112 protein-coding genes and 3 tRNA genes (2 of these 115 running past the window's edge) are annotated in these 110,834 nt (G+C 64.2%); 51 read left to right on the forward strand and 64 right to left on the reverse strand.

All coding sequences use genetic code 11. The features are described 5' to 3' along the window. Window positions 1-667, forward strand: the 3' portion of a protein-coding gene (argE, locus tag K3F49_RS01470) for an acetylornithine deacetylase (protein WP_234678990.1). 521 nt of this gene lie to the left of the window's left edge; 667 of the gene's 1,188 nt are visible here — the last part of the coding sequence; the start codon falls outside the window, past its left edge; it ends in the stop codon at window positions 665-667. A 293-nt stretch (window positions 668-960) separates the two neighbouring features. On the opposite strand, the gene K3F49_RS01475 is transcribed toward argE, so the two are convergent. Together K3F49_RS01475 and K3F49_RS01480 are read right to left on the reverse strand one after the other, a co-directional pair. Next, a complete protein-coding gene (locus K3F49_RS01475; protein WP_234678991.1) occupies window positions 961-2,019 on the reverse strand; it encodes a phosphotransferase family protein in 1,059 nt (352 codons plus the stop codon). Window positions 2,020-2,150: 131 nt separating this feature from the next. Beyond that, window positions 2,151-3,386 (reverse strand): acyl-CoA dehydrogenase family protein, encoded by a 1,236-nt coding sequence (locus K3F49_RS01480; protein WP_234678992.1) that lies wholly within the window; start codon window positions 3,384-3,386, stop codon window positions 2,151-2,153. A gap of 220 nt (window positions 3,387-3,606) precedes the next feature. Here K3F49_RS01480 and K3F49_RS01485 point away from each other — a divergent pair, with 220 nt between their 5' ends. Then, window positions 3,607-4,269: a TetR/AcrR family transcriptional regulator gene (locus K3F49_RS01485; protein ID WP_234678993.1), complete on the forward strand. Its 663-nt coding sequence runs from the start codon at window positions 3,607-3,609 to the stop codon at window positions 4,267-4,269. A gap of 4 nt (window positions 4,270-4,273) precedes the next feature. Here the strand turns inward: K3F49_RS01485 and K3F49_RS01490 are convergent, their stop codons facing one another. From K3F49_RS01490 to K3F49_RS01500, 3 genes are all read right to left on the reverse strand, one after another. Then, window positions 4,274-4,666 carry a RidA family protein gene (locus K3F49_RS01490; protein ID WP_234678994.1) on the reverse strand — a complete coding sequence of 131 codons (393 nt, stop codon included), beginning with the start codon at window positions 4,664-4,666 and terminating at the stop codon, window positions 4,274-4,276. A gap of 97 nt (window positions 4,667-4,763) precedes the next feature. Continuing rightward, window positions 4,764-4,979 (reverse strand): hypothetical protein, encoded by a 216-nt coding sequence (locus K3F49_RS01495; RefSeq protein ID WP_028141051.1) that lies wholly within the window; start codon window positions 4,977-4,979, stop codon window positions 4,764-4,766. A gap of 138 nt (window positions 4,980-5,117) precedes the next feature. Next, window positions 5,118-7,637 (reverse strand): autotransporter outer membrane beta-barrel domain-containing protein, encoded by a 2,520-nt coding sequence (locus tag K3F49_RS01500; protein ID WP_234678995.1) that lies wholly within the window; start codon window positions 7,635-7,637, stop codon window positions 5,118-5,120. Between the two features lie 318 nt (window positions 7,638-7,955). Here K3F49_RS01500 and K3F49_RS01505 point away from each other — a divergent pair, with 318 nt between their 5' ends. Further along, window positions 7,956-8,876, forward strand: coding sequence for an AraC family transcriptional regulator (locus K3F49_RS01505; RefSeq protein ID WP_234678996.1), 921 nt, complete (start codon window positions 7,956-7,958; stop codon window positions 8,874-8,876). Between the two features lie 5 nt (window positions 8,877-8,881). Here the strand turns inward: K3F49_RS01505 and K3F49_RS01510 are convergent, their stop codons facing one another. From K3F49_RS01510 to xylB, 14 genes are all read right to left on the reverse strand, one after another. Next, on the reverse strand, window positions 8,882-9,760 hold the full coding sequence (locus tag K3F49_RS01510) for a BKACE family enzyme (protein ID WP_234678997.1): 879 nt from the start codon (window positions 9,758-9,760) through the stop codon (window positions 8,882-8,884). Window positions 9,761-9,762: 2 nt separating this feature from the next. Further along, the gene (locus tag K3F49_RS01515) at window positions 9,763-10,992 is read right to left on the reverse strand and encodes a CaiB/BaiF CoA transferase family protein (protein ID WP_234678998.1); all 1,230 of its coding nucleotides are present in this window, start codon (window positions 10,990-10,992) and stop codon (window positions 9,763-9,765) included. A 180-nt stretch (window positions 10,993-11,172) separates the two neighbouring features. Further along, window positions 11,173-12,378, reverse strand: coding sequence for an MFS transporter (locus K3F49_RS01520; protein ID WP_234678999.1), 1,206 nt, complete (start codon window positions 12,376-12,378; stop codon window positions 11,173-11,175). Window positions 12,379-12,510: 132 nt separating this feature from the next. Continuing rightward, on the reverse strand, window positions 12,511-13,338 hold the full coding sequence (locus K3F49_RS01525; protein ID WP_234679000.1) for a BKACE family enzyme: 828 nt from the start codon (window positions 13,336-13,338) through the stop codon (window positions 12,511-12,513). 121 nt (window positions 13,339-13,459) lie between these two features. Next, window positions 13,460-14,848 (reverse strand): MFS transporter, encoded by a 1,389-nt coding sequence (locus tag K3F49_RS01530; protein WP_234679001.1) that lies wholly within the window; start codon window positions 14,846-14,848, stop codon window positions 13,460-13,462. A gap of 304 nt (window positions 14,849-15,152) precedes the next feature. Further along, on the reverse strand, window positions 15,153-15,356 hold the full coding sequence (locus K3F49_RS01535; protein WP_234680552.1) for a hypothetical protein: 204 nt from the start codon (window positions 15,354-15,356) through the stop codon (window positions 15,153-15,155). A gap of 26 nt (window positions 15,357-15,382) precedes the next feature. Beyond that, window positions 15,383-16,717, reverse strand: coding sequence for a PQQ-dependent sugar dehydrogenase (locus tag K3F49_RS01540; protein ID WP_234679002.1), 1,335 nt, complete (start codon window positions 16,715-16,717; stop codon window positions 15,383-15,385). Next, window positions 16,714-17,166 (reverse strand): DUF2231 domain-containing protein, encoded by a 453-nt coding sequence (locus K3F49_RS01545; RefSeq protein WP_234679003.1) that lies wholly within the window; start codon window positions 17,164-17,166, stop codon window positions 16,714-16,716. The genes K3F49_RS01540 and K3F49_RS01545 overlap by 4 nt, the downstream gene beginning before the upstream one ends. A gap of 56 nt (window positions 17,167-17,222) precedes the next feature. Next, window positions 17,223-18,182, reverse strand: a complete 960-nt coding sequence (gene fcl, locus K3F49_RS01550) for a GDP-L-fucose synthase (RefSeq protein ID WP_276575349.1) — start codon at window positions 18,180-18,182, stop codon at window positions 17,223-17,225. Further along, complete coding sequence (gmd, locus tag K3F49_RS01555) at window positions 18,163-19,233, reverse strand: GDP-mannose 4,6-dehydratase (protein WP_234679004.1); 1,071 nt, start codon at window positions 19,231-19,233, stop codon at window positions 18,163-18,165. Before gmd ends, fcl begins: the two co-directional genes overlap by 20 nt. A gap of 174 nt (window positions 19,234-19,407) precedes the next feature. Then, entirely contained in the window at window positions 19,408-20,355 is a 948-nt protein-coding gene (locus tag K3F49_RS01560; RefSeq protein ID WP_234679005.1) for an ABC transporter substrate-binding protein, read from the reverse strand. Between the two features lie 131 nt (window positions 20,356-20,486). Next, the gene (locus K3F49_RS01565; RefSeq protein WP_234679006.1) at window positions 20,487-21,527 is read right to left on the reverse strand and encodes an ABC transporter permease subunit; all 1,041 of its coding nucleotides are present in this window, start codon (window positions 21,525-21,527) and stop codon (window positions 20,487-20,489) included. Beyond that, a complete protein-coding gene (locus tag K3F49_RS01570; RefSeq protein ID WP_234679007.1) occupies window positions 21,520-23,043 on the reverse strand; it encodes a sugar ABC transporter ATP-binding protein in 1,524 nt (507 codons plus the stop codon). Before K3F49_RS01570 ends, K3F49_RS01565 begins: the two co-directional genes overlap by 8 nt. Before the next feature lie 126 nt (window positions 23,044-23,169). Then, complete coding sequence (gene xylB / locus K3F49_RS01575; RefSeq protein WP_234679008.1) at window positions 23,170-24,615, reverse strand: xylulokinase; 1,446 nt, start codon at window positions 24,613-24,615, stop codon at window positions 23,170-23,172. A gap of 242 nt (window positions 24,616-24,857) precedes the next feature. Between xylB and K3F49_RS01580 the strand changes: the two genes are divergently transcribed. Both K3F49_RS01580 and K3F49_RS01585 read left to right on the forward strand, forming a co-directional pair. Next, the gene (locus K3F49_RS01580) at window positions 24,858-27,233 is read left to right on the forward strand and encodes a glucose/quinate/shikimate family membrane-bound PQQ-dependent dehydrogenase (RefSeq protein WP_234679009.1); all 2,376 of its coding nucleotides are present in this window, start codon (window positions 24,858-24,860) and stop codon (window positions 27,231-27,233) included. A 16-nt stretch (window positions 27,234-27,249) separates the two neighbouring features. Continuing rightward, window positions 27,250-28,617, forward strand: coding sequence for a carbohydrate porin (locus K3F49_RS01585; RefSeq protein WP_234679010.1), 1,368 nt, complete (start codon window positions 27,250-27,252; stop codon window positions 28,615-28,617). 18 nt (window positions 28,618-28,635) lie between these two features. On the opposite strand, the gene K3F49_RS01590 is transcribed toward K3F49_RS01585, so the two are convergent. Together K3F49_RS01590 and K3F49_RS01595 are read right to left on the reverse strand one after the other, a co-directional pair. Beyond that, window positions 28,636-28,709 (reverse strand) — tRNA-Gly (locus tag K3F49_RS01590). 390 nt (window positions 28,710-29,099) lie between these two features. Beyond that, on the reverse strand, window positions 29,100-29,285 hold the full coding sequence (locus tag K3F49_RS01595; RefSeq protein WP_234679011.1) for a hypothetical protein: 186 nt from the start codon (window positions 29,283-29,285) through the stop codon (window positions 29,100-29,102). Between the two features lie 204 nt (window positions 29,286-29,489). On the opposite strand from K3F49_RS01595, the gene K3F49_RS01600 reads away from it, so the two are divergent. From K3F49_RS01600 to K3F49_RS01610, 3 genes are all read left to right on the forward strand, one after another. Continuing rightward, on the forward strand, window positions 29,490-29,876 hold the full coding sequence (locus K3F49_RS01600) for a YciI family protein (protein ID WP_234679012.1): 387 nt from the start codon (window positions 29,490-29,492) through the stop codon (window positions 29,874-29,876). 167 nt (window positions 29,877-30,043) lie between these two features. Further along, window positions 30,044-32,101 (forward strand): ATP-dependent helicase, encoded by a 2,058-nt coding sequence (locus K3F49_RS01605; protein WP_234679013.1) that lies wholly within the window; start codon window positions 30,044-30,046, stop codon window positions 32,099-32,101. A gap of 203 nt (window positions 32,102-32,304) precedes the next feature. Further along, window positions 32,305-33,336 carry an LLM class flavin-dependent oxidoreductase gene (locus tag K3F49_RS01610; RefSeq protein WP_234679014.1) on the forward strand — a complete coding sequence of 344 codons (1,032 nt, stop codon included), beginning with the start codon at window positions 32,305-32,307 and terminating at the stop codon, window positions 33,334-33,336. Window positions 33,337-33,441: 105 nt separating this feature from the next. Here the strand turns inward: K3F49_RS01610 and K3F49_RS01615 are convergent. After that, a tRNA-Tyr gene (locus K3F49_RS01615) sits at window positions 33,442-33,527 on the reverse strand. A gap of 207 nt (window positions 33,528-33,734) precedes the next feature. Between K3F49_RS01615 and rlmB the strand changes: the two genes are divergently transcribed. Then, complete coding sequence (rlmB, locus tag K3F49_RS01620; RefSeq protein WP_234679015.1) at window positions 33,735-34,565, forward strand: 23S rRNA (guanosine(2251)-2'-O)-methyltransferase RlmB; 831 nt, start codon at window positions 33,735-33,737, stop codon at window positions 34,563-34,565. A gap of 118 nt (window positions 34,566-34,683) precedes the next feature. Here the strand turns inward: rlmB and K3F49_RS01625 are convergent, their stop codons facing one another. Further along, complete coding sequence (locus K3F49_RS01625; protein ID WP_234679016.1) at window positions 34,684-35,160, reverse strand: hypothetical protein; 477 nt, start codon at window positions 35,158-35,160, stop codon at window positions 34,684-34,686. A 44-nt stretch (window positions 35,161-35,204) separates the two neighbouring features. Beyond that, window positions 35,205-35,690 (reverse strand): hypothetical protein, encoded by a 486-nt coding sequence (locus K3F49_RS01630; RefSeq protein WP_234679017.1) that lies wholly within the window; start codon window positions 35,688-35,690, stop codon window positions 35,205-35,207. A 300-nt stretch (window positions 35,691-35,990) separates the two neighbouring features. On the opposite strand from K3F49_RS01630, the gene K3F49_RS01635 reads away from it, so the two are divergent. Beyond that, on the forward strand, window positions 35,991-36,431 hold the full coding sequence (locus tag K3F49_RS01635) for a hypothetical protein (protein ID WP_234679018.1): 441 nt from the start codon (window positions 35,991-35,993) through the stop codon (window positions 36,429-36,431). Between the two features lie 167 nt (window positions 36,432-36,598). Further along, window positions 36,599-36,673, forward strand: a tRNA-Thr gene (locus K3F49_RS01640). An 18-nt stretch (window positions 36,674-36,691) separates the two neighbouring features. On the opposite strand, the gene K3F49_RS01645 is transcribed toward K3F49_RS01640, so the two are convergent. The 4 genes from K3F49_RS01645 to K3F49_RS01660 all read right to left on the reverse strand — a co-directional run bounded on the left by K3F49_RS01645 (window position 36,692) and on the right by K3F49_RS01660 (window position 41,053). Next, window positions 36,692-37,111: a GFA family protein gene (locus K3F49_RS01645; protein ID WP_234679019.1), complete on the reverse strand. Its 420-nt coding sequence runs from the start codon at window positions 37,109-37,111 to the stop codon at window positions 36,692-36,694. A gap of 165 nt (window positions 37,112-37,276) precedes the next feature. Next, window positions 37,277-37,984 carry a class I SAM-dependent methyltransferase gene (locus K3F49_RS01650; RefSeq protein WP_234679020.1) on the reverse strand — a complete coding sequence of 236 codons (708 nt, stop codon included), beginning with the start codon at window positions 37,982-37,984 and terminating at the stop codon, window positions 37,277-37,279. Between the two features lie 359 nt (window positions 37,985-38,343). Beyond that, the gene (locus tag K3F49_RS01655; protein ID WP_234679021.1) at window positions 38,344-39,087 is read right to left on the reverse strand and encodes a class I SAM-dependent methyltransferase; all 744 of its coding nucleotides are present in this window, start codon (window positions 39,085-39,087) and stop codon (window positions 38,344-38,346) included. Window positions 39,088-39,355: 268 nt separating this feature from the next. Next, the gene (locus K3F49_RS01660; RefSeq protein WP_234679022.1) at window positions 39,356-41,053 is read right to left on the reverse strand and encodes a methyl-accepting chemotaxis protein; all 1,698 of its coding nucleotides are present in this window, start codon (window positions 41,051-41,053) and stop codon (window positions 39,356-39,358) included. A 255-nt stretch (window positions 41,054-41,308) separates the two neighbouring features. Here K3F49_RS01660 and K3F49_RS01665 point away from each other — a divergent pair, with 255 nt between their 5' ends. Next, on the forward strand, window positions 41,309-41,524 hold the full coding sequence (locus tag K3F49_RS01665; RefSeq protein ID WP_234679023.1) for a hypothetical protein: 216 nt from the start codon (window positions 41,309-41,311) through the stop codon (window positions 41,522-41,524). Here the strand turns inward: K3F49_RS01665 and K3F49_RS01670 are convergent. Next, the gene (locus tag K3F49_RS01670) at window positions 41,521-41,691 is read right to left on the reverse strand and encodes a hypothetical protein (RefSeq protein WP_234679024.1); all 171 of its coding nucleotides are present in this window, start codon (window positions 41,689-41,691) and stop codon (window positions 41,521-41,523) included. The genes K3F49_RS01665 and K3F49_RS01670 overlap by 4 nt on opposite strands. A gap of 105 nt (window positions 41,692-41,796) precedes the next feature. On the opposite strand from K3F49_RS01670, the gene K3F49_RS01675 reads away from it, so the two are divergent. Continuing rightward, the gene (locus K3F49_RS01675; RefSeq protein ID WP_234679025.1) at window positions 41,797-42,186 is read left to right on the forward strand and encodes a hypothetical protein; all 390 of its coding nucleotides are present in this window, start codon (window positions 41,797-41,799) and stop codon (window positions 42,184-42,186) included. Between the two features lie 321 nt (window positions 42,187-42,507). Next, complete coding sequence (locus K3F49_RS01680; RefSeq protein ID WP_234679026.1) at window positions 42,508-42,762, forward strand: hypothetical protein; 255 nt, start codon at window positions 42,508-42,510, stop codon at window positions 42,760-42,762. A 27-nt stretch (window positions 42,763-42,789) separates the two neighbouring features. On the opposite strand, the gene K3F49_RS01685 is transcribed toward K3F49_RS01680, so the two are convergent. The 4 genes from K3F49_RS01685 to K3F49_RS01700 all read right to left on the reverse strand — a co-directional run bounded on the left by K3F49_RS01685 (window position 42,790) and on the right by K3F49_RS01700 (window position 45,419). Continuing rightward, window positions 42,790-43,032 (reverse strand): hypothetical protein, encoded by a 243-nt coding sequence (locus K3F49_RS01685; protein WP_234679027.1) that lies wholly within the window; start codon window positions 43,030-43,032, stop codon window positions 42,790-42,792. A gap of 267 nt (window positions 43,033-43,299) precedes the next feature. Next, window positions 43,300-44,007 carry an outer membrane protein gene (locus K3F49_RS01690; protein ID WP_234679028.1) on the reverse strand — a complete coding sequence of 236 codons (708 nt, stop codon included), beginning with the start codon at window positions 44,005-44,007 and terminating at the stop codon, window positions 43,300-43,302. A 287-nt stretch (window positions 44,008-44,294) separates the two neighbouring features. Then, the gene (locus K3F49_RS01695) at window positions 44,295-44,690 is read right to left on the reverse strand and encodes a hypothetical protein (RefSeq protein ID WP_234680554.1); all 396 of its coding nucleotides are present in this window, start codon (window positions 44,688-44,690) and stop codon (window positions 44,295-44,297) included. Between the two features lie 387 nt (window positions 44,691-45,077). Next, on the reverse strand, window positions 45,078-45,419 hold the full coding sequence (locus K3F49_RS01700; RefSeq protein ID WP_234679029.1) for a His-rich protein BRANT: 342 nt from the start codon (window positions 45,417-45,419) through the stop codon (window positions 45,078-45,080). Between the two features lie 249 nt (window positions 45,420-45,668). On the opposite strand from K3F49_RS01700, the gene K3F49_RS01705 reads away from it, so the two are divergent. Further along, entirely contained in the window at window positions 45,669-46,211 is a 543-nt protein-coding gene (locus K3F49_RS01705) for a tetratricopeptide repeat protein (RefSeq protein ID WP_234679030.1), read from the forward strand. A 109-nt stretch (window positions 46,212-46,320) separates the two neighbouring features. Continuing rightward, the gene (locus tag K3F49_RS01710) at window positions 46,321-47,706 is read left to right on the forward strand and encodes a serine hydrolase domain-containing protein (protein WP_234679031.1); all 1,386 of its coding nucleotides are present in this window, start codon (window positions 46,321-46,323) and stop codon (window positions 47,704-47,706) included. Here K3F49_RS01710 and K3F49_RS01715 read toward each other — a convergent pair. Beyond that, on the reverse strand, window positions 47,696-49,276 hold the full coding sequence (locus tag K3F49_RS01715; RefSeq protein ID WP_234679032.1) for a S10 family peptidase: 1,581 nt from the start codon (window positions 49,274-49,276) through the stop codon (window positions 47,696-47,698). The genes K3F49_RS01710 and K3F49_RS01715 overlap by 11 nt on opposite strands. Window positions 49,277-49,508: 232 nt before the next feature. Between K3F49_RS01715 and K3F49_RS01720 the strand changes: the two genes are divergently transcribed. The 3 genes from K3F49_RS01720 (at window position 49,509) to K3F49_RS01730 (ending at window position 51,542) form a co-directional block, all read left to right on the forward strand. Beyond that, the gene (locus K3F49_RS01720; RefSeq protein ID WP_234679033.1) at window positions 49,509-50,288 is read left to right on the forward strand and encodes an NAD kinase; all 780 of its coding nucleotides are present in this window, start codon (window positions 49,509-49,511) and stop codon (window positions 50,286-50,288) included. A gap of 99 nt (window positions 50,289-50,387) precedes the next feature. Beyond that, the gene (locus K3F49_RS01725) at window positions 50,388-50,933 is read left to right on the forward strand and encodes a response regulator (RefSeq protein ID WP_008133731.1); all 546 of its coding nucleotides are present in this window, start codon (window positions 50,388-50,390) and stop codon (window positions 50,931-50,933) included. 30 nt (window positions 50,934-50,963) lie between these two features. Beyond that, window positions 50,964-51,542: an Hpt domain-containing protein gene (locus tag K3F49_RS01730; protein WP_234679034.1), complete on the forward strand. Its 579-nt coding sequence runs from the start codon at window positions 50,964-50,966 to the stop codon at window positions 51,540-51,542. A gap of 110 nt (window positions 51,543-51,652) precedes the next feature. Here the strand turns inward: K3F49_RS01730 and K3F49_RS01735 are convergent, their stop codons facing one another. The 4 genes from K3F49_RS01735 to folE all read right to left on the reverse strand — a co-directional run bounded on the left by K3F49_RS01735 (window position 51,653) and on the right by folE (window position 55,330). Continuing rightward, entirely contained in the window at window positions 51,653-52,828 is a 1,176-nt protein-coding gene (locus tag K3F49_RS01735; protein WP_234679035.1) for a DUF2336 domain-containing protein, read from the reverse strand. Window positions 52,829-52,987: 159 nt separating this feature from the next. After that, complete coding sequence (locus K3F49_RS01740) at window positions 52,988-54,004, reverse strand: lytic transglycosylase domain-containing protein (protein ID WP_234679036.1); 1,017 nt, start codon at window positions 54,002-54,004, stop codon at window positions 52,988-52,990. A 183-nt stretch (window positions 54,005-54,187) separates the two neighbouring features. Next, window positions 54,188-54,610 carry a phosphoribosyl-AMP cyclohydrolase gene (hisI, locus tag K3F49_RS01745; RefSeq protein ID WP_234679037.1) on the reverse strand — a complete coding sequence of 141 codons (423 nt, stop codon included), beginning with the start codon at window positions 54,608-54,610 and terminating at the stop codon, window positions 54,188-54,190. A 27-nt stretch (window positions 54,611-54,637) separates the two neighbouring features. Then, entirely contained in the window at window positions 54,638-55,330 is a 693-nt protein-coding gene (gene folE, locus K3F49_RS01750; RefSeq protein ID WP_234679038.1) for a GTP cyclohydrolase I FolE, read from the reverse strand. A 243-nt stretch (window positions 55,331-55,573) separates the two neighbouring features. Between folE and K3F49_RS01755 the strand changes: the two genes are divergently transcribed. Then, window positions 55,574-56,029, forward strand: coding sequence for an iron-sulfur cluster assembly scaffold protein (locus K3F49_RS01755; RefSeq protein WP_234679039.1), 456 nt, complete (start codon window positions 55,574-55,576; stop codon window positions 56,027-56,029). Window positions 56,030-56,142: 113 nt separating this feature from the next. Here K3F49_RS01755 and K3F49_RS01760 read toward each other — a convergent pair whose 3' ends face one another. Then, window positions 56,143-57,051, reverse strand: a complete 909-nt coding sequence (locus K3F49_RS01760; RefSeq protein WP_234679040.1) for a COG3904 family protein — start codon at window positions 57,049-57,051, stop codon at window positions 56,143-56,145. 241 nt (window positions 57,052-57,292) lie between these two features. On the opposite strand from K3F49_RS01760, the gene yidD reads away from it, so the two are divergent. Continuing rightward, a complete protein-coding gene (yidD, locus tag K3F49_RS01765) occupies window positions 57,293-57,631 on the forward strand; it encodes a membrane protein insertion efficiency factor YidD (protein ID WP_234679041.1) in 339 nt (112 codons plus the stop codon). Window positions 57,632-57,722: 91 nt separating this feature from the next. Then, window positions 57,723-57,911 (forward strand): hypothetical protein, encoded by a 189-nt coding sequence (locus K3F49_RS01770; RefSeq protein WP_234679042.1) that lies wholly within the window; start codon window positions 57,723-57,725, stop codon window positions 57,909-57,911. Here K3F49_RS01770 and K3F49_RS01775 read toward each other — a convergent pair whose 3' ends face one another. Both K3F49_RS01775 and K3F49_RS01780 read right to left on the reverse strand, forming a co-directional pair. Next, window positions 57,912-59,123, reverse strand: coding sequence for a hypothetical protein (locus K3F49_RS01775; RefSeq protein WP_234679043.1), 1,212 nt, complete (start codon window positions 59,121-59,123; stop codon window positions 57,912-57,914). 2 nt (window positions 59,124-59,125) lie between these two features. Next, window positions 59,126-60,490: an APC family permease gene (locus K3F49_RS01780; RefSeq protein WP_234679044.1), complete on the reverse strand. Its 1,365-nt coding sequence runs from the start codon at window positions 60,488-60,490 to the stop codon at window positions 59,126-59,128. A 365-nt stretch (window positions 60,491-60,855) separates the two neighbouring features. Here K3F49_RS01780 and K3F49_RS01785 point away from each other — a divergent pair, with 365 nt between their 5' ends. Next, entirely contained in the window at window positions 60,856-62,154 is a 1,299-nt protein-coding gene (locus K3F49_RS01785; protein ID WP_234679045.1) for an alpha/beta hydrolase, read from the forward strand. Between the two features lie 185 nt (window positions 62,155-62,339). Then, window positions 62,340-62,741 carry a GrlR family regulatory protein gene (locus tag K3F49_RS01790; RefSeq protein WP_234679046.1) on the forward strand — a complete coding sequence of 134 codons (402 nt, stop codon included), beginning with the start codon at window positions 62,340-62,342 and terminating at the stop codon, window positions 62,739-62,741. On the opposite strand, the gene K3F49_RS01795 is transcribed toward K3F49_RS01790, so the two are convergent. Together K3F49_RS01795 and K3F49_RS01800 are read right to left on the reverse strand one after the other, a co-directional pair. Further along, window positions 62,698-63,102: a hypothetical protein gene (locus K3F49_RS01795; RefSeq protein ID WP_234679047.1), complete on the reverse strand. Its 405-nt coding sequence runs from the start codon at window positions 63,100-63,102 to the stop codon at window positions 62,698-62,700. The two genes, K3F49_RS01790 and K3F49_RS01795, sit on opposite strands and share 44 nt — an antisense overlap. 90 nt (window positions 63,103-63,192) lie before the next feature. Further along, the gene (locus K3F49_RS01800) at window positions 63,193-64,365 is read right to left on the reverse strand and encodes an MFS transporter (protein ID WP_234679048.1); all 1,173 of its coding nucleotides are present in this window, start codon (window positions 64,363-64,365) and stop codon (window positions 63,193-63,195) included. A 186-nt stretch (window positions 64,366-64,551) separates the two neighbouring features. On the opposite strand from K3F49_RS01800, the gene thrS reads away from it, so the two are divergent. The 3 genes from thrS (at window position 64,552) to K3F49_RS01815 (ending at window position 68,628) form a co-directional block, all read left to right on the forward strand. Then, window positions 64,552-66,639: a threonine--tRNA ligase gene (gene thrS / locus K3F49_RS01805; RefSeq protein WP_234679049.1), complete on the forward strand. Its 2,088-nt coding sequence runs from the start codon at window positions 64,552-64,554 to the stop codon at window positions 66,637-66,639. A gap of 93 nt (window positions 66,640-66,732) precedes the next feature. After that, a complete protein-coding gene (locus K3F49_RS01810) occupies window positions 66,733-67,296 on the forward strand; it encodes a nitroreductase family protein (protein WP_234679050.1) in 564 nt (187 codons plus the stop codon). Between the two features lie 63 nt (window positions 67,297-67,359). After that, window positions 67,360-68,628 (forward strand): serine hydrolase domain-containing protein, encoded by a 1,269-nt coding sequence (locus K3F49_RS01815; protein ID WP_234679051.1) that lies wholly within the window; start codon window positions 67,360-67,362, stop codon window positions 68,626-68,628. On the opposite strand, the gene K3F49_RS01820 is transcribed toward K3F49_RS01815, so the two are convergent. The 3 genes from K3F49_RS01820 to K3F49_RS01830 form a co-directional block, all read right to left on the reverse strand. Then, window positions 68,614-71,076, reverse strand: coding sequence for a putative bifunctional diguanylate cyclase/phosphodiesterase (locus K3F49_RS01820; protein WP_234679052.1), 2,463 nt, complete (start codon window positions 71,074-71,076; stop codon window positions 68,614-68,616). The genes K3F49_RS01815 and K3F49_RS01820 overlap by 15 nt on opposite strands. Window positions 71,077-72,145: 1,069 nt before the next feature. Further along, the gene (locus K3F49_RS01825) at window positions 72,146-72,394 is read right to left on the reverse strand and encodes a hypothetical protein (protein ID WP_234679053.1); all 249 of its coding nucleotides are present in this window, start codon (window positions 72,392-72,394) and stop codon (window positions 72,146-72,148) included. A 393-nt stretch (window positions 72,395-72,787) separates the two neighbouring features. Beyond that, the gene (locus tag K3F49_RS01830; RefSeq protein ID WP_234679054.1) at window positions 72,788-73,861 is read right to left on the reverse strand and encodes a hypothetical protein; all 1,074 of its coding nucleotides are present in this window, start codon (window positions 73,859-73,861) and stop codon (window positions 72,788-72,790) included. 242 nt (window positions 73,862-74,103) lie between these two features. Between K3F49_RS01830 and K3F49_RS01835 the strand changes: the two genes are divergently transcribed. Continuing rightward, complete coding sequence (locus tag K3F49_RS01835; protein ID WP_234679055.1) at window positions 74,104-75,132, forward strand: patatin-like phospholipase family protein; 1,029 nt, start codon at window positions 74,104-74,106, stop codon at window positions 75,130-75,132. A gap of 19 nt (window positions 75,133-75,151) precedes the next feature. Here the strand turns inward: K3F49_RS01835 and K3F49_RS01840 are convergent, their stop codons facing one another. After that, window positions 75,152-75,580, reverse strand: a complete 429-nt coding sequence (locus K3F49_RS01840; protein WP_234679056.1) for a CBS domain-containing protein — start codon at window positions 75,578-75,580, stop codon at window positions 75,152-75,154. Window positions 75,581-75,767: 187 nt separating this feature from the next. Next, entirely contained in the window at window positions 75,768-76,577 is an 810-nt protein-coding gene (locus tag K3F49_RS01845) for a rhomboid family intramembrane serine protease (protein WP_234679057.1), read from the reverse strand. Between the two features lie 452 nt (window positions 76,578-77,029). Between K3F49_RS01845 and K3F49_RS01850 the strand changes: the two genes are divergently transcribed. Together K3F49_RS01850 and K3F49_RS01855 are read left to right on the forward strand one after the other, a co-directional pair. After that, window positions 77,030-77,584, forward strand: coding sequence for a PAS domain-containing protein (locus K3F49_RS01850; protein WP_234679058.1), 555 nt, complete (start codon window positions 77,030-77,032; stop codon window positions 77,582-77,584). Between the two features lie 64 nt (window positions 77,585-77,648). After that, window positions 77,649-78,077 (forward strand): cupin domain-containing protein, encoded by a 429-nt coding sequence (locus K3F49_RS01855; protein ID WP_234679059.1) that lies wholly within the window; start codon window positions 77,649-77,651, stop codon window positions 78,075-78,077. A 60-nt stretch (window positions 78,078-78,137) separates the two neighbouring features. Here K3F49_RS01855 and K3F49_RS01860 read toward each other — a convergent pair whose 3' ends face one another. Beyond that, entirely contained in the window at window positions 78,138-78,527 is a 390-nt protein-coding gene (locus K3F49_RS01860) for a COG4315 family predicted lipoprotein (RefSeq protein ID WP_234679060.1), read from the reverse strand. 143 nt (window positions 78,528-78,670) lie between these two features. Here K3F49_RS01860 and K3F49_RS01865 point away from each other — a divergent pair, with 143 nt between their 5' ends. Continuing rightward, on the forward strand, window positions 78,671-79,174 hold the full coding sequence (locus K3F49_RS01865; RefSeq protein ID WP_234679061.1) for a GNAT family N-acetyltransferase: 504 nt from the start codon (window positions 78,671-78,673) through the stop codon (window positions 79,172-79,174). A gap of 136 nt (window positions 79,175-79,310) precedes the next feature. Further along, window positions 79,311-79,628: a hypothetical protein gene (locus tag K3F49_RS01870; RefSeq protein ID WP_234679062.1), complete on the forward strand. Its 318-nt coding sequence runs from the start codon at window positions 79,311-79,313 to the stop codon at window positions 79,626-79,628. A 74-nt stretch (window positions 79,629-79,702) separates the two neighbouring features. On the opposite strand, the gene K3F49_RS01875 is transcribed toward K3F49_RS01870, so the two are convergent. Then, window positions 79,703-81,733 (reverse strand): DEAD/DEAH box helicase, encoded by a 2,031-nt coding sequence (locus K3F49_RS01875; RefSeq protein WP_234679063.1) that lies wholly within the window; start codon window positions 81,731-81,733, stop codon window positions 79,703-79,705. A 301-nt stretch (window positions 81,734-82,034) separates the two neighbouring features. Here K3F49_RS01875 and K3F49_RS01880 point away from each other — a divergent pair, with 301 nt between their 5' ends. Together K3F49_RS01880 and K3F49_RS01885 are read left to right on the forward strand one after the other, a co-directional pair. Beyond that, window positions 82,035-82,577 carry a hypothetical protein gene (locus K3F49_RS01880; RefSeq protein ID WP_234679064.1) on the forward strand — a complete coding sequence of 181 codons (543 nt, stop codon included), beginning with the start codon at window positions 82,035-82,037 and terminating at the stop codon, window positions 82,575-82,577. A 73-nt stretch (window positions 82,578-82,650) separates the two neighbouring features. Next, entirely contained in the window at window positions 82,651-83,004 is a 354-nt protein-coding gene (locus tag K3F49_RS01885) for a cupin domain-containing protein (RefSeq protein ID WP_234679065.1), read from the forward strand. 11 nt (window positions 83,005-83,015) lie between these two features. On the opposite strand, the gene K3F49_RS01890 is transcribed toward K3F49_RS01885, so the two are convergent. Together K3F49_RS01890 and K3F49_RS01895 are read right to left on the reverse strand one after the other, a co-directional pair. Next, entirely contained in the window at window positions 83,016-83,528 is a 513-nt protein-coding gene (locus tag K3F49_RS01890) for a hypothetical protein (protein ID WP_234679066.1), read from the reverse strand. A gap of 157 nt (window positions 83,529-83,685) precedes the next feature. After that, entirely contained in the window at window positions 83,686-84,837 is a 1,152-nt protein-coding gene (locus K3F49_RS01895) for a zinc-binding dehydrogenase (RefSeq protein WP_234679067.1), read from the reverse strand. A gap of 190 nt (window positions 84,838-85,027) precedes the next feature. Between K3F49_RS01895 and K3F49_RS01900 the strand changes: the two genes are divergently transcribed. The 5 genes from K3F49_RS01900 (at window position 85,028) to K3F49_RS01920 (ending at window position 90,354) form a co-directional block, all read left to right on the forward strand. After that, window positions 85,028-85,966, forward strand: coding sequence for an acyl-CoA desaturase (locus K3F49_RS01900; RefSeq protein WP_234679068.1), 939 nt, complete (start codon window positions 85,028-85,030; stop codon window positions 85,964-85,966). A 306-nt stretch (window positions 85,967-86,272) separates the two neighbouring features. Continuing rightward, window positions 86,273-87,496 (forward strand): MFS transporter, encoded by a 1,224-nt coding sequence (locus K3F49_RS01905; RefSeq protein WP_234679069.1) that lies wholly within the window; start codon window positions 86,273-86,275, stop codon window positions 87,494-87,496. 52 nt (window positions 87,497-87,548) lie between these two features. Continuing rightward, window positions 87,549-88,715: an MFS transporter gene (locus tag K3F49_RS01910; RefSeq protein WP_234679070.1), complete on the forward strand. Its 1,167-nt coding sequence runs from the start codon at window positions 87,549-87,551 to the stop codon at window positions 88,713-88,715. 69 nt (window positions 88,716-88,784) lie between these two features. Then, the gene (locus tag K3F49_RS01915; protein ID WP_027536189.1) at window positions 88,785-89,396 is read left to right on the forward strand and encodes a PilZ domain-containing protein; all 612 of its coding nucleotides are present in this window, start codon (window positions 88,785-88,787) and stop codon (window positions 89,394-89,396) included. 331 nt (window positions 89,397-89,727) lie between these two features. Beyond that, window positions 89,728-90,354: a transglutaminase-like cysteine peptidase gene (locus tag K3F49_RS01920; RefSeq protein ID WP_234679071.1), complete on the forward strand. Its 627-nt coding sequence runs from the start codon at window positions 89,728-89,730 to the stop codon at window positions 90,352-90,354. A gap of 117 nt (window positions 90,355-90,471) precedes the next feature. Here K3F49_RS01920 and K3F49_RS01925 read toward each other — a convergent pair whose 3' ends face one another. The 3 genes from K3F49_RS01925 to K3F49_RS01935 all read right to left on the reverse strand — a co-directional run bounded on the left by K3F49_RS01925 (window position 90,472) and on the right by K3F49_RS01935 (window position 93,076). Next, on the reverse strand, window positions 90,472-91,812 hold the full coding sequence (locus K3F49_RS01925; protein WP_234679072.1) for a metal-dependent hydrolase family protein: 1,341 nt from the start codon (window positions 91,810-91,812) through the stop codon (window positions 90,472-90,474). Window positions 91,813-91,837: 25 nt separating this feature from the next. After that, entirely contained in the window at window positions 91,838-92,074 is a 237-nt protein-coding gene (locus K3F49_RS01930) for a hypothetical protein (protein ID WP_234679073.1), read from the reverse strand. Between the two features lie 294 nt (window positions 92,075-92,368). After that, window positions 92,369-93,076: a GntR family transcriptional regulator gene (locus tag K3F49_RS01935; protein WP_234679074.1), complete on the reverse strand. Its 708-nt coding sequence runs from the start codon at window positions 93,074-93,076 to the stop codon at window positions 92,369-92,371. Between the two features lie 264 nt (window positions 93,077-93,340). On the opposite strand from K3F49_RS01935, the gene K3F49_RS01940 reads away from it, so the two are divergent. From K3F49_RS01940 to K3F49_RS01965, 6 genes are all read left to right on the forward strand, one after another. Beyond that, window positions 93,341-94,327, forward strand: coding sequence for an ABC transporter ATP-binding protein (locus K3F49_RS01940; RefSeq protein ID WP_234679075.1), 987 nt, complete (start codon window positions 93,341-93,343; stop codon window positions 94,325-94,327). A gap of 43 nt (window positions 94,328-94,370) precedes the next feature. Next, on the forward strand, window positions 94,371-95,660 hold the full coding sequence (locus K3F49_RS01945; RefSeq protein WP_234679076.1) for an ABC transporter substrate-binding protein: 1,290 nt from the start codon (window positions 94,371-94,373) through the stop codon (window positions 95,658-95,660). Then, a complete protein-coding gene (locus K3F49_RS01950) occupies window positions 95,660-96,619 on the forward strand; it encodes an ABC transporter permease (RefSeq protein WP_234680555.1) in 960 nt (319 codons plus the stop codon). The genes K3F49_RS01945 and K3F49_RS01950 overlap by 1 nt, the downstream gene beginning before the upstream one ends. A 3-nt stretch (window positions 96,620-96,622) precedes the next feature. After that, window positions 96,623-97,501, forward strand: a complete 879-nt coding sequence (locus K3F49_RS01955) for an ABC transporter permease (RefSeq protein ID WP_234679077.1) — start codon at window positions 96,623-96,625, stop codon at window positions 97,499-97,501. A 5-nt stretch (window positions 97,502-97,506) separates the two neighbouring features. Continuing rightward, window positions 97,507-98,238, forward strand: a complete 732-nt coding sequence (locus tag K3F49_RS01960) for an aspartate/glutamate racemase family protein (protein ID WP_234679078.1) — start codon at window positions 97,507-97,509, stop codon at window positions 98,236-98,238. Window positions 98,239-98,480: 242 nt separating this feature from the next. Continuing rightward, window positions 98,481-98,975 carry a hypothetical protein gene (locus tag K3F49_RS01965; protein WP_234679079.1) on the forward strand — a complete coding sequence of 165 codons (495 nt, stop codon included), beginning with the start codon at window positions 98,481-98,483 and terminating at the stop codon, window positions 98,973-98,975. Window positions 98,976-99,193: 218 nt separating this feature from the next. On the opposite strand, the gene K3F49_RS01970 is transcribed toward K3F49_RS01965, so the two are convergent. Next, on the reverse strand, window positions 99,194-99,583 hold the full coding sequence (locus K3F49_RS01970; RefSeq protein ID WP_234679080.1) for a hypothetical protein: 390 nt from the start codon (window positions 99,581-99,583) through the stop codon (window positions 99,194-99,196). 134 nt (window positions 99,584-99,717) lie between these two features. Between K3F49_RS01970 and K3F49_RS01975 the strand changes: the two genes are divergently transcribed. Further along, on the forward strand, window positions 99,718-99,948 hold the full coding sequence (locus K3F49_RS01975) for a hypothetical protein (protein WP_234679081.1): 231 nt from the start codon (window positions 99,718-99,720) through the stop codon (window positions 99,946-99,948). Between the two features lie 74 nt (window positions 99,949-100,022). Here K3F49_RS01975 and K3F49_RS01980 read toward each other — a convergent pair whose 3' ends face one another. Both K3F49_RS01980 and K3F49_RS01985 read right to left on the reverse strand, forming a co-directional pair. Then, window positions 100,023-100,553: a gamma carbonic anhydrase family protein gene (locus K3F49_RS01980; RefSeq protein WP_234679082.1), complete on the reverse strand. Its 531-nt coding sequence runs from the start codon at window positions 100,551-100,553 to the stop codon at window positions 100,023-100,025. A gap of 87 nt (window positions 100,554-100,640) precedes the next feature. Then, window positions 100,641-100,970: a DUF6949 family protein gene (locus K3F49_RS01985; RefSeq protein WP_027536204.1), complete on the reverse strand. Its 330-nt coding sequence runs from the start codon at window positions 100,968-100,970 to the stop codon at window positions 100,641-100,643. A gap of 224 nt (window positions 100,971-101,194) precedes the next feature. Here K3F49_RS01985 and K3F49_RS01990 point away from each other — a divergent pair, with 224 nt between their 5' ends. Continuing rightward, window positions 101,195-101,914 carry a hypothetical protein gene (locus K3F49_RS01990; RefSeq protein WP_234679083.1) on the forward strand — a complete coding sequence of 240 codons (720 nt, stop codon included), beginning with the start codon at window positions 101,195-101,197 and terminating at the stop codon, window positions 101,912-101,914. Window positions 101,915-101,983: 69 nt separating this feature from the next. Here K3F49_RS01990 and K3F49_RS01995 read toward each other — a convergent pair whose 3' ends face one another. Together K3F49_RS01995 and K3F49_RS02000 are read right to left on the reverse strand one after the other, a co-directional pair. After that, the gene (locus tag K3F49_RS01995) at window positions 101,984-102,586 is read right to left on the reverse strand and encodes an NADPH-dependent F420 reductase (protein WP_234679084.1); all 603 of its coding nucleotides are present in this window, start codon (window positions 102,584-102,586) and stop codon (window positions 101,984-101,986) included. Window positions 102,587-102,627: 41 nt separating this feature from the next. Beyond that, entirely contained in the window at window positions 102,628-103,362 is a 735-nt protein-coding gene (locus tag K3F49_RS02000) for an SDR family NAD(P)-dependent oxidoreductase (protein ID WP_234679085.1), read from the reverse strand. A gap of 202 nt (window positions 103,363-103,564) precedes the next feature. Here K3F49_RS02000 and K3F49_RS02005 point away from each other — a divergent pair, with 202 nt between their 5' ends. After that, window positions 103,565-104,461 (forward strand): LysR family transcriptional regulator, encoded by an 897-nt coding sequence (locus tag K3F49_RS02005; RefSeq protein ID WP_234679086.1) that lies wholly within the window; start codon window positions 103,565-103,567, stop codon window positions 104,459-104,461. Window positions 104,462-104,673: 212 nt separating this feature from the next. On the opposite strand, the gene K3F49_RS02010 is transcribed toward K3F49_RS02005, so the two are convergent. After that, a complete protein-coding gene (locus tag K3F49_RS02010) occupies window positions 104,674-104,892 on the reverse strand; it encodes a DUF3126 family protein (protein ID WP_007602550.1) in 219 nt (72 codons plus the stop codon). A gap of 123 nt (window positions 104,893-105,015) precedes the next feature. Then, window positions 105,016-105,840: a serine O-acetyltransferase gene (cysE, locus tag K3F49_RS02015; RefSeq protein ID WP_234679087.1), complete on the reverse strand. Its 825-nt coding sequence runs from the start codon at window positions 105,838-105,840 to the stop codon at window positions 105,016-105,018. 276 nt (window positions 105,841-106,116) lie between these two features. On the opposite strand from cysE, the gene K3F49_RS02020 reads away from it, so the two are divergent. Continuing rightward, the gene (locus K3F49_RS02020; RefSeq protein WP_234679088.1) at window positions 106,117-107,478 is read left to right on the forward strand and encodes a hypothetical protein; all 1,362 of its coding nucleotides are present in this window, start codon (window positions 106,117-106,119) and stop codon (window positions 107,476-107,478) included. Window positions 107,479-107,567: 89 nt separating this feature from the next. Here K3F49_RS02020 and K3F49_RS02025 read toward each other — a convergent pair whose 3' ends face one another. Further along, window positions 107,568-108,323: an alpha/beta fold hydrolase gene (locus tag K3F49_RS02025; protein WP_234679089.1), complete on the reverse strand. Its 756-nt coding sequence runs from the start codon at window positions 108,321-108,323 to the stop codon at window positions 107,568-107,570. 35 nt (window positions 108,324-108,358) lie between these two features. After that, window positions 108,359-109,495 carry a hypothetical protein gene (locus K3F49_RS02030; RefSeq protein ID WP_234679090.1) on the reverse strand — a complete coding sequence of 379 codons (1,137 nt, stop codon included), beginning with the start codon at window positions 109,493-109,495 and terminating at the stop codon, window positions 108,359-108,361. A gap of 321 nt (window positions 109,496-109,816) precedes the next feature. On the opposite strand from K3F49_RS02030, the gene K3F49_RS02035 reads away from it, so the two are divergent. Further along, window positions 109,817-110,062 (forward strand): zinc-finger domain-containing protein, encoded by a 246-nt coding sequence (locus K3F49_RS02035; protein ID WP_007602543.1) that lies wholly within the window; start codon window positions 109,817-109,819, stop codon window positions 110,060-110,062. A 19-nt stretch (window positions 110,063-110,081) separates the two neighbouring features. Further along, window positions 110,082-110,834, forward strand: partial view of an FAD-dependent monooxygenase gene (locus K3F49_RS02040; RefSeq protein ID WP_234679091.1) — the 5' portion only. 450 nt of this gene lie beyond the right edge of the window; 753 of the gene's 1,203 nt are visible here — the first part of the coding sequence; it begins with the start codon at window positions 110,082-110,084; the stop codon falls past the right edge of the window.

Genomic DNA, 110,834 nt, shown 5'->3' on the forward strand with positions numbered 1-110,834 from the left:
CGAGATGAAGGTCATCATCGGCCACAAGGGCAAGCACGGCGTGCGCGCCACGTTCCACGGACTTGCCCGCCACTCCTCGATCGCGCCCGACGGCGTCAACGCCATCGAATACGCCGCCGAGCTGATCACCGAGATCCGCCGCCGCGCAGTGAAGCTCGCGGCCGAAGTCGAGCGCAACAGTCTCTACGATGTCCCGCACTCGACGCTGCTGACCAGCATCGTGCACGGCGGCGCCGCGCTGAACATCGTGCCTGACACCTGTACCGTGGACTTCGAATGCCGCGGCATAGGTATTACCGAGTCCAGGCAGGTGACTGATGCGATCGTCGCCTGGGCCAAGGCCGAGCTCGAGCCGGCGATGAAGAAGCAGCATCCGGAATGCGGCATCGATTTCGAGGAGATCCTCGATTACCCCGCGCTGGACACCAAGGCCGACGCGGCGATCGTCACGCTGGCAAAGCAGCTTGCAGGGCGCAATGACCACGCCAAGGTTGCCTTCGGCACCGAGGCGAGCTTGTTTGCCAGCATCGCCGACATCCCCTCGGTGGTGATCGGCCCCGGTTCGATCGCGCAGGCGCATACGCCGGACGAGTTCGTGGCGATGGCCGAGCTGGAAAAGTGCGCGGGGTTCGTGGAGAAGCTGATCGCGCATTGCGCGAAGGGGTAGGCACCACTGCCGTAGGGTGGGCAAAGCGGAGCGTGCCCACCATTCTTATTGCGCTTTCGGAGAGATGGTGGGCACAGCGCTACGCGCTTTTGCCCACCCTACGGGAGTTGTCAGTGAGGAAGCTCATAGCCCGCCTCCCCCGTCATTGCGAGGAGCCCTTGCGACGAAGCAATCCAGATCGTCACTGCGGAGATTGTCTGGATTGCTTCGCTTTGCTCGCAATGACGGAGGCTGCGGAGCCAGCAACACACCAAAGCAAAAAGGCGCGGCCCTCAGCCGCGCCCTCGTCTCTCCTAAACCGCGCCCGCCTTCTGCGCGTAGTCCCATGACGCCTTTGACAGCGGCACGGTGCGCTTGGCGGATTCCAGCGCCTTGGCGTTGGCTGCGGTGCCGTCGCGGACGCGGCCGGCGATGCCCTGGGTAATGCCGGCGAGGCGGAACAGATTGTAGGCGAAGTACCAGTTGAGATCCGGCACCGTCATCTTGGTGACGTTGCAATAGATCTGCGCAGCCTCCTCCACGCTCGGGATGTTGAGCGTCTTGAGGTCGGCGCCATGCAGGCCCGGCATGATCCACTGCATCAGCAGATAAGTGAAGTCCGCCATGGGATCGCCAAGCGTCGACAGCTCCCAGTCGAGCACGGCCTGCACGCGCGGTTCCGTCGCATGGAAAATCATGTTGTCGAGGCGATAGTCGCCATGGACGATCGAGACGCGCGCCTGCTCCGGCACCGTCTTGGGCAGCCATTCGGCGACCTTCTCGAACTCCGGAATGTGCTGGGTCTCGGACGCCCGGTATTGCTTGGTCCAGCGGTCGATCTGGCGCGCAAAATAATTGCCCGGCTTGCCGAACTCGCCGAGGCCGATCGCGACGGGATCGTACATATGGAGCTTTGCCAGCGTCTCGATCTTGCTGGTGAAAATCTTGCGGCGCGCGTCGTTATCCTGGCTCGGCAGCGTCGGATCCCAGAACACGCGGCCGTCTTCCATCGACATGATGTAGAAGGCCGAGCCGATGATGCTGTCGTCCTGGCAGAGCGCGTAGGCGTGCGCGACCGGAAAGCCCTGCTTTCCAAGGGCGGCGATGACGCGATATTCGCGATCGACCGCATGCGCGGACGGCAGTAATTTGCCGAACGGCTTGCGGCGCATCACGTAGGAACGCTTCGGCGTGTCGAGCCGGTAGGTCGGATTGGACTGCCCGCCCTTGAACTGGAGGACGACCAGCGGTCCCTCATAGCCCTCGACGTTGTCGCGCATCCAGGCTTCGAGCCGCATCTCGTCGATGCGATGACGCTCCTCGACCGGCTTGGTGCCCGAGAACTCTTCGTCTTTCCTGACGCCGTCAGCCACGGTGACGCTCCCTCTTCAGTCCGAACATGATCCTAATCGGTAACCACTGACGCACTTGCGTCAAGCGGTCATCCGACGCGGATCATGCTCTGTCGTTTCTTCAAGTCGGGAGCGCTTCCCGCTTCTCCCGCTTAGTGCTTGGGAGAATTGGCATACTTCCGAACTTCGAGCCTTGCAATGGCGCGATTGTGCACCTCGTCCGGGCCGTCGGCGAGCCGCAGCGTGCGGATGCCGGCGTAGTCCTTGGCAAGGCCGGCTTCATCGGAGACGCCCGCACCGCCGAAAGCCTGGATCGCTTCGTCGATGATCTTCAGCGCCATGTTGGGGGCTGCGACCTTGATCATGGCAATCTCGGCCTGCGCGGTCTTGTTGCCGACCTTGTCCATCATGTCGGCAGCCTTCAGGCAGAGCAGACGCGTCATCTCGATGTTGGTGCGAGCTTCGCCGATGCGCTGCTCCCACACCGAGTGCTCGACGATCTTCTTGCCGAAGGCGGTGCGCGACATCAGACGCTTCACCATCTTCTCCAGCGCTTCCTCGGCCTTGCCGATGGTGCGCATGCAGTGGTGAATACGGCCGGGACCGAGACGGCCCTGCGCGATCTCGAAGCCGCGGCCCTCGCCGAGCAGGATGTTCTGCTTCGGCACGCGCACATTCTCGAGCAGCACCTGGGCGTGGCCATGCGGCGCATCGTCGAAGCCGAACACGGGCAGCATCTTCTCGACCTTGATGCCGGGCGTATCGAGCGGGACCAGGATCTGCGACTGCTGCTGATGCTTGGCCGCGTTGAAATCGGTCTTGCCCATCAGGATCGCGATCTTGCAGCGGGGATCGCCGACGCCGGACGACCACCATTTGCGGCCGTTGATGACGTAGTGGTCGCCATCCTTCTCGATGCGGGTCTCGATGTTGGTGGCGTCCGACGAGGCGACTGCCGGTTCCGTCATCAGGAAGGCGGAGCGGATCTCGCCGTCCATCAGCGGACGCAGCCATTTGCGCTTCTGCTCCTTGGAGCCGTAGCGCATGAACACTTCCATGTTGCCGGTGTCGGGCGCGGAACAGTTGAACACTTCCGAAGCCCAGGAGATGTGGCCCATCTGCTCCGAGAGCAGCGCGTATTCGAGATTGCTCAATCCCGCACCACGGAATTCATCATCTTCATGCTCGTTCGGCGGCATGAACATGTTCCAGAGGCCCTCGGCCTTCGCCTTCTTCTTGAGATCTTCCAGAACCGGAATCACCTTCCAGCGTTCGCCGCTGTGATCCTGCTCGTTGTAGATCGGCACCGCCGGACGCACGTGCTTGGCCATGAAGGACTGCACGCGGTCGAGCCATTCCTTCTGCTTGGGGGACAGATCGAAATCCATGGGACGCTCCTCGGTCTCGCTTTGAAAGCCTGTTTTGCGCCGGACTGTCCTCCCGCGATGCGCGGCCCGCAAGCGCCATTCCGGCTGCTAGCAGATGCCTGATGGAACCCGCGGCGCGTTGATGCGGCGCAATTCCATCATGCGGATTGACTTTCTCCGGCCTTCAAACGATAGTTTCATACAAGTGTTTGAATTGCAACTCCCTCCCCTGAGGGCATCCATGGCCAGCGATCATACGAGGTCTGCCATTCTCGCCGCCGCCGAACGGCTCTACGCCGATCGCGGTTTTGGCGACGTCACGCTGCGCGACATCGTCGCGGAGGCCAACGTCAATCTGGCTGCGGTGAACTATCATTTCGGCTCGAAGGACGAGCTGATCGCGGAATTATTTGTCACCCGCTCGATCGCGACCAACCGCGAGCGCCTGCGCGAGTTGAAGGCGGCAGAAGAGCAAGGCGGCGGCCGCGCGCCGATCGATGTGATCTTGCGCGCACTGGTCGGACCGACCTTGCGCGGCTGCCTCGGGCCGGAGAACCAGCGCTCGACCGCGGCGCGCTTCATGATCCGCGCCTCGATCGAATCCGTGCCGCCGATCCGCCGCATCAAGAACCGCGAGATCGACCATTTGCGGAAATTCGCAGGCGCGATGCGACGGTCCCTGCCCGACCGCAGCGACGTCGATATCTATTGGGGCCTGAATTTCGCACTCGCGATGGCGCACCACACCATCCGCGAAAGCGAGCGCCTGACAAAGCTGTCGGAAGGCCGATGCGATCTCGACGATGTCGAGGACGTGGTCGCGCGCGTCGTCAGCGTCGCGACGATGGCGCTGACGGCGGGCAAGGCGGACACGAAGGCGCCGTCAAAGGTTGCTGCGCGCTAGTGCGTCACATCATCGCGATGCAGTCGATCTCGACATCGAAGGGGCCGAACCATTCGGGCGTGACGACGAAGATCCGCGCCGGCGGATCGACCGGGAAATGGCGCGCGTAGATCGCGTTGAACGCGGCGAAATGCCTGGTCGAGGTGCAGTAGACATTGCACTTCATGACATTATCCAGCGACGCGCCGGCCGTCTCCAGACAGAGCTTCATCTGCTCCATGATGATCTCGCTCTGCCGCTCGATTCCCATCCCCCCGATCTCGCCCGTCTCCGGGTCGAATGGCGGAAGGCCTGCGACGAAGATCATGTTGCCGGCGCGCGTCACTGGCGAGGCCGGTGCTTTCACGCGATCGAGAAAGGACGAGATCGGTTCGACGCGGAGCGCTTCGCGTTTCATGGCGGTCACCTTCGGTTCAAGCGAGACTGGTGCCTGACTACATTAAATTGCAGCGAGCATGTTTCGCTTCTGATCGAAGTGTGATCGCCGGCGCGGGCTAGGCCCGCTGCGGCATCTCCTCAGCCTCTTCCTTGGCGAGCAGCAGCAGCATCTCGATGCCCATCTCGCCTTCCTGCGGCGAACGGATGAACTTGATTTCTTCGGCGCTTTGCCGCAGCGCGGCAATGATCGCGACAGCCTGGTTGGCCGTCGCTGCCTCGGTCGCCAGAATGGCCTTCTGGTCTTTCGCTTGGAACCCGATGGTGTAGGACATGCACTTCCCTCCCGAACTTAAGTGAGAGAGATCGAATCTGAGTCGCGCGCGAAGCGGAAGCCGGATCTACTACGGACCGTGTTTGTCTGGGGATTGCGCGCAAGCCCCACACAAGGCCACGAGGTCGTCATGCTTCCGTCACCAGTTGATGCGCAGCGATCCGGTGCCCGCATAGCTCTGGCCGACGTTCGAGAATTCGCCGGTGAAGCGCGCCGACAGTTCCGACCAGCTGTTGAGCACCAGGCGCGAGCCGAGCTCGACGCGGGCTGCATCGCTCGCAGCGCGTGCACCCTCGACGGTGAAGGCGGTCACCGGCAGCGACTCCAGCGCCGCAGTGACACCGCGGGTCGGCGAGAACTCGTGCACCCAGGCCAAATTCGCGAACGGCATCCACATCACGCCACCTCCAAGGTCGTAACGCGCGTCGAACTTGCTGCCGAGGAACAGCGGCAGCGACGATACGTTGCGCGCGGCATAGCTGAGGCCGAGCACGCCGGGGCCTGCGCCGGTCACGCTGCTCTCGGTATAGCCCGCCTGCCACAGCCGCGCCGCCTGCAGCGCGGCGAACGGCGTCGCCGCGACCGCACCGAAATCACAGGTGTGGCCGATCTCCAACCGTCCGCCGAACTGGTCGCTGCCGAACGATCCCCGGGCGATCTCATCGGCGCCGACGCCGGTGATGGTGCGCGTCGTCGAATTGTTGAAGTGGCTATAGGCGAGCTGCCCCGAGACATAGGTCGCTCCGAAACGCTGCATCGCATAGGCACCGACATGGGCGCCGTCGAGCCGCCCCGAGGTGACGCGATCATCGACATTGAACGTCGCGCTCGAGCCGCCGCCAGCGATGCCGACGAGAAGGTCGGGATTGACGAGGTGATCGACGCCGGCCGCGCCGCCTCCAATCCGGTCGCTGAAACCGGCACTGGCGGTTGCCGCATCGCCCGTGAGCGACTGCCCGGCGCCGAAGCCGGAAACCCAGGCGTGCCACTGCGGTTGCACAAGCGGCGCCTTCAGGGCGTTGAACGCCGAGGTCACCGGCCGGGCCTCGGAGTAACCGAGCGCGCCCGATCCCGCCACGCCACCGCGGCCGCCTGCACGCCAGGCGTTCATCTGACCGTCCATGGTCTGGCCGAACATGCCGGCTGCGGCGAAGGCGGTATTCTGGGTGCCGCTGGTGCCCTCACCCGAGAGCTTGTCGAGTACGCCCAACGAGCCGGCCACGAGCAGTTGCGAATAGAACGCTGCTGCTGTGCCGGTGAGCGCCGGAGAGTAACCTGCCTCGAGTGCGTTGCCGACCGCGCGCTGGTTGGCCGTTTCCCCTGTGACGGCACCAAATCCCTGACGCAACAGGGTCACGTCGACCGAACCGGCGTTGTAGGTCGCGGCCGCCGTGAAGAACGCGGACGACGAGGTGACGCTCGAGAACTGCCCCGTTACCGCACCTCCGCTCTGCACCACGTTCGTGTAGGTCGTCGTGGTCTGATAGAGGCTGGCCTGGACCACGGCCCGGAAGGTGCCGGCAAGCTGGGCAGCGTCCTGGGCGTAGAGGCCGTCACGGTTGCCGGCACCGTCGACACGCAGCGCGAGGACGCCCTGCCCGTTCTGGATGAAGGTGCCGCCGAAGCTGATGTTGCCGGCCGACATCGTCGTCCCGGGGGTGCTGATGGTGACCAGCCCGTTATTGGTCAGGGTGTTGCCCGTGCCAATGAAGAACATGGTGCCGTCGAGCGTGCCGTTATTGGTGATGCTGTTGCCGGTGGTGCCGAACGAGAACAACAGCTGGTTGTTGACGCCCGCCCTGATCGTTCCGTTGTTCACGAGCGTGTTGCCGGCACCGGCGATGCCGATCGCGAGGCTGTTCGGCCCGCTCGCCAGGATCGTGCCGGTGTTGGTCACGGTATTGCCGTTGTCCCAGATACTGACGCCGATGCTGTCGTTACCGGCCGCGTTGATCGTGCCGCTGTTGGTGAAGTTGTTCGACGTCAGCAGAAAGATGCCCTGGCCGTTGGTGCCGCTCGCGCTGCCGATCGTGATCGTACCGGCGTTCAGGATCGTGTTGCCGATGCCGTTGGTGGAGATGCCGGTCGAGCCGGTGCCCGTCAGCACGATGGAGCCGGTATTGGCGACGGAATTGCCACTGCCGAGAACATCGATACCGACGCTCATGTCCTTCGAGCCGCTGATCGAACCCGAGTTCGAAACGCTGTTGTTGTTGCCGAGCATGAACATGCCGGACGAATTGGAGCCGATCGCGATCGTCCCGTTGTTCGCGAAGGCATTGTTGTCGGTCCCGGTCATGCCGACGCCGCTGTCGCCGACCGACATCGCGCCGTTATTGGTCGCGGTATTGCCATTGCCGAGATTGATCGCGATCACGCCTGAGGGGACCGTGATCGAGGCGCCAGGCTGAACGGTCACGGCCAGGTTGGTCTCGGTGCCGGTGCCGAAACCGGTGCTGGTCGCCCCGCTGCAGGTGACGTCGTTACCCGTCTGCACGCAGGCGGCCCGGGCCGGCGCCGGTGCCAGGCTCCCGAGGGCCGCGACCGTCAGGGACGCAGCGATCGTCAGGCTTGTCCAAAACCCCTTCAGAGACCGCCCGGCATCGAATGTCGCTTGTGGCAGCAGCGTGTGGCGCGTCCGGCCGAACGTCGTTTTCATGAGGCATTCCCGAGTCTTGCAGCGACCGAAGCGGCCGATTGCCGCACTTGACCCGGAGCGGTTCTGACTGTCTTGGCCTCGTCGGCACCGCATCGGCTCGCGCGGCACCAATCTGAAATTTCTTCGAACCCGTGTTGCGTCGGCGCCACTATCGCGCGGAAAATATTGTCGTAGACGGAACGGCTTCGAACGCGATGACGCAATCGCGCGTCAAAGGTTCGAGACGACGTTTTCTGGCGGGGGCCAATGCAGGACACAGGATCGCTTCAACGCGCACGAATCTCCACAGACGCTTTTCCGGAAGCCAGGCGGCTTCAGATGTGGCGCGAGGTCTACGGGCGCGGCATCGCCTCCGTCGACATCGAGCCGATCGGAGATACCCCGTTCCGGGCAGAGGTGACCTTCAGCCGGCTCCCGGGCATCAGCATCGCCGCCGGCTCACGCTCTGCGGCGCATTACCGCGCATCCAAGGATCTTGCGGCGCGGGGCAAGGACTTCATCGTCATCAGCGTGCTGCGCGCGGGCCGCGCCAGCGCGACCCAATTTGGCAAGGAGCTGATCTCCGGCGTCGGCAGCGCCAGCGTCATTGCCCCGCTGGATGCTTCGACCAGCACCATGCTGACGGAGGGCAGCTTCGTCACCCTGCTATTGCCACTGTCGACGATCGCGCGCCGCGCTCCACATTATACGCAAGCATTCGGCCGCCCCATTCCGAGCTCCAACGCCGCACTGCATCTTCTGAACCGCTATGTGGACATCGTCGCCGACACCTCAGTGTCCGATCCCGCGATCGCGCGCAGCGTATCCGAACACATGCTCGACCTCGCCGCGCTCGCGCTGGGCGCCCATGGTGACCATGCCGAGTTCGCGCGGATGCGCGGCGGCACCGCCGCACGCCTGACCGCGATCAAGTCGGACATTCTCCAGGCGCTCGGCGAAAGCGGGCTGTCCACTGAGGCCATCGCCATCCGCCACGGCATCTCGCCACGCTACGTGCGCAAACTGTTCGAGCAGGACGGCTCGTCATTCTCGAGTTTCGTGCTCGCCGAGCGGCTGGCGAAGGCCCATCGCATGCTGGTCGACCCGCATTTTGGCCATCTCAACATCGCGCAGATCGCCCACGAGAGCGGCTTTAGTGACGTGTCCTACTTCAATCGCACCTTCCGGCGCCAATTCGGAAACCGTCCGTCCGATTTTCGTGAGGCTGCGAAACGCGTGTGGGGCGAGCAGCGGGACTAGCGGCCTTACGCCAACCCGAGCATCGCGCGCGCGTCCTGAGCGGTCGCAACACTGGCGCCGAGGCTCTTCAGAATCCCCGCGGCATGCGCGACCAGCTCGGCATTGGTCTTCGCCAGCACGCCCTTCGACATATAGAGATTGTCCTCCATGCCGACGCGGACATGGCCGCCGAGCAGCCAGGCCTGCGCAACCATCGGGAATTCGGCGCGGCCGATGCCGAAGCCGGACCAGATCGCGCCCGGCGGCAGCAGGCTGCGGGCATAGAACATCGTCTCGGGCGTCGCTGAGAAGCCATACTTGACGCCGAGCACCAGCGAGAACAGGCCGGGCCCCTTCAGCGAGCCGTCCGCGAGCATGTCGCGGGCAAGATGGCAGTCGCCGGAATCGAACAGCTCGATCTCCGGCAGCACGCCGACCGCCTTCATCCGCTCCGCCATGATGCGCACATTGCGCGGCGTGTTGATCACGACCTCGCCGCCGGAATTCATGGTGTTGAGGTCGAGCGTGCAGATGTCGGGCTTCAGCAGCTCGATATGCTCGACGCGCTTTTCGGGATGCAGCAGCGTGGTGCCGGGGCCGGCGACGCGCGGATCCTCGATCGACGGCACGAAACGCCCGCCGGGGCCGGTCGTCAGATTGATGACGAGGCTCTTGTTGCGGGCACGGATCCGCTCCACGACGTCGCGGTAGAGATCGATCGACATCGACGGCCGCCCCGTGGCGGGATCGCGCACATGGATGTGGGCGATGGCGGCGCCAGCTTCGGCGGCTTCCAGCGCGGATGTCGCGATCTGCTCGGGCGTGATGGGCAGATATGGCGACTGCTCGGGCTTTGTCAGGTTGCCCGTGATCGCGCAGGTGATGATGGTTTTACCTGATGTCACGGCTAGATGATCCCCTGCTTCTTCAGCTCCTCGATCTTCCCCGCGTCAAAGCCGAGCTTGCCGCCGAGCACCTCCTTTGTGTGCTCGCCGAGCAGCGGCGGCGCACGGTAGGTCTTGACCGGGGTCTCCGAGAAGGTCAGCGCGTTGCGGATCAGCGACAGATTTGGCTCGAAGGGATGGTCGACCTTCACCCGCATGCCGCGCGACTGCACGTGCGGATCGGAAAACACCTGCTCGAAATTGTTGATCGGCCCCGACGGGACGCCGGCCTCCTCCAGCTTGTCCAGCCAATAAGCCACCGGCTTGGTCAGGAACAGGCCGGCGAAGATCGCCATGATCTCCTTGCCGTGCACGACGCGGTCGTTGTTCTTGATGAAGCGCTTGTCGTTGGCGAGTTCGGGCTGGCCGAGCACGGCGCAAGTGCGCTGGAACTGGCCGTCATTGCCGACCACCAGCATCAGCTCGCCGTCGGTGCAACGGAACACGCCGGCCGGCATGCCGCCATTGCCCCAGGTGCCGCGGCGCGGCGGCGTCTTGCCGTTGACGAGGTAGATCTGCAGCCAGTGCGACAGCGACGCGATGACGGTGTCGAACAGGCAGACGTCGATGTGCTGTCCCTGCCCGCCATTGGCGTCGCGATGGTAGAGCGCCGACAAAAGCCCGATCGAGGTGTTCATGCCGGTCATGTAGTCGACGATCGACGGACCGACCTTCATCGGCCCCTCGCCGGGCTCGCCGTCGATATGACCAGTGACGCTCATCAGGCCGCCCATCGCCTGCAGGATGGCGTCATAGCCGGCGCGCGGGGCGTAGGGGCCGGTCTGGCCGAAACCGGTCACCGAGCAATAGATGATCCTGGGGTTGATCGCCTTGATCGTCTCGTAGTCGAGGCCGTAGCGCTTGAGGTCGCCGACCTTGTAGTTCTCCATGAAGACGTCGGCGTCCTTGGCGAGTTCGCGGATGATCGCCTGCCCCTCGGGCTTGGCGATGTTGACAGTGACCGACTTCTTGTTGCGGTTGGCGCAGAGGTAGAACGAATTGTTGTTGTTGGCCTTGCCCTCGGGATCGGTCAGGTAAGGCGGGCCGAAGGCGCGCGCATCGTCGCCGGTGCCGGGCCGCTCGATCTTGATCACCTCAGCGCCGAGATCGCCCAGCATCTGGGCCGACAAGGGCCCGGCGAGCACACGCGTGAGGTCAAGGATCTTGATGCCTGAGAGCGGCAAGGCCGACATGTCGATTTCCTCCGGGAACTGGATATTGGCGCGGCGGCGAGATCGCGGACCGCGCTCCCTGCGGATACACCATTTTGGGGTCCCGAGCACTGCGCGCTGGGCATACGGCCATCCCCCGTCCCGCAGCAGAGGTAGCACGCGGCAGCGAATTTCCGCTCCGCGAATATTATCCGGTCGACCTCAGGTCGCGGCTGCCGCAGCCAAATGCGGGCGCCGCCGTCCGAGCAGAATCAGGATCAGCACCGTCGCGCAGGAAAAGGCCAAAGTGAGCCCGAGCGCGCCGCGGCTGCCGAACTGGGTGAGCAGGCCGGCCAGAAGCGGCGGCGAGATCGCGGATGCCAGATTGAGCGGCAGCGCGATCATCGACATCGCCTTCGCGAATTCGGCCTGGTCATAGAACACGAGCGGGATCGTCGCCCGCGCCACCGCCATGGCGCCGCTGCCGGCACCATAGAGCAGGATGAAGGTCGCGACCGCCCAGGTCGCGCCCTCGCTCAGCATCAGCAGCACCATGGCAACGGGCAGCGCGGTGCCCGCAACGAGCCCGGTGGTGATTCCGTCCCATCGGCCACCGCCGAGGAAGTCGAGGCCGCGCGCGCTGACCTGGATCACACCCAGCATCGAACCGAACGCAAGGGCTTGCGCCGGCGCAAGGCCTTCCGCCCGCAACAGCTCGATCAGGATGGCGCCGATGCCGAAATTGACGAAGGCATTCATCGTGATCACGCAGACGACGAGACCGAAGGTGCTTCTTGGAATCGCAGGCGGCGACGCAGCCTTGACGGCCTCGCCACCATCGTCCGTCGTAATTTTCCGGCGCGGCGCGAGAAACGCATAGAGCGGAAGGTTGATGGCGAGCATCATCGCTGCATAGACCAGACAGGTCCCGCGCCAGCCGAGCCAGGCGCTGAGGAACGACGTGGTCGGCCAGAATATGCTGCTGGAGAGACCCGTCACTAGCATCAGCCCGCCGATCGCATTCTTGGCGCCCCGTCCGGCGACCTCGTTCAGCATGATATAGGCGCCGGTCGACAACGTGGCGCTGCCGCCCATGCCGAGAATGACCCAGCCGGCGAAATAGAGCATCGGCTCGCGCGCGAAGAACAGGACGGCGTAGCCCGGCACGGAGACAACAGTGCCCACCATCATCACCTTGCGCGCACCGTGCCGCGCAAAGGCCTTGGCGAGCCAGGGCGCGCACAGGCCCATGGTGACATAAAGGACCGAGCTGCCCGCAAACACCGCCGGCAGGCTCAGGCCGAGATCGGCCCCGAGGTCGCGACCGACCACGGCCGGAAGGCCGATCGTCCCCCATCCGATGAGTTGGGTGATTGCCAGCACCAGCAGGACCCCGATGAGCCTGCCGTCAGATTTCAAGAACCGCATTCCACTCGTCGCCTGCCCGGCAGGCGCCGATCACGCCTGTAAGCTTTGTCTTACCGGGAGACTCAGCTTACGGGAATGTCGGTTCCGAATGGCAGAAGGCAGCCAGAAGCATGCCAGGAGAAGGCAGTAGCCCTATCCCGCGAGCCCGAGCAGGGACCGCGCCTCGGCCGCGCTCGCGACGCGCCGGCCGTGGCGTATGACAGCCTCGGCGGCGATGGTCACGAGCTCCGCGTTGCTGGCGGCGAGGCGCGTCTTGTCGATCCTGACATTGTCTTCGAGCCCGGTGCGAACCGCGTCGGCGCCACGCTTGAGCGCCCAGTCCATGACCTCGGCCTGATGACGTCCAATCCCGGCCGCGGTCCAGGTCGCTTGCGGGATCAGCCGCCTGAGCTCGGCCAGCAGGATGTCGAGAACATGTTCGTCCGCCGGCATCGCGTTCTTGACGCCCATGACGAATTGCACGTGCGGACGCGTATCCATCAGCCCGGCCTCGATCAGGCGGCGCGCGCCATGCAGATGCGACAGATCGAAGATCTCGATTTCCGGCCGAATGCCATTGGTCTTCATGCCGCTAGCGAGAGTGTCGACCAGGGCCGCGCTGTTCTCGTAGACAATCGTTGGAAAGTTCACCGACCCGGTGGAGAGTGAGGCCATGTCCGGCTTCAGATAGAGCGATGATCCACGCGCCGAAGGATCGCGGCCGCGCCCGCCGGTCGAGAACTGCACGATCATGCCAGGACAATGCTTCCTGATCCCCTGCTGCACCAGGGCAAAGCGCTCCGGATCGGAGGACGGCGTCTCGTCGTCGTTGCGGACATGGATATGGGCAAGCGTGGCGCCGGCTTCGAAGGCCTGGTGCGTCGACTCGATCTGTTCGGACGGCAGGATGGGCACCGCCGGGTTATCTTTCTTGCGCGGAACGGAGCCGGTGATAGCGACAGCAACGACGACGGGGTTCATCCCTTGACCTCATGATGATCGCGCTCGCGCGCACAAAGTTCGATTATTTAGTCACATAAAGCGTGAAGCCCTGCCGCTGCAAACACGATCGATTGCAACGGCATTACCTTCGCTGGTTCTATCAGGTCGTCACCGCGGCCGCACCGCCCGCGGCTTCCGCACGCTGCCGCTCATAGTCAGCCCGCGGCATCGGAACGGCCCTGGGATTGCCGAGATCGTCGATGCTGATCCGGTAGGTTTCCCGGGCCGTGACGGCTGCCAGCGCCGCGATGACCGTGATGCCGAAGGCGATCGCCCCGACCGTCAAGGGAATGTTGGCGGAGCCGGGAGGCGCCACGGTCGCAAACAAGGCCGGAAGCAACGCGGTGATGGTCGTGCCGATGTTCTGCGAGATCGCCATCGCCGAAACACGGGTCCGCGTCGGGAACAGTTCCGGGTAGAAGCTCGGGAAGATCGCGTTGTAGCCCTGATAGACGACGCCCCACATCAGGAGCGACAGCAGGATTGCCAACGGCACGTTCTTGATGCTGATGGCATAGAGATAGCCGAAGGCGAGCAAGCCGGAGAACAGCGCACCGACGATGATCGGAGGCTTGCGGCCGACCTTGTCGGAGAGATTGCCGACGAAGGGAATGACGAACACCGCCAGCATGTTTCCGAGCACCGGGATCCACAGATAAACGTCCTTGGCAAAGCCGATGCCGTAGGCCGGCTGCACCGCGTAGGCCGCACCGAAGATGGTGGCAACGACCGGAATGACGTTCATCAACGCCATGCAGATGACCCTGAGCATGTCGCGCCAGCTCAGCTTGATGGCCTGAACGATGGGCGCCCGCGGCGTTTCTCCGCGCTCGCCCTCGCGGGCAAAGGCAGGCGTCTCGTCGACTTCGCGACGGATGATGTAGCCGGCTACGATAACGAAGAAGCTGAGCAGGAACGGAATCCGCCAGCCCCAGCTGTTGAAGGCTTCGTTCGGCATGTAGGCCGCCAGCGGCAGGAAGACGGCGGCCGCGAGAATCTGTCCGGCCTGCACGCCCTGAAGAGCGAAGCTGGCATAGAAGCCGCGCCGGCCGAACGGCGCGTGCTCCAGGATCATCGAGCTCGCGCCGGAGATTTCGCCGGCCACGGCAAATCCCTGGATGAGGCGCAGGATGACGAGCAGGATCGGCGCCAGGATGCCGACCTGGTGATAGGTCGGCAGGATACCCACCGCCATGGTCGAGATGCCCATCAGGAACATGCAGACGATCAGAACGGTCTTACGACCATGGGTGTCGCCCCAATGTCCAAGGACGAAGGCGCCGATCGGACGAGCCACATAGCCGACGCCGTAGGTCGCAAGCGATGCGACGATGGCGACGGTGGGATTTTCCGATGGGAAGAAGATTTGCGGGAAGACCAGCGACGCAGCCGTCGCGTAGATGAAGAAGTCATAATATTCGAGAGCCGACCCGATCCAGCCGCTCGCAGCGGCCTTCCTGGACTGACTCATGTCTTGGATCGCGGTCATCTCAAAAATTCCTCCACTGGTTCGCCGGCGTCCCGTTGGCGGGCTTCTTGGAGAAATTGGGCAGCACTCTCCGCGCGCTCTGCGGACTCTCCGCAAGCGCTTGTCGTTGCCGATAGGTATTTGATTGAGCGCAACAATAAGCTTTCACCGGGCTAACACAATTACCCAGTTATACGATAAACCTAACATGATGTTATCTGCGCCGGAGCTCTAGGTCAGCGGTCGGCGCGCGGACGAGCGGCACGGCATGCCGCCGCGGAGAATCAATTGCCAGGCGGCGCGGGCCGTTGATCGTGCGAGGCGGCTAGCTGCCGAGCACGTTCTCGCCCGCCTCGCGGCCGGGCACGCTGACGTGCACCTCATGTCCCTGGCGAAGCGCCAGCGAGGCGGCTGCGACCGCCGATTCAAATGCGGATTCCTTGGTTGCGTATTTGCCGTTGACGTTGCCGTCGTGCAGCACGCCCCACTCGTCCTGGACCGGTACGATCGCGTATTGGGCAAGGCCCATCATCCCTCTCCTGTCGCTGCGTGACCTTATCGTTGAGTCACTTGCGGATGCGCCGCTGTCACCCGCCACACCGTGTTGCCGCTGTCATCGGCCACGAGCAGCGCGCCGGTCTTGTCGATGGCGACGCCGACGGGCCGGCCGCGCGCATGGTTGTCGTTGTCGAGGAAACCGGTGACGACGTCCTGCGCCGGGCCGCTCGGCTTGCCGTCCGCGAACGGCACGTACACGACCTTGTAGCCGTTCAGCACCTGCCGATTCCAGCTGCCGTGCTCGCCGACAAACGCGCCACCGCGATAAGCCTGCGGCAGGCTGGTGCCGGCGGAGAACGCGAGTCCGAGCGGGGCGACGTGCGAGCTTAGCGCATAGTCAGGAACAATCGCCTTGGCGACGAGATCCGGCCGCTGCGGCTTGACGCGGGGATCGACGTGCTGGCCGTAATAGCTGTAGGGCCAGCCGTAGAAGGCGCCGTCCTTCACCGACGTCATGTAGTCCGGCACGAGGTCGGGCCCGAGCTCGTCGCGCTCGTTCACCACGGTCCATAGCGCACCGCTCTGCGGCTCGAAGCTGAGGCCGTTCGGATTGCGCAAGCCGCCGGCAAAGATCCGCCAGCGGCCGCTGGCGCGATCGACCTCGAGAATGTCGGCGCGATTGTGCTCGGCCTCCATCCCGTTCTCGGTGATGTTGCTGTTGGAGCCGACGCCGGCATAGAGCTTCGAACCATCGGGACTCGCGACCAGGCTCTTGGTCCAGTGGTGGTCGATCGGCCCGCCCGGCAGCGGCGTCAGCACCGTGCCCGGCGCGGTGATCTTGGTATCGCCTTCAGTGTAGGGATATTTCACGATCGCGTCGGTGTTGGCGACGTAGAGATCGTTGCCGACCAGCGCGACGCCGAACGGCGAATTGAGATGGTCGAGAAAGACGCCCTGCATGTCGGGGACGCCGTCGCCGTTGGTATCGCGCAACAGCGTGATGCGGTTACTCTCGCCGGTGTCGCCGCCCGAGGTCGCCCAGGACTCGATGAAGCCCATCACGATCTCCTTGGGTCGCTTGATGGCGGCGGCCTTCGGCGCCTTGGACTCCACCACCAGCACGTCGCCATTGGGAAGAACATACAGCGAGCGTGGATGCTGCAAGCCGGCGGCGAACACCTTGGCCTGCAGGCCCGGCGCAACCGTCGGCGTCTCGTCCTTTTTCCAGCCGACAATGCGGGCGATGTGCATCGGCGGCAGCAAATATTGCTGGATGTCGGGCAACTTCGGATTGGCGCCGATCTGTGCCTTGGGATCGCCGCTACCGTCGTTGCAGCCGGCGAGACACAAAATCGAAGAGCACAACAGCGCGCGGGTGAGCAGGGATGTCATCGTGCAATTCCTACCCCGTGGCGATAGACCAATGCCCAGCCGAGCCAACCTGTGACCGGCAGGATCAGGACAGTGAGCGCCGAAAGAACGAGCCCCCACGGCCACACGGACGTCCAGGCGTCACGGGTGTGGATGGCGGCGTTGATGATGGCCAGGATCAGCGCCACGGCATTGCCGATCAGGTGCGGCCAGGCCGGTGCCTGCGCGCGGACCAGGCGGTTGCCGAGAAAGTCGGTCAGGCCCGCGATCGCGGCCAGCACGCCGAAGATGACGCCGACAACCAGAAGCCAGGCGGAGAAATCCGCCCACATGATCTCGGCGGTGACGACATAGGCGATGTCGGTCAGCAGCGCGCCGATGAAGCATGCAATGGGGATCGGCACCAGCATCGGATGAATGGGATGGCCTGCGATTTGCGCGGTGGAGCGCACGCGCACAGCTTCTTGCACGGTTGACCTCGGTGTTACCCACCCGATCGGCCAACTCGTGCTGGGAGCGATGGTTCCTACGATTGTGCCGCGACGACCAGACCGGCTTGATACGCCGCATAGGCTTTCTTCAAGCCATCGTGAAGCGAAGTCGTCGCGCGCCAGCCAAGCTTTGTCAGCCGCCCGATATCGAGCAGCTTGCGCGGCGTGCCGTCGGGGCGCGAGGTGTCGTAGGTGATCTCGCCGCGATAGCCGACGATCTCGGCGACCACGCGGGCGAACTCGGCGATGGCGATGTCTTCGCCGGTGCCGATGTTGATCAACTCTGCGCCGGAATAGGTCTTCATCAGGTGCACGCAGGCATCGGCCATGTCGTCGACATAGAGGAACTCGCGCCGCGGCGTGCCGGTGCCCCAGACCACGACGCTCTTCGCGCCCGACAGCTTCGCCTCGTGGAAGCGGCGGATCAGGGCTGCAACGACGTGGCTCAGCTCGGGGTGATAATTGTCGCCGGGGCCGTAGAGATTGGTCGGCATCACGCTGACGAAGTCGCTACCATACTGGCTGCGGTAGGCCTCCGCCATCTTGATGCCGGCGATCTTGGCAATGGCGTAAGGCTCGTTGGTCGGCTCCAGCGGGCCCGTCAGCACGGTGTCCTCGCGCAGGGGCTGCGGTGCGAGCCTCGGATAGATGCAGGACGAGCCGAGGAACATCAGCTTCTCGGCGCGATTCACATGCGCGGCCTGGATCACGTTCGCCGCGATCGCGATGTTGTCGTAGATGAACTCGGCGCGCAGCGTGTTGTTGGCGACGATGCCGCCGACTTTTGCCGCGGCGAGGAAAACCACCTGCGGCCGCACGCGCGCGAACCAGTCGAACACCGCGGCCTGGTTGCAGAGATCGACCTCGCGCCGCTCCGCCGTGACGAGCTTCACGTCCTCCCGCGCCAGCCGGCGCGTAATCGCGGCGCCGACCATGCCGCGATGGCCGGCGACGTAGACGCTCTTGCCTTTCAGCTCAAACGGTGCGCTTGCCATTCGCGATGTCCCGTTTGGCCTCGGCCAGATCGCTCGCCATCATCTCTTCGACGAGCTGCGCAAAGGTCCGCTTCGGCTTCCAGCCGAGCACCTCGCGCGCCTTGCTGGCGTCGCCGATGAGAAGATCGACCTCGGTCGGACGGAAATAGGTCGGATCGATCTTCACCACCGTCTTGCCGCTCTTGGCATCGACGCCGGTCTCGTCGATTCCCGCGCCGCGCCATTCGAGGCGACGGCCGACCTGCGCGAAGGACAGCTCGACCAGTTCGCGCACCGAGCGTGTCTCGCCGGTGGCGAGCACGAAATCGTCGGGCTTGTCGGCCTGCAGGATCAGGTGCATGCCCTCGATGTAATCCTTGGCATGGCCCCAGTCGCGCTTGGCCTCGAGATTGCCGAGATAAAGCGTCTGCTCAAGCCCGACCTCGATGCGCGCGACAGCGCGCGTGATCTTGCGTGTGACAAAGGTCTCGCCGCGGACCGGGCTCTCATGGTTGAACAGGATGCCGTTGGAGGCAAACATGCCGTAGGCTTCGCGGTAGTTCACCGTGATCCAGTAGCCATAGAGCTTTGCGACGCCGTAGGGCGAGCGCGGATAGAACGGCGTGGTCTCCCTCTGCGGGATCTCCTGCACCAGGCCGTAGAGCTCGGAGGTCGAGGCCTGGTAGAACCGCGTCTCCTTCTCCATGCCGAGGATGCGGATCGCCTCCAGCAGGCGCAGCACGCCGATGGCGTCGGCGTTGGCGGTGTATTCGGGGCTCTCGAAGCTGACGGCGACGTGGCTCTGGGCGGCGAGATTATAGATCTCGGTCGGCCGGATCTGCTGCACCAGGCGGATCAAATTGGTCGAATCCGTCATGTCGCCGTAATGCATCAGGAACGGCACGTTGCCGACATGCGGATCCTGGTAGAGATGGTCGACGCGTGCGGTGTTGAACGAGGACGAGCGCCGCTTGATGCCGTGCACGACATAGCCGAGCGACAGCAGATGTTCGGCAAGATAGGCGCCGTCCTGGCCGGTCACACCGGTGATGAGAGCGACCCGCTCAGCCATGTCCTTAATTGCTCCCAATAGCGCCCGTGGGCGCTACCATTCGGCCGACCCACCGTCAAAACTTCTCCTTCTTTGACATATCGGCCGCTGAGGTCAACCTCACAGGCGCGCCCGGGCCTGTTTCCCGGGACGCTCCTCTCGAATTGGGCCGCTATCAGCAAAAATTGCGAAATATTACTGCGAACGGTCCGACGTCCAGCCCTTGTAATCCTTGATATTGTCCCGGGTCACGAGCTTCGACGGCAGCAGCTCGACGGTCGAGGCCGGCTTCTGCCCACCGAGAATGCCGACACCGACCTGCACGGCGCGGCGCGCCATGAAGAACGGATCCTGCGACGCTGACGCCTGGATCTGCGGCGATGCCGGATCCTTCAGCGCGGCTTCGATATCCGGCGCGCCGTCGACCGCGGTGATGATGATGCCGCTGCGGTTCTGCTGGCGTGCCGCAAGGTCGGTGCCGATCGCCTGCGGGTCATTGATGGCGAAGATGGCGTCGATCTTGGGGAAGCGGGTGAGATAACCCTGCGCGACGGTGAGGCCACCCTCGCGCGATCCCTTCGCGTCCTGGTCGCTGGACAGCACCTTGATCCCCGCATTCTTCGCGAAGACGTTCTTGCAGCCGGTGACGCGGTCGATCACGGCGGAGACCTGCGGCCCGTTCTCGATGATGACGTCGCCCTTGCCGCCGAGCTTGTCGACGATGTACTGGCAGGAAATCTCGCCGGCCTGGACGTTGTTGGTTGTCACCGTCGCATCGGCACCTTCGGCCGCGGTGTCGACCGCGACGACGACGATACCCGCCGCCTGCGCCTTCTTGATCGCCGGCCCGATCGCCTTGGGATCACCGGGGTTCAACAGGATCAGGTCGACGCCAGCGGCAATGAAATTGTCGATCTGGGTGACCTGCTTGCCGAGGTCGTATTCGAAACCGACGGTGGTGATCTTCACATTGGGATTGGTCTTCTTGGCCTCGAATTCGGCGCCCTTCGACAGCGCGACGAAGAACGGGTTGCCCATCGACCCGAGCGAAACGCCGATCGACTTGAGCTCCTTGGCAGAAGACGGCGCGGTGGTCAGGGCAAGCGCCATCGCGGCGCCGGCGAGCATGGTCATCTTCAACATTGGCTTCCTCCCTGGTCTGTCCTTAATCCGGCACGGCAGACCAGTTGCCGTAGCGGAATTTCGCATCACACGGCGCGCATTCAGGTGCGCGCGAAGCCTTCAGGTTCTGGCAGAGCCTTTTCAGAGCCTTTTCAGGTTCTGGCAGAGCCTTGCAGCCGATAGCGATCCAGCGCCACGGCGCCAATGATCACCAGACCCTTGATCACATATTGCCAGATGTCGGAGACGCCAGTGAGGATCAGGCCATTCGAGAGCACGGCGATGATCAGCGCGCCGACCAGCGTCCCCCAGATCGAGCCGATGCCACCGACAAAGGACGTGCCGCCGAGAATGACGGCGGTGATGGCGTCGAGCTCGTAGCTTTGCCCGAGCTGCAGACCGTTGGCCGCGTAGAGCCGCGCCGCCTGCATGGCGCCGCCCAACCCCGCCAGCAATCCCGACACGCCATAGACGAAGATCACGACGGCCCAGACCTTGATGCCGGCCAGCCGCGCCGCGCTCTCATTGCCGCCCACCGCATAGATATGCACGCCGAGCACGGTCCGGCGCAGCACCAGCCACGAGACCAGGATGACGAGCAGCGCGATCACCGAGAGCCATGGGATCGACGCCACGCCGGGCACGAGCGTCAGCGAGCCGTTGCCGATGAAGGCGTAGGGAATCGACGGATTGAACACCGTGGTGTCGGCGCCGAGCAGCCGCGCCAGGCCGCGCACGGCCGTGAGCGAGCCCAGCGTGACGATGAAGGGCGGCAGGCGCAACAGCGCGATGAGTGCACCATTGATGACGCCGAAGCCGAGCCCGGTGAGAACGGCGACCGGCAGCCACAGCGCGTCAAGCTCGGGCAGTTTGGAAATCGTCAGGCCAGCCATTGCCGACGCCGCCAGGATCGAGCCGACCGAGAGATCGATGCCGCCAGTCAGGATGACGAAAGTCATGCCGGCAGCAAGCACGGTGTTGACGGCCGCCTGCTGCAGGACGATGCCGAGATTCTGTCCGGTGAAGAAACGGCCGTCCGACAGATAATGAAAGCCGGCGCAGAGCAGCAGCAGCACCGGCAGCATGCCGGCGGCGCGGATCAGAAGCCTGATGCGCTGGCGCTTGGTCTCCTGCGCGGCGGCAAGGCCGTTTGCCGTGGCGGCCTTCGCCTGCGTCGATCCGTTGTCAGGCATCGAGATGCTCCGTCCCCGTGGCGAGGGCCATGATGTCTTCCTGGGTTAATGGCGCCGTCTCGGTGCGCCTGACCTCGCCCGCGACATGTCCCGACCGCATCACGATGACGCGATCGCAGATGCCGATGATTTCAGGGAGATCGGACGAGATGACGAGGATCGCGGTACCGGCCTTGGCAAGATTGTCGATGATCGAATAAATCTCGGACTTGGCGCCGACGTCGACGCCGCGCGTCGGCTCGTCGAGGATCAGGACCTTTGGCGCGATGGCGAGAAGCCGCGACAACAGCACCTTCTGCTGGTTGCCGCCGGAGAGGCCACCGGCGGGGACGCCGACATTGGCGGCGCGGATGCTGAGTCCGGTGAAGGCCCTGTCGGCACGCTCGCGCGCCTTGTCGCGATCCAGGAAGCAGCCGAACTTGGCATCGCGCCCGAGCACGGCGAGATTGATGTTGTCCAGACACGACATGTCCAGAAACAGGCCGAGCGCCTTCCTGTCTTCCGTCAGGTAGGCGATGCCGGCCTCGAGCGCTTCGCCGGGCGTGCGGATGTCGATCGGCTGGCCTTCGAGTTCGAGACGGCCCGAAATTCTCGGCGCCGCGCCGATGATGAGATGCGCAAGCTCGGTGCGCCCGGCGCCGATCAGGCCGGCAAGCCCGACCACCTCGCCCGCATGCACGGTGAGCGAGCAGCCCTTGACGCGCAACCCGTCGGCCATGTCGAAAGCGCTGAGCACGGGGTGCCCTTTCCCGGCCTCGGGATCGTGATCTTTCTTGTAGAAGGACGAGACGTCGCGCCCGACCATCATGCGAACGATGGCGTCGGCGCGGATGTCCTGCTTGTCGAGCGAGCCGACCAGGCGGCCGTCGCGCAGCACGGTGACGCGGTCACCGAGCGCATAGACCTCGTCCATTCGGTGCGAGATGTAGATGATGGCAAGCCCCTCGGCACGGAGCTGACGGATCAGCGCAAACAGCCGATCGCTTTCGCCGGCTGACAGCGCGGTGGTCGGCTCGTCCATGATCAGGATTTTCGAGCGCGCGTGCAGCGCACGCGCGATCTCGACCAGCTGGCGCTGGCCCATGGAGAGATGCGCGACCAGCGTCGACGGCAGGAAGTCCGCCCCCAGCCGCTCCAGGATCGGGCCGACGCCTTCGCGCATGGCACCACGTGCCAGCAAACCTGAACGTGAGAGCTCGCGGCCGAGATAAATATTCTCCGCAACGCTCAGATTGGGGGCCAAAGACAGTTCCTGATAGATGATCGAGATGCCTGCGGCACGGCCGCCAAGCGGGCCTTCGATGCGCGCCGGCTTGCCCTCGATCCGGATCTCGCCGCCGGGATCGGGCCGGTAGGCACCCGACAGGATTTTCATCAGGGTCGATTTGCCGGCGCCGTTCTCGCCCATCAAGGCATGGATCTCGCCGGCGTAGACGGTCAGGTCGACCGTGCGCAGCGCCTTGATGCCGAAGAAGGATTTTGAAACTCCCCGCATCTCGAGGATCGGATCGTTCATCGTGCCTCCCGGCACACAATGCGTTTCCTGTCCGCATCTCGTTTTCCAGGCGCGGTTCAGCCATTAAACAAAAGGCCGTCGCGCAGGGCAACAGCGAACAGGCAGAAATGCGCAACCAAAGCGATGCTAATTGCGCGGCCGATACAGCTGGCGCCAGGCGGGAAGCCGTTCGGCATAGGATTCGACCAGCGCGCGATCGGGTTCGAAGGTCTCGACGCGTTGCGGAGGCGTGCAGACGGTTTCGATTGCCTCGCCCGTGACAGCAAGCCGCCCCAATCTCGCCGCACCGAACGCCGCGCCGGTTTCACCGTCGGCAAAGCGATGGATCGGGACATCGAGAACATTGGCCAGCACCGACAGCCAGAACCGGGACCGCGAACCGCCGCCGATGACATCGGCCTCCGTCACCGCAATGCCGGCATCGCCGAGCGCATCCCGGCAATCGGCGAGCGCGAAGCCGACGCCCTCGAGCACGGCCTGCACGATCGCAGCGCGGTCGGAGCCATGACTCAAGCCATCGAGCATGCCGCGCACGACGGGGTCGTCATGCGGTGTCCGCTCGCCGGCGAGATAAGGCAGGAAGCTCACGGGAGACGGCCCCTGCGGGCGCGCGCCCAGCGGCGCCAGCAGCTCGGTTTCGGTGACGCCGAACAGCCGCGCGGCCCAGGCCAGACACGAGGCCGCCGACAGGATCGCGCCGGCCTGAATCCACATTCCAGGGATCGCATGGCAGAACGTGTGGACCACGCGGTCCGGATTGGCGGCGATGTGGCTGGTCGGGGCCAGCAAGGCGCCCGAGGTTCCCAGCGAGACGAATGCGGTTCCGGGGCGGATTGCGCCGATGCCGATGGCACCCGCCGGATTGTCGCCGGCGCCGCCCGCGATCATCGGGCACCTCGCCATGCCCCAGCGCTGCGCCAGTTCGCTGCGCAATGTGGCTGCGGGTGCGCACCCCTCGACCAGGCGCGGCATGTGCGTGCGCGACAGGCCTGTCGCGGCCAGCGCCGCATCCGACCAGTCCCGGCGCGCCGCGTCGAGCCACAGCGATCCCGACGCGTCCGAGACGTCCTCGATCGCCTCGCCCGATAGCACCAGCCGCAGATAGGCCTTCGGCATCAGGACGCGTGTCGTCGCCACGAAAATCCCGGGCTCGTGCCTGGCGATCCAGAGCAGTTTCGGCGCCGTGAATCCGGGCATCGCCTTGTTGCCGGTGATCGAGCGCAAGGCCGGCCAGCGCTGCTCCAGGATGCGGCACTCCGCGGCGGAGCGTCCGTCGTTCCAGAGGATGCAAGGCCGCAATGGCTTTTCGCTCGCGTCAAGCAGCGTGGCGCCATGCATCTGGCCGGAGAGCCCGATGCCTTCGACGGCCGCCAGCTCTTTTCCGTGCGATGCCTTCAAGGCGTCCAGCGTGGCGAAGGTCGCCGCGAGCCACTGCGCGGGATCCTGCTCGAAATAGCCAGGCTGCGGCGAGGCAATCGTCAAGGCCCGACTCTCGCTCGCGATCACGCGCTGCGCGCCGTCGACGAGAACGGTCTTGACCGCCGAGGTGCCGAGATCGATGCCGAGATACATGGCGGATATGGTTCCCGAGGTTAGCGGCGACTACGGACACGCGCCGCCAAACATGACGCGCGCATTTAAATGAACTTTGCGTCCGCAGCCTAGTGCGTCGCAACTTTGCGCGCAGGTGTTACATGAATGCAGCGGTTGACGGTTGCGAGTTCTGGTTGATTGGACCACAGTCCTGGAAAGTGGACGTCGTCTGTTGCGCTTGCGCTGCACCGGCGCGATCCCCTCCAGGCGCCGGAGCAGCCATGCAGCGATCCAGGGCAGTCTTTATCACGGGTCTTATCTACGCCTTGATCGGCTTGGTCCTTGCTGGAGGCGGCCTCTGGCTCGCCGCACTGGGCGGATCCATTTTCTATGTTGTTCTCGGCGTCGGCATTATCGCCACCGGCGCGCTGTTGCTGGCACAGCGCCGTTCGGCGCTGTGGCTGTTTGCGATCGTGCTGGTCGGCACGTTGGCGTGGGCCATCTCCGAGGTGCAATTCGACTGGTGGCCGCTCGCGTCGCGCGGCGACATCGTCGTCCCCATGGCACTCTGGCTATTGACGCCGGTGATCGTTCGCGGGCTGCTGCGAGACGAGCCGGTATCCTACCGAAGCGCGACGCTGCCGCTCTGGATCGGCGTAGCCGCTTGTTCCGTCGTCCTCGTCATCGCGCTTCTGTCGAGCTATCACGACATCAACGGCACGATCGCCGCGTCCGGCGCTACCGTGCCGCAAAGCGAAGCCGATCCTCAGCCCGATGCCGATTGGCGCGCGTATGGACGCACGCAATTCGGACAGCGCTATTCGCCGCTGAAGCAGATCACGCCTGACACGATCGGCAAGCTTCAGGTTGCCTGGACCTTCCGCACCGGCGACGTGCCCACGCCGGAGGATTCCGGCGAGACCACCTTCGAGGTCACGCCGATCAAGGTGCGCGACACGCTCTATCTCTGCTCCCAGCACCAGGTGCTGTTTGCGCTCGACGCAAAGACCGGCAAGGAACGCTGGCGATACGATCCCAAGCTGGTGTTCAACAAGACGTTCCAGCACATGACCTGCCGCGGGGTCTCCTACCACGAAACCGCGGCGGGTGCCGTCGACAGCAGCGGCAGTCCCGCGCCCGCCGAATGCCCCCGGCGGATCTTCCTGCCCGTCAATGACGGGCGCATGATCGCGCTCGATGCCGACACCGGCAAGCTGTGTGAGGGTTTTGGCGATCATGGCAGCCTCGATCTCCAACAAGGCATGGGGATCAAGACGGCGGGCTTCTTCGAGCCGACGTCACCGCCTGTTGTCAGCGACAAGATCCTGGTCGTCGCCGCCGCGGTGATCGACAATTATGCGGTCGAAGTGCCGTCGGGCGTGATCCGCGGCTTCGACGTCTACACCGGCAAGCTGGTCTGGGTCTGGGACTCCGGCGCGGCGGACGAGAATGAGCTGCCGTCGCCGACACGTCACTACACCAACGGTTCGCCGAATTCGTGGATCGCGGCCTCGTTCGATCCGAAATTGAACCTGGTCTACATCCCCACCGGCAACAACGGGCCCGACATCTGGGGCGGCAATCGCAACGCGCTGGTCGAGCGCTATTCCAGTTCGATCGTTGCGCTCGACGTCAACACCGGCAAGCGCGCCTGGTCGTACCAGACGGTGCATCACGACCTCTGGGACATGGACGTTCCCTCGCAACCGAGCCTGGTCGATGTGACCACGGCCAAGGGCGTCGTTCCCGCGATCATTCAGCCGACCAAGGTGGGCAACATCTTCGTGCTCGATCGCAGGACCGGCGAGCTGATCGTGCCGGCGCCGGAACGCACCGTCCCGCAAGGCGCCGCGCCTGGCGACCGCACCGCGCCGACCCAGCCGTTCTCCGAGCTGACATTCCGCCCCGAGGCGAAGCTGACCGGCGCGGATATGTGGGGCGGCACGATCTTCGACCAGCTGCTGTGCCGGATCATGTTCCACCGGCTGCATTACGAGGGCACGTTCACGCCGCCGTCGTTGCAGGGCACGCTGGTCTTCCCTGGCAATCTCGGGATGTTCGAATGGGGCGGCATCGCGGTCGATCCGGTGAGACAGATCGCCATCGCCAATCCGATGTCGCTGCCGTTTGCCTCGAGGCTCATTCCGCGCGGCCCGCAGAATCCCCCCGCGCCGACGGCCGAGAAGCCGGTCGGCAGCGAGGTCGGGACGCAGCCGATGTATGGCACACCGTTCGGGGTGGATATCTGGAGCTTCCTCTCGCCGCTCTCCGTGCCGTGCTACCGGCCGCCATGGGGCTCGATGGCCGCGATCGATCTGAAAACGATGAAGATCGTCTGGCAGCATCCCAACGGCACGATCAGGGACACCACGCCGCTGCCCCTTCCCTTCAAGATGGGCGTGCCGATGCTGGGTGGGCCGATCACGACCGCCGGCGGGGTCGCCTTCTACACCGGAACCTATGAGTACACGATCCGGGCTTACGACGTGCGCGACGGCAAGGTGATATGGGAAGACCGCCTGCCGGCCGGCGCCCAATCGACGCCGATGAGCTACGAGGTCGACGGCAAGCAATATGTCGTCACCGCGGCCGGCGGCCACGGCTCGTTCGGCACCAAGCGCGGTGATTACGTCATCGCCTACGCCTTGAAGGATTGAACCCGGGAGCGTCGTCATGATGGCATCCTCCGGTGAGCGAGCGACGTCCCCGGCGACGTTCTGTTTTTGGTTGAGCTTCTCGGCGGTGGTTGCCTGTCTCGGCAGCCATGCCGCTCGTGCCGCCGATCTCGCGATTCCCGGAGGTTTGACCAGTCCGGCGGCGGTGGCGCCGGTCCCCTGGCTGTTCGGCGACTGGGACGGCGCGAGAACCCGGCTGTTGAATGCAGGCATCGAATTCCAGTTTGGCTACACCAGCGAGATCGCCGGCAATGCGACGGGCGGTGATCGGCGTCAGGTCGCCTACGCCGATCAATGGACCTTTGGCACGACATTCGATCTGACCAAGCTGGGCGTCGTGCCGGGCGGCACGGTCCAGGTCACATGGACCGACCGCAACGGCAGCAGTTTGAGCGATGACGCGCGCCTCGGCACGCTGCAACAGGTGCAGGAAGTGTTCGGACGCGGCCAGACGCTGCGGCTCACGCAATTCTGGTACGACCAGAAATTCATCGACGGCGCGGTCGACTGGAAAATCGGACGGATCACGTTCGGCGAGGACTTCGCAGCGTTCGCCTGCGACTTCCAGAACCTGACATTCTGCGGCGCGCAGCCCGGCAACCTCGTCGGCAATTACATCTACAACTGGCCGGTCAGCCAATGGGCCTCCAGGCTGAAGTTCAATCTGCAGGGCTTTGGCTATTTTCAGTTCGGCGTATTTGACGCCAATCCCAATTACCTGAAGGTGGCGCAATCGGCGCTCCCGGTGTTCTATTCAGGATCCACGGGTCTGCTGATCCCGGCAGAGCTTGGATGGTTGCCGAAGTTCGGCAATTTGCAGGGCAGCTACAAGTTCGGCGGCTGGTACGACACATCGACCGCGCCCGATGTAGTCACCGACATCAACGGCAACCCGGCCGTCCTCAGCGGACAGCCGCTGCTGCAGAGCCGCGGGCGTTACGGCCTCTACGTCAATTTCCTTCAGCAGGTCATCCACCCCGCACGCGCCGATTCCGCGGGGACACTGAGCCTCTTTCTGAATGCAACCATGGCCGACCGGCGAACCGCAACCACCGATTATCAAATCGCCGGTGGTCTGACCTATACCGGCCCATTCCAGTTCCGCCCCGAGGACGACATCGGATTTGCGGTCGGCACCACCCACGTCAACAGCCGCGTCGCCTGGTCCGAAGAGTTGCAGAACCTGGCCGGCCTCGGTCCGGTCGCGGTCCGGAGCAACGAGTACAGCATGGAGTTCTACTACACCTACCGGCCGCTCGCCGGCCTGCAGATGCGGCCGAACATCCAGTATGTGATCGACCCCGGCGGCACATCAGCCAATCCGAACGCATTGGTGTTCGGGCTGAAGACGGTCGCGAATTTCTGAGATTGGGCTGAGGCAGGTTGGAGCGGGTGAAGGGAATCGAACCCTCGTATTCAGCTTGGAAGGCTGCTGCTCTACCATTGAGCTACACCCGCGACACCGGCTCCCTAACACGGCCGGGCGGCGGTCTCAACTGCCACTAACTGACCTTGGGATCGCTTTCACCGGCTTTCCGGTCCTTGCTTCCCGTCCTTGCGCACAGGCCCGGTTCCGCCCCTCGCCGCGGCCCCTTAACAGCAGCGAGCTTCCGACCTATATTGAGATCTCCCGCAATCAACGAAAGGAGGTGATCCAGTGTCTTTTACCAAGCGCTGTCACCTCGCTGGGATCGCCCGCTAAGCTTTGAATAGAGGCTTGGCATCGGGGCGCTCTCAGCCCTGGACCAGCGAGCAAGAAATCGGGCGCGACGGGTCTCCCCGCCGCGCCTTTTCTTTTTGGGATTTTGCAGGACGCACATGGGCGCGCACTATTTCGCTCAGTGCGGCTCAGAAGCCGAAGTTGGCGAGCAAGGACGGGCGTTTGCCACGGCGGCTCTCGACAATGCGCTCGCCGCCACTCTCGACCGAGCTGCCGTAATAACGGTGATGACCGGCCTGGTCGTGCAGATCAGCAGGTTCGGACTTCCCATCCCGCCGCGCGTCGCAGATGATCTTGATGGTCTGACCCGACATTGCCGCCTCCGATGAGCCTCAACTGTTGTTGTGGCCATCAGTCGCCCCTTCTCCGGACGGCGTTCACTCTGCACCGCGGCAATCGGGTTTCAGGACCGTTTCGTCGCACACGCCGCGACGCAATACTTTAAGGTCGGCCGTTGTCGGTATCGGCGGCGACCATATTTGCTTCGGGCTGCGCGCCCAAAAACAAACGAGGTGAAGATGCTTTACGCGATCCTGGCTTACCATGTGGAAGACGAGATTTTGTCGTGGTCGCCGGCGGACGACGCGGCGGTCGTCGCCAAGGTCATGGAGGTTCAGGCGCCCCTGAGGGCCAGCGGACACCTTGGGCCGGCCGCCCGCCTGGATGACACCCAAAAGGCGCGCACCTTGCGTGGCCCCGGCGCCGGCATCGTGCTGGACGGCCCGTTCGCCGAAACCAAGGAGCAGCTTCTGGGCTTCCACCTCGTCGAATACGACACGGATGACGAGGCGATCGCGGCGGCACGAAAGCTGCGCGAGGTCAATCCGAGTGCGGTTTACGAGATCCGTCCGGTCAAGCTTTACGTGCCTGCCGATGGGTTCGGCGCGACAGCGACCAAGCGGTGACGGGCCGCGGCGCCGTCAGGTCTTGCTGTCTGTCGCCGTATCCATACGGCGGCGGCGGAATGGAACTCGAACTCTCCCCCTCCCCTAAATCCTTGGGCGAGTTGCGTCCAGCCACATTGCGATTCGGCCGGGGATCGTTGATTCTGCAGGCTTCACCGGGGCGATTCGTGACAACCTATCTGGACACGCTCAATGCGGAGCAGCGCCGCGCCGTAGAGCATGGCGTGGCCGATGGCGCGACCGTGGGCGCTCCCCTGCTCGTCATTGCCGGCGCCGGCTCTGGCAAGACCAATACGCTCGCCCATCGCGTCGCGCATCTGATCGTCGCCGGTGCCGATCCGCGCCGCATCCTGCTGATGACCTTTTCCCGCCGCGCCGCCGCGGAGATGGCCGGCCGCGTCGAGCGCATCTCGCGAAAAGTGCTGGGCGAGAACAACGCCGCGATCATGCGCGACGCGCTCACCTGGGCCGGGACCTTCCACGGCATCGGCGCGCGGCTGCTGCGCGAATATGCCGAGCGGATCGGCCTCGATCCCGCCTTCACCATCCATGACCGCGAGGATTCCGCCGACCTGATGAACCTCGTCCGGCACGAACGCGGGTTGTCGAAGACGGAGAGCCGCTTTCCGGCCAAGGGCACCTGCCTGTCGATCTACTCGCGCTGCGTCAATGCCGAGATGGAGATCGAGAAGGTGCTCGGGGCGCATTATCCCTGGTGCGCTGGTTGGGCCGCCGAACTGAAGGGGCTGTTCGCCGCTTACGTCGAGGCCAAGCAGGCCCAGCACGTGCTCGATTACGACGATTTGCTGCTCTACTGGTCGCAGATGATGAGCGATGCGCTGATCGCAGACGAGATCGGCGGCCGTTTCGATCACGTGCTGGTCGACGAATATCAGGACACCAACCGCCTGCAATCCTCGATCCTGCTGGCGCTGAAGCCCGATGGGCGCGGGCTCACCGTCGTCGGCGACGACGCGCAGTCGATCTATTCGTTCCGCGCCGCGACCGTGCGCAACATCCTGGATTTTCCGCAAAGCTTCTCGCCGCGCGCGGAGATGATCACGCTCGACCGCAACTATCGCTCGACGCAGCCGGTGCTGGCGGCGGCCAACGGCGTCATCGGCCTTGCGCGCGAGCGCTTCACCAAGAACCTCTGGACCGACCGGACCTCCGCGCAGAAGCCGCAGCTCGTCACCGTCCATGACGAGGCCGACCAGGCCCGCTACATCGTCGAGCAGGTGCTGGCCAATCGCGAGCAAGGCGCGCTGCTCAAGCACCAGGCGGTGCTGTTCCGCACCTCCTCGCATTCCGGCCCGCTCGAAATCGAGCTGACCCGCCGCAACATCCCCTTCGTCAAGTTCGGCGGACTGAAATTCCTCGACGCCGCGCATGTCAAGGACGTGCTGGCGCTGCTGCGCTTCGCCGAGAACCCACGCGACCGCGTCGCCGGTTTTCGCATCCTGCATCTGCTGCCGGGCATCGGGCCCGCCACCGCCCAGCGCGTGCTCGACCAGATGGCCGAAAGCATGGACCCGATGCACGCGCTCGGCCAGCTTCCGGTGCCGCCGCGCACCGGCGCGGACTGGACCGCCTTCGTCCGCACCGTCGAAAATTTGCGCTACTCGGAATGGCCGGCCGATCTCGAGCGCGTGCGTCTGTGGTACGAGCCGCATCTCGACCGCAGCCACGAGGACTCCGAGACGCGCCGCGCCGATCTGATGCAGCTCGAGCAGATCGCGAGCGGCTATTCATCGCGCGAAAAATTCCTGACCGAGCTCACGCTCGATCCGCCGGATGCGACCAGCGACAAATCCGGGCCGCCTTTGCGCGACGAGGACTATCTGATCCTCTCCACCATCCACTCCGCCAAGGGCCAGGAATGGAAATCGGTGTTCGTGCTCAACGTCGTCGACGGCTGCATGCCCTCCGACCTCGGCGCCGGCACCAGCGCCGAGCTCGAGGAGGAGCGCCGCCTGCTCTATGTCGCGATGACGCGCGCCAAGGACGACCTGCACCTCGTGGCGCCGCAACGCTTCTTCGTCCACGGCCAGCAAGCCAAGGGCGACCGCCACGTCTACGCCTCGCGCACCCGCTTCATCCCGGAGCAATTGGTCTATCTGTTCGAGCGCGCCGCCTGGCCGAAGGCCGCCGCGGGCGCGGCGCGCACCGGCGCACAGGGACCGAAGGTCGACATCGGCGCCCGGATGCGGGGGATGTGGCGGTAGACACGAGAGCCTCGCCTCGCTCGGGACCTGTCAGGATAATCGAGGCCTTCAGGACGATGCAGACGCGCGCGGCGCTCGGAAAGATGGTCGTGCGCATCTCCAAATAGGACACACAAACGGAAACCGAGCATTTCCGAAAGCCGCCTTGTGACCTGGCCGCCGTCCATTAAATCTGGTCGATCCTCCCCACAGAGACCTGATCGATGACCGCACCGCTCGAATTCGGACTGGATACCTTTGGCGACGTCACCAGGGACGCAACAGGCAGCATGCTTCCGCATGCGCAGGTGATCCGCAACGTCGTCGACGAAGCGGTGCTGGCGGACGAGCTCGGCATAGACTTCATCGGGCTCGGCGAGCATCACCGTTCTGATTTTGCGATCTCGTCGCCCGAAACCGTGCTCGCCGCGATCGCATCGCGCACCAAGCGCATTCATCTCGGCTCCGCCGTGACGGTGCTGAGCTCGGACGATCCGATCCGCGTGTTTCAGCGCTTCGCCACGCTGGATGCGCTCTCCAATGGCCGCGCCGAGGTGATCCTCGGCCGCGGATCGTTTACCGAATCCTTTCCGCTGTTCGGCTTCGACCTGCGCAAATACGAGGAGCTGTTCGAGGAGAAGCTCGATCTGTTCGCCGCGCTGCTCTCGCAGAAGCCGGTGAGCTGGGAAGGCAAGCTGCGTCCGCCACTGAAGGACCAGCTGGTCTATCCGCAGGTCGAGAAGGGTCAGCTCAAAACCTGGATCGGTGTCGGCGGCAGCCCACAATCCGTGGTGCGCGCCGCCCATTACGACCTGCCCCTGATGCTCGCCATCATCGGCGGCGATCCCGAACGCTTCGCGCCCTACGTCGATCTCTATCACCGCGCTTTCAAGGAATTCGGCCGCCCCGCGCAGCCGATCGGCGTGCACTCGCCCGGCTACGTCGCCGAAACCGACCAACAGGCGCGCGAGGAGCTCTGGCCGGACTACAAGGCGATGCGCGACCGCATCGGCCGTGAGCGCGGCTGGCCCCCGATGGGCCGCGACGAGTTCGTCAGCGAGGCCGAGCACGGCTCGCTCTATGTCGGCTCGCCGGAAACGGTGGCGCGCAAGATCGCCAAGACGGCGAAAGCGCTTGGCATCGGGCGGTTTCAGCTGAAATATTCGGCGGGGCCGTTGCCGCACGAGAAGCTGATGAAGAGTATCGAGCTCTACGGGCGCAAGGTGGTGCCGATGGTCAGAGAAATGGTGGGTTAGGGCTTGGTCCGTCTTCGCTCTCGCTGCGCTCAAGCTACGCCGGACACGCTTCGTCCTGACGGGCTACGCTCGGCTGCGCCATGCGTAGCCCGTCAGGGCGAAGCATGGTGGGGGAGGCAGGACTCGAACCTGCGAAGCCATAAGGCGGCTGATTTACAGTCAGCTCCCTTTGCCACTCGGGACACTCCCCCGCTCGACGGCAGCACAATCGGGCCGGACCTTTGCCGGCGACCGAAGACGGCCATGGAACGTGAAGGCCGCGACAGCCCGGATGGGGGCGCGACCGGGCGCGTTTATGGGCGAAGCGGTGGGGCAAAGTCAACCGAGGCGAACAGCTAAAATCGCCCACGAAGCCACCCAAATTGCCATATTCCGGGACCCGTGACACAAGCGAGCCCATGAAGGATCGAAAATTCATCCCCAAGGGCCCCCGGAGCGGGTCTAAGCCCTTCAACAGGCCCGGGAAATCGGCCGGCCGGCCGGCCCGGCGCGAGCGCGATTCGGGACCCGACGGACCCGTCATCCTCTATGGCTGGCACTCCGTCACCATGGCGCTCGCCAACCCGCAGCGGCAGATCCGCAAACTGACGCTGACCGAGAACGCCGCACGGCGGCTGGCGGACGAAAACATCGATACCCGCATCGCGCCCGAGATCGTCCGGCCGCAGGACATCGACCGCCTGCTGTCGCCCGACGCCGTGCATCAGGGCCTGCTCGCCGAAGCCGATCCCCTGCCCTCGCCCGACATCGAGGACCTGAAGCAGGAAGGCATGGTGCTGGTGCTCGACCAGATCACCGATCCGCACAATGTCGGCGCCATCCTGCGCTCGGCGGCGGCGTTCGCGGTGAAGGCGATCGTCACCACCGCGCGCCACAGTCCGGAAGCGACCGGCGTGCTCGCGAAAGCCGCCTCAGGTGCGCTGGAACTGGTGCCGATGGTCACCGTGCAAAATCTCGCGCGTGCCCTGGCCATTTTGAACGAAATCGGCTTCCTGACCGTCGGCCTCGACAGCGAAGGCAGCGAGGACCTCTCGGACGTCACGCTGCGCGAGCCGCTGGCGCTAGTGCTGGGCGCCGAAGGCAAGGGTCTGCGGCAATTGACCCGCGAGACCTGCAGCGTCGTGGCGCGGCTCGACATGCCCGGCGAGATCAAGAGCCTCAACGTCTCCAATGCCGCCGTGCTCTCGCTGTATGTCGGCGCGAGCCGGCTCGGGCTGATGAAGAGATAGCGTTTTCGAGCGAAGTGGATACCGGTTCGCGTCAAGAAAACGCGTCAAGAAAAGAAGCAGCAAAGCAAAACGCCCGGCCGTGAGGCCGGGCGTTTCATCTGGCTCAACCGATCAGAGATCAGTAATAGCGGCGCAGCACGCGATGGCCGCCGTAATACGGCGCGTAGCGATGGGCGTAGCCATAGCGCGGACCGTAGCCGTAATGCGTGCGCGGCAGGTAGCCGTAGCGCGGGCCGTAGCCGTAGCGATACGGACGGTAGTACGGGCGGTTATAGGGATAGGCAGCTGCGCGATAGCCATAGCCGTAGCCATAATTGGCGGGCGCGACGACCGCGTCTTCCTGGTAGGTCGGCGTCGGTGCGAAGGCACCCGGGCCGGTGTAGGTCGGGCCCTGGTTGACGTAGTAATACTGCGAGGTCGGCTCGGCGAGGCGCTCATAGGCGCCATATCCGTAGCCGTAACCGCCGCAGCCGGTGTTGCAGCCGGAAAAGACCGGCGCCGGCTGGCACGGATTGAAGCCGCAGGCCATGGCGGGCGCAGCACCCACAAACATCACGGCAGCCGCCGCGACCAGTCCCGAAATCATCTGACGCATTACTCTCTCCTGTTGAATTCCGTCTTGTTGGATTCTGACGTTTCTTAACCCGGTGGCTTGCCGGGCATTGCTGCACGCGGCCGCAGTCGCGGAGGCCGCGGACGATCATTGATCTCGGGCGCGAGGATCACCGGCGGCGGATTGACGGGCACGTCCATCTGCGGCGGCAGCGGCGCGGACGACGCTCCCCAGCTCTCGTGAAAGCTCTCGGCGGGTTTTGGCAATTTGCGGTTCGCGGGCGGCTCGACCTCGAGGCGGCCGTAGCCGGGCTGCAAGCCCATGCTCGGATAATAATGACCGACATAGGATGGCTGCCGCTCGGCCATGTAGCGCCCGCCATAGATCGTGGGCTGGACCTGAAGGTTCTTGCCCAGGCCCCAGACACCTTCGACGACGCTGTAGGACGCATCGATATTGTTGATGACGATGGGAACGCCGGGACGGCCGGGCACCACGATATCGAAACCGCCGCCGGCAAAGGCCGTTGCGGGCAGTCCGATCAGAAAGGCTGCAAGCGCGGATGCGCGCATGGAAGGATCCCGGTTGTCCAGCCCGCAACCTATCCGATCACGACGGATAGAGGGTTAAGGCTCCCTCACCAAATGCCGGTAAGCCTAACGCACAAGGGTCGATAGCGGCTCAAATGCTGCCGGGCGCACTAGCGAACCGTTAACGGCCCCCCTCACACGGGCGCGGGCGCACCGGGTTGCGCGGTATGAACTTCGCATCCTGTGCGGGCTCACGTCGATGTGACCTCGCATCCGAGAAACTGCGGAACGACTGCCGAATGCCGCACTTAGCACAGGTCTCAACAACATGGAGAAAGCGCCATGACGAGCCTGAAGCTTCTGGGCTTGGCCGCGATCGTCGCGACCACGCTGGCAACACCGGCCTTCGCGCAAGCCACGGCCGACAATTCGGCCCGCTGCACGGGTCTCTTCCAGGATCCCAATTGCCAGAATCTTGGCGCCACCAGTCCGACCACCAATCGCGCCTATCGGCATCGGCACATGGCCCGTCAGCAGGTGAATGATCAGTCGGGCTTCTGGCCGCTTGACACAGCGGGCGCAGTCGCCGGCGCCGCCGTCGGCACCGCGGCAGCGGTCGCCGCCGCACCGACCCAGGGCTGGGGCAATTCCTATGCGAGCTACGACCGCGGCGGCCCCGGCTGGTACGGCAATTGGGACGCCTACGCAGCCCGCAACGGCATCGTGTGCAGGCCCGGCACCTGGTTCAAGGGCGGAGACGGCCGGCAGCACCTCTGCCAGTAGACCCACCGTCAGGCGAAATGGTTCAGGCGGCCCCAAGGGCCGCCTGTTTCATGCCGGCGAACGCCGCCGCCAGGTTCTGGCACTTCCCGGGCAAGTCTGGTATTGCGACCGCGCACAAGCGGATGCGCCGGCGCCAGCCGGAACCCGCGTGGGCTCCTCGCAAAGTGGCCGGCTTAGCTCAGCGGTAGAGCAGCGGTTTTGTAAACCGAAGGTCGGGGGTTCAATCCCCTCAGCCGGCACCACGTTCGATCTCGCGTTCGTCAGCTCGAGGTCTTCCGTATACTGCCTTGCTGGAGGTGCTCGACGCCTGCGCCGGTGATCTCCACCCAGACATGCTTCGACCGCTCGAAGACCGATTTGACCGGCGCCGGGAAATTCGGGTCCGCAATCGCGCCGACGGCGACGCCGATCATCGCCGGCAGATTGTCGGCCTTCCAATAAACGGTCGAGCCGCAATCAGGACAAAAATAGCAGCGGATCGTGCCGCCGCTCTCGGCAGGACGAGCATATTCCTTCGCCGTCCCTGAGATCGTGACGGAATCGGCCGGATAAAAGGCGCCGACGCCAAATGGCGCGCCGGTCCGTCGCTGGCATTCGATACAGTGACAGGCGGCGACCCGATTGGTCGGTCCCGGAAGCGAAACTACGATGGCGCCACAACTGCATCTGGCATCGATCATCGACTATACTCCTTGCGCTTATTGCTTCGATGTCCGGGCGGTTTTGTCCGCCGAATTTTGCACGGCCTCCTGCGCAATCGGATGCATTGTCGGAGAACGCGTGACGGGCATGCTATGCTGGTCCTGCCGCATCGCACGTCGCGGCGATGATGGCCGAGCGGGCTGTCAGACGAACTCTGCATCGGCTTCAGGCAACTCATCCAGCCGCCAGAGCCCGAGGCTCTTGTCGCGCCAGCCGCCACCGCCTTCTTCGCAGCGCTCATCGATCAGCTCGCGCGGGGCCGGCCAGTGGAACGGCGCCTTGGTCATGTCGAGCGCGCGCCAGTCGCCGTCCTCGCAATCGCGATTGTTGTCCCACTCCGGAAACGTCGTCACCAGCAGGAATTGCGCACCGCTTGCGCGAAAGCGAGCGATGGCGCGCGCGATGTTCCGGAAGCTCAGATGCACGAGACAGTCGCGGCACAGGATGACGTCGCAACCCGGCAGGGAATCGCGCGTGATGTCGGCGACCAGAAAGCGGCCGTGCACATCACCGCGCGCCACGCGCGCGATGTTGGCCGCGATCAGCGACGGCACGATGTCGATGCCGGTATAATCGACCTCGAGCTTGATGCTGCCGATCCAGCCGGCATCGCCACAGGGCGCATCGAGCAGCGAACGCGCGCCAAGCTGCTGCAACAGGCCGGGCAGCGTCTCGCGGATAGCAGCGGTGGCGCGATCCTCCGAGCCGAGGCCCGAGACCGAGGTCGCAGCTCCCCATAGATTGGTCCGCTGAATCCGCGCGAAGCGCGCGGCAAGATCGAGGCCGGCAAAATTCGCGCGGTCGGCAACGAACCGCTCATGAGCAAGCACGGAGGGACGATGGGAGATCATCGGATGGAGACTCGCGTCAAGATTCCGTCGCACGCGCAATATAGGGGCAGGGCTATCGCATTTGGAGGCTGTTCTTTGCGGCCATCCTTCGAGACGCCCGCCTCTGGCGGGCCCTCAGGATGAGGACGGAGTGCGCGGCAGCAATTTCAAAAGGCAAAATGCCGCTTAGCCTCATCCTGAGGAGACCGCAGAGCGGTCGTCTCGAAGGACGAGGCGCTTGCGCAAGCCCCGCTCGCGATCGCCAAGTCGGTCGGCGCCGAGACGGAATTCGTGCCCTATCCGGGCAAGGCCCACGGCTTTGATTTCTCCGACACCGACCCGATGACGCCAGATGCGGTCGATCGGGTCACACGATTCATTCAGGCTAAACTCGCGGTCTGAGCTTGGTCCGGCTTCTGCCACTCCATGATGTGGAAGAAGGGCACGCGACGATGACGCGCAATTCTGTCGGGATCGCCGCCTGAGGGCTCCGGTTCGGCGAACAGGCGCAACTGGAGGCCGCAATTGAGCAACAGCGTCATGTAGGTGCTGAGCGGACGATGCCAGTTCTGCAGCCGGATGCCATTCCAGCTCACCCAGATCGCCCGCTCCTCCATGTAGTGATCAATCGAGAAGCGTGCGCCGCCTTCGCCGTCGCACGTCCAGCCGTCGGGCTGGCCTGCGGTGTTGAAGCTCGTCAGGTTGGCGATCAGCAGAGTCCCGCCCGGCCGCAGTGCGACCGTCATCTTCGCGATCGCCGCGACGAGATCGGGCATGTCGATCAGGCTGAGATAGCTGACGACCAGGTCGAACTCCGCTTCGACCTCCATCGTCTCGGCACGGCCGAGCCGATAATCACCCTGTGGGTCCAATTCCCGAGCGCGCGCCAGCAACGCTTCGGTGGGATCGATGCCGGTGGTGCGGATGCCGGCGCGCTGCATGATGCGACAGAACCGCCCCTCCCCGCAGCCGACATCGAGCGCATTGCGGAAGCCGCGCCCCTCGACGCGCGCGCGCATCGGTGCATCCAGCACGAAGCGGCGACCAAAATCACCGTGATCGCCCTGCTCGACGATCCATGCGAGCGCGGAAGTGGCCCAGCCGTCACTGACGTCATCGCTCATGGCGTAACCTTCGCGAATGGATGTTGGCCGCTTGCGTCCGCGGGGACGGCTACTGATCACAGATTGGATCACAGTTCAACATGAGGTAGCATGCGCGTCGCATGCCTTCCTTCAGCAACCGAGATAACGCCAAGATCATCGCCGGAGCGGTGGCGGCCGTCGTCGCGACGGTCTTCCTTTTCGCGATCGCGATGGCGTTCTTGCTGCCGCAATAGACTCTGTGGCGCGCCGGCGGCGCAAGGCCGCCGGACCTTGTAGGTCGCGCGGCTCAGGCCGCGCGCACCGTCCGCAGGAATTTTCCGACTTCGTCCTTCAGCCGGGTGCTGTCGGTCGCCAGCATCTTCGCGGTCGAGAGCACCTGCGTGGACGCCGAGCCGGTCTCGGCGGCGCCGCGCTGCACGTCGGTGATGTTGGCCGAGACCTGCTGGGTGCCGTGCGCAGCCTGCTGCACGTTGCGCGAGATCTCCTGGGTTGCAGCACCCTGCTCTTCGACGGCCGCGGCAATGGTCGAGGACACTTCCGACAGCCGCTCGATGGTCGCGGAGATGTCGCGGATCGCCGTCACCGATTCCTGGGTGGCGTTCTGGATGCCCGAGATCTGCTGGCTGATCTCGCCGGTCGCCTTCGCGGTCTGCTCGGCCAGCGTCTTCACCTCGGCGGCGACGACGGCAAAGCCGCGGCCGGCCTCGCCTGCGCGTGCCGCCTCGATGGTGGCGTTCAGCGCCAGCAGATTGGTCTGGCCCGCAATGGTGTTGATCAGCTCGACGACGTCGCCGATGCGCGTCGCCGCGACCGAGAGCTCACTGACCCGTTCGGTCGTGGTGCGGGCCTGGTTGACGGCTTCACTCGCCATCCGCGCCGATTCCTGCACCTGGCGGCTGATCTCGTTGACCGAGGAAGACAGCTCCTCGGTGGCGGTCGCAACCGACTGGACGTTGCCGGTGGCTTCACCGGAAGCAGCCGCGACCACCGAAGTCAGCTCCTGCGCGCGCTGCGCGGTGGTGGCGAGCGTCGAGGATGACGCTTCGAGCTCGGTGGATGCGGATCCGACGGTATCGATGATCTCGCCGACCGCACGCTCAAAGCCATCGGCCAGGCTGAACATGTCGCGCTTGCGCTGCTCGGCGGCCTGCTTCTCGGCTTCCGCCTGCGCCGCCTTGAGCCGCTCCACCTCGATCGCGTTGGTCTTGAACACCTCGACCGTGCTGGCCATCTCGCCGATCTCGTCGCGGCGATCCTTCTCGGGTACCTCGGTCTTGAGATCGTTGCGCGCCAGGCCCTCCATGGCGAGCTTGAGCCTGGCGATCGGCTTCGACATCGCCACCAGGCCGATGAAAAGCGCAATCGCGATGCCGATGATCAGGCCGCCGGCGCTGACGCTCATCACGGTCCAGGTGGCGGATTTGGTATCGCGCTCGATGGCTTCCTTGCGCTTGGTCACGGCCTTGGACGTATCGGCCGTGAACTTGGCAACGCGATCAAGAGCCGCATCGATCAGCGGGTCACATTCCTTGTGCGCACGATCGGCGGCCTTGGCATTCTCCGCCGGGCTGCTTGCAGACGCACCGGCCTGGAGCACCGGATCGCAGCCGGCAAAGGCGGCCGTCAACTGCGCGCCGACGCTCTTCGTTTCGGCGGCCCGCGCCGGATCGTCCTGCTCGGCAGCGTCCAGATACTGGCGAATTTCGTTGCGGTTCTGGTTCGCGATCTTGAGGCGATTGGCGTTGCCGGCCTCGGTGGTCTCGGTGAACACCGCATAGAGCGCGGCATGATAGGTCTCGATGCGGCGCTGGGCGCGCGTGAGGTTGAGGGCCGCCGACTGCATGGCGGTGAGCTCGCTGAAGCCGTCGACGGTTGCCGAGAGTTCGCGGATGCCGAAGGCCGCGACGGCGACCAGGGCAATGCCCATCACGGTCACGATCAGCGCAACCTTCGACACGATCTTCAAATTGTTCAAAAAGCTCATCGCAGCCGCCTGATTATTTTCGGTCACCATTGACCGACGCAGTCCCAGCGGCGGCATTGGAACCCGCTAATGTTAAAATTTGATACTAAATGACGGGCGTAATCTTACGGGAAAATAGCCATTCGGAGGCCGCGCGTAAGCCTGGCGTAAGCTTCGGTCGCTTATGGAGCGCCCCGGTCCGCCAATGCCGCCTTGGAACCAACCGCGGGGCTTACTTGTTCTCGCCCCATGCGGATCAGGGAAGACAATCGAAACATGGTCCTGCTGACGACCGTCACGCTGTGCTGCGCCGTCGTCGCCGGCGCACTCGCGATGCTCGAGCCCGCGCTTGCGGTGTTTGGCGAAGCCCCAGAGGAGCAGGTCGCCGACAGCAGGCCGATCGACAGCTCGACCCGAGGGTCGATCCAGGCATCGGTCCGGGTAGTCGGCGGCGCCCCCTTCGTGCCCAACGTCAATCCACGCCAGCGCTAGCGATCAGGTCGGAGAGGTTTCTGACCGCCCTCGGGCTGGGCGTGGGCCCGCACCAGATCCTCGACGAACGCGATCACCTCCGCCCGCTTGTCGGGCGGCAGTGACAAAAAGGCGCGTACGAGCCATAGGCCCTGCGCTTCGTCCGACGGTTCGGCCTCGGAATCCATCGCTCTAATGTCGGGCGTTCGGGAAAAATATGCAATGCCTTGCAGAGAGCCTGCTTGATTCGGCGCCCCTGCTTTGGTGGAATAGCTCTAACAGGGTGGTGGATCATGAAGTGGATCAGGGAGCGCGACGCGCTGATCGCGCAGACACTGGCCTTCGTACAATCGGTTTCCGGCAAGAAGGACGACGTCCGTCAGCTGGATACCGCTACGGTTGCGGCGGTGGTGACGACAGAGAGCGTCTCCGTCCAGACCGTGACCGTTGCGTTCGAGGCCAAGCAGGCCGATCCGCCGCCGCAGGCCACCCCGCCGCCCCGGCCTTTGCCTGCCCGTCCGCCACGGATGGCCGGTGATTTTCGCTCCGAGATGGAGGCCCGAATTGCCAACTTCAGAAAGCATCAGGAGCGCTTCGAGCGGGAGCGCGAGGAGTATTGTGCGGCGACACTGTCCAGGCTCCGCGCCGCGATCCGCGACCCTTCCCTCCGTCCAGACAAGTGAGGCGGGCACCACCTCGCAGCCGAGGCCTATAGCCAGGACCAAACCAGCCAGAGATTGGCCGCGCAGGCGCCGAACAGTGCCAGCGTCAGTGGCAGAAGCATGTGCCCGCAGCATGTTTTCAGGTCGGTCGTCATGGCCGGAAACATCCGCTGATTCCGCCAAACGAGTCCCAAAGTATCTTTTTTTGGGGATTCAGGACTCGTTAAGGACTCAGGGCCGGCCACTCTACCCCTCGTCTGCGGCCGCTGATCACGGCCCCGTGATCGCCCTGGAACCCCTGGCCCCATCAAGTCGTTAACGCGCTTTCCGGGAGCGGGAAGCATGCCCTACGCCCTGTTCTGCAACGACAGCCAGATCAGCAAAGCCTATCCTGATGAGGCCGACATCTGGAAGCTCGCGCAACGGAGCGGTCTGGTCGTGGATGTCGGCACCGACGATGAGCGGCACGGTCCGCGCCGGGTGCTCGACAACGACTACGAGATCAGATCGTGCCAGGTCGCCCAAGGCGAAGACCCCGCCAAGAACAAGGCGGACGCCGAGCGGGAATCCAGGATAGAGCTTGAGCTGAACTCGTGAAATCCGCCCGAAGTCTGGCCGAGCGCCTCAGGGCGTCGCGGTCGCCAGCGAGGCCTGCTCGCCGGCGAGCGCCACGCAGGCCTTGCGGCGGTGCAGCCCGCGGATCGCCCCGGTGACCTTGAGCACCTTGCCCGACGCACAGGAGGCGTCCTTCACGAAGGCGACCTCGTAAGGTGCCAACATCAGAGGCTCGGATTTGAGGATTGTTTGGGCAGAACACGGCAGGGCGACGAAGCACGAGACCACCACCACCGACGCCAAGATACGCATGTTCGTTGTCCCACCAGCCCGGCAATTCAGTAATAACGCTCTCCGGAGCGCGAGTTCCGTAAGTCGCAAAAATTATTTTTGCTTTACCCGATCCCCGTGACACGTGTGAGAAGGCGCGCGCCAGTCTGTTTGCTTGCAAATGACGCGCCAGATGGTTCACGCAACGCAAACAACAAGGCAAACAGACAGTCGGCATGTGGGCCGGCAAACGAAAGGCCGGCGGGAAGCCGGCCTTTGTCAGATCCTGGTCGTGCTGCGCGCGGCGGCTCAGTAGCGCGAGGCCGCCGGACCGCCCCAGCCGAAGCGGTAGTTCACACCGACCTTGACGGTATGCTCGTCATCCCGGCCGCGAACGCCGACGACGTCGGCCGGACCGGAGGTGATCGTCGTGCTGCCGAAATTGTAATACTGGTACTCGGCCTTGGCCGACCAGTTCGGCGCGAACATGTATTCGAGGCCGGCGCCGACGGTATAGCCGTCCTTGCTGTTGCCGGTGGTGGTGAAGGCCTGCGGCACGCCGGCGATGTTCACGCCGAGACCGCCGTTGCGCCAGGCGTAACCGCCCTTGGCATAGAGCAGCGTCGGACCCCAAGTGTAGCCGATCCGGCCCGTCACAGAGCCGAGCTGGTCGGTGTTGGAGGTCACCTGCGTCCCAAACGGGAACGTGACGCCATTGTTGTTGGTCGGCAGCCAGGAATACTGCGCCTCGATACCCACCACCCAATTGGGCGCGAACTGGTAGTCGAAGCCGCCCTGCACGCCACCCAGGAAGCGGGCGTCGCTGGACTGGAAGCTGCTGTCACCGGCGAAGGCGCCGCCGATATGGCCGCCGATGTAGAAGCCGGTCCAGTTGTAGATCACCTGCGGCGGCGTGTAGGCCGGAGCCTTGGTGTAGGTGCGCGGCTGCATGTCCGCTGCGGCCGCCGGTGCGGCCAGAGCGAGCAGAGCTGCTGCCCCGAGCAAGATCGTCTTCATGGTCATCCCCGTTCTTTCATTTACGACACTCAGGAAACAACGTGGCGTGAATTGGGTTGCTTCGCGGCGATGCCGGAACGTTGATCGTTCGAGGCTGTGACGGAGCGGCAACATCGCGCTTTTGTTCCATCCCGTCGGCCTGCGCCGACAGATTTTGTCGTCCGCGCAAGTCCAGCCGTAACAATTTGTCGCAAGGCTGAACCGCTCCGTTCAAAGCTCGCCGAAATGTGATCCAGCGGCTCCGGCGGCATTCGTCCTAGCACCGCGCGATGAAGGCGGGCTTTGCACTACCGCGTCATCTTTTCCAGTTCTGGAAAGGGTGCGTAAACCGCGCCTGCGCAGATTTCGTTGGCGCGCTCGATGACGCGGTCGGCCCGGCCGTTGACATAGACGACGGCGCGCTCGCGCATCGCCTTGTAGCTGCCGTCGGTCTCGCGCGGCGTGAAGTGCAGGCAGCTGACATAGAACTGCCGCCCGCCGACCTCGCGCAGCACCGGATCGGCCATGCCGGCATCGCGCACGCCGACGGGGTTGTTGAGATAGCTGCGCATCAGGGCCACCGCGTCGCTGCGGAAATTATCCGGAAACGGCTGCGGCCCTCCGGCCTGGGCCCCCTCCATCAGGCTGGGACGGTCACCGTCGCTGCCGAAACATGCCGCGAGCGCCAACGGCAATGCCAGGATCAATGCCCGGCTCGCCGCACGTTTCGCCAATCGCCTCACAGTTCGCGCTCGCCGCTCAATCGACTTGGAGTATTCCAGCCCCGGAGTGTTCCGCCCCAAGGTTGCAATGATGCCTGTTTAGAGGTGTTTTGCCCGACGAGTCAAACGGATTCGTAAAATCCGCAGACCTGTGTCAGTCAACCCCTGGTTCATCTGCCGTCGTCTACTGTGCATGGGGTTGTTTCCGAGATTCCTGTTTGCGGTCTCGAAACGAAGGGAATTCATTGCGGCAAACGGCGCACCGGCCCGTCGCCAGCACCTCGCGCTTGCGCGCGGGGCGTGACGAGCGAGCCGACTCCGCACGCGGCGGCAGGGCAATCCAGGGATGCCGCCGCGCGGGATCAGTCGTTAGCTGCGCTTCTCGATGGTCACCGGCTTGGTGACGCTCGGCTGCGTCTTCAGCGACTTCGTGGCCGACACATGCTTGTGGTGATGGCGATGCGTCCGCACCGTCTTGTGCTCGTCCGGCGTGATCGCGGCGTTGGCGTTCATCGCCTTGGTCTTGGTATCGACCTTGGCATCGGCCTTGACGCCGGCGTCGGGTTTGGCGGCGGTGGTCGAGACCTTGCTCTGGGTCTGGTCCGCCTTGATCACCGGCGCAGTCGTGGTGGTCTTGCCGGCTTCAGCGGCGAAGGCCGGGGCTGCGATGACGGAGGCTGCAAGCAAGGCGGCGGAAATGGTCTTCAACATGGTGGTCTCCTCTTGGAAGGATCTTGGGCCGGCGCCCTCTCGCCAACCCTTCGATCATGGGTCAGAGCCTAGCGGGATCGCGCTGAACCCTGTCTGAAGCCCGCAGCCAGCCGCCGTTCATCTCGATGACAAGTTTGTCATCTGAGCAAAGGCGAATAGGCCGGGGTGCCGGGAATGTTTTTGCGTACCGGGTGTTCCGGTCTTTGGGCAATCGTGTAGGATCGCCACGTTCCATACGGGAGAACTTCAATGCGCAAACTCTCAATGCTTGTTGTGCCGGGACTCGTCGCCATGTCGCTGGCGGCCGCACCGGTGCTGACCAGCGCCTATGCGGCGGGCGGCGATGAGCCCTCCTCGCCGCCGAAGTCGGACAACTCGTCCAAGAAGGGCAAGAAGAAGAGCTCTTCCGTCAGCGATCCGAAATTCCTCGCGGCCTATCGCACCGCCTACACCACGATCTACGACAATCACGACTACACGGGCGCGATCGGCCAGCTGAAGCAGCTCAAGCGTGACGACGTCGCCGACGTCGCGAACCTGATCGGCTACTCCTATCGCAAGCTCGGCGACTACCAGTCGTCCAAGGTTTATTACGAGATCGCGCTGAAGGACGATCCGAACCACGTCCGCACCTGGCAGTATTACGGGCTCTGGCAGCTCGAGCAGGGCAACCGCGAACAGGCGCAGTATCATTTGAACAAGATCGCCATGCTGGCCGGCACCGACAGCTCCGAGTATCGCTCGCTGGCCGCCGCGCTCGACAAGCCGACCGGCGCGACGCTCGTCTACTAAAGCCATCGCATCTTCGCATGACGCGAACGGGCACACCCCTTGGGGTTGTGCCCGTTCTGCTTTCTCGGCTAGCTTCTCGCAACCATCCCCCTCGCAAATTGGTAGCGCAATGGACACGTGGCTGCGATCCGCGATCGACTACATCGGCTCCTGGATCGAATTCCAGCAGACGACCTTCCAACAGCCCGGCGTCATGGTCGCCTTCGTCCATCGCGGCGAGGTGGTGGCCGAGCATGCGTTCGGGCTTGCCAATCTCGACACCGGCGAGAAGCTCACTCCGCGCCACCGCTTCCGCATCGCCTCGCACTCGAAGAGCTTTACCTCGGCCGGCATCATGAAGCTGCGCGAGCAGCGCAAGCTCAGGCTCGACGATCCCGTCGGCCAATATGTCAGCGGCCTGCATCCGCGCGTGGCCGAGACCACGATTGCGCAAGTGCTTTCGCACAGCGCCGGGCTGACGCGCGACGGCGTCGATTCCGGCCAGTTCATCGACAGCCGGCCCTATCTCAACGCCAGGGAGCTGCTCGCCGAGTTGAAGGGACCTCCCGCGATCGAGCCCGGCACGCGCTTCAAATATTCCAATCACGGCTTTGCGCTGATGGGCCTCGTCATCGAAGCCGTGACCAAGGAGCCCTACGCCGCCTGGATCAAGCGCGAGATCATCGAGACTGCAGGCCTGCGCGAGACCGAGCCGAATGCGCCGCTTCCCAGGGGCGCGTTGCTAGCGCGCGGCCACACGCGCAAGCTGCCGCTGGGCGAGCGCTGCGTCATCCCCGGCGATAATCCCGCGCACGCAATGGCATCCGCCGCGGGCTTCGTCGCCACCGCCGCCGACACCGCGCGTTTCTTTGCCCAGCTTGCCCCCAACGCCAGGAAGAGCGTGCTCTCAGTCGCGAGCCGCCGCGAGATGACGCGCAACCATTGGCGCGTGCCGCAAAGTTTCGAGGGCTATTACGGCCTCGGCGTCAACGCCGGCAAGACCGACGGCTGGGACTGGTTCGGCCATGGCGGCGGCTTCCAGGGGTACATCTCGCGGACCTGCTCCATCCCCGGATGCGAGCTCGCGATCAGCATCCTCAGCAACTCCATCGACGGCGCGGCACCGATCTGGATGGACGGCGCGATGCAGATCCTCCGCGTGTTCAAGACGCGCGGCGCAGCCGACCGGCGCGTGCGCGACTGGACCGGCCGCTGGTGGACGATCTGGGGCGCGACCGACCTCGTGCCGGCGGGCAACCGGGTGCTGATAGCCAATCCGCAGTTCAACAACCCGTTCATGGATGCCGCCGAGATCGAGGTCACCGGCCGCGACACCGGCAAGCTCGCCTGGGCGGCCGGCTATTCCAGTCACGGCGAGCCGGTACGGCGCGTCCGTGACAAGCGCGGGAGGATCAACGACATCTGGCTCGGTGGCGCCAACATCAAACCCGCAGCCGTTGTCGCGCGCGAGATCGCGCGGAGATATCCGCCCCGCAAGCGACGACCTACTCCCTGATGAGCGCCTCGACTTCACCGCGAAACGCCTGTCGCGAGCCGTCGCGCGAATAGAACATGTGGCCGCCGGGATAGACGACGAATTTCACGCGCGACGTCACAAAGGCCGGCAGCTGGTCGAGCGCCCGCTTCGTTCCGAAATAGGGCGTGGCGAGATCGAACAAGCCGTGCGCGACCAGCACGTTCAGCTTCGCATCGGCGGCGAGGATCTGGCGCAACTCCGACAGCGATTGCGGCGGGTTGATGCCGCCTCCAAAGTCCCAATTGCGCTCGACCGCACCGTTGAGAACTTCATAGGAGCCGTCGGGCCGCCAGTTGAGCTTTCGCGTGTGCACATCGACCGCGGCACTCGTCAGCGGCGCCTGGAGCGCATCGCCCGAGGGGTCGCCGAAGCGCGAGCTGCTCGAATCCGGATAGGGATCGAAGCCGCGCACGGAGGCGTCGTAACGCCCGGTCACCATGCCGTTCTTGCGGTCGAGCTCGCGGCGGAATTCGCCGACATCGAAGCGGCCCGCGAGCCTGCGGCTCACCGCTTGGTCGATGCCGGTGAGCTCGGCGACCTTGTCGGCCAGGCGATTGGTGGCTTCCCTGTCCGCCTCGCCCTTGACGAGATCGGCTAAAAATTCACCGCGGGCGTAGGCCTCGACATCGGCGAGATCGGCGCGCTTGACCGGTCCCTTGGCTTCGCGCGCCACCGCCACATAGCTCGGCAAGGTCGCGACATATTGCAGGAGGCTCGTGCCGGTGAACTCGCGGAAATCCAGCAGCGGCGACACCAGGATCAAACCTTTGACGCCGACGCCGTGCTGAATCTGCAACTGGCGCACGACCTTCGGCCCGCGAATGCCGCCATAGCTCTCGCCCGCGACATATTTCGGCGAGGTCAGGCGGTTGTGCTTCTCGAGCCAGCGGCGGATCACGAGCGCAATCGAGTTGACGTCGCCATCGACCGAATAGAACCGTTTGCGTGCATCCTCGCCGCTCGCGATGACGCGGCTGTAGCCGGTGCCGACGGGATCGATGAAGACGAGATCGGTGAAGTCGAGCCAGGTCTCCGGGTTGGGCTTCACCTCGGGCGAGGCCGACGGCGATAGCCCCTCGCCATCGAGCGGCAGCCGCCACGGCCCGGCCGCGCCGAACTGGAGCCACGCCGACGAGGCACCGGGCCCGCCGTTGAACAGGAACGTCACCGGGCGCGTGGCGCGATCGGCGCCGTCGAGCTCGTAAGACGTGGTGGCGATGTCGGCGAGCGGCTCTCCCTTCTCGTCGAATACACGGACGGAGCCGGCGGTCGCGGCAAAGTTGAGCGCTCGGCCCGGCAGGTCGAGGGTCTGCGTGGTCGTCGAATCTCCGGGAAGACGACGATCGGATGCCGCCGGTGAAGCCTGCGCCGCGTTCTGTGCATTGCCGCCACGCCCGCCCTTTTGCCCCACGGGTGCCGCCGCCTCGTTGCGCGGCTGCGGCGGATCGTCCGCACGTGCCAAATCTACGAACGCCAGGCCCGAGAGCGCGAAAGCGGACACCGCCAGCACGAGCCCCGCACGGCGCAGCATCGGCAAGCTCATGATCATGATTGTTCTCCCTGACCCGCCCGTCGGTCGCTGGCTGCAGCTGTAGCCGCCAATTGCGACGGTTTGGGGGATCGGAGGCTCCGGAAGGGCTTTCCGGGCCGATCCCACGGCTTTTGCCGTCTCCGACCGGCCCGTTTGCCTTGTCGAGCGGCCGTCCTCGACAATACAGGCCCAGGTCGTATAGACGACCTCGGCAGAACTTTCTCGAGCCAGCGACACCTGCCTGGAAGCCATGACCAAGCCATCGCGATACGACCGGATCGCCTTCGTCGCCAGCCCGAGCAGCGAGGCAGAGGCCGCCTTCCACCAGCTCACCACGCAATACGGCAATTGCGATCCGAGCGAGGCCGACGTCGTGGTCGCGCTCGGCGGCGACGGGCTGATGCTCCAGACGCTGCACCAGCACATGCACTCGGGCAAGCCGATCTATGGCATGCACCGCGGCACGGTCGGCTTCCTGATGAACGAATACTCGACGCACGATCTGCGCGCGCGGCTCGAGGCGGCGCATGAATCCGAGATCAACCCGCTGCTGATGCGCGCGACCGATACCAATGACCGCGTTCACCTGCATCACGCCATCAACGAGGTCTATCTGTTCCGCCAGACCTCCCAGGCGGCGCGCCTGCGCATCCTGATCGACGAGCGCGAGCGCATGCCCGAGTTGATCGCCGACGGCATCATCGTGGCGACGCCGGCAGGCTCGACCGCCTATAATCTCTCCGCCCAAGGACCGATCCTGCCGATCAACGCCGCGCTGCTGGCGCTGACACCGATCAGCGCCTTCCGGCCGCGGCGCTGGCGCGGCGCGCTGCTGCCCAACACGGCCTATGTCGTGATCGAGGTGCTGGAAGACGACAAGCGGCCCGTCGCGGCCGTCGCCGACCATGAGGAGGTGCGCAGGGTCCGGCGCGTCGAGATCCTGTCGGACAGGACCATCTCGATGCGCATGCTATTCGACCCCGGCCACAGCCTGGAGGAACGGATCCTGCGCGAGCAGTTCGGCTACTGACCTGCCGGCCCTGCCCCCCGCCAGAGGCTCGTTCGCAACGCTTCGTTAACCCTCGGCACGATATGGTTAACGAAGGTTGACCGCTCTGGCCCAGGCGTCATGTTCCGCATCGACTTCAACAAGCTTCGCTTCCTCGTCTGCGACGACAATCCGCACATGCGCCGCATCCTGCGGACGCTGCTGCATTCGTTCGGCGCGCGCGAGGTCTACGAGGCCGAGGACGGCGCCACTGCGCTCGAAATGTACAGCCATTACGTGCCCGACATCGTCATCACCGATTGGGCGATGCCGATCTTTGACGGGCTCGAGCTCGCGCAGATGATCCGGCAGCCGGAATCCAAGGGCAACCCCTACGCGCCGATCATCATGCTGACAGGGCATTCCGAGAAGCGCCGCGTCACGGTCGCGCGCGACGCCGGTGTCACTGAATTCCTGGCCAAGCCGATCTCGGCCAAGGGCCTCTACCAGCGCATTCTCAACGTGGTCGCCAGTCCCCGGCCCTTCATCAAGACCAAAACCTATTTCGGCCCGGACCGGCGCCGCAACACCAACTCCGCCTATATGGGCCCGGAACGCCGCGTCGGCGAAAAGCACGAGGTGCTCCAGCAGCCCTCGCTGCTCGACAAGGCCCGCTCCTCCATCTAGCGCAACGTCTCACCCGACGAGGCAGGCATCATGGCGAAGAACAGCGCACGAGACATCGAGGTCAAGGCCTTCGCCACGCATCAAATCATCACGCAGCCCAATCCGCTGCGTAAAGTTCTGCGCCGGGTCGAGGAAAAGGACATGGACGATCCGATAGGACGCGCCGAGCAGGCGCTTGCCGATCTGTCCGGCGAATTCAAGAGCTGGATGACGATCGAAGTCAACCGGCTGTCGTCGGCCTACGTCGCGATCCGCAACGACCGCTTCACCAAGGAGCGGCGCGACGAGCTGTTCCACGCCGCACACGACATCAAGGGCGACGCCGCCACGTTCGGTTTTCCAGCTGCATCCGGAGTTGCCGAGAGCCTCTGCCGCGTCATCGAGCACGCGCCGGATCTCGAAAAGGTGCCGGCCGAGCTCTTCGCGCACCACATTAACGCGATCCTCGCCATCGTGCACGAGAACACCAAGCTCGACAGCATCAGCGTCTCCGCCGAGCTCAGCCGCCGTCTGCGCAAGGTCGCCGACGACTATCTCGCCGACGTTAACCGTGACCGCCCCGAGCATCTCGAAGTGATCCTCGCGCCGAGCATCGTGCCGGCAGAGTAAAGCTCAACTCCCTCCTCTCGTCATTGCGAGCGCAGCGAAGCAATCCGGAATCCGTCCGCTGGATTGATTCGCTGCGCTCGCAATGACGGAGATTGCGGGTACAGCTCGACCTACGCCGCGATCAAATTGTCGTACACCGGATCAATCGTGTCTTCCGCGACCAGCTCATCGCAGAACAACCTCGCCTCTTCGCGCGCGGATTCGGTGGCGAAGCGGCGCAGCAGGACCATCAGGGGCTCGGTGGCGCCGCGGTCGGTCTCGCAATGGGTGAGCACGCGCTCGACCATGCGCCGGCGCAGCCGCGCCGCGGTGTCGTCGGTGTCGACGAAGCCCTGCTCGTGGCAAGCATCGAGCGCGACCTGGAACGCCGCGAAGGTCGCCTCGGGCAACCCGGCGCGACGAAGCAGCGCATGCAGGCTGTTGCCGCCCCGATCGTGCAGCAGAGCGGACACGCGCGCGAGCGGCAAATCGGCCAATTCGGCCAGCGCCGCATCAAAGAGTTCGAGATTGCTCGACAGCAGCGCGCGCAGGATCAGACCCGCGGTGAGCTGGCCAGTGATCCGCAGATGCTTCACCAGGCCCTGCATGTCGTCGCCGCGCGAGCGCGCCGCGATATTCATGGTGGAGCGATCGCGCGCCTCGGTCGTCATGCGCTCGGCGCGGTCGGCGCTCAGCCAGTTCCGCGCCACCACGAACTGCGCCAGCGTCTCGGAGAGCTTTGCCACCAGCGCAGCGCGTGTTGCAGCCGGAATGTCGTCCAGCACCAGCATCGCCTCGCGGATCGCGGCGAGATGGCCGTGACGCTCGACGATGCGATTCCACGAGAACGGTGCCAGCTCGGCGTGGGGATTTTCGATCAGCTCCAGCGCGGCGGCCGCGCAGCCAACCTCGGCAATGGCGGCGCAGACCGAGACCGGCAGCGCGATGCGGCGAGCGACCGCACACTGCACTTCGTCATCGCCGGTCGCGACGATGTCGACGAGATCGGCATCAATCAGCAGCGGCGAATGTTCGAGTACGGGCAGCGCCACGGTCGGCTGGTCCGCCGACAGCGCCCGCACGATCGACGCCGGCGCATCCGTGCTGCGCGCGAAAGCCTCGGCCATCGCCTGCCGCACCAGCGGCGAAGGATCGTCGAGCAGCATCAGCAGCGCGCCTTCGGCGGCGACACGGTCGTCGTGAGAAAGGTCCGAGATCAGCCAGGCCCGCGCCAATGCCCGCGTTGCCTCCGCCCGCTCGCCGGCGGGCGCGGTCCTGATCCAATTGATGAACTGCCGAACGATCATGGTGCTTCCGGCTTACGCAACGAAAAAAAGAAACGGTGACGGCTTGTCACCTGCAACACAAAATAAACCACGACGCTTAACAAAGCGTTCACCATAACTTGCTGGTTTCATTGATGATTTGTTAAGGGCTGAGAGCAGCGCTCTCGACGTGATCGCGCGCTAGCTCGAGAACGTGCCGCTGCGATCGCTAAACAGATCGAGCGGTTGTGGCGGACGCACGTCGGGCGTCGCCGACGCAGCCGAAGTGAGCGAGGCGTTGTTGCCCCACAATTTCTGCACCGTCGTCGAGACCGGCTGCGTCGCATCGCCGGGCTGATAGATCGAACGGAATGCCGGCGTGATCGGCGCGTTGTCGGCCACGGTTGTCGACGATGTCGCGCTCACCGGCGTCACGCCACGTGCATCCGGGAAGGACTGGAGATAGGCGGCGCCGTTGACCATCGGCACGGTGGGCTGCAGGGCGTTGGCGGCGGCAACCTGTGTGGTCGATGGCGTGTCGCCATACATCGCCATCGCGCTGCGCGTGGATTTCGCATTCGAGGCGCTCGCATAGCGCGCGTTCAGCACCGAATAGACTTCGGAGACGCTGCGCGCGCGGCCATCCCTGGCATAGAAGATCGAGCGATTGGCGGATGCCGCGTTGGGAAACAGACGCGCACCGACAGCTTGCGGATTGTCCTCTGCATTCGCGATCAGCTTCGCCGCGCCGCCGACGCCCATGAAATGCGCCATGTAGAGTTCGCTGTCGGACGGCCTGCGGCCGAGCAGGCCCGTGAGCTTGAAACTGTTGGACTGCGTCAGCGCCGCCGCCATGCTGGAGGCCGCTTCGGGATCGTCGCGCAGCTTCATGATCGAGCGCTTCATGAAGGGATCGTCGACGGTGTAACTGCCGGACGAGGTTTTGCTGATGGCGTCGGAATAGTTGCCATAGCCGAGCTGGGGACCCGCCTCCTTCACCGTGCCGAGCCAGGTCTGATCGATGAACTGATAGAGGCCGTGAGCGGACGAGGTGGTGGCGCCGGCCGATGGATCGAAATCCGATTCCATCTTGGCGGTGGTCAGCATGTATTCGAAGCTGACGCCGGTCTGGCTCGAAGCCTGCTTGATCGCGCCCGCAACGCGCCGCGACTGGTCGGTTGCGGCCGTCTGCGAGGCACTGGAATTGTCGACCGACATGATGGCGTGACCGGCCCGCGCGGCGTTTGAGCGGCGCCGGCAATTCGGTCGCCTGATCGTCTCACCGTGGGACAGTTATGGTTAATGCGGGGTTAATCTGGCGGTCGCCGTCATTCCGGTGCGCATCCGCCTTCGCTCTTCGAGCTTCGGACGGACAAGCCGCGCGCCTCGGAACGACGAGAGCTACTTCTTGTAGACCGCGTTCGGGTCGAACAGCCTGTCGGCATCGACGAAGACGAGCTTCGCACCGCCGCCGTCGGCTTCGACCTTGCGGTAGAAACAGGACCGGCGGCCGGTGTGGCAGGCGGCGCCGATCTGCTCGACGCGAAGCCAGACCGCGTCCTGGTCGCAATCGGTGCGGATATCGACCACGCGCTGGGTCTGACCTGAGGTCTCACCTTTTCGCCACAAGGCATTGCGCGAGCGGCTGAAGTACCAGGCTTCGCCGGTGGCAATGGTCTTGCGCAGCGCCTCGTCATTCATATGCGCGACCATCAGCACGTCACCGGTGGCGACGTCCGTCGCCACGCAGGTCACGAGGCCATTCGCATCGAACTTGGGGAGGAAGGCCAGGCCTTCCTCGATCTCGTGGGAGTGAGCGGACACGACAAACCTCGGCAGTTAGTCGCGAGGTCAGCGCGCCATGCCTCGCACCATGGACAGGAAGCGGGCCTGTTCCGCCGGGTTGTCGCGGAACATGCCGGTGTAGCGGCTGGTGAAGGTGGAGGCGCCATGCTTGGCGACGCCGCGCACCGACATGCAGGTATGCTCGGCCTCGATCAGGACGGCAACGCCACGCGGCTTCAGGATCTCATCGATCGCGGCTGCGATCTGCGCCGTCAGGTGCTCCTGGGTCTGGAGCCGGCGGGCGAAGATGTCGGTCAGTCGCGCAAGCTTCGACAGGCCGACGACGCGTTCTACTGGCGTATAGGCAATGTGCGCCTTGCCGTAGAACGGCATCATGTGATGCTCGCATTGCGAGGTGAACTCGATGTCACGCACCAGCACGAAGTCGTCATAGCCGGCGGTCTCGCCGAAGGTGCGGTCGAGCACCTCGGCCGGGCACTGGTGGTAGCCCTGATAGAGCTCGTCGAACGCCTCGACGACGCGGCGCGGTGTGTCGAGCAGGCCCTCGCGCCCGGTGTTCTCGCCGATATAGGCAAGCAGCGTCTTCACCGCCGCTTCCGCCTCGGCACGCGCGGGGCGCGGCTGGTCGGCGCGGACGGCGGCCGCGAGGAATTCGGCAGGATCGAGTTCGGCCGGGCGGCTCTCGGGCTGCTTGTCAGAGGGCTTGTTCGGGCGAATGGATTTGATTGCAGCGTCCATGTCTACTCCGTTCGACGGCCTTGCGGCCGGAGTGTCACCGGCAGACGGGGCGGACAAGCCGCCGGACGCCTGAAGAGAACAGTATTTGGCGAAAGAGACCTCTTGGCAATAACGCCGACAATGCAAATCTGGATCATCGCCCACGCACCGCCGGACTGTTTTTCCGCAAGTTCCGACCCTATATAGGACCCTGGATCGCGCCCGCCAAGGCCGATCCGGCAGGTAAGTGTTGGACTCCATCACATGCTGAACGACATCTATAACAAGCGGATCATCGAGCTGGCCGGGAATATTCCGCGCCTCGGGCGGTTGTCGGACCCCGATGCCACCGCCACCGCCCATTCCAAGCTGTGCGGCTCGACCGTGAAGATCGACCTCAAGATGGAGGGCGACACCGTCACCGATTTCGCGCATGACGTGAAGGCGTGCGCGCTTGGCCAAGCCTCTTCATCCATCATGGCAAGTCACGTGGTCGGCTCGACTGCGAGCGAGCTCCGTGAGTTACGCGAAGCCGTTCGCAAGATGCTGAAAGAGAACGGTTCGCCTCCGGAAGGCAAGTGGGAGGAAATCAAATTCCTCGAGCCGGTCCGAGATTACAAGGCGCGCCATGCCTCGACGCTGCTGACCTTCGATGCCGTGGTGGATGCGATCGGCCAGATCGAGGCCAAGGCGAAGCAGCCGGCAGCGGCGCAGGGCTGATTCCCCTCAGTCATTCCGGGGCGCATGTCAGCGCGCCCCCAGAATTTCGCGCCGCAATCTCTGCATTCCGGATTCGTCGTTTCACGCCGTCGCGGGATGACGATGGGGACAGCTTACTTTTGCGACGCCGTGCCCGGCGTGGCGACTCCCCCGGTCGGCGGCACCAAGGCTTCCGCCGTCTTGGTCGACTTGGCGGGCTGCGGCTGCTCCGGTTCCGCGCCGAACCTCGCCTGCGTCTTCGGTGCAAGCTCCGCCATTGCCGGCGCAGAGACGTCCACGTGCGGCAACACGTCGGCCACCAGATCGGTCGTCACGATATTGGTGAGCTTGAGCTCGCCCGCGTCGAGTTCGTGCAAATCTTCCCACGGCGGCACACTGAGCGCGAGCGACAACAGATCGCCGGCGCCGCCCATGTCGAACGTGTATTTGGCGAGCCGGCCGATATCGCGCTCCACGATCATCAGATCCTGCGCGCTGTAGCTCGCCGCCTTGGCATCGTCGGCGCGGTCGCCCATCCAAATCTGGTGGACCCGGACATGGGCGGTTTCCGGCACGTAACGCTTCTTGCCGGCCAGCAGCACGAACACACACATGGATTCGCAATAGGCTTCGGACGCGACGGCCGGACGGGCCGACTGCCCGCCGCGATTCTGCACGCTGATACCGACCGTAGTCAAAAGTCCGAGACTGCGGAAACGCCGGCCGAGCGCGATCGCGTCGTTGACGGAACCGCCGCTGGAGTCGAGCACCACGGTGGCGCCTCCGAGCTGGCGTCCGCGAGAAAATTCCTCGAAGTCCTTTGGCGTATCGGCGGTGATGATGCCGACCGCGCTAATCCAGCCGCGGCACTTCGGCTCGCAGGCGACCCAGCTGAACTTCATTGGCAGCTTGCGCTCTTCGAGGGCAGCACCGGCTCTGGCCGACGATCCGAATGTCGCGACGGCGCCAGCCAGCACGACTCCACAAGCGGCGGTTCCCACCAGCAACCAGCCCCGAAGGTTGAGTGACTTCAGAAGTGTCAAACTGATCCCTTCCCCAAGCCCATTGGCGCGATTATCCCCGCTTCGCGCTCGATGAGTCGATCATACAGTCGTATGTTTTCACGAGTGTCATAAAAATGGTATCCGGGGGAATACAGCTCGTCCATAGGGACTTGCTGCACTGCTCCCAAAAAGCATGGAAAATATGGCGCGAAAACAACAGCTTGCTGTTCCCTGCGCCGGAACCGTGCAACACTTCGCCCACGATCGCAGCAAAGCGCACATGAAGCATTCAGCCTGCGAGCATTGTTCCAGTTCCGTCGCGGGCGTGCTTCGATTTCCGCGCAGATTCGGTCGCGCGCTGATCTGGCTCTATCGGCACACCCTATCGCCGCTGGTCGGCTACAACTGCCGCCATCTGCCGACCTGCTCCGTCTACGGCGACGAGGCGATCGAGCGGTTCGGACTCTGGGCCGGCGGCTGGATGACTCTCGCGCGCCTATTGCGCTGCAACCCCTTCGGCACGTCGGGCATCGACAATGTGCCTGTCACTGCGCCGCAAGGCGCGCGCTGGTACACGCCTTGGCGCTACGGCCGCTGGCGCGGCGTCAACGCCTCGTAAGCATGCTGCGGTGCTTTGCACATCGCTGCTCTAAGCGGAACCGGAACTTCCCCCTCGCGTTGTTGTGATGCTCCCTTGGGAGGAAACAACAATGCGCTGGAAAATCAGCCCTCATTTTCACTTCAGTCACCACCATTACGACCCCAGAACCATCGACATGCTGGCCGTGGTCGCTTTGCTCGTGCTCGTCGTCGGTTCCGGCTGGTATCTCGCGACAAGCCTTGCGACGCCGCCAAGCACGACGGCGTTCATCGTGCCAAGCCAAAGCGTGCACTGGTAGCTAGCGGAACCAGAAGAAGCGCCCGGGCGGCGGCGGGATCGGCTCGGGCGGCCGCGGCCGCTTCGGCCGAGGTTTCGGCGGCGGCTCGGCAAACGAGGTCGTCTCCGCAGTCGGCGCGAGCTCGCTCCCCGGGATCTTCACCGACAGCAGCAAATTCGATTCATGCATTCGCCAGCGATAGCCGACACCGAAATCGATCGGTTGCGCGCGCGTGAACAGCTCGGCGTAGCGCTCCTGATAGCGGCCGGGGAATTCGTTGATCGGCCCGAGATAGCGACCGAACGGGAAGAACCGCCATTGCCGCGGATTGTAGTTGGCAAGCGGAACACCGGAATCATCCTGGATGATGGTCGCGCTGTTGGCGAGCAGCCAATCGCGGGCGACCGTGAAGTTGCCCGCGTGCAAGAGATACGACGCGCTCTTGAGCAGGCTGTTGCCGGGCCCGAGCGTCTCGCAGAATTTCAGGAAGCCTGCCGCGCGCGCACCGGAATTGGAGAGATCAGTCGAGAAATAATACAGCGTACGCGCCTCGCCGTCGGCGCCTGCGAAGGTGATGCGCACGCCGCGCGTGGCGTTCGGCCCCGGATTGTCATTGCCCGTGTGCACCCCGCCCTTGTTGTCGAGTGCGACCGTCTCGACGTTGCGGATGGTTTTGCCAGAGCGCGCCATGAAGACGTAGAGGATCGGCAAGGTGCCGTTGACCTGGTTGGCGTGCAGGTCGACTTTCATCTGCTTGGTGATGAAGAAGGAGAAGCTCAGGATCGAGCCGAGCGAGCGCTCGACATTGTAGAGCGCGGCATTGACCGAACCGCGCGTCAGCCTGGTCAGATCGGGCACCGCACCGGCCGGCTCCAGCGCGCCGAGCACGTAGGTGCTGGCCCTGGAATAGAAGGCGTTGGCGTAAAGGAAATCCGGACCGCTGAAGAAATAGAACATGGTTGGCCGCGGCGCGGCGAGATTGACGTCCGACCAGCTCCGGATCTTCGACAATTGCCGCTGCTCGAGCTGGGCAAAGGCACCGTCGAAGAATTTTGCGTGATGCTGCCAGGACGGGTCCCTGGTGAGCGCCACCAGCGGCGAGTCCGCTGAAGGCTGCATGCCCGCGAGGAAGCGCGCAGTGTCGTCGAAAGTGACCTCGGCCGCGCGCGCGGACGAGATGGCCGCAGCCATAAGGGCAAGAGCGGCGGCCAGAATTCTCACGGGTCGAAACATGTCTATTCGCGATTGTGTGACGTGGCAGCGGCGACCGGCCGCCTGCGGAAAATTGCATAAATCAACAGGCCCGAGAGCATGACGAGCATCCCCGACAGCGACTGAACCGGCCGCTCGGTCAAGAGGTAGTACATCATGGACGCGGTCACGAGCAGGAAAAGGAGCGGCGTAAACGGGTATCCCCAGGCGCGATAGGGCCGCGGCAGGTCGGGATCGGTGATGCGCAGCTTGATGACGCCGGCAACGGTGAAGAACGAGCAGAACAGCAGCGAGAACTGGATGAAGTCGAGCACCGCCTCGAAGCTGCGGGTGAACAGCAGCAGATTGGCGACCGCGAGCTGAAACAGGATGGCATAGGCCGGCGCGCCTCTCACCGATCGCTTCGAGAACACGCGCAGCGCCGGGATGTCCTCTCCCATCGTCATCATCACGCGCGGGCCGATCCACATCATCGCGCTGATCGAGGAGATCAGGCCAACGCAGATCATGGCACCGACGATCCGGCCGCCGAGGCCTCCGAAGATGGCGCTGCCGGCCACGCTTGCGACGTCGAGTTGACCGGCCAACGCGCTGATTGGTGTCGAGTAAAGGAACACCGCGTTGAGCACGACATACAGCACCAGCACAATCAGCGTGCCCGTGAGCAGTGCGCGCGGCAGGCTCTGCTGCGGCGTGTTCATCTCGCCGATGATGTAGGTCGCGGCATTCCAGCCCGAGAATGAGTACATCACGAAGACAAGCCCGATCGCGAAAGGCGCGCTCACGATATGGGCGAGATCACCGGCCTGCGGCGCAAAGGAGATCGGCTGCGGCGTACCGACGACGAAGCCTGCGACGAGGAAAGCGACGATCAGCACGACCTTGAGGATGGTCGAGATCAGCTGGAAGGTCGAGGAGTGCCTGACGCCGGTCAATTGCACGATCGAGACCAGCCACACCACGCCGATAGCGAGCGGGATCGGCGGCACCTCGGGCATGACGGACTTGGCGTATTCGCCGAAAGCCATGGCCGCAAGCGCTACGGGTGCGGCGAATCCGACCGTCGCCGAAACCCAGCCGGCGAGAAAGCCGAAGGCCGGATGATAGGCGCGGCCAAGGAAATTGTACTCGCCGCTCGAGCGGGGAAACATCGCGCCCAATTCGCTGTAGGAGAACACGCCGCACAGCGCGACGATGCCGCCGACGGTCCACAATGCGAGGATCGAGAAGCCCGAGGGGATGTCCTTGACCTGGAAGCCCAGGCTGGTGAAGACGCCGACCCCGATCATGTCTGCTACGACGATCGCGGTTGCGACCAGAACGGAAATCCCGGAGCCGCCGGTCAGCCGCCCGGTCCAGGGCGCGGTTCCCGCATCTGATGCCGTCATCTGGGTCCTTAGCCTCAGGCGTCGCGCCTCATGGGAGGCATCGTGCAGATTGGTCCAGTCAATTCAAGCAGGGTTAACAAGGGTTAAATGAGGCGGTCATAATAGGTAATTAGTCACCTTTTAGACCGGCGTCTGGGCAATAAACCCGTAGTTGGCCGCGGAAATACGCGCTCCCCTCCCACAATCGCGACACGATTGCGTGGTCTTTTTTGATCGTTCCGGATGTGGGGAAGTTTCTCCGGACGCTTAACGTCACCTAAACGCCAGTCGGCTCAATTGTCTTAAGATCGCCGATGGACGTGACTTGGGTCGTGACTTGGGGTCATGGGTGGATGGTCGGGGCCGTTCCGAAATTGAAAGCAGACATGTGCGCTGACCGGACCAAGTCGTCCGAGGCGCGCTGTCGTGCGCTTCGGATCGCCCTGATCTCAGGCTTGGTGCCGCTGTCGCTGACGTTGGTTCAATGCGGCAACGCGCCCAATCCGGCGGCGCTGGCGGCGAACTCGCAGGCTAACGTCCAGGTCGTTGCGAAGACCAGTCCGCAAGTCCAACAGGTCGCAAGCGGCGACACGTTCGAAGATCGCTTCCCGGCCCCGCAGTTCAGGGAGCGCTTCCCCTCGGCCAGCGAGGGTTTCCTGCAACGGCAGATGTCAGACTTCTCGCCCAAGCGCGCCGTGCAGCAACAACCGGAGCAGGCGCCGTACAAGATCGCCTCGCTCGCGCCGCAGGTCCCCTACCAGCGTCCGGCGCGTGAGGACCTGACGACGCTCGTCAGCATGAAATCCTCGGCCTTCCCTTATTTCGGCAACAACCCTGCGTCCGATTCGCCCTTCCTCAACATCTCCAAGGGCGACCGCCGCGGCCACCGCAGCTATTCGGGGCGCGTGTTCTGGCAGGACGAGACCTACAACGACAGCCGCGTGCTCATGCACGTCCCCGAGCATTTCGATGTGCGCAAGCCGGGCGTGATCGTGGTGTTCTTCCACGGCAACGGCGCAACGCTCGCGCGCGACGTGCGCGACCGCCAGCTGGTGCCGCAGCAGATCACCGATTCCGGTGCCAATGCCGTACTGCTCGCGCCGCAGATGGCGGTCGATGCCGCCGATTCCAGCGCGGGAAAATTCTGGCAGCCCGGCGGCCTCAAGCGCTTCATGGAAGAGTCAGCCAGCCACCTCGCGCAGCTGACCGGCGATCCCAACAGCGCGCGTGCGTTTGCCAACATGCCGATCGTGATCGTCGGTTATAGCGGCGGCTTCCTGCCGACCGCCTGGAGTCTCGAGGTCGGCGGCATCAGCGATCGCGTCCGCGGCGTCGTGCTGCTCGATGCGGTCTACGGCGAAATGGACAAGTTCGCGTCCTGGATCCAGAGCCACCGCTCGGGCTTCTTCGTCAGCTCCTACACTCACTACACCGCACGGCGGGACCGTGAGTTGATGAGCATGTTGCGACAGAAGGGCATCGGTGTTTCCGAGGATATGGATGGACCTTTGCGTCCCGGCAGTGTCGTATTCGTCGAGACCGGCGACGGCATCACCCACCGCGATTACGTCAACCGCGCGTGGACGCAATACCCGCTCAAGGACGTGCTGGTGAAAATGTCGGCAACGCCGGCCTTGGCGCTGACGCGCGTCGCAGCCACCAGTTCTTCAGCGTCAAGCCGTTAGTCTGGATTTTGCCTGCGCCGGCATTTCGCCGCGCTGACTGCAATTCCATCAGGCCATGATCAAAATGTGATGTTGATGGCAGACAATCTCCGGCGGCAACCGGATTGCTTCTGCAGGCTACCACCATATTTTGCCGGCCAAGCTGCACTTGAACCAGTGCACCTGGAATATTGCGGGGACAGGTAGTGCACCAGGGACTGTACAAGGTCGATTTCCACACCGTTCATGGAACCGGCTGCGGAGTCGTCTATGTGACGGATGGCAAGATGCGCGGCGGCAATTCAGCCTTCGCCTTCATTGGCACCTACACGGGCGAAGGCGACAGCATCAAGGTCAAGATCTCGACCGAGCGCCACAACGACGACCCTTCGTTCAAGGCGCTGTTCGGCATCGACCGCATCACGCTGACACTCGCCGGCCGCGAGAACGGCGACACGGCCGAGTTCGAGGGCAACGCGCTGCAACTGCCGGGCGTTGCCTTCAGAGCGGTGCTGAGCCGGATCGCCGACCAGGCGCCCGGCCCTCGAACCTCGGCTCTTGATCTCAGGTTTTGGGCAGCTTCGGAATGCTCTCGGCAAAGCCGTTGAAGCAGGCCAGCCGCTCGTCCTCTTCCTTGAAGAACCGGCAATCGGCATAGCCCTTGGCCTTCGCCGGCTTCGGTTTGGGCGTCGGCGGGATAATGGCATCGTAGCAGTTGAGCCGGTCCTTGGTGCCGTCGTCGGTATCGAGGCAGGCCTGAAGCCGGGCTGCGATCGATTGCGGCTTGCCCTTTGACGCTGCAGCCGGCTTGGCGGCAGCCTCTTTGGTGCCGGCCTCTTTGGTCCCGGCCTTGGTCCCCTTGGGCTTCACCTGCACCAGCGGCTTGTCCCCCACCATCGGTGGCGTATCGGTCTGCGCAAACGCGGAGGCTGAATAGAGCACCGCGGCAACCGCCAGAATCATCCTCATCTCAGTCAACTCTCTTTGGTCCCCACGACGCGCGTTCTAGCGCTCTCCCCTGCAGTTTGCCAAGCGCCTTGAGCATAGGAAACACCGGCTTCAACCCGAGGCGACAGCAGCCGCCCGCGGCCGGCTCACGATCACCAGCATCAGCGCCAGCACGACAAAGCCGGCCGCTACGAAGCCTGCGCTGTGTAAAAGGTCGCGCGCAAACAGCAGCCCGCCGACGGCAGACCCGATGGCCTGGCCGATATAGAGGACCGACGTATTGAGCGCGACGGTTGCAGGCGCAAGCGGCGGCGCCGCCGCGACCAGCCGCACCTGCTGCATCGAATTCGCCGAGGCAAAGCCCAACCCCCAGACCGCCACGCCGATCGCCATCAGTACAAGGCTGCCGGCGCCTAGCTCCCAGCCGCTGATACCCGCGAGTAACAGGCACGTGAACAGCAACGAGGTCCGGTACGGCCCCCATGTATCGACGATACGGCTCGCCACCACGACGCCGAGGAAGCCGCAGACCCCATAGATGGCGAATACCGTGCCGATCGCATCCGGGCTCGCCTCCGTCAGCTTCTTAAGCAGCGGACCCATGAAGGTGAACACAGTGAACTGGCCGGACATCTGCAACATCGTGATCGCGAGCAGCAGCAGGATCGCCCTGTTGCGGCCCACGTCACTCCAGGTCTTGAGGTCGACCGGCGTGCCCTTCAGGCCGACCGGCAGGCGCACCAGCAACAACAGGAAGCTGACGCCGCCGAGCGCACCGATCCCGCCATAGGCGGCGCGCCAGCCATAGCGGCTGGCGATGAAGGTGATTAGCGGGAGGCCGACGGCGGCAGCCAACGACCAACCGAGGAAGATGTAGGCAATCGTGCTGCCACGCCGCTCCGCCGGCACGATCAGGGCCGCTGTACCGGCAGCCTGCGGCGTGTAGAGCGCACCAATGGCGAGCATGACCAGACGGATGACGAGGAGGCTTGCATAGTCCGGCGCAAAGGCCGAGGCGAGATTGCCAAGGGCGAGCACCGCGAGTGTGGTCGTGAGCAAAATCCGCCGTTCGATGCGGCTGGTGAGCCACGCGGTCAGCGGCGAGCCGATGCACAGCATGATCGCGCCGAAGGTGATGAGCAGCCCGGCCGCGTGGATGCTGATCCCAAGCCCCGCCGACAATTCTGGCAGCATCCCCGCCGGCGCCAATACCGAGCAGCCGGTGACGAGATTGCCAAGCATCAGGGCGGTTGGCGTGAAACGGCCGGCGGGGGGATTTTTCATGCAAATGCATGTAGAACAGACGCAGCGCCGGTTAAAGGGCGCCGCTCGAAATAGTTGGCGCGCTGCCCCGGCTTTTGCGCGCCACTTTCTTGGAATTGCCGGATTGCACAGGCCGAATCGCCTGATATATCGCTCGTTCCCGCTTACCTGCGCTCGTTCGCAGGAGTGAGCCTCAGGAGAAAAGCAATGTCCGACCAGCCCAAATCTGATCAAGCCAAGTCTGATCAGACCAAGTCCGATCAAGCGAAGTCCGAATCCGGCTTCCAATATTCCCTCAGCAATTTGAAGCCAGTGACCCCAGCCGCCAAAGTCACCCTCACGTTCCCCGACGGCGCCCAGCGCCAATATGACAAGAGCATCACGGGCCTCGAGATCGCCAAGGGCATATCGCCCTCGCTCGCCAAGCGCACCGTCGCAATGGCACTCGACGGCGAGCTCGCCGACCTCAACGATCCCATCGAAACCGATGCGAAGATCGAGCTCGTCAACCGCGACGATCCGCGCGCGCTCGAATTGATCCGACACGACTGCGCGCACGTGCTTGCCGAAGCCGTGCAATCGCTGTGGCCCGGCACGCAAGTCACGATCGGCCCGGTGATCGAAAACGGTTTCTACTACGACTTCTTCCGCAACGAGCCGTTCACGCCGGAAGATTTTGCCGCGATCGAGAAGAAGATGCGCGAGATCATCGCGCGCGACAAACCCTTCACGAAGGAAGTCTGGGACCGCGAGAAAACAAAACAGGTGTTCCGCGACAAGGGCGAAGCCTTCAAGGTCGAGCTGGTCGATGCCATTCCCGGCACCGAGCCGATCAAGATCTACTACCAGGGCGACTGGTTCGATCTCTGCCGCGGCCCGCACATGACCTCGACCGGCAAGGTCGGCAACGCTTTCAAATTGATGAAAGTGGCCGGCGCCTATTGGCGCGGCGACAGCAACAACCCGATGCTGACCCGCATCTACGGCACAGCCTTCGCCAAGCAGGAGGACCTCGACGCCTACCTCAAGCAGATCGAGGAAGCCGAGAAGCGCGACCATCGCAAGCTCGGCCGCGAGCTCGACCTCTTCCACTTCCAGGAAGAAGGTCCGGGCGTCGTGTTCTGGCATCCGAAGGGCTGGACGATATTTCAGCAGCTGATCGCCTATATGCGCCGCCGCCTGACCGGCGACTATAACGAGGTCAACGCGCCGCAGATTCTCGACAAGTCGTTGTGGGAGACCTCGGGCCATTGGGGCTGGTACCGCGAAAACATGTTCGCGGCGCAGTCGGCCGGCGACGAAGCCGAGGACAAGCGCTGGTTTGCGCTGAAGCCGATGAACTGCCCCGGCCACGTCCAGATCTTCAAGCATGGCCTGAAGAGCTACCGCGACCTGCCGCTGCGCCTCGCCGAGTTCGGCGTGGTGCATCGCTACGAGCCGTCCGGCGCGATGCACGGCCTGATGCGCGTGCGCGGCTTCACCCAGGACGACGCGCACATCTTCTGCACGGAGGACCAGCTCGCCGAAGAGTGCCTGAAGATCAACGATCTGATTCTGTCGACCTACGCCGATTTCGGCTTCACGGGCGACCTCACGGTCAAGCTCTCGACCCGGCCGGATAAGCGCGTCGGCACCGATGCGATGTGGGATCACGCCGAGCGGGTGATGGCGACCGTGCTGCGCGAGATCCAGGCGCAGAACAACCACATCAAGACCGAGATCAATCCGGGCGAAGGCGCCTTCTACGGGCCGAAGTTCGAGTACGTGCTGCGCGACGCCATCGGCCGCGACTGGCAATGCGGCACCACGCAGGTCGACTTCAACCTGCCGGAACGGTTCGGCGCATTCTACATCGACCATGACGGCGGCAAGAAACCGCCGGTGATGGTGCACCGCGCGATCTGCGGCTCGATGGAGCGCTATATTGGCATCCTGATCGAGCACTATGCCGGCAACTTCCCGCTCTGGCTCTCGCCGGTGCAGGCGGTGGTCACGACCATCACCTCGGAAGGCGACGAATACGCCAAGCAGGTGCTGGAGCAGGCGCGGCGCGCAGGGCTTCGGGTCGAGATCGACCTGCGCAACGAAAAGATCAACTACAAGGTCCGCGAGCATTCGCTGGCCAAGATTCCGGCACTGCTCGTGGTCGGCAAAAAGGAGGCCGAAACGCATTCGGTCTCCGTCCGCCGGCTTGGCAGCGATGGGCAGAAGGTGATGACGACCGCGGAGGCAATCGCCGCCCTGGTCGACGAAGCGACCCCGCCGGACGTCCGGCGGATGCGTGAGGCGGTCTGATCCCTGAAATCGATCTAAATTCGCTTTCGGTTGCGGGCGTGCATGCCTATCTGGGCATGGCACGCCCGATGACCAGCCGAAGAGGTAACGACAGTGACCGACGCCATTGAACTCCTCAAGACCCGCCGCTCGGTCAAGCCGCGCGAGATGACCGGACCCGGCCCCTCGCCGGCCGAGCTCGAGACCATTTTGACCATCGGCGCCCGGGTGCCCGATCACGGCAAGCTCGCGCCCTGGCGCTTCATCATTTTCGAGGGCGATGCCCGCCAGCGCGCGGGCGAGGTGATCGCCAAGGTCTTTGCCCGCAAAAATCCCGGCGCCCCCGCGGCAGATATCGAGACCGAGCGCAAGCGTCTCACCGATGCGCCGCTGGTGATCGGCATCGTCAGCTTCACCAAGCCGCATCCCAAGGTGCCGGCGTGGGAGCAGGAATTGTCGGCGGGCGCGAGCGTCATGAACATCGTGACGGCTGCGACCGCGCTCGGCTACGGTGCCTGCTGGCTCACCGGCTGGTTCTCGTTCGATCGCGACGTGCTGGACGGGCTTGGCCTCAAGGCGGACGAAAAGCTCGCTGGCCTCGTTCACGTGGGCAAGCCCACCAAACCGAGTGAGGATCGTCCGCGACCGGTCCTTTCTGAAATCGTGACGCGCTTTTAATCGATGTCTTGTTGACGCCTCTGATGTCTTGCGGCTTTGTTCCCGGCGAGGGAGGAAGCCCGGATGAAGCGTCGTGAATTTCTGGTCGGGGCCGCGATGGTGGCCGGTACGATGGCGCGAAGCCGTGCCGGCGACGTCCCCGCCCCCTCCGCCGACGGGCTGCGACGCATCACTTCGTTCTTCGAAAGCGAGGTGACCACCGGCCGCTTGCCCGGGGCCACGATCCTGATCCAGCAGCACGGCAAGCCGGTCTATTTCAAGCTGTTCGGCGTGCGCGACGTCAGGACCCGGCTGTCTATGACGCCGGACACGATCTTCGCCATCCATTCCATGACCAAGCCGATCACCAGTGTGCTTGCGATGATGCTGATCGACGAGGGCAAGCTCGCGCTCACCGATCCCGTCGCGAAATACATCCCCCTCTTCGCCGGCACGAAAGTGGGGATGGAGATCACCAAGCCCGACGGCTCGATGGCGCTCGAAATGGTGCCGCCTGTCCATCCGGTAACGATCCGGGATTTGATGCGGCACACATCGGGCATCACCTACGACTATATCGGCGGCAAATGGGTCGAACTTGCCTACAAGTCGGCTCACATCTTCGAGGGCCCCTTCAATAACAGGGAATTCGCCGACCGCATCGCCAGGCTGCCGCTGGCACGACAGCCGGGCACACTGTGGCGCTACGGTCATTCCACTGACGTGCTCGGCAGTGTCATCGAGATCATCACCAAGCAAACGCTGTACGATGCACTGAAGCAGCGCATCTTCGATCCGCTCGGCATGACCAGCACCAAATTCGTGCTGTCGACGCCGGACGAGATCGAACGCATGGCGCGGCCGCTGCCGAGCGACCCGATCCTGCTCGATGCCGAGCGCGAGCGTCTCGACCATCCGGAATGGCAATCCGGTGGCGGCGGCCTGCTCTCGACAATCACCGACTATCAGCGCTTTGCGCAAATGCTGCTCAACGGCGGTGAGTTCGACGGCAAGCGCTATCTCAGCCCGGCCGCCTTCAAGGAGATGACGACCGACCAGATCGGGCCGGGCTCCGGCGTTGAACGCGACTACTTCTATTTTCCTGGCGACGGCTTCGGTTATGGCTATGGCCTCGCAGTACGCACCGATCCCGGCAACGCAAAGCCGCCGCCGGCAGGTTCGATCGGCGAGTTGAAATGGGACAGTGGCAGCGGCACCTATTTCGGCGTCGATCCCAAGCTCGACATGGTCTACGTCCTGATGCAGCAGACCCAGAACGAGCGTGGCCGCATCACGCCGGCGTTCAAGGCACTGGTCTACGATTGCTACCCCGAAGAGTTACGCCGCCCGTGAGGCGCGCTGGCCGAAATCGGCCAGCAGCTTTGCGATGTCGGCGGCGGGCCGCGCCGCGCTGAACAGAAAACCCTGCACCTCGTTGCAGCCTTCGGCGCGCAGCCAGTCGAGCTGATCCTCGGTCTCGACACCCTCCGCGGTCGTGGTGATGTTGAGGCTGCGCCCAAGCCCGGAGATCGCGCGCACGATCGCGCCGCAATCGGGCCTCAGTGCCAGATCCTCCACGAAGGAGCGGTCGATCTTGATCTTGTCGAACGGGAAGCTACGGAGATAGCTGAGGCTGGAATAGCCGGTGCCGAAATCATCCATCGAAATGCTGACGCCGAGCTCGCGCAACTGATGCAGGATCGCGAGATTGGCATCGGTCTCGGCCAGAAAGATCGACTCGGTGATTTCGATCTCGAGCCGCTTCGGCGACAGGCCGGATTGCGCTAAGGCCGAGATCACCACCTGAACCAAGTTGCGGCTGCGGAATTGCGCCGGCGACAGATTGACCGCGACCTTGACGTCGGATGGCCACTTCACCGCTTCGGCGCAGGCCTCGCGCAGCACCCATTCGCCGAGCAGGGTAATCAGGCCGATGTCCTCCGCCACCGGAATGAACTCCGCCGGCGAGATCATGCCCTTGTCAGGATGACGCCAGCGCAGCAGCGACTCGAAGCCGGAGATGCGGTCGGATGCGATCGACACCAGGGGCTGGTAGTGCAGCTCGAACTCGCCATTGGCAAACGCACGGCGCAAATCGAGCTCCATATCGCGTCGCTTCTGCGCCTGGAGGTCCATCTCGCGCTCGAAGAAATGATGCACGCAGCCGCCGTCGGATTTCGCCCGGTACAGCGCCATGTCGGCGTTGCGCATCAACTCTTCTGAGGTCATGCCGTCGCCCGGCGACAGCGCAATGCCGATGCTGGCGCCGATCACCATCTCCTGGCCGTCGATGTCGTAGGGCGCTTTCAGCATGTCGATCAGCAGGGCTGCGCAGGCGCTGGCCTCGTTCGGCGAGACGTCGGCCGCCAGGATCACGGCGAACTCGTCACCTCCGAGACGCGCTGCGAGATTGGCGCCGCGGACCGCGGTGGTGAGACGCTCGGCCACCTCCTTGAGCAGGCGGTCGCCCGCCGGATGTCCGAAGGAGTCGTTGATGTTCTTGAACAGGTCGAGGTCGATATAGAGCACACCGACGCGCTTGCCGATGGCCTGGTCGAGTGCCTGCTTCAAGCGCTCCTGGAAATATTCCCGGTTCGGCAGATCGGTGAGCCCGTCATGATGGGCCATGTGCGCGATCCGTGCCTCGGCCTTGCGCCGCTCGGTGATGTCGACCACCGCGACCAGATAGCCGTCGCGTTCGTCGAAGACGACGCGGCGGCCGAAGGTCAGCACCTCGATCTCGCTGCCGTCGGCACGCAGATGCCGCCAGTTGCGCGAGGAATGATAGGCGTCGCCGACGCGCTCGAGCGCCTCGGCATGGCTGTCCCATTCGTCCTGCGGCCAGATCTCGGGCAATGTCATGCGCAGGAATGCCGTGCGACTGTAGCCGTAATGCTGGATCGCGGCGTCGTTGACGCCGAGGAACTGCTTGGTGTCGGCATCGAACACCCACATCGGCATCGGGTTGTTGTCGAACAGCAGGCGGAACGAGGCGTCGCGGCGCTTCAGCGCGGTGACATCCGAGATCGTCAGGGAGACGACGTCGGCGAAGGCGGTGGCGCTGAACCGGAGGTAACGGCCCTCGTGCTCGATCTCGAGCTGCTCGCCACGGCCGCCGGAGACGGCTTTGAGCAGAAAATTCATGATCTCGGGTGAAGCCAGCAACATGCTGCTCTCACCGATCCGCCGCCACAGCAGGCTTCCGCCTGCGATCTGCAGCAGCAGACCGGCGCTCTTGTTGTGGTGCACGACCTGCAGATCGAACGGCGCACCGCTGGCGTCGCGCAGGGTCGCCAGCGACACCACCGCGTCATCAGTCGACGCGAAGATTGCGTCGAGCAGATTATATTGCGCGCCGCGTTCGTTGACGTAGGCGCCGACCAGCGTCGCGCCCCAGCGCGAGGCCGTGGGCAATGCCAGCACATCGTAGGTCCGGACCATGCCGTCGCGCACGCAATGAGCGCTGGCCTGGTGCGGCTGTCCGTTCTTGAGCGCGCTTGCCACCGCTTCCGACAGCGCGGTGGCGCAATCCGGCGACAGCTCGGCGACCGGAATGTCCCAACGCTCCTCGCCAAGCCATTTCTGCACGTAGCGTCCGCTGCGCGAGAGTTCGAGCGCGTCGTCCCCCTTGAGCAACGCGATATGGTCGGCGAGCCGTCCGAGGCTGCCGAGCATCACGTCCTCATAGCGCGGCAACCGGTCGCCCGGCTTCAACGCGGCACGCCATTTGCGCTGAAGCACCGGGATATCGTCAAACATTTCGGTGGCCGGTTTGCCCGGCATCTTCTTCGCGGCACTCATTGCAGTCCCCAACGCACTTTCCCCGCGCATCCAAATGCCGGCCCGCTTAATGGCGTGTAAAAGGGACGCAGGCGCGGTTCCCCTTGAGCGATTATGACAGTTTTAAGTCGCGCGTTGGTTAGTCGGCGTTAGAGACTATGACAGTCGTTTGAAAAAGCGATGTGTTGCTGTCGCCGTCATTGCGAGCGCGACTTGTAGGATGGGTAGAGCGAAGCGAAACCCGTCAACGGTTCTTCCGCGCGAAAACATGATGGGTTTCGCAAGTGCTCTACCCATCCTACGCCGCTGGGCATGAGACCAGAGTTTTCGGCGCCAGCTGTTTCCACAGCGTCATTGCGCGCAGCGAAGCAATCCAGAATCTCTCCGCGGCGATACTCTGGATTGCTTCGTCGCAAGAGCTCCTCGCAATGACGGAGCAAGCAGACACATCTTCGCATCCTCGCGGCGCATCTCGCCCGAGCTTTGCTTCATCGCCTCACCCTCAATTGAAAGAGGGCGCAGGGAAGACCGGGTGCCGGCTGGCACCCGCGGTCCACTGTGCGATGGTTGCGCTACAAGAATCTGCACAGCGGCATACAGGTGAAGCCTGAACATCCGGCCTTCCCTGCGCAGTGGTTTGACGGCTTATGTCGTGATCTCCCCGAGGAGCGATGCACTATTGCCCCCGTCGCCTTGCGGATGACCGATTACGCATGCCCGGTCGGGCCACACGCATCACCACGAGACTTGGCGCACAGGCTCCGGGCGCCAGGACCACACGATTTTGCCGTACGCAGATCACACCGGTCGTGCGCGCGACGTTTTCGCTCACGGTTGCCCGCCCTGCAAAACCCTTCGCGCCGATGTGACCCACGTCCACCGCCGTCCGGCCCGCGTTCGTGACGATCGCGATACGCCCCTCTTCCTTGGGCCGGGTTGCGCGACACATACGCCGTTTCCGAATTTCGGTAAAGTGGAATATTTTTGACCGCGTGGATTGCCCCACCCCTAGCGTGTTTTGCCCGTCGGGCAACGCAAGGTCTCGTAGCCCGGATGGTGCGAAGCGCAATCCGGGCTACGAAGCGCGCCGCTAGTCCTCGCTCGCGGCCGCGGACCGATTGCGCAAATGGGCCTGCGACAACAGGAAGAACAGCGCCCGCTCGCCATAATATTTGGCGGACGGCCGCGTGCGCTCGAAGCCATCGGCAAATACCTTGCCGGACTGGTCAGAGACCTGCCACCGCCAACCGAACCGTTTGCGCCTGGTAAGGATCACTTCGAACATGCCGACGCGCTTGGTCCCCTGCTCCTTGCCGGTCGCGCAGCACCAAGGCTGCACCGGCCTCCCCCATTGGACGGATGTCCGACATATAACCCAGCAGGATGGAAAGCGAATTAAATTGAATATCGGAAATACGTATCTTGCACCGGTTATGACGAAGTCGCACCTCGTCGGGAATAAGCCGATGCCGCCGGTGTTTTTGAATCCCTCGGCGGCGGAGTTTGGTAGCGCTTACAGCGATACACAGGACGGAAATGTCCGGTAAGCGAACACTCACCGGACATTCACAACACCGGCGTCACTTTCCGCGCTGTCGCGATCTCGCCGCGCAGATTCGCCTGATTGCTCTTGCGTGCGCTGGATGAGAAGCGCGCTCCGCTCTCGTGCCCCGGACGCAGCGCAACGCGCGTGAACGCGCTGATGATGCCGGACCGCGTCCGGCACACGAAACTAGCGCGCGACGACTTCGACTTCGCCGTCGACACCGTTCACGACGTTGAAGCCGCGCTCGTAGACCTTGCCTTCGTTCTTGGCGATGGCGCGGTATTCGCCTTCGGAGAGCACGACGCGCGGGAAGGCGCCGATCGATTCCTTGATCACGTCGCCGCCGGGCGTCAGCACCGACCAGGCGGTGTTGGCGAGCGCCTCGCCGCCCTTGTCGCTGACGAGCTTGAGCGTGATCACGGCGGCGCGGTGGGTGATGGTGACGTCGGTGAGCTTGCCGGCCTGAACGCGGATGTCCGAGCGCACCACGGAGTTGGCGTCGCCGTAATTGGAGATGATGTAGTAGGTGCCCTCCGGCAGCAGCACGACGTCGCCGGCGGCGACGTTCGGCACCAGCGAAGCGCGCTCGCCGGATTCGAACTGGCTGCCCTTGTAGATCGCAAACGAGATCTGGTTCAGCGGAATGCGGCTGGTGCCGACGCGGCCTTCGATGCGCAAGCCCCCGGCCGGCAGCACGAAGGATTCGCGGTCGGTCTCGGCTTTCAGGCTGACGGTGCGCACCGCACTGACGAGGCCGAAGGCGACGTGCACGACGTAATTGCCCGGCGGCAGCACGATGTTGGGCGTAGCGCTGCGATCCTCGCGGATCAGCTTGAAGGTGCCGTTCTCGTCGGGACGATCGGCAAACACCCGCCACACCAGGCCGCTGGTGATCGCAGGCGTGTCCTTGCCGTATTTCGCAGTCAGCGACAGCACAGCCTGCCCGGGGGCGGCCGCGTTGAGAGGTGCTGCCGGCGGAACGTTCGTCACGGCGGGCGGCATGCTGGGTGTGTTCGGCTGCGTCAGGGTCGGCGGCAAGCTCGGAGGCGGACCCGCGCCCGGACCGGAGGGCGGCGCCAGGCTGACCGCGCCGCCGGGATCGGGCACCGAAGCCGGGGGCACCGGCGGCGGCCGATCCGAGAAAAGCTGGGCCTGTGCGGCATTCTGGCCGAGGCCAATGAGGCACGCGGCAAGGACAAGCGCCGGCAGCAGCCTGCCGCCGCGCCGCCATCCGATGATGCCGTCACCCCCGAGAGTCATGCCCTCTGCTTTTCACCGAAAACGCGGCAAATTCAAGCCTCTGAAACCCCAAGAAATACGGTCCGGGCAGTTCTATGGAACCGGTTTGACGCTTGGGTGATTACATCAAAGGCAACCGGCTCCCGCCATACTCCTGCCCCCTGCGTCCCGAACGCTATAAACCAAGCTTTGCCGTCGTTCTGGCGAAGCGGAAGCGCGGCGCCTACTCTGGAGTGAGGACGGCCCGGAGTAGGAGAGTTTCGGTGCTGGATATCTTGAAGGGTCGCGGCGTGAAGGGCGCGAACGGAGAAAAAGTCGGCCTCGGCAGCATCCGCCGGCCCGTGATCGGCCTGGCGCTGGGCGGCGGCGCGGCGCGCGGCTTTGCCCATATCGGTATCATGAGGACGCTGCTGGCCAACGGCATCGTGCCCGATGTCGTGGTCGGAACCTCAATCGGCGCGGTGGTCGGCGGCCTTCATGCGGCCGGTCGTCTCGATACGCTCGAAGAGTGGGGCCGCAGCCTGCAAGGCATGCGCAACATCCTCGGCTATCTCGACATCCGTCTCGACGGCTCCGGCCTGATCGGCGGCGAGAAGCTCGCCATCCGGCTCGAGGAGGCGGTGGGCCAGACCCTGATCGAAGACCTTCCGATCAAGTTCGCAAGCGTCGCGACCGAGGTCCGCACCGGCCACGAAATCTGGCTGACGCACGGCCGTGTCGTCGAGGCGATGCGCGCCTCGTATGCCCTGCCCGGCATCTTTTCGCCGGTGATGATCGGCGATCGCTGGCTGGTCGACGGTGCGCTGGTGAACCCGGTGCCGGTTTCGGCGGCGCGGGCGCTCGGGGCCGAAATCGTCATCGCCGTCAATCTGTCCACCGACGTCTTCACCCATTCGACGACAATCTATCAGCACGGTGCGAGGCCCGCGCCGGCTGCCCAAGCCATTGCGGAGACTCCGGCCAAGCGGCGCTTTCCGCGCTTCTTCTCGCCGGAGAAAACCGTCAAGCGCGAGTTCTTCGGCAGCGCAGGACGTCCCGGCATCTCCTCGGTGATGATCGACGCCTTCAACATCATGCAGGACCGCATCACCCGCGCGCGGCTCGCCGGCGATCCGCCGGACCTCCTGATCACGCCACGGGTCGGCCAGTTCGGCTGGTTCGACTTCCATCGGGCCGAGGACCTGATCGCGCACGGCACCCGTGCCGCCGAGCGCGCGCTGGAGTCGATCCAGGAAACGATCGACGTGCTGGCGCCGACGGCCGAAGGCGCCACGCCGAAAGCGGTAGAGTAAGCCTGGCGAATAAGCCGGCTCAGGCCGTCTTGATGTAGTCGCGCAGGGCTTCCTGCTCGGACTCGTATTCCTGGACCCGGCGCTTGACGATGTCGCCGATCGAGATCAGCCCGACCACCTTGCTGTTATCCAGCACCGGGAGATGGCGGAACTTGCCCGTGGTCATCATCTCCATGAGCTCGGCGACGGTGTCGGTCTCCCTGCAGGTCACGACCTTGCGGGTCATGACCTGAGACACCGGCTCTTCCAGCACACCGGCACCGCGCTCGCCGAGCACGCGGACGATGTCGCGCTCGGACAGGATGCCCTCGAGCCGGCTCTGGTCCATGACCAGCACCGCGCCGATCTTCTTCTCGGCGAGCAGCTTGACCGCGGCAGCCAGCTTGGCGTCGGGCGCGACGCTCATGATCTGGTGGCCCTTGGTATTGAGGATGGAACGTACCGTCATTGTCGCCTCCGTGAATCGGACCCGTCCGCTTTGCACGGTCCGGACTTGTTCGCGAGTCTTCAACTAACAGTTTCGGCGCCGGTTCACCTTCAGGCGCTTTGCGAAGCGCAGCTTCTAGGAGCTTGCTGCTTCGGAACATTCTTCCCGCGAATGATGGATGAATTCGGGCCGTGCCGCAAGCGCCGCTTCAAATACCGTTTGAAATGTCCTGTGATGACGCATCCGCAGCATCATCGTTTCGCGGGCGCGGCACGGGGTCGAACAGCGCGAACAGCAGCAGCCCTGCGAAGAAGCCGCCGATATGCGCTTCCCAAGCGACACCCGCGCTGTCGCTTTCGACGCCGATGGCACCGACGCCGAAGATGATGTTGAGGGCGAACCACACGGCCAGGAAGCCGACGATGCGCCGGTCGCGCAGTGCCTGCAACAGCGGCAGCGCCGGAACTCTGGCGGCGGTATCGGCGTCCGAACGGCTGAACGACAGGAAGCTGCCGCGCACGAAGGCGAACCGGATCGCAGCGGCCATCGCGCCCGACACCGAGGCCGAGGCGCCGATCATCGGCACCACCGCGTGCTCGTGGGTGACGAGATGGGCGAGCGCACCGGCGGCGGCCGTCACCGCCAGGAACACGAAGAAGCGCACCGCGCCAAAGCGCCGCGCCAGCGCGCTGCCGAACGGCAGCAGCCACAGCACGTTGAAGGCGAGATGGGTGAGATTGGCATGCAGCAGCGAATAGGTGACGAAGGTCCAGACCTTGGCACCGGCGCCACCCTCGAATTGCAAATTGACGAGCGAGGAATCGTAGCGCTTCGGGATGAAGCCGAAGACGTCGATGGTCCAGTTCTCCAGCTCCGGCGGCAGCAGCACCCGCAGATGGATCGCCGCCAGCAGGACGACATAGGCCGTCAGCGGCAACGGCAGCGTGAGGATCGGCTCGCGCGGGGCCTCTTCGACGACGGCCGGCTGGTCTGACGGTGGTTGTGGCGGGGAATCCAAGGCGGTTCGCTTTCAGGCGCGATCGAAGCAGCAGCTTGGAGATAGTCGCCTTTACCGGCCTTGCGCAAGTGCACAAAAGGAAAAGGCAGGGCCCTGGAAAGCCCTGCCTGTCCGTGTCGGCCTTCCCGGCATGACGGAAGAAAAAGGTGTATCCCCACCCCTCCCCGCGACCAGTGACCAAACTGTTTGACGCCCGTGTACAGGCCTCGCCGAGAACCTGGAAGAGAGCGGCGAGGCTTGCGACCTCGACCACCCTAGCAGCCGCGACGCGGTGCGAAAGCGCATAGTTAATTTAACGTTAACGACGCAAAGGCAGCGCGCGCGAGGCCAAAAACGCGCCCCCGGCATGGACGCTGCAATTCCCCTCCTGCACAACAACACAGGGATCTCAGGTGCACTGAAGCGGGACAGGGTTGTCCCATGAGGTTGCGCCGAGGGGTAAGCGTTCAGTCATGAAACATCCGTCGAGCCGCGCGTTCTTCGCGTATTGGGACAAGAAGCGCGGCAGTGCGCGGGCACCTGACAGGGCCGATATAGACCCGGCCGCCGTGCGCGAGCTGCTCGGCGACATCTTCGTCCTGTCCTGCGAGCCGAAGCTCGGCTTTCCCTTCCGCGTCGCCGGCACCCGCGTCTGTGCCCTCGCTGGCCTCGATCTCAAGGACCAGAGCTTTGCCGCGCTGTTTACGGAAGGTTGCCGTAGCGAGATCGCGGAGATAGCGACCATCGTCGCCGACGAGACGCTCGGCGCCATTGCCGGTATCACGGCCACGCGCGAGGACGGCAGCAAGGCTCATCTCGAGCTGCTGCTGCTGCCCTTCAACGCTCGCCCGCACACGCCGGTCAGCGTGACTGGCGTGCTCGCGCCGTTCGACGACGAATGCGGCGCGCTCGGCCCGTTCACCGTCACCTCCTGGCGCTATCTGCACCAGCCGGAGAAATTGTTGCCGCGCGCGATCCGCAAGCTGCAGATCGCACGCGGTCTGATGGTGTATGAAGGGCTGCGGTAGTTTTCGTGTCGTTGTATGCGACCGCTGCGACCTCGATGCCGCCTCTCACCTGGATGACACAACCATGTCCGACATCATCAATTTCGGCTCGCTTCAGCTCCGCTTCCTGCACAGCAAGGACGACACCGATGGCAACGTCGACATCTTCGAAATGACGCTACAGCCGAATGCGCGGATGCCGATCCCGCACTATCACGACCGCTGGGACGAAACGATCTACGGGCTGTCCGGCGTCTCGACCTGGACGATCGACGGCGCGCAGACCGATCTTGGCCCCAGAGAATCCGTCTTCATCAAGCGCGGCGTCGTGCACGGCTTTACCAACCGTTCGACGGAGCCGGCGACCTGCCTGTGCATCCTGAGCCCCGGGGTGCTGGGACCGCAATATTTTACGGAGATGGCCGCGCTCGTGACGACCGGCACGCCACCCGATCCCGCGAGGATGAAAGAGACGATGCTGCGCTACGGTCTGGTACCGGCTCCGCCTGCGTAAAGGGCACGATGTCAGGACAGGCTGCGTGGTACAACCCGTCCCGCGCATCTCGGAGATCGCTTACGGCATCGCCAGATGCCAGGCGCCGTTCAGGAAGCCGTCGCCGGTGACGTCGCCGGGCTTGGTGTCCTTGGCGAAAGTGTAGAGCGGCTTGCCCTTGTGCGCCCACTGCTTGGAGCCGTCGTCGCGGGTGATGATGGTGTAGCCGTCGCCGGCGGCATCGCTGGCCTCGGCCTTCAGCGCCGGCCAGTTTGTCGCACACGGGCCGTTGCAGGCCGACTTGCCGTCCATGTCCTTGTCGAAGGTGTAGAGCGACATGCCCTTGGCGTCGGTGAGCACGCTGCCCTTGTCGGTCTTGCCGGTCTTGGTCGGCGGCGCTGCGAAGGCAGCCGAGGTAAGCGCGAGCGTTGCCGCGAGCGTGAGCGCGAGGCGGATCGAGGATGTCGTCATGGTGTCTCCTGTCATGCAATTGGCTTGCACGAGGTAGGACGCCGCAATGCGCGCGGTATTCCTGAAACGGCGGTAAAGATATTTTTGGCTGCGCACATCAGCGCGGCGGAATAAATTACCGTGGTCGATACGGAACAGTCGAGATGAGCAAGCCGCATTGGCGCCGCGCACACGCCGAAGACATCGAAGCGATCAGCGCGATCGCGGCGCAAATTCATCCTGATCTCCCCGAGCGCCCCGAGGTGCTTTCCGAGAAGATGCGGCTTTATCCGGACGGCTGCCGCGTGCTCGCCGCCGGCGATGAGATCGCGGGCTATGGCCTCGCCCATCCCTGGATGCAGCAGCGCATCCCTCCGCTCGACCGTTTCCTTGACCGATTGCCCGACGCGGCCGACTGTCTCTATGTGCACGACGTCGCCGTGCTGCCCGACTTCCGCGGCGGCACGACGCGCGCTTATGTCGCGGAGATCGAGGAGCTCGCACGATCATCAGGCATCGCAACGCTTGCGCTGGTCTCGGTCTACGGCACGCGACCGCTATGGGAGCGTCTCGGCTTCCAAGGCATCGCCCCCGACGCGGCGCTGCGCGACAAGCTTTTGTCCTACGGCGCGAGCGCGACCTACATGCTGCGCGAGCTCGGCAAATAGCCCCTCCCCGCGCGGCGCGCCTCACGCGGGCGTGACGCCGGGCGCGTGTGTGTGCGTCGAACCGGTTTCGATCAGCCCCCGTCGAAGGACTGTGCGAGCCGTTCCGGTCTCGCCGAACCGAGGCTGGAGAATCCGCATGAAACTCACATTGCGCCGAGCGGTTTTGATTGCATTCGCTGCAACGACCACGTTCACCGCAACCAGCGCCAACGCGCTGCAATACCGTACCTATGGCTGCGACGTCGCCGTCTTCGGCGGCTGTGGCGTCCTCAACCTGCAGGACCCGCCTGCACCGCGTCCCATCGTTCGCATCAACCGCGATACGTCACCGACCTACATGAAGCAGATCGACCCGCGCTACAGCTCGGCCATGCGTGATGCCGGCGGAGGTGGTGGAGGCGGCGGTGGTGGTGGAGGTGGTGGAGGTGGAGGAGGTGGCGGCGGTGGCCGCTGAGCTTACGACCCTTCAGATGATGTCGCCGGTGAAATCCGGCGACATCATTGCTGTCTGCGCTGACGGGCGGCCGCTCAACCGCGGTGCTTCTTCTTGCCCTTTTTTCCGGAGGCGCCCGGCCATTCGGTGACCGACGGCGCATGTTTGGCGTCGCCCGATTTGCTTCCGAATGTCTTGTCTTTCTTCCCAAATGCCGGCTTGCCGAATTTGCCGCCGTCATGAGGCTTGACGTGAGTCTTGTCGTAAGGTTTGGCGTGCGGCTTGCCATGGTGCTTGGCGTCGGGCTTTCCCCGCGGCCTGTCGTGCTGCTTCGGCCCGTTCGCGTTCCAGGGATCGTCGCTGCGGCGGGCAGCATGATCGTCGCCACCTTCATCGCGCTGCGGACCGCGTGAGCGCTTCTCGGCTGGCTCCTGCGCTTGCGGCGCACCCGTCATCGGCTCGAGGCGGATGCTGTCTTCCTTGTCCGGACGCTTGATCTTGGCAGCGAAGGATTCCGCAACCCGCTCGGAAATTTCGAACTCGGTCGTGGTGTCCATGATCTTGATGGCGCCGATGTCGCCCTTGTCGATGCCGCCACGACGGCAAATCATCGGCAACAGCCAGCGCGCTTCCGCATTCTTTCTTCGTCCGATGTTGGCTCGAAACCATACGGTGGGCTCGCCCATGCCATGCTTCGGCGACGATTTCCCCGATTTGGGTCGAGGCCTCTCGGAGCGGTCATCGCCGCGCGGCGTGCGATCGCCACGCGGCGCCCGATCATCGCGGTGACGATCGTCACGCGGCCGGCTGCTTCGCTCGCCGGGATCGAGAATGTCTTCCGGCGACGGCAGCCGTGCGCGATAGAGCCGTGCCAGCGCTGCGGCGATGTCCTCGGCCGACCGCTCGGCCAGCAATGCCTTCGCCAGCTCGAGATCGTCGGCGGACGTCTCCTCGGTGAACAACACGTCCTTCATGCGCTCATGATCGAGCTTGCGAATCTCATCCGCCTGCGGCGCCGTGCCCCAGTTCGCCTCGATGCCGGACAGATTCAACAAGACCTCTGCACGCCGCCGTCGTATCGGCGGCACCAGCAGAACGCTGACGCCCTTTCGTCCTGCACGTCCGGTGCGGCCTGAGCGATGTTGCATGACCTCCGCATCATTGGGCAGATCCGCGTGAATGACGAGGTCGAGGCTCGGCAGGTCGATGCCGCGGGCGGCAACGTCGGTCGCGACGCAAATGCGGGCGCGCCCGTCCCGGAGCGACTGGAGCGCCAGGGTGCGCTCGTTCTGCGTCAATTCGCCGGAGAGTGCGACGACGGAGAAACCGCGCTCCAGCAGTGCTGCCTGCAAATGCCTGACGGCATCGCGCGTGTTGCAAAACACCAGTGCGCTCGGCGACTCGTAGAAGCGCAACACGTTGACGACCGCGTGCTCGACATCGCCGGCAGCGACCCGGATGGCGCGGTACTCGATATCGGCGTGACCGCCCTCATCGCCCGCGACCTCGATCCGGAACGCCTGCTGCTGATACTGCTTCGCCAAGGCCACGATGCCGCGCGGAAACGTCGCCGAGAACAACAAGGTGCGGCGCGTGTCCGGGGTGGTCTTGAGGATGAACTCCATGTCCTCACGAAAGCCGAGATTGAGCATTTCGTCGGCCTCGTCGAGCACAACGACCTTCAATTCCGAGATGTCGAGACGGTTGCGCCGCAAATGATCGCACAGACGGCCGGGCGTGCCGACGACGATATGGGCGCCCGCGGCCAGCTCGCGCTGCTCGCGGCGCGGGTCCATGCCGCCGACGCAAGAGACGACGCGCGCACGCGCTTGCGCATAGAGCCATGTCAGTTCGCGCTGGACCTGCAAGGCGAGCTCGCGGGTCGGCGCGACGATCAAAGCCAGAGGCGCTGCGGCCTGCTCGAACTGCTCGGCACCATCAAGCAAATCCTTGGCCATGGCCAAACCGTAAGCGACGGTCTTGCCCGAGCCGGTCTGGGCCGACACCAGAAGGTCGCGGTCGATCGCATCCTCGCCGAGCACGGCGAGCTGAACGGGGGTCGGTGAATCGTAATTGCGCTCAGCCAAGGCACGGGCGAGCGGCGGGGTCAGGGCCGGAAAGGACACGGAATGGAAAACCTTGGTTGGTCCGGGGGCGCGGAACGGAAAGCCGAGGGGCCCGCAGTCACTGCAGAAGGCCCGGTCACACCCATCATGATTTTGATTTGGAGGCTCTTTACGCCAGAAGCGGCCAAATCACCATGGCTTTGATGCATGGCATTGGCGACAGGGTGAACAAGCCCGGGATGCTCGGCCCCGCATTTTTGGCCCGCTTTGACGCCTCCAACGCGCTTTTGGGCTGAAACGGCGGACTTTTGCGGTCATCTCGTCTAAATTGTGCGCGATCGGAGGTGCCAGGGATGCATCCATGACCTCGTCGGGCCGACGTCAGTGCGGCGACTGCACGCTTTGCTGCAAGGTAATGGCGATCGAGGCGCTCGCCAAGCCGACGGGCATCTGGTGCGCTCATTGCAAGCCCGGCCGCGGCTGCGCGATCTACGCCAACCGGCCTGCCGAATGCGAAAGCTTCAGTTGCCTTTGGCTCGTCAACGACCTCCTGGACGAGCGCTGGAAGCCGAGCCGCTCCAAGCTGGTTCTGACCACGTCCGAGGACGGCGTCGAGATCCGCTGCGACCCGGGCTCTCCCAATGCCTGGCGCAAGGAGCCCTACGCCAGCGAGATCCGTGCCTGGGCCGAGGAAGGCGAGCGCAACGACATGACCGTCGTCGTGATTGTCGGCCAGCGCATGATCCTCGTCACGCCGGAGCGCGAGTTCGATCTCGGCATCGTCGGAGCGGATGAACGCATCGTGCGCGAGTTGGAGGGTACCAAGGTGGTGGGCGCGACGGTGGTGAAGGCGGGTGAGCTTGATGCCTCCTCAGATGTCGATGGAGCGGGATCGGCCGGTTGACGGATACAAGTCTTGCCGCGGCGGCCGTTCGATCCCAAATCTTGCCTCACGAGAGCGGAATACGGGAGAGCACATGGCCGACAGCATATCGCTTGCCGACAAGCTCGCGACCTTTCAGGAGTTCTGGTCGCCGCGCACGGTCACGACGTTCAACGGTTGCGACGTGATGGTGGTGAAGGTGAAGGGAGAATTCACCTGGCACAAGCACGACGACACCGACGATTTCTTTCTGGTCCTGAAAGGCGTGCTGGACATCGAGTTGCGGGACCGCACCGTGACGCTCGGGCCGGGCGAGCTCTATGTCGTGCCCAAGGGCGCCGAGCACCGTCCGGTGGCCCGCGAGGAGGTTCACCTGATGCTGATTGAGCCGACGGGCACGCCGAACACAGGCGACAAGGCCACCGCCGCAGCGCGCAAGCTCGCATAGAAGGTGCGATTCTAATCCTTGGAGGTCACGAGCCTGCTGAAGCTGCCAGCGAGCCTTGCCTTGGTCCGCACCACAGAATCTTTTGCCGAGTGGCTCAAGGCGCGGATGGCGCGCCAGGCTTCGGTCGCCTGCAGCCATGCCTTGATCTCGGTGAACTTCCCGTACACCCACGCGAATGCCGGAATCCGCATCAGCTTGTCGCGCGTAAGATGGAACAGGCGCTCGACCAGCACGAGCTTGAGCAGTTCGCAACCGACAAACGCCGCCACACCGCTGAGGAACTGGCCGGTTGCGACGAGGTACGCGGCCAACGGCTTGATCGGCTCCAGAATGATCACGGGCACGGAAAACAGCGCCAGCGACGGATAAGGCGGCAGCGATTTGATCCAGGCGCGCAGCCGCTTGAATTCGAAACGCCGCGCAAGCCAAGCCGAGATCGGACGCGCCACGGCCATGAACACTGCATCCACCAGGAAGTAGATGGCTGCCAGGACGTATGTGACGGGTTTCAGGATTCGCTTCACAACAACTCTCCCGCCAACTGAAAGCCGGAACCTTGACCTAAGTTTCACCGCGACGTGAATAAGTCGAGGATTCCCTGAGGAACTTTTGGGGCAGTCACCCTGCCCCACCTTAGATTTCGGCATGGATCTCCTGATTTATCGCGATGGACGGCATTGCCTATCCCACCAATTCCGGCCACGGCACGATGGTCGACTTCACCGTCTTCATCGCCATCGCGTCCTTCACGGCTCGCGCGACGCCGTCTTCCGTGAACGGATAGATCGTTTGCATCTTCAGCCAGGGATATTTGTCGCGGGTGCGATAGAGCATGTCGACACCGAGCGGAAGATCGTTGCCGGTAAAGCCCCATGACCCCAGCACGTTGAGGTCCTTGGTGCAGATGCGGTGCCAGGAGGTCTCGATCGAACCGGCGTCGGTGAACTGGCCCATCTCGACATAGGTACCGCCGTCACGCAGCATCTCGATGCCTTCGGGGCCGGCGGTCGGATGGCCCGAGCAGTCCATCACCAGATCGGCGCCGAAGCCACCGACGATCTCGCGGACGCGCGCGATACGATCCTGCGGCGATGTGATCTCCTCGATGTTCACGGTCGCTTCCGCGCCGAACTCGCGCGCGAGCTTGAGCCGCGGCTCTTCCGGCGCACCGACGCAGATGACGCGCCCCGCTCCCATCTCGCGGGCGGCCGCAACCGCCAAAATGCCGATCGGGCCCGAGCCCTGGATCACCACCGTGTCGGCCCAGGTGAAGCCGCCGGCGCGGGTCGCACGGTTGAACGCGCGGATGCAGGAGGTCAGCGGCTCAGACAGCGCGCCAAGGCGCAGCGACATATCGTCGGGCAGCTTGTAGATCTTGGTGCCCGGCAGCATGTCGAGATCGACATAGACATATTCGGCCCATCCGCCCCACATGTGCGGCGCCTTGTCGAAGCCGAGATAGCGGCCGTAATAGACCGGAGTCAGGCATTTGTTGGCGGTCTGCGGATAGTGGATGCAGTAATAGCATTTGCCGCACGGCATCAGCGGCGGGATCATCACCTTCGATCCGAGCTTGAGCGGCTTGCTCATGAAATCCTCGGTGAATTCGTCGCCGCATTCGACGATGACGCCGCCAATCTCGTGGCCAAGCGTGAACGGCCAGGGCAGCGGCTTCGGCCAGTGACCTTTCAGGATGTGCAGATCGGTGCCGCAGACACCGCACGCGCCGATCTTGATCAGCGCACCCTTGCGGCCGACCTTCGGCCACGGCACGGTCTTGATCACGGGCTCCGAGCCCGGTCCGGCGTGGGTGCAGACGCGGATCTGTTGCATGACTGTTTCCTCGCGGCTCGCTTGTTGTGTTTTGGTGGTGCGGGCTCGCGATCAGCCTATGACAGCCCTGCGACATTGGAAATACCAACGCAGGCGTTGACACGCCGCAGTTGTGTCCGCAGGTTGCGTGCACCGGAGTGATGCCTGCTTCGGACTTTCGCGGCGCGCCGCTCTCAGCCAGGATCAATCGATGGAGACGCGACCGGGCTCGGAACGAATTCTTGTAGCGCCTGATACCGATCCGCTGGACGGAGACGTGCGATGGGCGCCGGGGAAGTCGCTGTGGCTGGCGGGCATGACGGCGTCCGCCCTTCTGCTTGGCTCGCTCTGCTTCTCCTGGTCGGCACTCGCACTCTTCCTCGCGACCAGCGCTGTCACGCTTTGCGCCGGACATTCCGTCGGCATGCACCGCAAGCTGATTCATGCGAGCTTCGACTGTCCGCTCTGGCTCGAACATCTCCTCGTCTATCTCGGAACACTCGTCGGCATGGCAGGCCCGTTCGGCATGATCCGCCTGCACGATTTCCGCGACTGGGCACAGCGCCAGCCGGCGTGCCACGACTATTCCCGCCATCACGCCGGCTTCTGGCGCGATGCGTGGTGGCAATTGCATTGCCGCCTGGTGTTGCGCCGTCCGCCGGACTTCAGACTCGAACCTCGGCTTGCGGGCGATCGGTTCTACGCCGTCGTCGAGCGCACGTGGATGTTGCAGCAATTGCCGTGGGCCGCGCTCTTCTTCGCTCTGGGCGGACTGGGCTGGGTCGTTTGGGGCATCTGTGTGCGCGTGAGCGTCTGCGTGACCGGACACTGGCTGGTCGGTCACTTCTCTCATACCCGGGGCGATCAGGTCTGGATTATCGATGGCGTTGCCGCGCAGGGATACAATGTCCGCCTTGCCGCACTGATCAGCATGGGCGAAAACTGGCACAACAATCATCACGCCTATCCCGGCTCGGCGAAGCTCGGACTTTTGCCGGGCCAGGTCGATCCTGGCTGGTGGCTGATCCGGTCGCTGGAAGCTGTCGGACTGGTCTGGAATGTCAGGACGCCGCACAATATGCCGGAGCGGCCCGGCTTGCGGCGGCTGACCGAAGCCGAGCTGCGCGATGGGGTCGCCGATGCTGCGTGATCATCGCGGTCACGATGCCGAGGCGATCGTGCCCGTCGCGCTGGCTGCATGCCTGCTACAAGCTCCACAGTCATCCTGACGCACCAGCGTCGCAAGGCGAGCCTCGAAAGGATGGGCTACACCCCGCTCGCGGCTCATCCTTCGAGGCGCGCAAGAGCGCGCACCTCAGGATAACGGCGGAGCTCGTGGTGCCAACGCATGGCTGGCGTCCCACACACCCAATTGTCTTGAGCACCCGCCAGCGAACGTGTATGGCCGCAACAGTTCTTTCCAGGTGCCCCCTTGAACCCCCTCCCGCAAAATCCCATGGCCGCGTCCGGATCGTTCGCGGCGATGAAGTCCGTGCCGTACCGGTTGCAGTTCATCGCCTATGTGCTGGCGATGATGGCCGACAATATCGAGCACGTGATCAGCTATTGGGTGGTGTTCCAGAAATTCCATTCGCCGACGCTGGGCGGATTTGCCGTGCTGTCGCACTGGCTGCCGTTCCTGCTGTTCTCGGTGGTGGTCGGCGGGCTCGCCGACCGGTTCGATCCGCGCCGCATCATCCAGTGCGGCATGCTGCTGTTTATTGTTGCCTCCGCCGGATGGGGTTTCTTCTTCATCACCGACACGATCCAGATGTGGCACGCGATGCTGCTGCTGGTGATCCACGGCTGCGCCGGCGTCCTCTGGCAAACACCGAACCAGCTGCTGCTCTACGATCTCGTCGGGCCCGCCGACCTTCCGAGCGCGGTGCGGCTGAATGCGATGGCGCGCTATCTCGGCATTCTGGTCGGGCCTGCGGTGGGCGGTCTCATCATGCTGACGCTCGGCACCTCGCACGGCATCATCTTCAACACGCTGTTCTACCTGCCGATGCTGCTGTGGCTGTTCTGGGCGCCGGTGCGCGACAGCAGCGTCGCGGTACGGCGCTTCGCCGTGCGCGGCTTTGCGGACATCGTCGACACCATGCGCGCGATCGGCACCCAGCCGGTACTGACGGCGATGACGTGGTTGGCAGGCCTCACCTCCTTCATGATCGGCAACGCCTATCACGCGCAGATGCCGGGCTTTGCCGGCGATCTCGGCCATGGCGATCCCGGCGTGTCCTACAGCGTACTGCTCGCAGCCGACGCCGCCGGTGCGCTGCTCGCAGGCATTGCGCTGGAATCCTGGGGACGCCTGAAGGGCACGCCGCGCACCGCGATCCTGCTCGCGACGCTGTGGAGCGTGGCGCTGTTCGGCTTCGCCGCGGTACGGATCTATCCGGTTGCGATCGTGCTGCTGTTCTGTGCCGGCTTCTTCGAGCTGTCGTTCAACACCATGGCGCAGGCGTTGGTGCAGTTGAATGCGCCACCCGACATCCGCGGTCGCGTCGTCGGTCTCTATAATATGGCGGGACTTGGCATGAGGGCGTTCAGCGGGATCACCGTCGGCGTGTTCGGAGCGGCAATCGGCATTCATTGGTCGCTGGGACTATCTGCGGCAGTGCTGTTGGCGCTGCTGTGTCTGCTCTATCAGCGCGCGACGCGGAAGACGGAAGGTTGACTCTCGTCCCTCCTGACCGCACGCTCGAAAAGTGGGTTGGGGAGATCAGGCATTGCGCAATCGCTGGGCTATTCTTGCGATCCTGTTCGTCGTTCGCCTCACCATCGCGTTCCAGTTCCAGAGCGTGGCTGCGGTCGCGCCGCTGCTCGAAAAGACATTTGGCGTCGGGCTCGCCGATATCGGCCTCCTGATCGGCCTCTATTTCACCCCTGGCGTGGTGCTGGCGCTGCCGGGCGGCGCGATCGGGCGAACCCTTGGCGACAAGCCGACCACGATCGCGGCGCTGCTGCTGATGACGGCGGGCAGCCTGGTGATGGCGACCACCGAGATCTGGGGTTTGCAGATGGCGGGCCGGCTGGTCTCCGGCGCCGGTGGCGTGCTGCTGACGGTGCAACTCACCAAGATGGGCACCGACTGGTTTGCCGGCAAGGAGATCGCAACCGCGATGGCGATCTTCGTCAACTCCTGGCCGGCAGGCGTTGCGATCTCGCTGTTGGTGCTGCCGGCGATCGGCACCGCCTATGGTGCGGGCGCCGTGTTCATCGCGACCGGTGCACTGAGCGCGATCGGCGTTGCGCTGATCATGTTCTATCAGCCGCCGCCGGGCGCAATGGTCAGCGCGGCTGGATCAGGCAAGCTCGATCGCCTGGCGCTATTGGCGGTGATCGTCGCGGGCGCGATCTGGGGTCTCTATAATGTCGGCTTCGCGATGATCTTCTCGTTCGGCCCCTCCTTGCTGGCCGAGCGCGGCTGGAGCATCGCCGCGGCCGGCTCGGCGATCAGCGTCGTGATGTGGCTGTCGGTGATCTCGGTGCCGGCGGGCGGATACCTCGCCGATCGCTTCAAGCGGCCCTTCATATTGGCGATTGCGGCCAGCGTCGTGGTGGCCGCCCTGCTGGCCTGGCTGAGCCGGTCCGACGCCGTCATCACCATCCTCGTCCTGATCGGTCTGATCGGCGGCCATCCGGCCGGCCCGATCATGAGCCTGGCCGCCCGCGTGCTCGCCCCGGAGACCAGGGCGATCGGGATGGGCGTGTTCTACACTCTCTTCTATGCCGCGATGATGCTCGGACCGGCGGTAGCGGGGCGGCTGGCCAAATCGGCAGGAACGGCCGCGGTCGCGCTGGACCTCGGCGCACTGACGGTCCTGGCCTGCCCGCCGCTGATGTGGCTTTTTGAACGCATTGTTTCTGTGCGCGATAGGCGCGCCAAATCATAACGCGGCATTAACCCTATGCACCTTAGGGTCGTGGCGGACTCCGCCCGGGCGGGGGGTCGGGTAGTGAAAATGGCGTTGGCGAACAAAAAATTTCTTCCGGCCGCCGAGGAACGTCGGCGTTTCCAGCGGGTGAAGGTTCACCTGCTCGGCCGATACATGCTGCCGGATCGCCGTGAATTCCCCTGCCAGGTGATCAACATGTCGCCCGGCGGGCTCGCGCTGCTCGCACCCGGCATCGGCAATGTCGGCGACCGCGTGGTCGCCTATCTCGACCATATCGGCCGGGTCGAGGGCAAGATCACCCGGATCATCGACAACGGTTTTGCCATGACGGTGGGCGCCACGCCGCGCAAGCGCGACAAGCTCGCGGCCCAGCTGACCTGGCTCGCCAACCGCGACATCCTCAACCTTCCGGAAGACCGCCGCCACGACCGTATCGTGCCGCGCAACCCTATCGCGGTGCTGACGCTCGAGGACGGCACCAAGATGACCTGCCGTATCATCGACCTCTCGCTGTCCGGCGCGGCCATCGCCGCAGAGAACCGCCCGCCGCTGAAATCGACGGTTCTGCTCGGCCGGGTCCAGGGCCGGGTGGTCCGAAACCTCGAAGACGGCTTCGCGCTGGAGTTCCTGCACTCGCAGCCGATCGAGACTCTCGAAGAGAGCGTTACCGCGCGGTAAAGCGAAAGCGCGCCAAAACCGCTGCTTTTCCAAGCTCAAGGCGGCCTCCGCGATGCGGACGCCGCCTTTTTCGCGTCCGGCTGCGGTCTCGCGCCCGGTTAACGCGTGGGCTGCCTGAGCGTGCAAGCAGCAGTTCCGCCAGCGTTTGCTGCGTTAATCCCTACAATTTGAATCAATTGCAGTATTATCAAATTTTAGTCGAATTTTCTTCAAGTATAAATCGAATTCGCCGCGCCTTTTACTTGTATTCGTCTCGACTTGACTTGGCTGACTTAGCGCCAACTCAAAAGCTCCGTGCGCAATGTGGTCCCAACAAGAAACGGGGGCCGCAATGTTGGACTTCAGGGGACAGGGGAAGGCATTGGCACTTGCTGCCATGCTCTTCGGGATCAGCGCGGCAGCGCAGGCCGGTGAAAGCCGTCTGCTCTACGCGAGCCTCGGTGACACCACGCGTGCACCGATCGGCTGGGTCGAGTTTTGTGCAGAGAATGCCGCCCAGTGTCAGAGCGGGCCGACGCAGCCGCGCGACATCGTGATGTCGCAGACCGCGTGGCGCGACCTGACCAAGGTCAATCGCTGGGTCAACGAGACCGTCAAGCCTTTGACCGACCAGGACCACTGGGGCGTGATCGAGAAGTGGTCGCTGCCGACCGACGGTTACGGCGACTGTGAAGACTACGTGCTGATGAAGCGCAAGATGCTGATTGATGCCGGTTGGCCGCGCGAGGCCCTGCTCATCACCGTCGTGCGCGACAAGAAGGGCGAAGGACACGCGGTGCTGACGGTGAAGACCGACAAGGGCGAGTTCGTTCTCGACAACCAGAACGAGAGCGTCGTTGCCTGGACGGAGACCGGCTACCGCTTCGTCAAGCGACAGTCGCAGGCCGATCCCAACGTCTGGGTTTCGCTCGGCGATACCAAGCCGGCGGTCTCCACCGCCAGCGCAAGAGATCAGTAGGAACGAGACAACGAGTTACGCGACCCGGTCACATCCCCACCCCTCCCCGTCCCAGACCGGTTCGCGCGCGGCCAGCCATCCCCCAATGGCTGGCCGCAACTTTTTTGAGACACGCTGTCAGTGCGGCAGGATGTTCTTGTAGACCTTGCCGTCTTTCATGATCACCACGAAATTCTTCGCGGGAGCCTCGACGAGAGCGATGTTGTCGAGCGGATTGCCGTCGACCAGCAGGAGATCGGCGAGCGCGCCCTCCTCGACGACGCCGAGCTTGCCGGGATAGGGATTGCGCAGGCCGGACAGGCTCAGCAATTCCGCGTTGGTCGACGTCGCCATGGCCAGCGCTTCGGCCGGTGTGTACCAGCGCGTCAGCGCGGCCAGCATCGAGCCCTGCTTCTCCGCCAGCGCCGGCGAGAACAGGACGTCGGTGCCGAACGCGGTCTTGATGTGGTATTTCTTTGCCAGCTGATAGACACGGTCCGTGCCGCCGACCACCTGCCGCAGCTTGTCCTGCTCCGCCGGCCCGAGCCCGGCACCCATGGACATATCCAGGAACGGCTGGGTGCTGAGCCAGATCCCCTTCTCCGCGATCAGCTTGGCGCTCGCCTCGTCCATGAGATGGCCGTGCTCGATACATCTCACGCCAGCTGCGATCGAGCGCTGGATCGCGATCGGGGTATAGGCGTGCGTGGCAACGTAGGTGCCCCAATTGTCGGCGGCCTCGACGGCGGCGCGCAGCTCGGGCTCGGTGAAGGTCGAGACGTCCAACGGGCTGAAGGGCGAGGCCACGCCGCCGCCCGCGGTGAGCTTGACCTGGGAAGCCCCCTGCATCAGCTGCTCGCGCGCGCGCACGCGCACCTCGTCCGGGCTGTCGGCCACCATGCTGCCACCAATCCGCTCCATGCGGCTGAGCATGCCGCCGATCGTTCGCGGCAGGTCGGACAGCTGGCGGAAGTCGCCATGGCCGCCGGTGATGGTGATGATGGCGCCGGACGGATAGATGCGCGGACCGGCGACGAGGTCCTCGTCGATGGCCTGCTTCAGGCCAAAGGTCGGCCCACCCATGTCACGTATGGTGGTGAAGCCGCGCATCAGCGTTGCGGTCGCTTCGCTGGCGGCGAGCAGGTTGTTGTAGCCGACATCGCCGGCAAGCGCCGCCATCGGCGTCGGGCGCACCAGCATTGCGTGCCAATGCGCATCGATCAGCCCCGGCATCAGCACCCGGCCGCCGCCGGCGATGACCTGGCCGGTCGCCGCAATGTCCGCGGTCGAGATCTTCTCGATCTTGCCATCCCTGACGAGGACGTTGGACGCGGCCGAGAGCGTCGCGTTCTTGCCGTCGAAAATCTTGACGTTGCGGAATAGGACGGCATGGTCCTGCTGGGCCGGCGCTGGCGACGCGCTACAGAGAAACACTGCAAGCAGCACCGCGAGCCCGGCCCGCACTTTCAATCCCAACATATTCAGTCTCCGCCCCGCTACGTTGTTATGCAGTCCCAGCCACGGGCCGCCACGCGAACGTCAGCCAGCCGATGCCGAGCAACATTCCGAGCGCCAGAGCCGCTCGGGAAATTGCCGGATAGACCTGTGAATTCTCGCCATCGCGAATTGATTTGAAGCGTCGCCACACCTCGTTGACCAGCGACTGCACGGTGTCGTCACCGAGCAAATGGCCGGTCGCGACATAGGCCGTCTCTCGTTCGTCAGCCAGAGGTCGCGCCACGGCACCACTCCGCAGAACGGATTCAATGCATGTCGGCTCCGTTCTAGAACTCGACGCTTGCGGTCAGTTGATTCCGCCGACCAAGGCGAGTCAATTTTCAACCACAAGGCGATTTTGCAGCCCTGCCATACGGCTCCATCCAAAATGCAATGATCGCGCGATGAATCGGGAATTTGCGGCAAATGCGTAAGTGCCGCTGTCGCGTGTGTGGCGAACTATCATCAAATGGCAAATGTTCGGCTGAAAGCGAGATCAACGAAAGATCGCAGCGGCGTCGCCCGCCGTGCGATTGAATTACGCGCCCAACACGTCCGCGAGCCGCAGCTCGTCGGCGGCGGGATCCTTCAGAAACAGCTCAGCCTCGATCTCGTTCAGATGCGACAGCATCTGTGCGCGCGCGGCCTGCTTGTCGCGCTTGCGGATCGCGGTGACGATCTCGGCGTGATGATCAGTGCCGCAGGCCGGCGTGTCGTGACGGCGATAGAGCAGGATGATCAGCGAGGAGCGCGCGATCAGCTCTTTGAGGAAGCCGAGATAGATGCTGTGGCCGCTCATCTCCGCGATGAGCCGATGAAAGTCGCCGGAGAGCCGGACCGAGGCGCGCGCATCGCCACGCAGCTCGGCCTCGCGCTCTTCAGCAAGATGCTGCTGAAGGCGATTGAGCCAGACTGGCGAGACGGCGTCGACAGCGTGATCGACGATGGTGGGCTCGATCAGCCGGCGCGCTTCGAACACCTCGCGGGCATCCGCCGGTGTCGGGCGCGCGACGAAGGCGCCACGGTTCTTCTCGATGTTGACGATGCCTTCATGCGCGAGCTGCTGCAGCGCAGTGCGGACCAGCGTGCGGCTCGCGCCGTAGATCTCGCCGATCTCGTCTTCGCCGAGCTTGGTGCCCGGCAGCAGGCGATGCTCGAGGATCGCCGCGGTCACGCCCTCCCTGATCCGGCTGACGCGATCGCTCACGTCGGGGGCATCGGATTTCGGGCGGGATTTGGCGGCCATTCGTTCGAGGAGCTGGGTTTGAGGGCGCAGTCGCGACGTTCGGTCCGATGGTAGTCGACGAGCTGTATCCAATCACAGGCGAAACTTTATACAATCTTCGCCCATTTCGTGTGCATATCCCTGCCGCCCCGTGCGCCGCACAAACTCGGCCGGATTCGATCTAACGACCTGACTCCGCTGCACAGTTTCTAAATTCGACCAAATTTGCGCTGTTGGCACGGACCTTGCGGAGAGAGGGAACATCGCCCCTCTCGCGGACACGCCATGGCCACTCCCGCCGCTCTCGAACTGGTCGCCGTCACCAAGCGCTATGACACGACGCTGGCGGTCGACACCGTCAATCTGAAGATTCCCGCCGGGACCTATTGCTGCCTGCTCGGCCCCTCCGGCTGCGGCAAAACCTCGACCCTGCGCATGATCGCGGGCCACGAGGCGGTCAGCGAGGGCGACATCATCCTGGGTCCGCAGAACGTCACTGATCTCGAGCCGGCCAAGCGCGGCACGGCGATGATGTTCCAGTCTTACGCCCTGTTTCCACACCTGAGCGTGCTCGACAATGTTGCGTTTGCCCTGAAAATGCGCGGCGTCGACCGTGCGACGCGGCACAAGCGCGCCGGCGAATTGCTTGAGCTCGTCGCCATGACGCCCTATGCGGCGCGGCTGCCGGCCCAGCTCTCCGGCGGCCAGCAGCAGCGCGTCGCGCTCGCCCGCGCCCTGATCACCGAGCCGCAGATCCTCCTGCTCGACGAGCCGCTGTCCGCACTCGATCCGTTCCTGCGGGTAAAGATGCGCGGCGAGCTGAAGCGGCTGCAGCGCGAGCTCGGCATCAGCTTCATCCAGGTCACCCACGGCCAGGAAGAGGCGATGGCGCTCGCCGACCACATCGTGGTGATGAACCAGGGCAGGATCGAGCAGCAGGGCACGGCCCGCGACATCTTCCACCATCCCCGCACCGAATTCGTGGCGCGTTTCATCGGCGGCCACAACGTCCTCAGCGACGCCGGCAACCTCATCGCCGTGCGCGCCGATCAGCTCGGCATCAAGCCGGTCACTGAAGGCGCGTTCGGCGCACCGGCGCTGCTGACCCAGACCGAGTACCAGGGCTCCTACGTCGCCGTCTCGCTCACGCTCGACGACGGCAGCGCCCTGTTCGCCCACGTTCCCGAAGCCACCTTCGACGTCCACCCCTTCCGTCCTGGCGACCGCGTGCTGGTCACCTGGGATCCCGCCAAGGCGCAACGTCTGCAATAGCGCCGTCATCGTAGAAAATGCGCAACACAGAGGAGTGACTGGAATGACCGAGACTACCAGAAAGACCGGCGTCAGCCGCCGTACGCTACTCAAGAGCACCGCAGGTCTCGCCGGCCTCGCCGCCGGCTCCGGTGCCATCACCGGCTTCCCTTACGTGATGTCGGCCGAGCCGAAGGTGCTGCGCTATCTCGGCACCGCCGTGAACGAGGGTGACGACATCTCCAAACAGTGCCTGAAAGACACCGGCATCAAGATCGAGTACATCACCGCAACCACCGACGACGTGACCAAGCGCGTGATGACCCAGCCGAACTCTTTCGACGTGCTGGATACCGAATATTTCTCGCTGAAGAAGATCGTGCCGTCGGGCAACATCCTTGCCCTCGACGCCAAGAAGATCAAGGAATTCGACAACATCACGCCCGTCTTCACCAAGGGCGAGACGCCTGGCGGCAAGAAGATCGGCGGCCAGGGCACGGCGCCCTGGAAGGTGCTCTATCTCGAAGGCAAGGATTCCAAGACCTTCTCCAAGACGGCGACCGAGTTCGTCACGCTGATCCCGACCGTCTACAACGCCGACACGCTCGGCATCCGCCCCGACATCATCAAGCGCCCGATCAGTTCCTGGGCCGAACTGCTCAACCCCGAGTTCAAGGGCAAGGCCTCGATCCTCAACATCCCCTCGATCGGCATCATGGATGCCGCAATGGTCGTGGAAGCCACCGGCAAGTACAAATATGCCGACAAGGGCAACATGACCAAGGAGGAGATCGATCTCACCATGAAGGTGATGACCGAGGCCAAGAAAGCCGGCCAGTTCCGTGCGTTCTGGAAGGACTTCAACGAGAGCGTCAATCTGATGGCTTCGGGTGAGACAGTCATCCAGTCGATGTGGTCGCCGGCGGTGACGAAGGTGCGCTCGATGGGCATCGCCTGCACCTTCCAGCCGCTGAAGGAAGGCTATCGCTCCTGGGCCTCGGGCTTCTGCGTCTCCAAGGGCGTCTCGGGTCCGAAGCTCGACTGGGCCTATGAGTTCGTGAACTGGTTCCTGTCCGGCTATGCCGGCGCATATCTCAACCGCCAGGGCTACTACTCGGCCGTGCTCTCGACCGCGAAAGCCAACATGGAGCCCTACGAGTGGGCTTACTGGATGGAAGGCAAGGCGGCCGAGAAGGACATCAAGGCGCCCGACGGCTCGCTGCTGGAGAAGGCAGGCTCCGTGCGCGATGGCGGCTCCTACGAGGACCGCATGGGCGGCGTCGCCTGCTGGAACGCCGTGATGGACGAGAACGACTACATGGTCCGCAAGTGGAACGAGTTCATCGCGGCGTGATGGACACGTCGGAAGACATCCTGCAACAGCCAGCCCCGGACCTCGTCCGGGGATCGGAGACGGCGCGCCCTGCAAAAGCGGCGCGCCTGTCGCCCTCCTTCATCTCCTGGCTTCAGGCCGGGCCGATGATGCTGGTGTTTCTCGCCTTCTTCCTGATCCCGCTCGTCTTCGTCGTCATCGTCTCCTTCTGGGACTACAACGAATATCAATTGCTGCCGGCCTTCTCGGGCCGCGGCTACACCGACACGTTCGAAGGCTGCATCGCGCAGCTGCCCGATCTCTGCACCATCGCCAAGACCTATCTGAAGACGCTGAAGCTGTGCTTCCTGGTCTGGGCCATCACGCTCTTCATCGGCTTCTGGGTCGCCTATTTTCTCGCCTTCCACGTCAAGTCCAAGACCTGGCAGATGGGACTGTCGCTGCTGTGCACGATCCCGTTCTGGACCTCCAACGTCATCCGCATGATCGCCTGGATCCCGCTGCTCGGGCGCAACGGCCTGGTGAACTCCGGCCTGATGAAGACGGGCCTGATCGGCCAGCCGATCGAATGGCTGCTGTTCTCCGAATTCTCCGTGGTGCTGGCGCTGGTTCACCTCTTCACCTTCTTCATGGTGGTGCCGATCTTCAATTCGATGATCCGCATCGACAAGTCGCTGATCGAGGCGGCTTATGATGCCGGCGCGACCGGATTCCAGACGCTGGTCAACGTCATCATTCCACTCGCCAAGCCCGGCATCGTGATCGGCTCGATCTTCGTCATCACGATCGTGATGGGCGATTTCATCACCATCGGCGTGATGGGCGGCCAGCAGATCGCGGCTGCCGGCAAGATCATCGAGACACGGGTGAACGCGCTGCAATTCCCGGCCGCGGCCGCCAATGCCGTGATCCTGCTCGTCATCACCTTCCTGATCATCACCATGATGTCGCGCATCGTCGACATCAAGAAGGAGCTGTAGGCGATGAAGGAAGGACGCCCGCGCTCATTCTACGTGCTCGCGATCTTCTTCGCGGCCTATGTGCTGTTTCTCTACGGCCCGATGATCGCGATCTACGTGCTGTCGTTCCAGGGTCCGCAAGGCGGCCTCACCTTCCCGATGAATGGCGTGTCGACTTTCTGGCTGGCCAAATTGTTCCAGGGCACCGGCATCGTCGATCTCGGCGCGGCCTTCCGCCGCTCGCTGCTGCTCGGCGTCATCGTGATGGCGGTCACCGTCGTGCTGTCGGTCGCCGCCGGCATGGCTTTCCGCCGGAAGTTCAAAGCGCAAAGCATCCTGTTCTACTCGGCGATCGCGAGCCTCATCGTTCCCTCGATCATCACGTCACTGGGGATCTCGCTCGAATTCCGCATCATCGACGATTTGATCAAGGCACACTGGAACGAGAATTTTGAGACCTCGATGGGCCTGCTCACCTCCGGGCTCGGCGCGCATCTGACCTGGACGCTGCCGTTCGGCCTCCTGATCATGTTTGCGATCTTCAACCGCTTTGATCCCCGACTCGAGGAAGCCGCGCGCGATCTCGGTGCGACGCCGTGGCAGGCCTTCCGTCACGTCGTGCTGCCGATCATCCTGCCTTCGGTGATCGGCATCGGCCTGTTCGGCTTCACGCTGTCCTGGGACGAACTCGCGCGCTCCAGCCAGGCGATCGGCGCGGTGAATACATTGCCGCTCGACCTCCAGGGCCTCACCACGACGGTGACGAACCCGGACATCTATGCACTCGGCACCATCATCTCCGCGGTGTCCTTCGCGGTGATCACGCTTGCGCTCGGCACCATCCACATGCTCAACAAGCGGCAGGCGGCCAAGGGCTCGGACGCCGGCAAAGGGCTCGTCTAACTGCGATGCGACTGCACGTCGTCAATCCCAACACCACTGCAGCTATGACGGCGAAAGTCGCCGCGGCGGCGCGCGCGATCGCGCTGCCCGATACGGTGATCGATGCGCGCCAGCCCACGATGGGGCCGGTCTCGATCGAGGGGTTTTACGACGAAGCCTTCGCCGTCCCCGGCATGCTCGGCTGCATCCGCGACGCTGACCGCGACGGCGCCGACGCGCATGTCATCGCCTGCTTCGACGACACCGGCCTCGACGCTGCGCGTGCGGCGGCGAAAGCGCCGGTGATCGGCATCGGCGAAGCCGGCTTCCACGTCGCGAGCCTGATCGCGGCGCGCTTTGCGGTGGTGACAACGCTCAGCGTCTCCATCGTGCCGATCGAGCATAATTTGCGGAAGTATGGCCTTGCAGAGCGCTGCGCCCGCGTCCGGGCCGCCGAGGTCCCTGTGCTAGCGCTCGAGGAACGCAATGCAGACGCCCTTGCCAAAATCTCCACGGAGATCACGGCCGCGATCCGCGACGACCGCGCCGAGGCCATCGTGCTGGGATGCGCCGGCATGGCCGATCTCGCAGCCGAGCTCTCAGCCACCCATAGCCTGCCGGTGGTCGACGGCGTTGCGGCTGCGGTGACGCTGGCGGAGGGACTGGTGCGGCTTGCGCTGACGACCTCCCGGCGCGGCCCCTATGCGGCACCGCGTTCGAAGACCTATTCAGGCCCGTTTGCGCCGTTCCAACCGTAAGCTTCCCGTACCCTGATACTCTCCGCTCAACCTGATTTCGGCCAGGAGAGGGACTTCGTTTGGGCGTGCCGACCCCGCCCGCCAGAGCGTCGCCTTGGGTCAATTGCGCTTTTTCCAGCGGCGGCCACCTTTTCGTCCCATTTGTTGCCGAACTGTAACGCTTTCGGGACGCCGCCTCGTTCTGCGTTCTTGTGCTGCCGCTCTTCGCCACTCACCAAGTTTCAGTTTGGGTTTTGTCAGCGATGATCGATCTCGCAGAGGACACACGGTCCAATCCCCTCCTCCGTCTCGGTGCCCAGCCGATCGCGTTGACGGCTGCAGCGCTGCTGCTGCTGATCGCCGGCGTCACCTCGATCGCGATCTGGCGCGCCTATACCGGCACAGCGCCTGAGACCGACCGCGTGGTCGCGTCGCGGCAGCTTCAGGCGCGCACGGCGCAGGCCTCCGAGCAGCTCGTCGAGAAGACCAAGGGGCTGGAAGCGACCCAGCAGGAATCGATCGACCAGCTCCAAGTGGTCCAGGACCAGCTTTTGACCATGAAGAAGCTGCTCGCCTCGCAGCAGGCCGACACCAAGCGCCTGTCGGACCAGGTCGCCAATCTCAACGAGTCCATTGACGGCTTGCGGCAATCCTTTGCCAGCGTCCGCTCCACCGAGGCGGATACGCCCTCGGTTACCTCAAGGAAACCGGCGCGTCACCGCGTCCACGCCAGCGCGCGCAAACGCGCTCGCAGCTGATTGGATCCCGGGCAGACGTCTTTTATTTTTGCCACTTGTGAAATGGATCACATTCGTCCGTATGATTCCGCGCGATGCTCGCCCATACCGGATGGCGTGAGCCGATTTTAATATCCGGGGCTGGCAAGGTCGTTGACGGTATACTGCGTCAACGGCCTTGTTTTTTACTGCCGCGGTATTTGGGTGCCTCGGCCAGGCACCCGCGCTTGGTCTCAGCCCTATTCGCAGACCTGAGCGCGACGGACGCGCCAGCCCCATTGCGTCATGACCCGCTTCCGCACGAGATAGCACTGCGCGCCGTAGCCGCCATCGTCGTAGCCGGCGCCGTAATAATAGGGGTCGCCGTAGCCATAGCCATAAGCTCCGTAATAGCCGGCGCCCGCGATGCCGGCACCGATTGCGACACCGGGCCAGAAGCCGCCGCCGTGCCAGCCATGGCCCCAGCCGCCATGACCCCAGCCACCATGGCCCCAGCCACCGCCGCCGCCCCAATGGCCGCCGCCGATATGGCCGCCACCGCCGAAACCGCCCCTCGCTTGCGCCGTCTGAGGCGCTGCGAGACCGACTGCCGCGACGGCCAGTGCGGCCATGATCATCTTGCGTAACATCAACTCATCCTCCGCGTGGAAACCGTCCACACTCCAAAGAGAGGCCAAGCTAATGTCACTCGATCATTGATGATAGGCGGGATGGCTCACTTCCACGCGAGCAATCAGCTTGAAACAGGGAGGCAGAAACGATCATGCGCAAACTGATCGCGTTCGACGAGGATACGTTCGACAAGCTGAAGCAATTGGGGCGCGACAGGATGGCGACGTTTCAGGAGCTTGCGGACGAAGCCTTCGCCGACCTCCTGAAGAAGCACGGCATCCCGATCGACCTCAGGGACGCCTTGCGCAAGAGCGCACGACTGGACCGCGAGGCGGAGAAACCAAGGGCGCGCTCCAGAACCAGAAAGGTAAAAGCAAGATGACGGATCGCGATCCCTTTGCAGACGGCGAACGCGCAGCGCGCGATGGAAGCCCGCGAGGCTGAAGGCGGCTGAGCTCAGCCGATCCGCTTCAGGCCCTTCTTGAAGCGCGGACCATTGCCGACGTAGAAGCGCGCCGCACTTCCCATCTTCTGCACCTGGGCGTCGTCGAGCGTGCGGATCACGCGCGCGGGCGAGCCGATGATCAGCGAGCGTTCGGGAAACTCCTTGCCCTCGGTGATGACGGAGCCGGCGCCGACGATGCTGTTGCGGCCGATCTTCGCGCCGTTCATCACGATCGAGCCCATGCCGATCAGCGCGCCCTCTTCGATGGTGCAGCCGTGCAGGATGACGTTGTGGCCGACGGTGCAGTTCTTGCCGATCACCATGGGAAAGCCGAGATCGGTGTGGCAGGTCGAGCCGTCCTGCACGTTGGCGCCCTCGCCGATCTCGATCCACTCGTTGTCGCCACGCAGCACCGCGCCGAACCAGACGCTCGCGCCCGGCTTCAGGCGCACGCGGCCGATCACGGTAGCAGTCTCCGCGATGAAGTAATTGCCGTCAGAGGGAAGATCGGGCGCCTGCCCGTCGAGCTCGTAGATCGCCATGGAGGTCTCCTGTCGCGTCAACCCCAGCCATAGCGAAACGACGTCGCGGAGGCAAAGGGCCGCCGCGCCATGCAGCCCTGCAAGGCGTCAGCCCAGCACGCCGGTCGCGCGCAACGTCATCAGGAAGAAGGTGCCGCTCATCATGCTCCAGAAGCCGGCGATGACGGTCGCCATCATCACGAACTCGAAGCGGCGGCTTTCCAGCCGCATGCCGCGCAGCGTGTTGCGCATGATGATGAAGGGCGCCGCGAACACCAGGAACGGCACCGCCGCAAACGTCCTGGGGGCCACGCCCTCCTGCAACAGCCCGAAGCCTGCGGGCCTCTGCGACATCGCCTGGTATCCATTTGCGAGCGCGCCCGCGAGCGCGAAGCCGATGCAGATCGAGAAGAGCGTGTTGAAAGCTTCAGGTGTCATCGGAACAGTCCGCCCATACGCAACGCGAGGAGCTTTCCTGTGACAAATAGTGCCGGTTAACGCTACATTATCCTTAAGCGAAGGTTAACGTTGCCGCCCGGTTCACGCAGGGCCCTCCTCCGATCCTGGTAGCTGGGAACCTTCCGCGAACTCGCCGCCGCGTGGCATATTCGCCGGTGATTCGTCGGCCACCGGCCGACCTCCGGGACCATTTGCACGACGTCATGACGGTGTTTTCGGCAAGCTCTCCGCGCTCTTCCAGGACAAGCGCAAGGACGCGCGCCCGGACGCATCTCGTGCCGCTGGCGCTCACCGGCGCATTCGCAGCGAGCGCGATCGCGCTGGTTGCCTATCTGTTGTGGCCGACCTGGAGCGCGGGCGGTGCGGACGCGCCGGACAAGCTGCCGGTCAGCGTCGGCGGCACGCTGTTCAACCTGCCGATCCCGGCGATCCGGATGAAGATCCAGCGGCACTCCGGTCCGCAGGAGCGCATCGATCTCGATTTCCTCTATCCCTCGCTGGAAGCGCCGAACGGGCCGCGGCACGTGACGGCCGATACGGTGGACACGGCGATGCAGCCGATCGACCGTGTCTTCCTGTCGATCGCCGCGCATCACGATGCGCTCTCGCCCGAGCAGCGAACTGCGACGATCTATCCGCGCTATTTCGACCAGGCCACGGCGACGCCAGACGACGGGCTGACGGTGCGGACGTTCCGCGCCGACACGCCCTATGGCAGCGAGGACCTCTATTCAGCGACCAGCCCCGCGCTGACGGCGCGCTGCACGCGCGATGCAGCCACGCCCGGCATGTGCCTGTCCGAGCGCCGCGTCGGCGGCGCCGACCTCACCTTCCGCTTTCCGCGCAGCTGGCTGTCGCAATGGCGCGACGTGGCGGAGGCGATGGAGAAATTGACGACGCAGTTGCGCGGACCGAAGGGCTGAGCACGGCCGCTCTGCTGCCGCTGCAGGGACTTTGTCGGCCTGCAATGGCGAGCTCCGGTCGTAGATCGATTACTGCTCCTTCTTGAACACGTCCTGGAAGATGAGCGGGCCCCAAATGCGGCCGCGTGCGTGCACCAGCGCGCCGCCCTCGCTGAGTTTTCCCAGCTTGACCGGTGCGAACCCGAGTTGTTTGGCCAGGGCCGCCACGGGAGCGATCGCGTCCTCGACGTCACCAGACAGAAAGACGACCCGGTGCCCACCCTCGACGATCGGATCGGCAGCCAGGACGGCCGCAGCCAGGTGATTGAAACCTTTCACGAGCTTGGCGCCGGTGAACGCCCTCGCGACAAAGGCGGAGGACGGGAGGCCGTCCAGCTCTTCAGGGCGAACGCCAAACGCGTTCGTCGCGTCGATGACTGTCTTGCCTTCCCAGCTCGGCAGGGCCTTCGCAACCGCGCGATGCTCCCCGAACGGGACCGCCAGGATGATTGTGTCGGCCTCGAGTGCATCCCGCAGCGACTTGGCGACGACCCCGGGTCCAATCGCCCGAGCCTGCGGCGCCAACGCCTCGGGCGGCCGGCGGCTCGCGACGGTCACGTCGATGTTTTTACGGGCGAAAGCGCGGGCGAAGGCCTGTCCTACCGCACCGAATCCTACAATCGCATAGCTCATCATATTTCTCCGATCCGTGTTGATATTGATTCCCCGGCCTTTCAGATGGCCGAGAAGCCGCCGTCGACAGACAGCTCCACCCCGTTCACGAAGCTGGAATCGTCCGACGCAAGAAACAGCGCGACCGCCGCAATTTCCTCAGGGCGACCCATCTTTCCCCGCGGGATCAGGGATTCGAACATCCGCTTCGCCTCCTCGGTGAGAACCTGGTCCTGCATCGGCGTGGCGATCGGCCCCGGGCTCAACACGTTCACCCGGATATTCCTGCCCTTCAGTTCGTTGAGCCAGGTGCGTGCGAATGAGCGCAACGCCGCCTTGCTCGCCGCATACACGCCGTAGCCAGGAAAACCCTTCACCGAAGCAACCGACCCGGTCATGAAGATCGATCCGCCATCGCGAAACAGCGGCAACGCCTTCTGAACCGTAAACAGCGTGCCGCGCGTGTTCAGGCCGAAGGCCGCATCGAAATGCTGCTCGGTAATCTCGCCCAGTGGGACGGCTTCACCCATGCCGGCGCTCGCGTATAGGACGTCGATCCTGCCCTTTTCCCGTTTGACCGTGTCGAACAGACGGTCGAGGTCGTCGAGATTGGCCGCGTCGCCTCGCACGCCGGTCACGTTCCGGCCAATCAGCTTGACGGCCTCGTCGAGCGCCTCCTGCCTCCGGCCCGTGATGAAAACGTAAGCCCCTTCTTCAACGAACCGCTTGGCGCTCGCCAGCGCCATGCCGCTCGATCCACCCGTGATGACTGCAACCTTGCCTTCAAGCTTTCCCAAGACTTTTCCTTTCGTGGTGTCGGGACAGCATCTGCCCCCGAGAACCTCGAGATGGGTCTGCAGGCGTCAGGCGTTGAGTGCAGAAGCGCGCACATCGGTGGTGCGAAATCGATCCGGCTGAACGACTGACGCCAGCCGCGGTGCTGTTCGACGTGCTAGATAGAGGCTCGGAAAGGCGCACCGCGCGGTGCGGGATTGCACCATGATCGACTGGGATGACGTTCGCTATTTTCTTGCCGTCGCGCGCGGAGGCTCGGTGCGGGCTGCCGCCGAGCGCCTCGGGGTGAACCACGCGACCGTGCTGCGACGCATCGCCCAGCTCGAGGAACGCCTCGGGGTCCACATGTTCGAAAAGCTGCCTTCAGGCTACCGCCTGACGGCTGCGGGCGAGGAGGTCCTCGAGTTCGCGGACCAGATGGAAGCATCGTCGCACCTGCTGGAGACACGCGTCTTCGGGCGCGACCAGAGCGTGCGCGGGCTTCTGCGGGTGACGCTGGCGCCGCCCCTCGCAACCCACCTGCTCATGCCGGACTTCGCCGATTTCGCGCGTCTGCATCCGGACATCGAGATGGATATCCTGTCGTCCGGCGAGCTGGCAAACCTGACCAACCGAGAGGCCGACGTCGCGATCCGCGTCGTCTACGACCGCAAAACCCTGCCGCTCAATCTTCACGGCATGAAGGGACCGGAGCTGTTCGGCGGCGTCTACATGTCCAGGGATCGACTAGCCGCGTGGCGTGCGGACGTGCCTGATCCCGTCCGGTGGATCGTCATCAGCATTCATGGAATTCCGGATTGGGCCAGCGAGGGTGAGGTTCGTACCAACGGGGTTCCATTCAGGACCTCGGACGCCGGGGCGCAGATCGCTGCTGTACAGCAAGGGCTCGGGATCACGACACTGCCGTGCTTCGTCGGAGATGCCGATCCCCTGCTGGTGAGGGTGCCGGGTACCGACCTGCACATGTACGGAACGGTTTGGCTCCTCACAAAGGGGGAGACACGCAAGACCAAGCGCGTGCGGCTCTTCACGGAGTTCGTATCCCGCAGGCTCGCCGCATACGCTCCGCTTCTCGCGGGCCTGTCCATATCGCGCGGCTGACGTGCGGCGAGAGCCGGTGGTTATCTGGAATCATTCGAAAGGCGAAACTCAGCAATCGCCGAATTCGTTAGCGAGCTACGAGCGGTGGCGACGTCGATGACCGCTCGCAATGACGATGTGGAAAGAGCGCGCCTCGATTTCCGATGCGCGCCCTCGGACGCAGCACGGCGTGAGCAGGTTCTGGACGCTCCGCTCGCGATGACGGCGCCGAATTATTCCTGATCGACCAGATCGTCTTCCAGGATCGCCATCTGGAACTGGAACGAGCGATCATCGTCCTCGTCGTCGACGAAGAGCACGCCGATGAACTCCTCGCCGATATAGACCTCGGCGGAGTCATCCTTCTTCGGCCGCGGCACGACGCGGATCTTGGGATTGCCGAATACGCGCTTCAAATACGCATCTAACTTTCTGACTTCTTTGACGTCCACGGCAAGTCTCCGATCAAAATTGGTCGGCGGGTTTTAGGACGAGACGCTGCGAACCGCCAGCATGAATTGGCAAAGAATTTGGGGACGAAAAGGGCCGGAAAATCCGGCCCTTAACTGGCGAGCCTAAAGCCCCATCGCGTTGATCATCTGGTCCATGGTGCGCGACGGCTCGGCGCAGCCGGCCTCGCCCACGATCTTGGCGGGCACGCCCGCGACCGTGACATTGTGCGGCACAGGCTTGACCACGACCGAGCCGGCCGCGATGCGCGCGCAATGGCCGATCTCGATGTTGCCGAGAATCTTTGCGCCGGCGCCAATCAGGACGCCATGGCGAATCTTCGGATGACGGTCCTCGTTCTCCTTGCCGGTACCGCCGAGGGTGACGCCGTGCAGGATCGAGACGTCGTCCTCGATCACCGCCGTCTCGCCGCAGACGAAGCCGGTGGCGTGGTCGAGGAAGATGCCGCGGCCGATGCGCGCGGCGGGATTGATGTCGGTCTGGAACACCGCCGACGCACGGCTCTGGAGGTAATAGGCAAAATCCTTGCGGCCCTTCAGATAGAGCCAGTGCGCGAGGCGATGGGTCTGGATCGCATGGAAGCCCTTGAAGTAGAGCAAGGGATCGATGAAGCGCGAGGTCGCGGGATCGCGGTCGTAGACGGCGACGAGATCGGCGCGGAAGGCGTTGCCGAGATCGGGGTCGTCGCGCAGCGCCTCGTCAAAGGTCTGGCGTACGAGGTCGCCCGACAGCGCCGCATGATCGAGCCGGTCGGCGACCCGATGGATCACCGAATCTTCCAGGCGGCTGTGATGCAGCACCGTCGAATAGATGAAGGTCGCAAGCTCGGGCTCGCGATGGACGATGTCCTCCGCCTCGCCGCGGATCCGTTCCCAGATCGGATCGAGCGTTGCGAGCTTTCCTCCCGGATTGACCTGATGCACTGCCATGGGATCTGCTCTTTCGAATTGGCTCGTTTGGCTGGCTCTATAACACAGTCTAGGCGACAAAGTCCCGGCGGGCTTGCCTGAGAGTGAACAGTGCCTTGCCCCGCGAAAGCAACCCAACGCATTGAAACGCAACAGTTTCTCGGAACGCCCCCAGGCGGCAAGGTCGGCTTGAAATGGTCAGAGTCTCGCCAAATTCAAGCCGGGTGGCGTCAAACTATTGGTGAATTTCGTCCCGAGCGTTATTGCGGTCATGGTCTGTTGGGGACGGGAGCGGATTTGAGCATCACCACCGATAGTTTGCGCGCCCGCGCTGCCGGGTCGTTTTGGCTGCGGCTGGCGGCGGTGGCTTTGCCCCTCCTCATGATCGGGCCTGCGTTCTGGAATGGCTATCCGCTGTTGCAATGGGATACCGGCGGCTATCTGGCGCGCTGGTACGAAGGTTATCTCGTCCCCAGCCGGTCCACCGTGTTCGGCCTCTATCTGCATTACGGCGAGAATTTCGGCTTCTGGATCAACCTCGCGCTCCAGTCGCTGTCGACGCTGTGGCTGTTGCAGCTGACGCTGCGCGTGCTGGGGCTGATGCAGACATTCCGCTTCGTCGCGATCAGCCTGCTGCTGATCCTGTCAACCGCCCTGCCCTGGCTCGCCAGCATGCTGCTCACCGACATCTTTGCGGGGCTGTCGATATTGTCGCTGTTCCTGCTGATCGTCGGCGCAAGCCGGACCTCAGCGCTCGAAAAAGTCTCGCTGTTCGGCTTCACCGCCTTTGCCGCGGCGACCCACAGCGCCACCCTCGGCGTGCTGTTCGGGCTCTGCGCCGCCGGCTGGATGATGCGGCCGTTGCTCGGGCGTCGTCTCCCGATGGCCGGACTGGTGCAGGCGAGCCTGACCATTGTCGCGGGGGGCCTGATGCTGGTGTCGGCCAACCATGCACTGTCGGGCAAATGGGCCTGGACGCCCGGCGGCACCGGCGTCGCCTTCGGCCGCATGATGCAGGACGGCATCGTCGCGCGTTTTCTCAACGACCACTGCCCGCGCGAAAACTTCAAGCTCTGTCCCTATCGCAACAAGCTGCCGCCGACCGCCGACGAGTTCCTGTGGGGCCACAGCATGTTCAACACGCTCGGCCGCTTTGACGGCATGAATGACGAAATGGGCACCATCGTCGTGCAATCGCTCGCGGCCTATCCGGCCTGGCAGGTCGAGGCGGCCTTGCGCGCGATGGGGCAGCAATTGCTGCATGTCGCGACCGGCGAAGGCACCAGCGGCTGGATTCCCCATACCTACGGCATCATCGAGCACTACATCCCGGCGCAAGTGGCTGCGATGCGCGCGGCGCGGCAGCAGCAATGGGGCCTCGATTTCAGCTACATCAATTGGCTGCACGTGCCGGTCGCGCTGGCCTCGATGCTGGGACTGCTCGCGCTGCTCGGACACGCGCTCGCCCAGCGACGGTTGGACGATCTGACGCTGCTCGCCGCGACCGTGACGCTGGCCCTGCTCGGCAACGCCTTCATCTGTGGCATCATCTCAGGGCCACACGACCGCTATGGCGCACGCATGGTGTGGGTTGCGACCTTCGTGGTGCTGATGGCGCTGTTCCGATCGATCGGCGACGACGAGTCCAAAGCGCGATGAGATGAATCGCGCTTTGGGTTGTTGTTTGAGCATGATCTTTTCGGAAAACCGCTGCACACTTTTCCGGATCATGCTCCACGGACGACGCCTCAGCCGCGGCGTGACAGGAAATCCAGCACGCCGGTCTTGTAGACCTTGTCGCCGACCGCGCGCATGTGATCGCGGCCGGGAATATCGAGCACTTCCGAGCCGGGAATGATCGCACCGAGCGCGCTGGCCGAACCCGCAACGTCATCGGTGCTACCAACCGCGATCAGCACGGGCACGTCGATGCGCGCGGCCTCGTCCCTGGTCATGAGATCGCGCGTGCCGCGCAGGCAGGCGGCGAGCGCACGATGGTCGGAACGGGTCTGGTCTGCAAACGCACGAAACGTGCGGCCGACGGGATCGGTGACGTCGTCGAGCGAGGCCGCTTCCAGCGCCTTGGCCACGTTCTCGCCGGGGCCGGTGCCCTCGATCAGTCCGCCGATGCCGATGCCGCCGAGGATCGCCGAGCGCAGCCGCTGCGGCTCGTTCAGCCCAAGCCAGGCCGTCATCCGCCCGCCCATCGAATAGCCCATGATGTCGGCCTGCGGGATCGCGAGATGGTCCATCAGCGCGAGCACGTCGCCGGCCATGGTCGGAATCGAATATTGCGCGGGCTCATAGAGCTTGGCGCTGTCGCCATGGCCGCGATTGTCCAGCGCAATGACGCGGCGGCCGTTCTTGCGCAGCTCCGAGACCCAGGTCGGGTAGACCCAGTTCACGTTCTTGCTCGAGGCAAAGCCGTGCACCAGGATGATCGGATCGCCCTCGCCTTCGTCGAGATAGGCAATTTCAACAGCGCCGTTGTGAAAGCTCGGCATCATCAGTTCCGCAGTGTTGTGGGGAGAGGTTGATCTTAGGCCGTGACGGCCGTGTTTGCCAGAGCCGCGTCGGCTGCTGACTGCGCCTGGCGGAGCCGGCGGCGCCGCCTGCGATCGCACCAGGCTTGCGTCAGGCGCTCGGTGGTCGCCTTGATCGAGGACAACAAGCCGAACAGCGTCAGCGCCGCGCCGAGCAGCCACAGCGTGAGATCGAACGCGCCGCCGATGAGCAGCAGCGCGCCACGGCCGAGCAGCTTCATGATCGCGCGCGTCTTGCTGCCTTGCGCTTCCGCAAGCCGCGCCGCGCGCGCGACATCCTTGGGCCCTTCGGCGATGCGCAGCGTGTCCATCGCGCCGCGCGTGCCGGTCTTCTCGGCCACGCGCGTGACGTCCTTGCCGAGCCGGACCAGCGCACCGGCCTTCTCGACGCGGAACGCGGCCTTGATCGCGCTCACCGTCTCGCCCGGCCGCAGCACCGAGCCGGAGGCGACCGCATTCCGCAGCATCGGCGTGTCGACGACGTCGCGCGCCGACCGGCCGGCCCATGCGGCGAGACCCTCGCCGAGCCGCCCGACCTTGCGGGCGTCCTTCACCAGCGTCAGCCCGGCGCGCACCGGCGCGGCACCGCCGGCCGACACATAGGTCGCCGCCGTCACTGCGAGACCCGCGGTCGCAAGGCCGAGCACGAGGCGGTCGGTGTCCTCGCCCATCGCGAGATGCTTGCTCTCGCGAACGGCGTCCCTGACATCGCCGATCACGAAGAGATCGCCGGCCACTGTTCCCGAGAGGCTCGCGACATCGTCGGCATTCCCGGTGACGAGCCCGGTGGCGAAGCGCCTGGCGAAATGCGAGGTGGAGTTTTCGGTTTTGACGGCGTCGCTGACCCGGCTCAGGAGGTCCTCGGGCAGCGCGATGTTGCGGTCACGCGCGAGCGCGACAAAACTGTCGGCGAGATCGGCGTCGCCTGCGCCAAGCGCCGCCTCGATATTGTCCTGGATCAGGCGGTCGTTGCGCGCGAGAGCCGCATCGAGCTTGAGCTCGGACAGGGCGGCGGGATCGTCCTGGGCGGCGAGAACAGCGCCGGCCTCGCGGGCATGCGGTACTACCTGTGCGAGCACAAGGCTGCATGCAGCGATTCCGGTCAACGCTGAGCTGATTCGCAGCCACTTCATGCCGAGAGCCTGGACCTTCCCAAAATCATTTGCCTAAGATCATTCGCGCCTGATGGTTCGTCTTTTGCCGCAATTCTACGCGTCAACAGACATAGTATGCCAAAATTGCGACACAACGTCCCCGACGAAAGAAGGGCTTCTCTCAGGCCGCAAGATTGTGTCGAATTTGCAAGAGCAAATGAGCATGGGGCAACTGCGAACCTTTCGGTTCCGCTAGACTAGCAATCATCTGCACCCACCATTATGGTCCGCAGCGCCTCAAAGATGCCGCGTCAGTGTTTGATTGTGTCTGCCGCCATTGCCACTCCAGGATGAACTACGATGTCCGACCATGTCGTCCCGCACTTCCATAACGATGCCGGTGTTCCCGTCATCGAGATCGGCTCGCAAGAGTTCATGTGCGTCGGCGCCAACCCTCCGTTCGATCATCCGCACGTCTTCCTCGATCTCGGCAACGACAACGAGATCATCTGCCCGTACTGCTCGACGCTGTACCGCTTCGCCGCCGACCTGAAGGCGGGCGAAGCCCGTCCGCCGGAATGCGTGCTGAAGGACAAGGTGGCCTGATCGCCCCCCTCGGTCAGGGGTGGCCCTCCCGCGCACGATCGTCATTGCCGGTGCCGGAATCGGAGGACTGACGGCTGCGCTTGCGCTGGCCGCCCGCGGTTTTCGCATCGTCGTGCTGGAAAAGGCCGAGCGGCTCGAGGACGTCGGCGCCGGCTTGCAACTCTCCCCCAATGCCAGCCGCGTGCTGGTCGAGCTCGGTCTGACGGAGCGGCTGAAGCTGCGTGCCGTCGTACCCGAAGCGGTCTCGATCATGAGCGCACGCGCCGGCGGCGAACTGTTGCAGATGCCGCTCGGCGAGGCCGCCGCCCATCGCGCCGGCGCCCCCTACTGGGTGGTGCATCGCGCCGACCTGCAATCCGCGCTCGCCGGCGCGGTCGCGGACCATCCCGATATCGATCTGAAGCTGGGCGCGACATTCGAGGATGTCGCGCCCCACGCCAAGGGACTGACGGTGGTCCATCGCAGCGGGACCATCCGCCGCAGCGATCTCGCCAGCGCCCTGATCGGCGCCGACGGCATCTGGTCGACGGTGCGACAGCATCTATTTCCCGAAGTGCAGCCGCGCTTCTCCGGGCTGATCGCCTGGCGCGGCACGCTGGATGCCACGCAGCTGCCGAAGGAATACACCGCGCGGCGGGTGCAGCTCTGGATGGGCTCGAACGCCCATCTCGTCGCCTATCCGATCGCGGGCGGCCGCCAGCTCAACGTGGTGGCGGTGCTGCCGGGCACCTGGAACAGGCCGGGCTGGAGCACGCCCGGCGATCCCTTCGAG

It is taken from the genome of Bradyrhizobium monzae (assembly GCF_021458635.1).
Taxonomy (GTDB): domain Bacteria; phylum Pseudomonadota; class Alphaproteobacteria; order Rhizobiales; family Xanthobacteraceae; genus Bradyrhizobium.

What these genes read in the sequence shown, in the direction of transcription:
- K3F49_RS01505 (WP_234678996.1), top strand. Translation starts at nt 7,956, where the DNA reads ATGTGGCGCGAGGTCTACGGGCGCGGCATCGCCTCCGTCGACATCGAG.
- K3F49_RS01570 (WP_234679007.1), bottom strand. Translation starts at nt 23,043, where the DNA reads ATGAACGATCCGATCCTCGAGATGCGGGGAGTTTCAAAATCCTTCTTC.
- K3F49_RS01600 (WP_234679012.1), top strand. Translation starts at nt 29,490, where the DNA reads ATGCTTTACGCGATCCTGGCTTACCATGTGGAAGACGAGATTTTGTCG.
- K3F49_RS01960 (WP_234679078.1), top strand. Translation starts at nt 97,507, where the DNA reads ATGCGACTGCACGTCGTCAATCCCAACACCACTGCAGCTATGACGGCG.
- cysE (WP_234679087.1), bottom strand. Translation starts at nt 105,840, where the DNA reads ATGGCAGTGCATCAGGTCAATCCGGGAGGAAAGCTCGCAACGCTCGAT.
- K3F49_RS01520 (WP_234678999.1), bottom strand. Translation starts at nt 12,378, where the DNA reads ATGCGGTTCTTGAAATCTGACGGCAGGCTCATCGGGGTCCTGCTGGTG.
- K3F49_RS01660 (WP_234679022.1), bottom strand. Translation starts at nt 41,053, where the DNA reads ATGAGCTTTTTGAACAATTTGAAGATCGTGTCGAAGGTTGCGCTGATC.
- K3F49_RS01840 (WP_234679056.1), bottom strand. Translation starts at nt 75,580, where the DNA reads ATGACGGTACGTTCCATCCTCAATACCAAGGGCCACCAGATCATGAGC.
- K3F49_RS01630 (WP_234679017.1), bottom strand. Translation starts at nt 35,690, where the DNA reads ATGCGCGCATCCGCGCTTGCAGCCTTTCTGATCGGACTGCCCGCAACG.
- K3F49_RS01580 (WP_234679009.1), top strand. Translation starts at nt 24,858, where the DNA reads ATGCAGCGATCCAGGGCAGTCTTTATCACGGGTCTTATCTACGCCTTG.
- K3F49_RS01870 (WP_234679062.1), top strand. Translation starts at nt 79,311, where the DNA reads ATGAAACTCACATTGCGCCGAGCGGTTTTGATTGCATTCGCTGCAACG.
- K3F49_RS01525 (WP_234679000.1), bottom strand. Translation starts at nt 13,338, where the DNA reads ATGAACCCCGTCGTCGTTGCTGTCGCTATCACCGGCTCCGTTCCGCGC.
- K3F49_RS01650 (WP_234679020.1), bottom strand. Translation starts at nt 37,984, where the DNA reads ATGATCTCCCATCGTCCCTCCGTGCTTGCTCATGAGCGGTTCGTTGCC.
- K3F49_RS01915 (WP_027536189.1), top strand. Translation starts at nt 88,785, where the DNA reads ATGGCGTTGGCGAACAAAAAATTTCTTCCGGCCGCCGAGGAACGTCGG.
- K3F49_RS01920 (WP_234679071.1), top strand. Translation starts at nt 89,728, where the DNA reads ATGTTGGACTTCAGGGGACAGGGGAAGGCATTGGCACTTGCTGCCATG.
- K3F49_RS01720 (WP_234679033.1), top strand. Translation starts at nt 49,509, where the DNA reads ATGACCAAGCCATCGCGATACGACCGGATCGCCTTCGTCGCCAGCCCG.
- K3F49_RS01935 (WP_234679074.1), bottom strand. Translation starts at nt 93,076, where the DNA reads ATGGCCGCCAAATCCCGCCCGAAATCCGATGCCCCCGACGTGAGCGAT.
- K3F49_RS01770 (WP_234679042.1), top strand. Translation starts at nt 57,723, where the DNA reads ATGCGCTGGAAAATCAGCCCTCATTTTCACTTCAGTCACCACCATTAC.
- K3F49_RS01780 (WP_234679044.1), bottom strand. Translation starts at nt 60,490, where the DNA reads ATGACGGCATCAGATGCGGGAACCGCGCCCTGGACCGGGCGGCTGACC.
- K3F49_RS01785 (WP_234679045.1), top strand. Translation starts at nt 60,856, where the DNA reads ATGTGCGCTGACCGGACCAAGTCGTCCGAGGCGCGCTGTCGTGCGCTT.
- K3F49_RS01800 (WP_234679048.1), bottom strand. Translation starts at nt 64,365, where the DNA reads ATGAAAAATCCCCCCGCCGGCCGTTTCACGCCAACCGCCCTGATGCTT.
- K3F49_RS01705 (WP_234679030.1), top strand. Translation starts at nt 45,669, where the DNA reads ATGCGCAAACTCTCAATGCTTGTTGTGCCGGGACTCGTCGCCATGTCG.
- K3F49_RS01560 (WP_234679005.1), bottom strand. Translation starts at nt 20,355, where the DNA reads ATGTTGAAGATGACCATGCTCGCCGGCGCCGCGATGGCGCTTGCCCTG.
- K3F49_RS01710 (WP_234679031.1), top strand. Translation starts at nt 46,321, where the DNA reads ATGGACACGTGGCTGCGATCCGCGATCGACTACATCGGCTCCTGGATC.
- K3F49_RS01625 (WP_234679016.1), bottom strand. Translation starts at nt 35,160, where the DNA reads ATGCGTCAGATGATTTCGGGACTGGTCGCGGCGGCTGCCGTGATGTTT.
- rlmB (WP_234679015.1), top strand. Translation starts at nt 33,735, where the DNA reads ATGAAGGATCGAAAATTCATCCCCAAGGGCCCCCGGAGCGGGTCTAAG.
- K3F49_RS01700 (WP_234679029.1), bottom strand. Translation starts at nt 45,419, where the DNA reads ATGTTGAAGACCATTTCCGCCGCCTTGCTTGCAGCCTCCGTCATCGCA.
- K3F49_RS01940 (WP_234679075.1), top strand. Translation starts at nt 93,341, where the DNA reads ATGGCCACTCCCGCCGCTCTCGAACTGGTCGCCGTCACCAAGCGCTAT.
- thrS (WP_234679049.1), top strand. Translation starts at nt 64,552, where the DNA reads ATGTCCGACCAGCCCAAATCTGATCAAGCCAAGTCTGATCAGACCAAG.
- K3F49_RS01670 (WP_234679024.1), bottom strand. Translation starts at nt 41,691, where the DNA reads ATGGATTCCGAGGCCGAACCGTCGGACGAAGCGCAGGGCCTATGGCTC.
- K3F49_RS01485 (WP_234678993.1), top strand. Translation starts at nt 3,607, where the DNA reads ATGGCCAGCGATCATACGAGGTCTGCCATTCTCGCCGCCGCCGAACGG.
- K3F49_RS01565 (WP_234679006.1), bottom strand. Translation starts at nt 21,527, where the DNA reads ATGCCTGACAACGGATCGACGCAGGCGAAGGCCGCCACGGCAAACGGC.
- K3F49_RS01830 (WP_234679054.1), bottom strand. Translation starts at nt 73,861, where the DNA reads ATGACTCTCGGGGGTGACGGCATCATCGGATGGCGGCGCGGCGGCAGG.
- K3F49_RS01490 (WP_234678994.1), bottom strand. Translation starts at nt 4,666, where the DNA reads ATGAAACGCGAAGCGCTCCGCGTCGAACCGATCTCGTCCTTTCTCGAT.
- K3F49_RS01500 (WP_234678995.1), bottom strand. Translation starts at nt 7,637, where the DNA reads ATGAAAACGACGTTCGGCCGGACGCGCCACACGCTGCTGCCACAAGCG.
- K3F49_RS01585 (WP_234679010.1), top strand. Translation starts at nt 27,250, where the DNA reads ATGATGGCATCCTCCGGTGAGCGAGCGACGTCCCCGGCGACGTTCTGT.
- K3F49_RS01850 (WP_234679058.1), top strand. Translation starts at nt 77,030, where the DNA reads ATGAAACATCCGTCGAGCCGCGCGTTCTTCGCGTATTGGGACAAGAAG.
- K3F49_RS01880 (WP_234679064.1), top strand. Translation starts at nt 82,035, where the DNA reads ATGACCTCGTCGGGCCGACGTCAGTGCGGCGACTGCACGCTTTGCTGC.
- xylB (WP_234679008.1), bottom strand. Translation starts at nt 24,615, where the DNA reads ATGTATCTCGGCATCGATCTCGGCACCTCGGCGGTCAAGACCGTTCTC.
- K3F49_RS01995 (WP_234679084.1), bottom strand. Translation starts at nt 102,586, where the DNA reads ATGAGCTATGCGATTGTAGGATTCGGTGCGGTAGGACAGGCCTTCGCC.
- K3F49_RS01820 (WP_234679052.1), bottom strand. Translation starts at nt 71,076, where the DNA reads ATGAGTGCCGCGAAGAAGATGCCGGGCAAACCGGCCACCGAAATGTTT.
- K3F49_RS01795 (WP_234679047.1), bottom strand. Translation starts at nt 63,102, where the DNA reads ATGAGGATGATTCTGGCGGTTGCCGCGGTGCTCTATTCAGCCTCCGCG.
- K3F49_RS01675 (WP_234679025.1), top strand. Translation starts at nt 41,797, where the DNA reads ATGAAGTGGATCAGGGAGCGCGACGCGCTGATCGCGCAGACACTGGCC.
- K3F49_RS01955 (WP_234679077.1), top strand. Translation starts at nt 96,623, where the DNA reads ATGAAGGAAGGACGCCCGCGCTCATTCTACGTGCTCGCGATCTTCTTC.
- K3F49_RS01610 (WP_234679014.1), top strand. Translation starts at nt 32,305, where the DNA reads ATGACCGCACCGCTCGAATTCGGACTGGATACCTTTGGCGACGTCACC.
- folE (WP_234679038.1), bottom strand. Translation starts at nt 55,330, where the DNA reads ATGGACGCTGCAATCAAATCCATTCGCCCGAACAAGCCCTCTGACAAG.
- K3F49_RS01885 (WP_234679065.1), top strand. Translation starts at nt 82,651, where the DNA reads ATGGCCGACAGCATATCGCTTGCCGACAAGCTCGCGACCTTTCAGGAG.
- fcl (WP_276575349.1), bottom strand. Translation starts at nt 18,182, where the DNA reads ATGGCAAGCGCACCGTTTGAGCTGAAAGGCAAGAGCGTCTACGTCGCC.
- yidD (WP_234679041.1), top strand. Translation starts at nt 57,293, where the DNA reads ATGAAGCATTCAGCCTGCGAGCATTGTTCCAGTTCCGTCGCGGGCGTG.
- K3F49_RS01680 (WP_234679026.1), top strand. Translation starts at nt 42,508, where the DNA reads ATGCCCTACGCCCTGTTCTGCAACGACAGCCAGATCAGCAAAGCCTAT.
- K3F49_RS01755 (WP_234679039.1), top strand. Translation starts at nt 55,574, where the DNA reads ATGCTGAACGACATCTATAACAAGCGGATCATCGAGCTGGCCGGGAAT.
- K3F49_RS01690 (WP_234679028.1), bottom strand. Translation starts at nt 44,007, where the DNA reads ATGAAGACGATCTTGCTCGGGGCAGCAGCTCTGCTCGCTCTGGCCGCA.
- K3F49_RS01980 (WP_234679082.1), bottom strand. Translation starts at nt 100,553, where the DNA reads ATGGCGATCTACGAGCTCGACGGGCAGGCGCCCGATCTTCCCTCTGAC.
- K3F49_RS01855 (WP_234679059.1), top strand. Translation starts at nt 77,649, where the DNA reads ATGTCCGACATCATCAATTTCGGCTCGCTTCAGCTCCGCTTCCTGCAC.
- K3F49_RS01595 (WP_234679011.1), bottom strand. Translation starts at nt 29,285, where the DNA reads ATGTCGGGTCAGACCATCAAGATCATCTGCGACGCGCGGCGGGATGGG.
- K3F49_RS01895 (WP_234679067.1), bottom strand. Translation starts at nt 84,837, where the DNA reads ATGCAACAGATCCGCGTCTGCACCCACGCCGGACCGGGCTCGGAGCCC.
- K3F49_RS01900 (WP_234679068.1), top strand. Translation starts at nt 85,028, where the DNA reads ATGGAGACGCGACCGGGCTCGGAACGAATTCTTGTAGCGCCTGATACC.
- K3F49_RS01965 (WP_234679079.1), top strand. Translation starts at nt 98,481, where the DNA reads ATGATCGATCTCGCAGAGGACACACGGTCCAATCCCCTCCTCCGTCTC.
- K3F49_RS01740 (WP_234679036.1), bottom strand. Translation starts at nt 54,004, where the DNA reads ATGTCGGTCGACAATTCCAGTGCCTCGCAGACGGCCGCAACCGACCAG.
- K3F49_RS01985 (WP_027536204.1), bottom strand. Translation starts at nt 100,970, where the DNA reads ATGACACCTGAAGCTTTCAACACGCTCTTCTCGATCTGCATCGGCTTC.
- K3F49_RS01725 (WP_008133731.1), top strand. Translation starts at nt 50,388, where the DNA reads ATGTTCCGCATCGACTTCAACAAGCTTCGCTTCCTCGTCTGCGACGAC.
- K3F49_RS01815 (WP_234679051.1), top strand. Translation starts at nt 67,360, where the DNA reads ATGAAGCGTCGTGAATTTCTGGTCGGGGCCGCGATGGTGGCCGGTACG.
- K3F49_RS01535 (WP_234680552.1), bottom strand. Translation starts at nt 15,356, where the DNA reads ATGGGCCTTGCCCAATACGCGATCGTACCGGTCCAGGACGAGTGGGGC.
- K3F49_RS01635 (WP_234679018.1), top strand. Translation starts at nt 35,991, where the DNA reads ATGACGAGCCTGAAGCTTCTGGGCTTGGCCGCGATCGTCGCGACCACG.
- K3F49_RS01735 (WP_234679035.1), bottom strand. Translation starts at nt 52,828, where the DNA reads ATGATCGTTCGGCAGTTCATCAATTGGATCAGGACCGCGCCCGCCGGC.
- K3F49_RS01645 (WP_234679019.1), bottom strand. Translation starts at nt 37,111, where the DNA reads ATGATCGATGCCAGATGCAGTTGTGGCGCCATCGTAGTTTCGCTTCCG.
- K3F49_RS02030 (WP_234679090.1), bottom strand. Translation starts at nt 109,495, where the DNA reads ATGAAGTGGCTGCGAATCAGCTCAGCGTTGACCGGAATCGCTGCATGC.
- K3F49_RS01925 (WP_234679072.1), bottom strand. Translation starts at nt 91,812, where the DNA reads ATGTTGGGATTGAAAGTGCGGGCCGGGCTCGCGGTGCTGCTTGCAGTG.
- K3F49_RS01775 (WP_234679043.1), bottom strand. Translation starts at nt 59,123, where the DNA reads ATGTTTCGACCCGTGAGAATTCTGGCCGCCGCTCTTGCCCTTATGGCT.
- K3F49_RS01970 (WP_234679080.1), bottom strand. Translation starts at nt 99,583, where the DNA reads ATGTTACGCAAGATGATCATGGCCGCACTGGCCGTCGCGGCAGTCGGT.
- K3F49_RS01990 (WP_234679083.1), top strand. Translation starts at nt 101,195, where the DNA reads ATGACGGTGTTTTCGGCAAGCTCTCCGCGCTCTTCCAGGACAAGCGCA.
- K3F49_RS02025 (WP_234679089.1), bottom strand. Translation starts at nt 108,323, where the DNA reads ATGCCGAGCTTTCACAACGGCGCTGTTGAAATTGCCTATCTCGACGAA.
- K3F49_RS02005 (WP_234679086.1), top strand. Translation starts at nt 103,565, where the DNA reads ATGATCGACTGGGATGACGTTCGCTATTTTCTTGCCGTCGCGCGCGGA.
- K3F49_RS01975 (WP_234679081.1), top strand. Translation starts at nt 99,718, where the DNA reads ATGCGCAAACTGATCGCGTTCGACGAGGATACGTTCGACAAGCTGAAG.
- K3F49_RS01540 (WP_234679002.1), bottom strand. Translation starts at nt 16,717, where the DNA reads ATGACATCCCTGCTCACCCGCGCGCTGTTGTGCTCTTCGATTTTGTGT.
- gmd (WP_234679004.1), bottom strand. Translation starts at nt 19,233, where the DNA reads ATGGCTGAGCGGGTCGCTCTCATCACCGGTGTGACCGGCCAGGACGGC.
- K3F49_RS01495 (WP_028141051.1), bottom strand. Translation starts at nt 4,979, where the DNA reads ATGTCCTACACCATCGGGTTCCAAGCGAAAGACCAGAAGGCCATTCTG.
- K3F49_RS01685 (WP_234679027.1), bottom strand. Translation starts at nt 43,032, where the DNA reads ATGCGTATCTTGGCGTCGGTGGTGGTGGTCTCGTGCTTCGTCGCCCTG.
- K3F49_RS01530 (WP_234679001.1), bottom strand. Translation starts at nt 14,848, where the DNA reads ATGACCGCGATCCAAGACATGAGTCAGTCCAGGAAGGCCGCTGCGAGC.
- K3F49_RS01860 (WP_234679060.1), bottom strand. Translation starts at nt 78,527, where the DNA reads ATGACGACATCCTCGATCCGCCTCGCGCTCACGCTCGCGGCAACGCTC.
- K3F49_RS01865 (WP_234679061.1), top strand. Translation starts at nt 78,671, where the DNA reads ATGAGCAAGCCGCATTGGCGCCGCGCACACGCCGAAGACATCGAAGCG.
- K3F49_RS01715 (WP_234679032.1), bottom strand. Translation starts at nt 49,276, where the DNA reads ATGATCATGAGCTTGCCGATGCTGCGCCGTGCGGGGCTCGTGCTGGCG.
- K3F49_RS01950 (WP_234680555.1), top strand. Translation starts at nt 95,660, where the DNA reads ATGGACACGTCGGAAGACATCCTGCAACAGCCAGCCCCGGACCTCGTC.
- K3F49_RS01665 (WP_234679023.1), top strand. Translation starts at nt 41,309, where the DNA reads ATGGTCCTGCTGACGACCGTCACGCTGTGCTGCGCCGTCGTCGCCGGC.
- K3F49_RS01945 (WP_234679076.1), top strand. Translation starts at nt 94,371, where the DNA reads ATGACCGAGACTACCAGAAAGACCGGCGTCAGCCGCCGTACGCTACTC.
- K3F49_RS01655 (WP_234679021.1), bottom strand. Translation starts at nt 39,087, where the DNA reads ATGAGCGATGACGTCAGTGACGGCTGGGCCACTTCCGCGCTCGCATGG.
- K3F49_RS01730 (WP_234679034.1), top strand. Translation starts at nt 50,964, where the DNA reads ATGGCGAAGAACAGCGCACGAGACATCGAGGTCAAGGCCTTCGCCACG.
- K3F49_RS02035 (WP_007602543.1), top strand. Translation starts at nt 109,817, where the DNA reads ATGTCCGACCATGTCGTCCCGCACTTCCATAACGATGCCGGTGTTCCC.
- K3F49_RS01515 (WP_234678998.1), bottom strand. Translation starts at nt 10,992, where the DNA reads ATGTCGGCCTTGCCGCTCTCAGGCATCAAGATCCTTGACCTCACGCGT.
- K3F49_RS01480 (WP_234678992.1), bottom strand. Translation starts at nt 3,386, where the DNA reads ATGGATTTCGATCTGTCCCCCAAGCAGAAGGAATGGCTCGACCGCGTG.
- K3F49_RS01905 (WP_234679069.1), top strand. Translation starts at nt 86,273, where the DNA reads ATGGCCGCGTCCGGATCGTTCGCGGCGATGAAGTCCGTGCCGTACCGG.